The organism is Burkholderia sp. 28_3, assembly GCF_003253915.1.
GTDB lineage: Bacteria > Pseudomonadota > Gammaproteobacteria > Burkholderiales > Burkholderiaceae > Burkholderia > Burkholderia cenocepacia.
The window spans coordinates 1-113,385 of sequence record NZ_QKZF01000002.1; the positions used below are offsets into that span (position 1 = coordinate 1).

The following is a 113,385-nucleotide window of genomic DNA, read 5'->3' on the forward strand; positions in this document are numbered from 1 at the left end:
GACCAGGACGTTGATAGGTCAGGTGTGTAAGCGCAGTAATGCGTTCAGCTAACTGATACTAATTGCCCGTAAGGCTTGATCCTATAACAAGTCTGCCTTGTAGATCGGCGCCGTGCGAAAGCACCGGTCGCGATCCAAAGCGACATGTTGAATTCTCGTGTGTGATACACACAACCTAATTACTGCTTCTTCCCAGATTGGTTCTGTTGGCCACGCCAGCAGAACAACCCCCTTTGCCTGATGACCATAGCGAGTCGGTCCCACCCCTTCCCATCCCGAACAGGACCGTGAAACGACTCTACGCCGATGATAGTGCGGATTCCCGTGTGAAAGTAGGTAATCGTCAGGCTCCCTAAGCCAGAAACCCCCGCTCGAAAGGCGGGGGTTTTTGCATTGGTGCGCCAGAAAAGCGTGCGGCGTAACGGTGCCAAGGCTACGTCCACGGCCTCCCGCCCGCCGAAACCTGCCACTTCCACCCAGTCTTCCATCAGATCGTCCAAAAACGCTGTGAAATGAACGCGTTATTCGGCGTGGTCCACGTAAAATTTGCGTACCCCCATCTCAGCATTCAAAACGATGAACGCCGCCACCCAGGTAGCCCGGGCCGTTTGCCCGCATGATTGTCCGGACACGTGTGCAATGCGCGTGACCGTCGAGAACGGCAAGGTAATCAAGGTCACGGGCGATCCCGACCATCCGCCGACACAGGGTGTCTTGTGTACGAAAGTCAGCCGATACGCGGATCGCGTTCATCATCCCGATCGCCTCACTGTCCCGCTCAGGCGTATCGGCGCAAAAGGGGAAGGGCGCTTCGTGCCGATCAGTTGGGACGAGGCGTTCGACGAGATCGGGCGTCGCCTCGGTGAGATCGCCGCGCGCGCGCCGGAAGCGATCGTGCCGTACAGCTATGCGGGAACGATGGGACTCGTACAAGGCGAGGGCATTGCCCAGCGCTTCTTTCACAAGCTCGGTGCGTCGCGGCTCGAGCGTGCGATCTGCGCGGCGGCCGGTGCCGCGGGGCTGCGATACACGTATGGCGGCAGTGTCGGCATGCACCTCGAGCACTTCGAGGAAAGCGAACTGATTCTGATATGGGGCGCGAATCCGATCGCATCGAGTCTGCACTTCTGGACCCGCGCGCAGGAAGCGAAGCGCCGTGGTGCGCGTCTTGTCGCGATCGACCCGTATCGTTCGCTGACCGCGGAGAAGTGCCATCAGCACATCGCCCTGAAGCCCGGTACCGATGGCGCGTTTGCGCTCGGCATGATGCATGTGCTGATTACCGAAAACCTGCTCGATCACGACTACATCGCCGACCATACGCTCGGCTTCGACGAACTGAAGGCGCGCGCCCTGACCTATCCGCCGGAACGTGTCGCGCAGATCTGCGGCATCGACGCGTCGGAGCTGGTCGATCTTGCCCGTCGCTACGGCGCCACCCGCAAGGCATCGATCCGCCTCAACTACGGCATGCAACGCGTTCGCGGCGGCGGCAATGCCGTGCGCGCGATTGCCAGCCTGCCGGCGTTGACGGGGGCGTGGCGCGATCGGGCGGGCGGCTTGCTGCTCTCGTCGTCGGAGTCCGCGCCGGTCAACCAGGCCGCGCTGCTACGTCCGGACCTGATGCCGGGTTGGCCGAACAAGTTGCCGCGCATCATCAACATGAACGCGATCGGCGACGCGCTGCTGCATCCGGGCGATGCGACGTTCGGGCCGAAAGTCGAAGCGCTGATCGTGTACAACTCGAATCCGGTGGCGGTCGCGCCCGATTCGTCGAAGGTCGCCGCGGGCTTCGCGCGCGACGATTTGTTCACGGTCGTTCTCGAGCACTTCAAGACAGATACGGTCGATTTCGCCGACATTGTATTGCCGGCAACCACGCAGCTCGAACATCTGGATATCCATAAGTCGTACGGCCATACCTATGTGATGGCGAATCTGCCGGTGATTCCACCGGTGGGAGACGCGCGGCCGAACACGGAGATCTTTCGCGGGATCGCGCGCAGCATGGGACTCGACGAGCCCGCGCTCTATCACAGCGACGAAGCGGTCGCGCGCGCAGCGCTTCGCTGGGACGATCCGGTGCTCGACAGCGACTGGGACACGCTGAAGCAGGCCGGCTGGCTGAAACTCAAACTGCCGGAGGCGCCGTTCGCGAATGGCGGTTTCCGCACGCCATCGGGAAAGTGCGAGTTCTACAGCCCGCGGCTCGAGCAGATGGGCATGGACCCCGTTCCCGACTATCTGCCGCCGTTCGAATCAGTCGAAGCCGCGCCCGAACTCGCCGCACGCTATCCGCTGGCGATGATTTCGCCGCCGGCCCGTCACTTCCTGAACAGCACGTTCGTGAACGTCGACAGCCTGCGTTCGACGGAAGGCGAGCCGCACCTCGACATGCACCCGTCCGACGCCAGCGCGCGCGGCATCGCGGAGGGCGACGTCGTCCGTATCTTCAACGATCGCGGCTCGATGCAGGCGCTTGCGCGTATTACCGATCGGGCGCGCGCCGGGCTGGTCGTCGGATTGTCGATCTGGTGGAAGAAGTTGTCGCCGGACGGCAGGAACGCGAACGAAGTGACGAGCCAGGCACTGACCGATCTGGGCAATTCGGCGACGTTTTACGATTGTCTTGTGGAAGTTGAGCGCATTTGATCGAATATCGCCGTATGATCAGACGAAATTGATATGGAAGTTCGAAGTGGACATCTAACCCTGTTGTCTCGGGGCGGGGGAGCCGTTACGATGCGTTTTAGCACGACCATTCGAAAATCTGTGAGGAGACGCGCGGCATGGACAAAATTTGGCTGAAATCGTACCCACCCGGCGTTCCAGCCGAAATTGACTCCTCTGCTTATCCGTCCGTCCCGGACCTGCTCGACGAGAGCTTCCGGCAGTATCGCGACCGTACCGCGTTCGTCTGCATGGGCAAGGGCATCACGTATGGCGAACTGGACAAGCTGTCGCGCCAGTTCGGCGCGTGGCTGCAATCCCGCGGCCTGGCGCGCGGGGCGCGCGTCGCGATCATGATGCCGAACGTGCTGCAGTACCCGGTGACGATCGCCGCGGTGCTGCGCGCCGGCTACACCGTCGTCAACGTCAACCCGCTCTATACGCCGCGCGAGCTCGAGCATCAGCTGAAGGACAGCGGTGCGGAGGCGATCGTCATCCTGGAGAATTTCGCGTCGACACTGCAGGCCGTCATCGCCAATACGGCCGTCAAGCACGTGGTCGTCGCATCGATGGGCGACCTGCTGGGCATCAAGGGATGGCTCGTCAATTACGTCGTGCGCAACGTGAAGAAGATGGTGCCCGCGTGGCAGTTGCCGTCGTTCACGCGCTTCAAGGCCGCGCTGTCGGAGGGCGCGCGACAGGCGTTCAAGCCGCAGAAGATCGGTCCCGACGACGTCGCGTTCCTGCAGTACACGGGCGGTACGACCGGCGTCGCGAAGGGGGCGACGCTGCTGCACCGGAACATCGTGTCGAACGTGCTGCAGGCCGGCGCGTGGCACCACCCGGCTCACGAGAAGTATCCGGAGGTGGAACAGTTCGTGACGGTTGTCGCGCTGCCGCTGTATCACGTGTTCGCGCTGACCGTCTGCGGTTTCCTGACGATGCGCACGGGCGGCATGGGCATCCTGATCCCGAATCCGCGCGACATCGCCGGCATGATCAAGGAGTTGAAGGGTTACCGGATCTCGACGATTCCTGCGGTCAACACGCTGTACAACGCGCTGCTGAACCATCCGGAATTCGGTCAGCTCGACCTGTCGAAGCTCGTGATCGCCAACGGCGGCGGCATGGCGATCCAGGAGGGCGTCGCGAGGCGCTGGTATGAAAAGACCGGGACCGCGATCATCGAAGGATACGGGCTGTCCGAAACGTCGCCGGTGGCAACCTGCAACCCCGTGACGGCGACCGAATACAGTGGGACGATCGGCCTGCCGCTGCCGTCGACCGAAGTCGCGATCCGCGACGATGCAGGCAACGACGTCGCGCTCGGCGAGCCCGGCGAGATCTGCATCCGCGGGCCGCAGGTGATGGCCGGCTACTGGAACCGGCCGGACGAGACCGCGAAGGTCATGTTCGCGGACGGCTTCTTCAAGACGGGCGACGTCGGCGTGATGGATGCGCGCGGCTACGTGAAGATCGTCGATCGCAAGAAGGACATGATTCTCGTGTCTGGCTTCAACGTGTATCCGAACGAAGTCGAGGACGTGGTAGCGTCGCATCCGGGCGTGTTCGAGGTCGCGGCGGTCGGCGTGCCGGACGAGCATTCCGGCGAAGCCGTGAAGCTGTTCATCGTGAAAAAGGATCCGGCGCTGACCGACAAGGACATCCTCGCCTACTGCAAGGAGCGGCTCACCGGGTACAAGCGGCCGAAGCTGGTCGAGTTCCGCACGGAGCTGCCGAAGACGAACGTCGGCAAGATCCTGCGGCGCGAACTGCGTGACGGACGCGCGTAACGCACGCAACGAGACGGTTGAACGAAAAAGCCCGGCCCATGCCGGGCTTTTTGTTTGCGGCTGCGGGTGGATGGCCGGGGGCACGTGTTTCGTGCGGGAGCCGGCGGCAGTTCTTGCATTTCGACCTGACGGCTGGCGTCGGCACGCTGCGACGCACGTTTGCATGTCGACCCACCGACCTGCTGACCCGCCGCCCGAAAAAGAAAAAGGCGCCCGAAGGCGCCTTCAAGATGCTGCGGCTTGTCAGACAAGCTGATTAGAACTTGTGACGGATGCCGACGCGTGCTGCGACCTGGTTGCTGGTGCTCGAACCTGCGAGACCGTTGATCGCTGCCGTTGCCTTCAGGACGTTGCCGTTCGAATCGAGCACGTTGCCCGATGCGTGCTGGTACACGCCGATCGCGTAGACGTCGGTGCGCTTCGACAGGAAGTAGTCGACGCCCAGCGAGCCCTGGTGGTACTTGGCTGCCGAGTTGCCGTCGATCTTGCTGCCTTGCGTGTAGTCGTACGCCGCGCCGAGGATCAACGCCGGGGTCAACTGGTACTTGAAGTTGATTTCGCCGTTGTTGAACGTCGCGGTCTGGTTCACGAACGGGCCTGCCGAGAAGCCCTTGAACTTCGTGTTCGAGTACGTCGCGCCGATCGTCGCTGCGCCGAACGTGTACGCGCCGCCTGCGCCGATGACCTGGTACGTGTTCGCGTTGTTCGCGTACGCGCCGTAGATCGGCGACGAGACCGACGACGACGTCGAACCGTTGTTGAACATGCCGCCAAACTGGTTCGGCGTGCGTGCGTTCAAGTAACCGACGCCGAGGACCAGCGGGCCGTTGTTGTAGCCTGCGCCGAGCGACCAGACCTGGTTCTTCGCGAACTGACCTGCCTGGCCGCCGAAGCTGTACAGGCCGCCGAACGTGAAGCCGCCGTAGCTCTGGCTCGTGAACTTGACCGCGTTGTTCACGCGATACGCGTTGTTGAAGTTGTCGAGGTCGCCCGGGTGAGCGGCGATGTAGCCGCCCCACTGGTCGCCTGCCTCGAGCGGGCCGACGAAGTCGACGACGGAGTCGTACTGACGACCCAGCGTGACCGTACCGTACTGGCTCGACAGGCCGACGTAAGCCTGACGGCCGAACATCAGGCCGCCCTGACCGAGCTTGCCGCTGTTCACGTCGAAACCGTTTTCGAGAGTGAAGATCGCCTTCAGGCCGCCACCGAGGTCTTCGGTGCCGCGCAGACCGAAGCGGCTGCCTTGCATCACGCCGCTGGCCATGCTGTACAGGTGCTTGCCGCCTGCGTTGTTGTTGAAGAGCAGGCCTTCATCGATGATGCCGTAAAGCGTCACGCTGCTTTGCGCATGGGCAGCGCCAGCGAACGCGCCCAGCGCGACGAGCGCGAGAAGCGACTTTTTCATTAACGGATCTCCAAGAATCACTGAATTTTTTTGGCGGGGCGGATAGTTATGTTCTGTTGACGGGCCCCATCAACTTCGCAAGAAGTCGCACGTAATGTAGCAAAGCCGATTTTTGCCACAAAGCGAAATGCTGCAGCTCAACGCCGCCATGTTTCCTTTATGCAACAATGGTTAAAATCACGGGTTAACCGCAATTTCCGCTGAATAATCAAGTCGGTTACGCAGCGGACTCGTGCCCTTGCCGCGTGCAGCGGCACCTGCAGCCAGGAGAACAGGATGGTGTTGGATGAACTGATCAGCGAATTCGATCGCGGCCTGCGATCGCTGACCGGCATTAGCCGGATGAGCCGGCCGGTGCCCGCGCCGGCCGATGCGCCGGACGCCGAGCTGACGCCCGCCGAGCGCACGCACGCGGCCGGCCTGATGCGCGTGAATCACGTCGGCGAGGTCTGCGCGCAGGCGCTCTACCAGGCGCAGAAGCTCACCGCGCGCACGGCGTCGGCGAAGGCGATGTTCGAGGAGGCCGCGCGCGAGGAGGAGGATCACCTCGCGTGGACCGCGCACCGCCTGAAGGAGCTCGACTCGCGCCCGAGCCTGCTCAACCCGCTGTGGTATGCCGGCGCGCTCGCGATCGGCGTGGCGGCTGGCGCGCTCGGCGACAAGGTCAGCCTCGGCTTCATGGCCGAGACGGAGCGGCAGGTCGAGAGCCATCTCGAAGGCCACATGTCCGAGCTGCCGGCGACCGACACCGCGTCGCGCGCGATCGTCGACCAGATGCGGATCGACGAGGTGAAGCACGGCAAGGCCGCGACCGACGCCGGCGGCATCGAGCTGCCGCTGCCCGCGCGGATGCTGATGCGCGCCGCGTCGAAAGTCATGACGAGCACTGCGTACTATCTCTGAGATTGGCGCCGGGGTGGCGTGGGACGCCGCCCCGGTTCACCGCCCCCGATACCGCCCGCTCACTCCTCGTTTTCCCGCCCCCGAAAGCCCCGTCCGCACGCCCGTCTGGGCCGTCTTTCTCACGTATCACCTTCACAAGTTGCACTAGCTCATTCATTTATAACGGTTTTTGGAATGAGGGGTCGCATGAGCATGTGCGCGTAAGTCCTTGTTCTAACTAACAAAATTCGTCAAAAAAGCGGGCCGCTCCCTTGACCGTGCCACACCCTTCCTCTAAAGTGGGAGACAGTGTGAGAAAGTGTATTTTTGTGTGATTTAGCAGGCTATTCCGGCTAAATTCTCAGCATTGAGCGGGTGCTTCGGTGCCCTGAACGGGAGAGCGGAAAGTGTTCCAAGGGGCGTCGGCGCTGACGCTCGATGCGAAAGGGCGGATGTCGGTGCCGGCTCGCTATCGCGAAGCGCTGCAAGGACAGGCAGAAGGACGGGTGACTGTGACCAAGCACCCGGACGGCTGCCTGTTGCTGTTTCCGCGCCCCGAATGGGAAGTGTTCCGCGCCAAGATCGCCGCGTTGCCGATGGACGCGCACTGGTGGCGGCGAATTTTTCTCGGCAATGCGATGGACGTCGATCTCGACAGCGCGGGCCGGATTCTCGTATCGCCCGAGCTGCGCATGGCAGCCGGACTGGAAAAGGAAGTCATGTTGTTGGGAATGGGTAGTCACTTCGAGCTGTGGGATTCGCAGACCTACAACGCGAAGGAGCAGGCAGCGATGGCGCAGGGCATGCCCGACGCGCTGAAGAATTTCACGTTCTGATTGCGGTGACGGAGACGCCCGCGATGGGAAATGAATTGCGGCATCGGACGGTGCTGTTGGATGAGGCGGTCGAGTCGCTCGTGACGCGGCCGGACGGCGTGTACGTCGACGGCACGTTCGGGCGCGGCGGCCATAGCCGCGCGGTGCTCGCGCGGCTGGCGCCGGCCGCGCGGCTGATCGCGTTCGACAAGGATCCGAGGGCGATCGAGACGGCGCAGGGCATCGAGGATGCGCGCTTCTCGATCGTGCATGACAGCTTTGCTTCGATGCGCGACGCGCTTGCGGCGCGCGGCGTCGAGAAGGTGTCGGGGGTGTTGCTGGACCTGGGCGTGTCCTCGCCGCAGGTGGACGATCCGGCGCGCGGCTTCAGTTTCCGCGCCGATGGTCCGCTGGACATGCGAATGGATCCGACGCGCGGCGAGTCGGCGGCCGAATGGCTCGCGCGGGCTTCGGTGCAGGAATTGACGGAGGTGATACGGGATTATGGGGAAGAACGGTTTGCTTTTCAGATTGCAAAGGCGCTTGTTGCTCGCCGGGCAGAGTCCGACCGTCTTGGGCCTCTCGACACCACGGGCGAGCTTGCCCAAATCGTGGGTCACGTCGTCAAAACCCGTGAGAAGGGCAAGGATCCGGCAACCCGCACCTTTCAGGCTATACGGATTCACGTCAATCAAGAGCTTGCGGACCTGCAAGTCGTACTAGACGCGGCATTGTCGTTGCTGGAGCAAGGGGGGCGGCTGGTGGTCATCAGCTTTCATTCACTCGAGGACCGGATCGTCAAACGATTCATGCAGGCGCACGCGAGTGCGCCTGCGGTCGATCGTCGCCTGCCGATCCGCGCCGTCGACCTCCCGAGCCCGCCGCTCAAGATCATCAGCCGCCAGTTTCCGAGCGAAGCGGAAGTCGCCGCGAATCCGCGCGCCCGCTCGGCCGTGATGCGCATTGCGGAGCGCGTCACGCCATGAGCCGCCTCAATATCTTCCTGCTGATCATCGTGATGGGTTGCGCGCTGTCGGTCGTCAACTCGACGAACCAGCAACGCCAGATCTTCATCCAGCTGCAGCGCGCGCAGTCGCAGGAGCGCCAGCTCCAGCAGGACTATGCGCAGCTCCAATATCAGCAGAGCGCGCTGTCGAAGACGTCGCGCATCGAGCAGCTCGCGAACGATTCGCTGAAAATGCAGCCGATCTCGACCGGCCGCACGCAATACCTGACGCTGCCGCCGGGCGCCGCGAAGGCGATCGACGCGCCGATCCCGGCGTCGGCCGACACGGCCGGCAAGGGCAAGGGGGGCGCGCGATGAAGCCGTCCCAGAAGCGCCAGAACGTGAAGTTCTCGTCGAGCCCCGTGCTGGGCGTGCATCTGCCGATGTGGCGCTCGAAGCTCGTCGTGTTCATGCTGTTCATGGCGTTCGTCGCGCTGGCCGCCCGGGCGTTCTGGATCCAGGGTCCCGGCAACGCGTTCTATCAGAAGCAGGGCGAAAGCCGCTACCAGCGCACGATCGAACTGCCCGCGACGCGCGGCAAGATCCTCGATCGTAACGGGCTCGTGCTCGCGACGAGCCTGCCCGTGCGCGCGATCTGGGCGATTCCCGATGCGGTGCCGGACGACCTCGACGCCGACAAGATCAACCAGCTCGGCAAGCTCCTCGGCATGACGTCGAAGGAACTGCGCGTGAAGCTGTCGGAAGACAAGGGTTTCGTCTACGTGAAGCGCCAGGTGCCGATCGACGTCGCCGACAAGGTCGCCGCGCTCGACATCCCCGGCATCTATCAGCGCAACGAATACAAGCGCTTCTACCCGGAAGGCGAGATCACCGCTCACCTGATCGGCTTCACGAACGTCGAGGACGAAGGGCAGGAAGGCGTCGAACTGGGTGACCAGAAGATGCTGTCCGGCACGTCGGGCATGCGCCGCGTGATCAAGGACCGGATGGGGCACATCATCGAGGATGTCGCCGAGCAGATTCCGCCGCACAACGGCACCGACGTCGACCTGTCGATCGACAGCAAGATCCAGTACATCGCGTACGCGAACCTGAAGGCCGCCGTCGAGAAGTTCAAGGCGAAGGCCGGCGCGGCGATGGTCGTCGACGTGCGTACCGGCGAAGTGCTCGCGCTCGTCAACTACCCGACGTACAACCCGAACGACCGCTCGCGCATGACCGGCGAGCAGTTGCGCAACCGGATCATGACCGACGTGTTCGAGCCGGGCTCGATCATGAAGCCGTTTACGGTATCGCTCGCGCTCGACCTGCACCGCGTGACGCCGAACACGCTCGTCGAGACGGGCAACGGGCATTTCGTGCTCGACGGCGCGCCGATCACCGACGACGCGGGTTTCGGTACGCTGACGGTCGGCGGCGTGATCCAGAAGTCGAGCAACATCGGCGCGACGAAGATCGCGATGACGATGCGGCCCGAGGAAATGTGGAATATGTATACGAGCATCGGCCTCGGCCAGGCGCCGAAGGTCGGGTTCCCCGGCGCGGTGGCCGGCCGCCTGCGTCCGTGGAAGAGCTGGCGCCGCATCGAGCAGGCGACGATGTCGTACGGCTACGGCCTGTCGGTGTCGCTGTTCCAGCTCGCCCGGGCGTACACGGCGATCGCGCACGACGGCGAGCTGATGCCCGTGACCATTTTCAAGACCGACCCCAATCAGCCGATCGCCGGCACGCAGGTGTTCAACCCCACCACCGCGCGGGAAGTGCGCGCGATGCTCGAGACGGTGGTCGCGCCGGGCGGCACGTCGCCGGATGCGGCCGTGCCGGGCTATCGCGTCGGCGGCAAGAGCGGTACCGCGTACAAGCACGAAGGTCACGGCTATACGCGCAAGTACCGCGCGTCGTTCGTCGGAATGGCGCCGATGCCGAATCCGCGCGTCGTGATCGCGGTGTCGGTGGACGAGCCGACGGCCGGCAGCCACTTCGGCGGCCAGGTGTCCGGCCCCGTATTCTCCGCGATCGCCGGCGACACGATGCGTGCGCTGAACGTGCCGCCGAACATGCCGATCAAGCAGCTCGTCGTGTCCGACGATTCGCCGGAATCGCCTGCCGCCAAGGGCCCGCAAAAGCTGGCCGCGGGTAGCGGCGCAAAGCATATGATCGTGTCCAGCACGACGCGTAATTCACCAGGAGTAGTTCGATGAGCGCCGCCCGCAGTTCCCATCCGGCGCATCAGCAGATCGCAGCCGCGCTCGCGTGGCTGCGTCAGCATGTGGCCCCCGCGGCGCAACTGCATGCCGACACGCGCAGCCTCCAGGCTGGCGACGTGTTCGTCGCGTATGCGGTCGACGGGGCGGATAACCGCGCTTTCATGGCCGACGCCGTCGCGCGCGGTGCGGCCGCCGTGCTGTATCAGCCGGACGGGCTGACCGATGCGCCGGCCGTCCCCGTCGCCCTCGCGGTGCCGGCGCTCGACCAGCTCGCGGGCGAGATCGCCAGCGGCTGGTACGGCGATCCGAGCGACAGCCTGCTCGCGGTCGGTGTCACGGGCACGAACGGCAAGACGTCGTGCACGCAGTGGATCGCCACCGCGCTGACGGCGCTGCATCAGCCGTGCGCGGTGATCGGCACGCTCGGCACCGGGATGCCCGGCCAGCTCGTGCCGACCGGCTTCACGACCCCCGACGCGCCGCAACTGCAGCGCAGCCTCGCGCAATTGCGTGCGGCGGGCGCGCAGGCCGTGGCGATGGAAGTGTCGTCGCATGCGCTGCACCAGGGTCGCGTGAACGGGACGGCGTTCGACATCGCGGTGTTTACGAACCTCACGCAGGATCACCTCGACTATCACGGCACGTTCGACGCGTACGAGGCCGCGAAGGCGAAGCTGTTCGCGTGGCGCGGTCTGCGCGCGGCGGTGATCAACCGCGACGATGCGGCTGGCCGCCGCCTGCTCGAGAAGCTGGCCGGCCGCGTGCGCACGATCGCGTACGGGATCGGCGACGCACCGGCGCCCGACGCCGATCGCGAACTGGTCGCGCTCGACGTGCGCGCCACCGCGACGGGTACCGCCTTCCGCCTGCGTTCGTCGTGGGGCGACGCGGACGTCGAGGTCGGCACGCTCGGCACGTTCAACGTCAGCAATCTGCTCGCCGTGCTCGGCTCGCTGCTCGCGGCCGACGTGCCGTTCGACGCGGCCCTCGCCGAGATCGAGCGGCTCGAGTCGGTCAACGGCCGGATGCAGCGGCTCGGCGGCCGGCTGCAGAACGACGAACCGCTCGTCGTGATCGATTACGCACATACGCCCGACGCGCTCGACAAGACGCTCGACGCGCTGCGCCCGATCGCCGCGGCGCGCGGCGGCCGGCTCGTCTGCATGTTCGGCTGCGGCGGCGATCGCGATGCGACGAAGCGCCCGCTGATGGGCGCGATCGCGGAGCGGCTCGCCGACGAAGTCGTCGTCACGAGCGACAACCCGCGCAGCGAAGATCCGCAGCACATCATCGACCAGGTCATCGCGGGCATGACCGCGCCCGAGCGCGCACGCCGTATCGAGGATCGCGCGAGCGCGATCCTGCAGGCGGTGCGCGGCGCCGCACGCGAGGATGTCGTCGTGCTGGCCGGCAAGGGCCACGAGGCTACGCAGGAAATCATGGGCAAGAAGCGCACCTTCTCCGACCAGGATCACGCGCGGCTCGCGCTTGCAGCGCGCGCCACGCACGGCAAGGGAGGCGCCGAATGACGATGCTCAGTCTCGGCGAAGCCGCCCGCCTGATTCCCGGCGCCACCGTCCACGGCGACGCGGGCGTCACGTTCGACCGCGTGTCGACCGATAGCCGCACGGTCGGCCCGGGCGACCTGTTCGTCGCGCTGAAGGGCGAGCGCTTCGACGCGCACGACTTCCTCGGCGACGTCGCCGCGCGCGGGGCCGCTGCGGCGCTCGTCGCGCACGCGCCGGCGGGCGTCGCGATGCCGATGATCGCTGGCGGCGAAACGCGTGCCGCGCTCGGCGCGCTCGCGCACGGCTGGCGGATGCGATTCCCGCTGCCGGTCGTCGCGGTGACGGGCAGCAACGGCAAGACGACCGTCAAGGAAATGATCGCGTCGATCTTCGCGGCGGCGGTCGGTGCCGACGCGCGGCTCGCGACGGCCGGCAACCTGAACAACGATGTCGGCCTGCCGCTGACGCTGCTGCGCCTGTCGGCCGCGCATCGTCTCGCGGTGATCGAGATCGGCATGAACCATCCGGGCGAAACCGAAGTCCTCGCGCGCCTCACCGCGCCGACGGTCGCGCTCGTCAACAACGCACAGCGCGAGCACCAGGAATTCATGGCGACGGTCGAAGCCGTTGCGCTCGAACACGCGGCCGTGATCCACGCGCTGCCGCCGGACGGCGTCGCGGTGTTCCCGGCCGACGACGCGTACGCGGGCATCTGGCGCGTCGCGGCAACCGGCAACCGGATCCTCGATTTCGCGCTGCACGACGCCGAACGGCAGAACGACGCACAGATCGTCGGTCGCATGCACGGCGGCGAACTCGCGATCGACACGCCGGCCGGCGCCGTCACGGTGCGGCTGCGTGCGCTCGGCGAGCACAACGCGCGTAACGCGCTGGCCGCGACGGCCGCGGCGCTCGGCGCCGGCGTCGCGCTGTCGGCGATCCGGCAGGGTCTCGAAGCGTTCGAACCGGTCAAGGGCCGGCTGCAGGTGACGCCCGCGAGCGTCGGCAGCCTCGCGGGCGCGACGGTCGTCGACGATACGTACAACGCGAACCCCGATTCGATGCGTGCGGCGATCGACGTGCTCGCCGCGCATCCGGTGCCGCGTGTGCTGGTGATCGGCGACATGGGCGAAGTCGGCGACGAAGGGCCGGCATTCCACCGCGAGATCGGCGCGTACGCGCGCGAACGCGGGATCGACGCGTTGTTCGCGCTCGGCGACGCGTCGCGCGACGCGTGCACGGCCTACGGCGACACCGCGCGCCATTTCGACGACGTCGGCGCGCTCGTGTCGGCGCTGCTCGCGGCCGGTTACGGCGCGCAGGCGACGGTGCTCGTGAAGGGCTCGCGGTACATGAAGATGGAGCGCGTGGTCGACGCGCTGACGAACCAACCCGCGGCGGGCACCGTGCCCGCCGCACACTGAGTAGAAGGAAGGAAGCATGCTGCTGGCGCTGGCGCAATGGCTGCAAGGAGACGCAAGCTTTTTGCGCTTGTTCACGTACCTCACGTTCCGTGCGGTGATGGCCACCATCACCGCGCTGGGGATCGGGCTCGTGTGCGGACCGTGGGTGATCCGCAAGCTGACGCAAATGAAGGTCGGGCAGGCCGTGCGCAAGGACGGCCCGCAGACCCACCTCGTCAAGTCCGGCACGCCGACGATGGGTGGCGTGCTGATCCTGATCGGCATCGCGGTCGCGACGCTGCTGTGGGGCGACCTGACGAACCGTTTCATCTGGATCGTGATGCTCGTGACGTTCGGTTTCGGCGTGATCGGCTGGGTCGACGATTACCGCAAGGTCGTCCACAAGGATCCGCGCGGGATGTCGTCGCGCGAGAAGTATTTCTGGCAATCGGTGATCGGGCTGTTCGCGGCCGTCTATCTCGCGTTCAGCGTGTCCGAGGCGAACAACGTGCGCGTGTTCGACCTGTTCATGGCGTGGGTGCGCAGCGGCCTGTCGATGGGGCTGCCGGCGCGCGCCGACCTGATGCTGCCGTTCCTGAAGTCGATCAGCTATCCGCTCGGCGTGTGGGGCTTCATCGTGCTGACCTACTTCGTGATCGTCGGCGCGAGCAACGCGGTGAATCTGACCGACGGGCTCGACGGCCTCGTGATCATGCCGGTCGTGCTCGTGGGCGCGTCGCTCGGTGTGTTCGCGTACGTGATGGGCAGCGCGGTCTATTCAAAATACCTGCTGTTCCCGCACATCCCGGGCGCGGGCGAACTGCTGATCTTCTGTTCCGCGATGGGCGGGGCCGGGCTCGCGTTCCTCTGGTACAACACGCACCCCGCGCAGGTATTCATGGGCGACGTCGGCGCGCTGGCGCTCGGCGGCGCGCTCGGCACGGTCGCGGTGATCGTGCGCCAGGAAATCGTGCTGTTCATCATGGGCGGCATCTTCGTCGCGGAAACGCTGTCGGTGATGCTGCAGGTGTCGTGGTTCAAGTACACGAAGAAGCGTTACGGCGAAGGGCGGCGCCTGCTGAAGATGGCGCCGCTGCATCACCATTTCGAATTGTCCGGCTGGAAGGAAACGCAGGTGGTCGTGCGTTTCTGGATCATCACGCTGATGCTGTGCCTGTTCGGTCTGACCACCCTCAAGCTGCGGTAAAGGAAAGGTAACAAGGATGTCTGGCGAGATGTTTGGAGATCGGCAACGGCCGATGGTGCTCGTACTGGGGCTCGGGGAATCGGGTCTCGCGATCGCGCGATGGTGCGCGAGGCACGGGTGCCGGCTGCGTATTGCCGATACCCGCGAGGCGCCGCCGCACCTTGCCGCGCTGCAGGCCGAAGGCATCGATGCGGAATTCGTCGGTGGGGCGTTCACGCCCGCGCTGCTCGATGGCGGTGTCGAGATCGTCGGGCTGAGCCCCGGCCTGTCGCCGCTCGAACCGGCGCTCGCCGCGCTGCTCGCCGCCGCGCACGAGCGCGGTGTCGCGGTATGGGGCGAGCTGGAATTCTTCGCGCAGGCGCTGCGCGCGCTCGGCACGAGCGGCTACCAGCCGAAGGTGCTCGCGATTACCGGCACCAACGGCAAGACCACGACGACGAGCCTCACGGGCCTGCTGTGCCAGCGTTCGGGCAAGAAGGTCGCCGTCGCGGGCAACATCAGCCCGGCGATGCTCGACCGGCTCGCGAGCGCGATCGACGACACCGCGCTGCCCGACGTATGGGTGCTCGAACTGTCGAGCTTCCAGCTCGAGACGGCACGCACGTTCGCGCCCGATGCGGCCGCGATCCTCAACATCACGCAGGACCACCTCGACTGGCACGGCAGCTTCGACGCGTACGCGCAGGCGAAGGGCCGGATCTTCGGCGCGACGACGACGCGCGTGCTGAACCGCGACGACGCGGCCGTGATGAAGTTCGCGCCCGCCGCCGGCGCGGCCGACGCGCCGCGCACGGTCACGTTCGGTCTGAACGAACCGACGCAGGACGGCGACTACGGCCTGTCGCGCGACAACGGCATCGCGTGGCTGGTGGAAGCCGTCGATCGCGACGCGCCGGATGAAGCGACGACGACCCGCCGGCGCAAGCGCGACGCCGCGCATACGCCGGACATCGCGCAAAAGCGCCTGATGCCGGCCGACGCGCTGCGCATCCGCGGGTTGCACAACGCGGCGAACGCGCTGGCCGCGTTCGCGCTCGCACGCGCGATCGACCTGCCGGCAGCGCCGCTGCTGCACGCGCTGCGCGAATACCGCGGCGAAGCGCATCGCGTCGAAGTGATCGCGACGATCGACGACGTGGACTACGTCGACGACAGCAAGGGCACGAACGTCGGCGCGACGGTGGCCGCGCTCGACGGGCTCGCGCAGAAGATCGTGCTGATCGCGGGCGGCGACGGCAAGGGGCAGGATTTCGCACCGCTGGTCGCGCCGGTCGCGCGCTGGTGCCGCGCGGTGATGCTGATCGGCCGCGACGCGCCGGCGATCCGCGACACGCTCGCCGAAACCGGCGTGCCGCTCGTGGACCACGCGACGCTCGAAGGCGCGGTGCACGCGGCGGCCGACCTGGCCGAGCCGGGCGATGCGGTGCTGTTGTCGCCTGCATGCGCGAGCCTCGACATGTTCAGGAACTACGCCCATCGCGCGGAAGTGTTCCGCGCGGCGGTCGACGAAATCGCCATCGACAAAGGAGCGACGCCATGAGCTGGTCCGATCGCCTCGTCTCCCGTTTCAACGACCGGCGCGACACCGGCGGCAATGCCGCGGGCGGCCGCGTCGCGTCGGCCACGCGCGCCGCGACGGGCGGCCTCGCGAGCGTCGTCAACGGCGTGCGCCCGAGCCGTTCGCGGATGCTCGATTTCGACTATTCGCTGTTGTGGGTCGCGATCGCGCTGCTGGGGCTCGGCGTCGTGATGGTGTATTCGGCGTCGATCGCGATGCCCGATTCGCCGAAATACGCGTCGTATCACGACTACGCGTTCCTGATGCGCCACTGCGTGTCGCTCACCGTCGCGTTCATCGCGGCGGTGCTCGCGTTCCGCGTGCCGGTGTCGACCTGGGACAAGTACGCGCCGCATCTTTTCCTGATCGCACTGGTCGGCCTCGTGATCGTGCTGATCCCGCACGTCGGCAAGGGCGTGAACGGTGCGCGCCGCTGGATTCCGCTCGGCATCACCAACATGCAGCCGTCGGAAATCATGAAGCTCGCGGTGACGATCTACGCGGCGAACTACACGGTGCGCAAGCAGGAATACATGCAGAGCTTCGCGAAGGGCTTCCTGCCGATGGCGTTCGCGGTCGGCCTGGTCGGCGCGCTGCTGCTGCTCGAGCCCGACATGGGCGCGTTCATGGTGGTCGCCGCGATCGCGATGGGCGTGCTGTTCCTCGGCGGCGTGAACGGCAAGCTGTTCGGCGGCCTCGTCGCGACGGCGGTCGGCACGTTCACGATGCTCGTGTGGCTGTCGCCGTGGCGTCGCGAGCGGATCTTCGCGTATCTCGATCCGTGGGACGAGCGCTACGCGCAGGGCAAGGCCTACCAGCTCACGCACTCGCTGATCGCGTTCGGCCGCGGCGAGTGGTTCGGCGTCGGCCTCGGCGGCAGCGTCGAGAAGCTGAATTACCTGCCGGAAGCGCATACCGACTTCATCCTCGCGGTGATCGGCGAGGAGCTCGGCTTCGTCGGCGTGCTGGTCGTGATCCTGCTGTTCTACTGGATCGTGCGCCGCGCGTTCGAGATCGGCCGCCAGGCGCTCGCGCTCGATCGCACGTTCGCGGGCCTGATGGCGAAGGGCATCGGCATCTGGTTCGGCGCGCAGACGTTCATCAACATGGGCGTGAATCTCGGCTTGCTGCCGACCAAGGGCCTGACGCTGCCGCTCGTGAGCTACGGCGGCTCCGGCATCCTGCTGAACTGCGTCGCGCTCGCGGTGTTGCTGCGGGTCGACTACGAGAACCGGGTGCTGATGCGCGGAGGGAAGGTATGACCGCGTCGCAACGCACGCTGATGGTGATGGCAGGCGGCACCGGGGGCCACGTGTTCCCGGGGCTCGCGGTCGCGCACCGGATGGAAGCGGCGGGCTGGCGCGTCGTATGGCTTGGCAATCCGGCCGGGATGGAAGCGACGCTCGTGCCGAAGCACGGTATTCCGATGGAGTACGTGCGGTTCGGCGGGCTGCGCGGCAAGGGCCTGAAGACCAAGCTGACGCTGCCGGTCAACCTGCTGCGCGCATGCTGGCAGAGCCTCGGCGCGCTGCGCCGCGTGCGGCCCGACGTCGTGCTCGGGATGGGCGGCTACATCACGTTTCCGGCGGGCGTGATGACCGCGCTGTCGGGGCGTCCGCTCGTGCTGCATGAACAGAATTCGATCGCGGGCCTCACGAACAAGGTGCTCGCGAAACTCGCGAAGCGCGTGCTCGTCGCGTTCCCCGGCGCGCTGCCGCACGCGGAATGGACGGGTAACCCGATTCGCGCGGAACTCGCGCACACGGAACCGCCCCAGGCACGCTATGCGTCGCGCGGCGGCCCGCTGAACGTGCTGGTCGTCGGCGGCAGCCTCGGGGCGGCCGCGCTGAACGAAGTCGTGCCGCGCGCGCTGGCGCTGCTGGCGCCGGGCGAGCGTCCGCGCGTCGTGCACCAGGCCGGCGTGAAGCACATCGAGGCACTGAAGGCGAATTACGAAGCGGCCGGTTTCGCGGCCGGCGAGGACGTGCGGCTCGTGCCGTTCATCGACGACATGGCGGCCGCGTATGCGGCGGCGGATCTGGTGATCTGCCGGTCGGGCGCGATGACGGTGTCGGAGATCGCGGCGGTGGGCGTGGCGGCGCTGTTCGTGCCGTTCCCGCATGCGGTCGATGATCATCAGACGACCAACGCCGCGTTTCTCGCCGATGCGGGCGCGGCCGTGCTGGTGCAACAACGCGACCTGTCGGCGGAACTGCTCGCCGACTGGCTGCGCGGCCAGTCGCGGGCCTCGCTCGCGGACATGGCGGAACGTTCGCGCTCGCTCGCGAAGCCCGAGGCCACCGACGAAGTCGCGCGCGTCTGCGCGAAGGCGGCCGGCGCGAACCTGGAACAACTGCAATGAAACACATCGTCAAACACATTCATTTCGTCGGGATCGGCGGCGCGGGGATGAGCGGCATCGCCGAAGTGCTGGTCAACCTCGGCTACGCGGTCAGCGGCTCGGACCTGTCGCGCAATGCGGTGACCGACCGGCTCGAGGCGCTGGGCGCGCGGATCGCGATCGGTCACGACGCGGCGAACATCGAGGGCGCGAACGCGGTCGTCGTGTCGACGGCCGTGCGCTCCGACAACCCGGAAGTGCTGGCCGCGCGCGCGAAGCGCGTGCCGATCGTGCAGCGCGCGGTGATGCTGGCGGAGCTGATGCGCCTGAAGCAGGGGATCGCGATCGCCGGCACGCACGGCAAGACCACGACGACGAGCCTCGTCGCGAGCGTGCTCGCGGCGGGCGGGCTGGACCCGACCTTCGTGATCGGCGGCCGGCTGATCAGCGCCGGCGCGAACGCGCGGCTCGGCACGGGCGACTTCATCGTCGCCGAGGCCGACGAGTCGGATGCGTCGTTCCTGAACCTGTATCCGGTGATCGAAGTCATCACGAACATCGACGCGGACCACATGGACACCTATGGCCACGATTTCGCGCGGCTCAAGCAGGCGTTCATCGAATTCACGCAGCGCCTGCCGTTCTACGGCAGCGCGGTGGTGTGCGTCGACGATCCGAACGTGCGGCAGATCATCCCGTTCATCTCGAAGCCGGTCGTGCGCTACGGCCTGTCGCCGGACGCGCAGGTGCGCGCGGAAGACATCGACGCGCGCGACGGCCGGATGCATTTCACGGTGATCCGCGAAGGGCGCGCGCCGCTCGCGGTGGTGCTGAACATGCCGGGCCTGCACAACGTGCAGAACGCGCTCGCGGCGATCGCGATCGCGACCGATCTCGGCGTGTCGGACGACGCGATCCAGCTGGCGCTGGCGGAGTTCAACGGCGTCGGCCGGCGCTTCCAGCGTTACGGCGAAGTGGCGAGCGCGGACGGCGGCCAGTACACGCTGATCGACGACTACGGTCATCACCCGGTCGAGATGGCAGCGACGATCGCGGCCGCGCGCGGCGCGTTCCCGGGCCGCCGCCTCGTGCTGGCGTTCCAGCCGCACCGCTATACGCGCACGCGCGACTGCTTCGACGATTTCGTCAACGTGCTGTCGACCGTCGATGCGCTGGTGCTGACCGAAGTCTATGCGGCCGGCGAGGCCGCGATCCCGACGGCCAGCGGCGACGCATTGTCGCGCGCGCTGCGCGCGGCGGGCAAGGTTGACCCGGTGTTCGTCGCGACGGTCGACGACGTGCCGGACGCTTTGGCGAAAGTCGCGCAGAACGGCGACGTGGTGATCACGATGGGAGCGGGTTCGATCGGCGGCGTGCCGGCGAAGCTCACGCAACACATTCAACAGAAGGCATGACATGAGCGGGATCGATCCGAAACGTTTCGGCAAGGTGGCAGTGTTGTTCGGCGGGGAATCCGCCGAGCGCGAGGTGTCGCTCACCTCGGGCCGCCTCGTGCTGCAGGGCCTGCGTGACGCGGGCGTCGACGCGCATCCGTTCGACCCGGCCGAGCGGCCGCTGTCGGCGCTGAAGGACGAAGGCTTCGTGCGCGCGTTCAACGCGCTGCACGGCGGCTACGGCGAGAACGGCCAGATCCAGGGCGCGCTCGATTTCTACGGGATTCGCTACACGGGCAGCGGCGTGCTGGGCTCGGCGCTCGGCCTCGACAAGTTCCGCACGAAACTCGTGTGGCAGCAGACGGGCGTGCCGACGCCGCCGTTCGAGACGGTGATGCGCGGCGACGACCTGGCCGCGCGCGCGACCGACATCGTCGCGAAGCTCGGTCTGCCGCTGTTCGTGAAGCCGGCGAGCGAGGGCTCGAGCGTCGCGGTGCTGAAGGTGAAGACGGCCGACGCGCTGCCGGCCGCGCTCGAGGAAGCCGCGACGCACGACAAGATCGTGATCGTCGAGAAGAGCATCGAAGGCGGCGGCGAATACACCGCGTGCATCGCCGGCGATCTCGACCTGCCGCTGATCAAGATCGTGCCGGCGGGCGAGTTCTACGACTACCACGCGAAGTACGTCGCCGACGATACGCAGTACCTGATCCCGTGCGGCCTGCCGGCGCAACAGGAAGCGGAACTGAAGCGCATCGCGCGCCGCGCGTTCGACGTGCTCGGCTGCACCGACTGGGGCCGCGCGGATTTCATGCTCGACGCGGCCGGCAATGCGTATTTCCTGGAAGTGAACACGGCCCCCGGGATGACCGACCACTCGCTGCCGCCGAAGGCCGCGCGCGCGGTCGGCATCAGCTATTCGGAGCTGGTCGTGAAGGTGCTGTCGCTCACGCTCAACGACTGACGCAGGAACGGAACGACGTATGTGGAACAACGTTCGCCAACTCAACCTTGCCGCCAGCGCGCTGTACGCGCTGCTGCTGCTCGTGTTGGCGGCGGCCGGCTGCTACTGGCTGATCCAGCGCCCGACGTTCGCGCTGCGGGAAATCCGGATCGACGGCGATACCGAGCACATCAACTCGCCGACGGTGCGCGCGGGCGTGGTCGGCCGGCTGAAGGGCAATTTCTTCACGGTCGATCTCGATACGGCGCGCGCGGCGTTCGAGCAGATGCCGTGGGTGCGTCACGCGAGCGTGCGCCGGGTGTGGCCGAATGCGCTGGCTGTCACGCTCGAGGAGTACAAACCGCTCGGGACCTGGGGCAGCGATCAGCTGGTGAGCGTCGACGGCGAGCTGTTCACCGCGAACCAGGGCGAGCTGGAGCAGGAACTGCCGGCGTTCGACGGCCCGGAAGGCAGCGCGAAGGAAGTCGTCACGCGGTATCGCGACTTCGGGAAATGGTTTGCGCCGCTGAAGGCGGCGCCGGAAGAAGTGACGCTGTCGGCGCGGTACGCGTGGACGGTGAAGCTGTCGAACGGCATGCAGGTGGAGCTGGGCAAGGAACGCAACAGCGACACGCTGCATGACCGGAGCCAGCGCCTGGTCGCCGCGTGGCCGGCCGTCACGGAGCGTTGGGGCAACGACATCGAGTACGCGGACCTGCGTTATCCGAACGGATTCGCGATTCGCGCGGCAGGCATGCGGTTCCTGACCGATACCGACAAGCGCAAGAAGTAACGAGAGATCACACGCAAGAGCACTTTATGAGCAAAGACTACAAGGATCTGCTGGTTTCCCTCGACATCGGCACGTCGAAGGTGGTGGCCATCGTCGCCGAGCTGAAGGGCGAGGGTCACTACGAGGTGATCGGTCTCGGCCAGAGCGAGTCGAAGGGTCTGAAGAAAGGTGTGGTGGTCAACATCGAGGCCACCGTGCAGTCGATCCAGCGCGCGCTCGAGGAAGCCGAGCTGATGGCCGACTGCAAGATCACCAACGTGTTTACGGGGATCGCGGGCAGCCACATCCGCAGCTTCAACTCGAGCGGGATGGTCGCGATCAAGGACAAGGAAGTCACGCAGACGGACGTCGCGCGCGTGATCGAGACCGCGAAGGCGATCAACATCCCGACCGACCAGCAGGTGCTGCACATCCTCACGCAGGAATTCATCATCGACGGCCAGGAAGACGTGCGCGAGCCGATCGGGATGAGCGGCATCCGGCTGGAAGTGAAGGTGCACATCGTGACGGGCGCGGTGAGCGCCGCGCAGAACATCGTCAAGTGCGTGCGCCGCTGCGGGCTGGAAGTGAACGACCTGATCCTGCAGCCGCTCGCGTCGTCGCTGGCGGTGCTGACGGAAGACGAGAAGGATCTCGGCGTGGTGCTGGTCGACATCGGCGGCGGCACGACCGACATCGCGATCTTCGCCGAAGGCGCGATCCGCCACACGGCGGTGATCCCGATCGCCGGCGACCAGATCACGAGCGACATCGCGATGGCGCTGCGCACGCCGACGCCGGACGCGGAAGACATCAAGGTCGGCTACGGGATCGCGAAGCAGGCGCTCGCCGATCCGGACGAAATGGTCGAAGTGCCGGGCCTCGGCGAACGCGGCCCGCGCACGCTGTCGCGCCAGGCGCTCGCGGCGGTGATCGAGCCGCGCGTCGAGGAACTGTTCTCGCTCGTGCAGCAGGTCGTGCGCGAGTCGGGTTACGAAGAACTCCTGAGCTCCGGCGTGGTCATTACCGGCGGCGCGTCGATGATGCCGGGCATGGTCGAGCTCGGTGAAGACATTTTCCTGAAACCGGTGCGCATCGGCGCGCCGGAATATGCAGGCGGCCTGTCCGACGTCGTGCGCAATCCGCGCTACTCGACGGCGATGGGGCTGCTCGTCGAAGGCAGTGCGCAGCGCATGCGCGGCCGCAAGGTCGCCGTGCAGTCCGGCAACGCGGGGCAGGTGTTCTCGCGGATGAAGGAATGGTTCCTGAGCAACTTCTGACAAACCGAATCGAAATTCGCGCTGGTGCCGGCGGCTGGCGCGCGACAGGGGGTTGCCCGATCTCCTGCCGAATAACGGCCGAGTAGCAGTCATTCTCTTGACGGAGGCAACAATGGAATTCGAAATGCTGGAAACCGAGACCAACGGCACCATCATCAAGGTGGTCGGCGTTGGCGGCGCTGGCGGCAATGCCGTCCAGCACATGATCAACCGCGGCGTGCAGGGCGTCGACTTCATCGTGATGAACACGGACGCCCAGGCGCTGTCGCGTTCGCGCGCATCGTCGGTGATCCAGCTCGGCAACACGGGTCTGGGCGCCGGTGCGAAGCCGGAAATGGGTCGTGCGGCGGCGGAAGAAGCGCGTGAGCGCATCGCCGACGCACTGCGCGGCGCGCACATGGTGTTCATCACGGCCGGCATGGGCGGTGGCACGGGTACGGGCGCGGCGCCGGTGGTCGCGCAGATCGCGAAGGAGATGGGCATTCTGACGGTCGGTGTCGTCAGCAAGCCGTTCGAGTTCGAAGGCGGCAAGCGCATGCGCGTCGCCGAAGCAGGCTCGCAGCAACTGGAGGATCACGTCGACTCGCTGATCGTCGTGCTGAACGACAAGCTGTTCGACGTGATGGGCGACGACGCCGAGATGGACAAGTGCTTCCAGTGCGCGGACGACGTGTTGAACAACGCGGTGGCAGGCATCGCGGAAATCATCAACGTCGACGGCCTCGTGAACGTCGACTTCGAAGACGTGAAGACGGTGATGGGCGAGCAGGGCAAGGCGATGATGGGCACGGCGACGGTCGCCGGCGTCGATCGCGCGCGCCTCGCGGCGGAACAGGCCGTGGCGAGCCCGCTGCTCGAAGGCGTCGATCTGTCGGGCGCGCGCGGCGTGCTGGTCAACATCACGTCGAGCCGTTCGCTGCGTCTGTCGGAAACGCGCGAAGTGATGAACACGATCAAGAGCTACGCGGCGGAAGATGCGACGGTGATCTTCGGTGCGGTGTACGACGACGCGATGGGCGATGCACTGCGCGTGACGGTCGTGGCGACGGGTCTGGGCCGTGCGGCGAAGAAGCAGCAGTCGGCACCGATGACGCTGCTGCGCACGGGTACGGACAACCAGCCGGTCAGCGCGGTGTCGCACGGCTACGCGCCGGCGCAGCACGTCAGCACGGCCGACTACGGCGCGCTCGATACGCCGGCGGTGTGGCGCAATTCGCGCGAAACCGCGGCATCGCACGTGCAGGCGCTGCAGGAGAAGGGTGTCGACACGTACGACATCCCGGCTTTCCTGCGCAAGCAGGCTGACTGACGCAAACACAGGCGAAGCCGCGGCGCAGTCGTTGAGATCGCCGCGGTATCGCCGGCGTGACGGATGCTACGGACCCAGACAGGCCGCGTCGGATGCGACGCCGGGCCGGGAAAGGTGCCCTCTTCGCTCGAGCGAAGCGGGATGGGCCGGGCTGTCCGCAACACGCTGAAAAACCGTATCGCTATGAGGGACCAGCCATGATTCAAGTGGGCGACGCGCTGCCCGACGCGCAATTGTTCGAGTTCATCGACGACGCGCGCGAAGGGTGTACGCTGGGGCCGAACGCCTGCAGCGTGCGCGACCAGGTGGCGAGAAAGCGGGTGGTGATCTTCGGATTGCCGGGCGCTTTCACGCCGACCTGCTCGGCGCAGCATGTGCCGGGCTACGTCGAACACGCCGAGCAATTGCGCGCGGCGGGGATCGACGAGATCTGGTGCGTGTCCGTCAACGACGCATTCGTGATGGGCGCATGGGGACGTGATCTGCACACCGCGGGCAAGGTGCGCATGATGGCGGACGGCAGCGCGGCTTTCACTCATGCGCTGGGGCTGACGCAGGATTTGTCCGCGCGTGGCATGGGAATTCGTTCCCTGCGCTACGCGATGGTGATTGACGGCGGTGTGGTCAAGACGCTGGCCGTCGAGGCGCCGGGCAAATTCGAAGTGAGCGATGCGGCGAGTGTTCTCGCGACGTTGACGTCCTGATCGTGCGGTGCGCCGTTGCCTTCCGGCAACGCTGCTCACCGGCCTCAGGGCAGTTGTAACACGGGCTGATGACCGGAAACGCCTCCGTTCCGGGCATCGGCCCGTCCCGTATCGGCACGGGTAAACTGTCGAAACAGATTGATACGCAGTTTCAGACAGCGTTGAATAGGGAATTACGCTATAATCCCGCCTATCGAATATAACTCCTGATTGATATCTTCAATCAAGACGAAGAAGACCATGTTGAAGCAGCGCACCATCAAATCCATCGTGAAGACCGTGGGTATCGGTGTCCACTCGGGCCGCAAGATCGAGTTGACGCTCCGTCCCGCCGCGCCCGGCACGGGCATCGTCTTTTCACGCGTCGACCTGCCCACGCCGGTCGACATTCCCGCATCGGCGATGTCGATCGGCGACACGCGGCTCGCGTCGGTGTTGCAGAAGGATGGCGTGCGCGTGTCGACGGTCGAGCACCTGATGTCCGCGTGTGCGGGTCTCGGCATCGACAACCTGTATGTCGATGTGACGGCCGAGGAAATCCCGATCATGGACGGCAGCGCCGCCACGTTCGTGTTCCTGATCCAGTCCGCCGGCATCGAGGAACAGAACGCGCCGAAGCGTTTCATCAAGGTGAAGAAGCCGGTCGAAATCCGTGACGGCGACAAGTTCGCGCGGCTCGATCCGTATTTCGGCTTCAAGCTGAAGTTCTCGATCGACTTCCGTCACCCGGCCGTCGACAAGACGGGCCAGGAACTCGAGGTCGATTTCGCGACCACGTCGTACGTGCGCGAGATCGCGCGTGCGCGCACGTTCGGTTTCGCGCACGAAGCCGAGATGCTGCGCGAGATCGGCCTGGCGCGCGGCGGCAGCATGGACAACGCGATCGTGCTCGACGAGTACCGGATCCTGAACAACGACGGGCTGCGCTACGACGACGAGTTCGTGAAGCACAAGATGCTCGACGCGATCGGCGATCTGTACGTGATCGGCCATCCGCTGCTGGCGTCGTACACCGCGTACAAGTCGGGCCACGGCCTGAACAACGCGTTGCTGCGCGAACTGCTCGCGCACGAAGACGCGTACGAGATTGTGACGTTCGACGATCCGCAGGCTGCACCGAAGGGGTTCGCGTTCGACGCGCAGACGGCCTTCGCGTGACCGGCGTTCAGCGCAAGCGATAAAAAAAGCGACCCTCGGGTCGCTTTTTTGTTGGCTGGCGGCCGCCGATGACCGGTGCGGTCAACGCGGCTTCGCGCCGTGTCGTGCCGCCATCCGCGCGAGCGCGGCCTGCAGCGGCGACGGTTCGAGGTGGTCGGCGAGGTCGCGCAGCGCGGCGGCGCCGGCCGAGGTCATCCGAGCCTGCTTCACGTGCGGCGGCTCCGGCGCGTCTTTCGGCCGCACGCGCACGCGCAGCGTCGTCACGGGCCAGCCGCGCTTCTGGAGGTCGCCGAGCAGCCGCACCTCGACCTGTCGCAGCCGTGCTGCCAGCGCATTGTGCGCGGCAAAGAGGGTCAGGGTGCCGTCCTTGATGAAGCCCGGTTCGACGTGATTCGCCAGATAATCGGGCAGGCAAGCGCCCAGGTCGCGCTGCAGCGACGCGATCTGCTCGACACCGGCGCGCAGCGCCGCGAATGCGTCGGTACGACCGAGCACTTCGGACACGGGTTGCGGACGATAGGCGACGAGCGGGCCGAAACGCTTGGAAAATCGGTTCATCGAGGCTTTCTTCGAGCGCGCACGCGCGCGGACGTTGCAGCCGATTGTACCCGTGCCGGCCCGCGCACGGGCGGCTTTCGCCCCTGTCCGCCCGGCCCCGGCGCGCCATGCCCGTGCGGCCGGGACGCAGGCGCACGCGTCCCCGCGTGCTAAAATTCGATGTTTGAGTCCACTAATTCGCTAAGCCGCCGAGGCTCGGGCGCCGGGGCGCGCAACACGCGCCGGGCGCCGGTGCTGCGACGCAGGATCCGATCCGATGACAACCGGTTTTCTCCAGAAAATTTTTGGCAGCCGCAACCAGCGGCTCGTCAAGCAATACCAAAAGACCGTCGCGACGATCAATGCGCTCGAAACGCAGATCGAGAAGCTGACGGACGACCAGTTGCGCGGCAAGACGGACGAATTCCGCCAGCGGGTCGCGGCCGGCGAGTCGCTCGACAAGCTGCTGCCCGAGGCCTTCGCTGTGTGTCGCGAGGCGAGCCGTCGCGTGCTGAAGATGCGGCACTTCGACGTGCAGATGATCGGCGGCATGGTGCTCCACTACGGCAAGATCGCGGAAATGCGCACCGGCGAGGGCAAGACGCTCGTCGCGACGCTGCCCGTGTACCTGAACGCGCTGGCCGGCCGCGGTGTGCACGTCGTGACCGTCAACGACTACCTCGCGCAGCGCGACGCCGAATGGATGGCGCGCCTCTACAACTTCCTCGGTCTGTCGGTCGGCATCAACCTGTCCGGCATGGAGCACGACCAGAAGCAGCAGGCCTACGCGGCGGACATCACGTACGGCACGAACAACGAATTCGGCTTCGACTACCTGCGCGACAACATGGTCTACGAGACCGACGCGCGCGTGCAGCGGGCCCTGAACTTCGCGGTCGTCGACGAAGTGGACTCGATCCTGATCGACGAAGCGCGTACGCCGCTGATCATTTCGGGCCAGGCCGAGGATCACACCGAGCTGTACGTGCGGATGAACGCACTGCCGCCGCTGCTCGAGCGCCAGATCGGCGAAGAGAAGGCCGACGGCACGGGCGTCGAGAAGCCGGGCGACTACACGCTCGACGAGAAGGCGCGCCAGGTGTTCCTGACGGAATCGGGCCACGAGAAGGCCGAGCGCCTGCTTGCCGAATGGGGCCTGATCGGCGAGGGCGAAAGCCTGTACGCGCCGCAGAACATCACGCTGATGCACCACGTGTACGCGGCGCTGCGCGCCCATACGCTGTTCCACAAGGATCAGCACTACGTCGTGCAGAACGGCGAAGTGGTCATCGTCGACGAATTCACGGGCCGCCTGATGGCCGGCCGCCGCTGGTCCGACGGGCTGCACCAGGCCGTCGAGGCGAAGGAACACGTGAAGATCCAGAGCGAGAACCAGACGCTCGCGTCGATCACGTTCCAGAACTACTTCCGGATGTACGCGAAGCTGGCCGGCATGACCGGCACCGCGGACACCGAAGCGTACGAATTCAACGAGATCTACGGTCTCGAGACGGTCGTGATCCCGACCAACCGCCCGCCGAAGCGGATCGACAAGCAGGACCAGATCTACAAGACGGCCAAGGAGCGCTACGATGCGGTGATCCGCGACATCCGCGACTGCTACGAGCGCGGCCAGCCGGTGCTGGTCGGCACGACGTCGATCGAGAACTCCGAACTGCTGTCGCACCTGCTGAAGCAGGCCGGGCTGCCGCACGAAGTGCTGAACGCGAAGCAGCACGAGCGTGAAGCGGCGATCGTCGCGGAAGCTGGCCGTCCGAAGCGCATCACGATCGCGACCAACATGGCCGGCCGCGGTACCGACATCGTGCTCGGCGGCAATGCGGAGAAGCAGGCGGCGTTCATCGAGGCCGACGATTCGATCCCGGCCGACGAAAAGGCGCGCCGCATCCAGAAGCTGCACGACGAGTGGGAAACGCTGCACGAGGAGGTGAAGGCCGCGGGCGGCCTGCACATCATCGGCACCGAGCGCCACGAATCGCGCCGGATCGACAACCAGCTGCGCGGCCGTGCAGGCCGTCAGGGCGATCCGGGCTCGTCGCGCTTCTACCTGTCGCTCGACGATCCGCTGCTGCGCATCTTCGCGGGCGATCGCGTGCGCTCGATCATGGATCGCCTGAAGATGCCGGAAGGCGAGGCGATCGAAGCCGGCATCGTCACGCGGTCGATCGAATCGGCGCAGCGCAAGGTCGAAGCGCGCAACTTCGACATCCGCAAGCAGCTGCTCGAATACGACGACGTGTCGAACGACCAGCGCAAGGTGATCTACCAGCAGCGCAACGAGCTGCTCGAAGCACACGACATCACCGAGACGATCACCGCGATGCGTCACGGCGTGATCACCGAAGTCGTCCGCCAGTTCGTGCCGGAAGGCAGCATCGAAGAGCAGTGGGACGTGCCCGAGCTCGAGGAAGCGCTGCGCAACGACTGGCAGCTCGATCTCGCGATCCAGGAAATGGTGAACGAGTCGTCGTCGATCACGGCCGAGGAGATCCTCGACGCGGTGACGACGGCCGCCGACGAGCAGTACGAGGCGAAGGTCGCGATGGTCGGTCGCGAATCGTTCAGCGCGTTCGAGCGCTCGGTGATGCTGCAGACGGTCGACCGCCTGTGGCGCGAGCACCTCGCGGCGCTCGACCACTTGCGCCAGGGCATTCACCTGCGCGGCTATGCGCAGAAGAACCCGAAGCAGGAGTACAAGCGCGAGGCGTTCGAACTGTTCGCCGCGATGCTTGACGCGATCAAGCAGGAAGTCACGCGCATCGTGATGAACGTGCAGATCCAGTCGCCGGAGCAGCTCGAGGAGGCGGCCGAGCAGATCGAGGAGCGCGGCGGTCATCTCGAGAACGTCGAATACCAGCACGCCGACTACGCGGACGCCGGCGCCCCGGTGGCGAACGTCACGACTGCTGCTGCGGCGGCCACGGCGACGGCCGACATGGTCGGCAGCGCGATGACGCACGGCGGCCCCGGCGGCGAAATGCCGAAGGTCGGCCGCAACGACCCGTGCCCGTGCGGCAGCGGCAAGAAGTACAAGCAATGTCACGGGAAGCTGTCATGATCGGCGGCGGCGCGCGTCACGCGTGCCGCGTCGTTCGCAGCTTCGAGTCAGTGATGTGAGTTGTGGCGGCCCGCGCGTGCGGCCGCCGGTTCTTCCAATCGATGCCGGCGCGTGCCGGCATTTTCCATCCGGCAGGTGTGCCCCATGGCAGTCAATTTTCCGTCGATCGATCCCGCCCAACTGCATCCCGTCGCCGGCGTCACGCTCGGCTGGGCGGAGGCGAACATCCGCAAGCCGAATCGCAAGGACTTGCTGGTCATTTCCGTCGACGAAGGCGCGACGGTCGCGGGCGTGTTCACCGAAAACCGTTTCTGCGCAGCGCCGGTCACCGTCTGCCGCGAGCATCTGGCGAAGGTGCGTGCGGGCGGCGCGGGCATCCGCGCGCTGGTCGTGAATACCGGCAATGCGAACGCGGGCACCGGCGAGCCGGGCCTCGTGAACGCCCGTGAAACGTGCACGGAACTCGCACGCCTCGCGGGCATCGAGCCGGCGCAAGTGCTGCCGTTCTCGACCGGCGTGATCCTCGAGCCGCTGCCGATCGACCGCCTGAAGGCCGGTCTGCCGGCCGCGCTCGCGAATCGCAAGGCCGCGAACTGGTTCGACGCCGCGCAGGCGATCATGACGACCGACACGCTGCCGAAGGCGACGTCGCGCCAGGTGACGATCGACGGTCACACGGTCACGCTGACGGGCATCAGCAAGGGCGCGGGCATGATCAAGCCGAACATGGCGACGATGCTCGGCTTCCTCGCGTTCGATGCGAACGTCGCGCAGCCGGTGCTCGACACGCTCGTGAAGGAAGTCGCCGACCGCTCGTTCAACTGCATCACGATCGACGGCGACACGTCGACGAACGACTCGTTCATCCTGATCGCATCGGGCAAGAGCACGCTGCCGGCCATCACGTCGACCGATTCGCCGGCCTATGCGGCGCTGCGCGACGCGGTGACGGAAGTCGCGCAGGTGCTGTCGCAACTGATCGTGCGCGACGGCGAAGGCGCGACGAAGTTCATGACGGTGCAGGTCGAAGGCGGCAAGAGCGTCGCCGAATGCCGCCAGATCGCGTACGCGATCGGCCATTCGCCGCTCGTGAAGACGGCCTTCTACGCATCCGACCCCAACCTCGGCCGGATTCTCGCGGCGATCGGCTATGCGGGCGTCGCGGATCTCGACGTCGGCAAGATCGACCTCTATCTCGACGACGTGCTCGTCGCGAAGGCAGGCGGCCGCAATCCGGCCTACCAGGAAGAGGACGGCCAGCGCGTGATGAAGCAGAGCGAGATCACGATCCGCGTGCTGCTCGGGCGCGGCGACGCGCAGGCCACCGTCTGGACGTGCGACCTGTCGCACGATTACGTGAGCATCAACGCGGATTACCGCTCCTGATCGGGAGCGCTCGAACGACATGGACAAGCTTGAACAGTTTCTGACGCGCGCGGAAGCGCTGCTCGGCCGTCTCGAAGGGATGCTGCCGCCCGCACCGGCGGCCATCGACTGGAACGCGGCGCATGCGTTCCGCTGGCGCAAGCGCCAGGGGCGCGGTTACCTGCAGCCGGTACCGGCCGTGTCATCGATCACGCTCGGCGACCTGCACAACATCGACCGCCAGAAGGCGCTGATCGACCAGAACACGCGGCAGTTCGTGCAGCGCAAGCCGGCCAACAACGTGCTGCTGACCGGCGCGCGCGGTACCGGCAAGTCGTCGCTGATCAAGGCGTGCCTGAATGCGTACGCGAACGACGGGCTGCGCCTGATCGAAGTCGACAAGGACGACCTGCACGATCTCGGCGACATCGTCGACCTGATCTCGCAGCGTCCGGAGCGGTTCATCGTGTTTTGCGACGACCTGTCGTTCGAGGACGGCGAATCGGGCTACAAGGCGCTGAAGGTCGCGCTGGACGGGTCGATCGCCGCGCAGTCGGACAACGTGCTGATCTACGCGACGTCGAACCGTCGCCACCTGCTGCCCGAGTACATGAGCGACAACGAGTCGTACAAGCATCTTCCTGACGGCGAGATTCACCCCGGCGAAGTCGTCGAGGAGAAGATCTCGCTGTCGGAGCGCTTCGGCCTGTGGGTCAGCTTCTATCCGTTCAAGCAGGACGACTACCTCGACATCGTCGCGCACTGGCTGCGCCACTTCGGCTGCCCGGAGACGGAGATCGACACGGCACGCGGCGACGCCCTCGTGTGGGCGCTCGAGCGCGGCTCGCGCTCGGGCCGCGTCGCGTGGCAGTTCGCGCGGGACTGGTCGGGCCGCAAGGAGCAGGCATGAGCGCGGATCTGGCACAGGGCGCCGTGCGGGCGCCGGACGGCCGCAAGGTGACGGAAGTCGCGGTCGGCGTGATGGTGCAGCCGGACGGTCGGTATCTGCTCGCGCAACGCCTGCAGGGCAAACCGTATGAAGGTTACTGGGAGTTTCCGGGCGGCAAGCTGGAGGCCGGCGAAAGCGTCGAGGATGCGCTGGCGCGCGAGCTGCACGAGGAACTCGGCATCGAGGTCACGGCCAGCCACCGCTGGCACACGCTCGAGCACGATTATCCGCACGCGTACGTGCGGCTCTATTTCTGCAAGGTGACGGGCTGGACGGGCGAGCCGCACAGCAAGGAAGGGCAGGCGTTCGTATGGCAGCAACTGCCGGTCGAGGTCGCGCCGCTGTTGCCGGCGGCGCTGCCGGTGCTCGAACTGCTCGAGAAGGAAGCGGCGTCGCAATGACGCCGCGGCGGCCCGCCGGAAACGCGGGCCATATCGGCGGACGGCGGCGCCGCGCGCCGCTCAGCTGTCGCGGCGGTTGTCCGTGCCGTCCTCTTCCGACGACGGGCCCTCGTCGGAGGCGCCGCCGATCCGATACTTTTCCGCGGCCCATGCGCCAAGGTCGAGCTGCTTGCAGCGGGCCGAACAGAAGGGACGGAACTTGTTTTCAGGCGTCCAGCGCACTTCTGCGCCGCACGACGGACATTTCACAACGGTAGTCATACGAAAGCGTTGAACCGGCACGCGGCCGTTACAGATTACACAGGGTCAGATGGAACGGCACGTCGATGTCCACCGCACGCGGCCGCACGTCGCCGTCCTGCATGGTGAACCGTACCCACAGCATGTATTTGTTTGCGCTCGCTTCGGGAATGACGCGCAGCTCCGGCGCTACCCGCACCTGCATCAGTTGATAGGTGCGGCCGGACAGCATCTGCTGGTAGCTGCCCTGCATCGCCATGACCTTCGACGCCTGGCCTGATTCGCGCGCAAGCCGCAGCACGATCGCCGCGGCGTCGCGCAACGGCAGCATCGGCAGGACCCACTTCGCGATGTCCTGGCGCCGCTGCTCGGCGGGCCATTGCTGCCACGCGTAGTACGACGGCAGGTCGAACTTGCATGTCCCGCCCGGAATCACCGCGCGGCTGCGGATGCTGGCGAGCCACTCGTTGTCGACGAGGTGCTGGCCGGTCTTGCCCTGCATCTGCGCAAGATTCGCGAGCGTTTGCTCGATTTCACCGAGCACGGCTTCGAGCGCGTTCTGCTCGATGCCCGGATTGCCGCGAAAGGGGGCGAGCGTCTGGCGCTGACGTTCGAGCTCCTTCATCAGATCCGATTTCAGGTCCGCGCGGCCCGTTACCTCGGCGATTTCGAACAGCGTCGTCAGCGCGACGTGGTGTTCACGCGGGTCCTCCTGAGCCAAAAAGAACGCGAAGCGCTCGAACAGATCTTCGAGACGCAACAGCGTGCGAATTCGCTCGTTGAACGGATACTCGTAAAGAATCAAGCGCGCTCGCCTCTTGGGTAGGGATTGAAACAATGAAGGACATTCTAATGCCCCCTCTCTACCCTAGCAACGCGCCAATTTCGTACACCATCACGATTGCGCGCGATGCTCAGTGCGCGGCGGCCGCGAACGCGACATAGCGTTGGTGCAGTGCATCGACCTGCGCGGCGAGCGCGTCGGGCGTGACCGCGTCGTTGACGATCACGTCGTCGGCCGCCGCGAGGCGGGCCTCGCGCGTCGCCTGTCGCGCGATGATCGCTTCGACCTGTTCGCGCGTGAAGCCGTTGCGCCGCATCACGCGTGCGATCTGCGTTTCGACCGGACAGTCGACGACCAGCACGCGATCGCTGCGCGCCTTCCACGTGCCCGATTCGACGAGCAGCGGCACGACGAACATCACGTACGGGCCCCGAGCCTCGCGCGCCTCGCGATCGGTCTCCGCACGGATCAGCGGATGCGTGATCGCTTCGAGGCGCCGGCGCGCGTCGTCGTCGCTGAAGATCAGTGTGCGCATCTTCGCGCGATCGAGCGAGCCGTCGGCGGCCACGAAGCCGCGACCGAAAGCGTGCTCGATAGCCGGCATCGCGAGACCGCCCGGCGCGGTGATGCGATGGGCAATCAGGTCGGTATCGACGAGTGATGCGCCACGGGCGCCGAACAGGTCGGCAACGGTCGTCTTGCCGCTGCCGATGCCGCCCGTGAGTCCTACTGAAAACATGTCAGCCTCCGAGCGCCGCATAGAAAGGGGTGCCGAAAAACAGCGTGGCGACGCCGCCGGCTGCGAGGAACGGGCCGAACGGAATCGGCTCCTCGAAGCGCATGCGGCCGCGCCAGGTCGCGACGAGCCCGACGACCGCGCCGGTCACCGCCGCGAACAGTACGACCTGCGGCAGTGCGGCCCAGCCCATCCATGCGCCGAGCGCGGCAAGCAGCTTCAGGTCGCCGAAACCGATGCCCTCGATGCCGCGCAGCCATTTGAATAGCCAGTAGATCGACCACAGGAACAGGTAGCCGGCCATCGCGCCGATCACGGCCGAGCGCAGCGAAGCGAACGTGCCGCCGAGGTTCAGCACGAGCCCGGCCCACAGCAGCGGCAGCGTCATCGAATCGGGCAGGTAGCCGGTCCGGATATCGATCGCGCTCATCGCGAGCAGCGCCGCGCACAGCGCGAACGCGGCAAGCGCGGCGACGGTCGGGCCGAACGCCGCGAGCGAGCCGGCCGCGAGCCCTGCGCACGCGAGCTCGACGAGCGGATAGCGGATGCCGATCGCATGGCCGCAGCGCCGGCAGCGTCCGCGCAGCATCAGATAGCTGACGACCGGGATGTTCTCCCATGCGCGCAACACGTGGCCGCAATGCGGGCAAGCGCTGCGCGGGCGCCACAGATCGTAGCGCGGCGGATAACCATCATCGGGCGGGGTGCTTGCGGCGCCCGTCGCTTCGGCGATCTCGGCCTGCCACGCGCGCTGCATCATCACGGGCAACCGGTGCACGACCACGTTCAGGAAGCTGCCGATGCAAAGGCCGATGACGACCGCGAACGCATACTGCAGCGCGGGCGGCAGCATCGCCAGCGCGAGCAGCGTGCTCTCGGGCGAATCGGAAACGGCGGACAGGGGCGCTGGCGTCATGAGGCTCAAGGATCGGACTAAAAGGCGACAGAATCGGTTGCGATGCTACACCACGTTGCCGAGCTGAAGGATCGGCAGGTACATCGCGATCACGAGGCCGCCGACGAGCGCGCCAAGGACGATCACGATCAACGGTTCGCCGAGCGCCGCGAGCGCATCGAGACGCGCGTCGAGCTGGCGTTCGCACAATGCGGCGATGTCGCCGAGCATCGAGTCGAGCGCACCGGTTTCCTCGGCGACGGCGATCGGTTGCACGACGTCGTCCGGAAAGCAGCCGGCCGAATGCATCGCATCGGCCAGACGGACGCCGCGCAACACGCGTGCGGCGATGTGCGCGGTGGCGTGCGCGAACACCGGGTGGCCGGCCGTGCGCTCGAGCGTGGCGAACGCATCGGCGAGCGGCACGCCGGCGCCGAGCAGGGTCGCCAGCGAGCGGCACCAGCGTGCGGCCGCGAACCGTTCCAGCGCGCTGCCCGCGAGCGGCGCGCGCAGCAGGCGCCGCGCGAGCGCATGACGCAGCGCGGCCGAGCGCCGCAGCGCATGCTGCGCGGCCAGCGCTATGGCGGTCGCACCGGCCAGCAGCACACCGCCCCAGGCCGACAGTGCCGAGGACAGCGCGAGTAGTGCGCGGGTCGGCGCGGGCAGGGCGGCGCCGAAACCGTCGAAGATCTGCCGGAAGGTCGGCACGACCCACACCATCAAGGCTGCCGAGATCGCGAGCGCGAACAGGATGACGGCGGCCGGATACGCGAGTGCGGCGCGCAGCTTGCGCCATTGCGCATCGGCGCGCTCGCGATGTTCCGCGATCCGGGTCAGCACGATGCCGAGCGACCCGGACGCCTCGCCGACCTCGATCAACTGGCGATACAGCGTGCCGAACTGCGATGGATAGCGTGCGAGCGCATCGGCAAAGCGCCGGCCGCCGACGATTTCACGGGCGAGTCCCGCGGCGATGCGCGGCACGCCGTCGCGCGTGCGGGTGCGGGCGAGCATCTCGAGCGACGGCGCAAGCGGCAGGCCGGCCTGCAGCAGACTTGCGAGCTGGCGCGTGAAGCGCGTGATGTCGCGTGCGGCCGCCGCGGGCGGACGGGCCGGCCCGCGGCCGTCGAGCGACAGTACCGCGATGCCGTCGCGTGCGAGCGTGGCGCGCGCGGCCGCGGCGTCGAGGGCGACGACGATCCCGCGGCGCGGCGAGCCGTCGCGATGGCGGCCGCGCCATGCAAAGCGGGTTTCGAGCGGTGGCGTGCGCATACTTATGCTCATGCCGCAGGTGTGGCCGCGACGGCTTCCGCGATGCTCGTCGTGCCGTCCAGGACGCGGGCGAATGCCGCGTCGCGCAGGCTGCGAACCCCCTCGGCCGCCACGCACTGCGCGAGTTCGCCGACGCTCGCCCGCGCGACGATGCGCTCCGCCAGCGCGGGCGATACCGGCATCGTCTGATGCAGGCCGATGCGGCCGCGATAGCCGATGCCGTGACAGGCGGAACAGCCGCGCGCGACGAACGGCCGCCATCCGGCTGCCAGCGCCGCCGGGTCACAGCCGGCTTCCCGCAGCGCACGCACCGATGCGTCCGAATGCACGCGGCAGGCGACGCACAGGCGCCGGACGAGACGCTGCGCGGTGACGAGATGCAGCGCGGCCGCGAGGTTGTACGGCGCGACGCCGATATCGAGCAGCCGCGCGACGGCGGCCGGCGCGTCGTTCGTGTGCAGCGTCGACAGCACGAGGTGGCCGGTTTGCGCAGCCTTGATCGCGACATCGGCCGTCTCCGCATCGCGAATCTCGCCGACCATGATCACGTCCGGATCCTGCCGCAACAGCGCCCGCAGCGCGGTCGCGAACGTGAGCCCCGCCTTGTCGGCGACCCCGACCTGGTTGATCCCGTCGAGCTGGATCTCGGCGGGATCCTCGACCGTGCAGACGTTGTGTGCGTAGCGATCGAGCATCTGCAGCGCGCAGTAGAGCGACAGCGTCTTGCCGCTGCCGGTCGGGCCCGTGACGAGCACGAGGCCGTGCGGCGCGCGGATCGCGGCCTCCATCGCGGCGGCCTGCCGCGCGTCGAAGCCGAGGTTGGCAAGCGAGAGATCGGGCGGCAGTGTTTCGAGCCGCCGCAGCACGAGTTTTTCGCCGAACAGCGTGGGCAGCGAACTGACGCGGTAGTCGCCGCGCGTGCCGCCGTCGATCGCGATGCGCAGCCGGCCGTCCTGCGGAAGCCGCCGCTCGGCGATGTCCATGCGCGAGAGCACCTTGATCCGCGTGACGAGCGCATCGCGCAGGTGTAGCGGCGGGCGCGCATGTTCGTGCAGCACGCCGTCGATGCGAAGACGGATGCGCCAGCCGGCTTCGAATGGCTCGACGTGGATGTCCGACGCGTCGCGCACGCGCGCCGCATGCAGCGTGTCCGTCAGCAGCCGTACGGCGGGAGCATCGTCGAGCTGGGCCGCATCGAGTGCGTGGGGCGCGGTGGGCGGCGCACCGGCGTGCGCGGGCGACGACTGCGGGTGCAGCGGCGCCCCGGAGGAAGGGAAATGCATGTGAGCCGGCACGCGGGCCGCCTGTTGACCGTGATGCGCAGATGATCGCGCGTCGCGGGCGGCGCCGGCAGTCGGCCGTTCGGCTAGGGCCGCCGCAAGCCGTTATTAGCGCGAACAGGCCCTAGCGCGCGGCGGTGCGTCCGGTGCGCGCGCCGCGCGGCTTGAACAGCTTGACGGTGCGCACTGCCTGATCGTCGCTGCGCATCACTTCGAGCATCACGTCGCCGATTTTCAGGCACACGTCGTCTTCCGGAATTTCCTCGAGGATCTCGAGTACCAGCCCGTTCAGCGTCTTCGGCCCGTCGGTCGGCAGTTTCAGGTGCAGCCAGCGGTTCAGTTCGCGCAGCGGCATGCTGGCCGAGACGATGCATTCGCCGTTCTCGTCCCAGCCGCCCGCGCGTTCGCTGCGCGGCATCGACGTCGTGAATTCGCCGATCAGTTCCTCGATGATGTCCTCGGGCGTGACGAGCCCTTCGAGTTCGCCGTATTCGTTGACGACGAGCGCGGTGCGATGCCGGGTTTCCTGGAAGAACTGGAGCTGCTGGACCACCGGCGTGCCCGACGGCACGTAGTACGGTTCGGTGAGCAGCGAGCGCAGCGTCTCGCGGTCGAAATCCTGGTTGTGCAGCGCGGTGAGCGTCTTGCGCACGTGCAGCACGCCGAGCACCTTGTCGATGTCGCCTTCGTAGACCACCAGCCGGTTGTGATAGCAGGTTTCGAGCTGATGGAGGATGTCGTCGAGCGGCGCGTAGAAGTTGAGCGACTCGATCTGGCGACGCGGCACCATCACGTCGTCGACCGTGATGTTCTCGAGGTCGAACAGATTGAGCAGGATGCTGCGGTGCTTGGTCGGCATGAAACTGCTCGATTCGAGCACGATGGCCCGCAGCTCGTCGGCCGACATCCGCTGGTCGCGGCCCTTCTTCGTGTTGATGCGCAGCACCCACAGCACGCCGTTCGCGAGCGCATTGACGAACCAGACGACCGGCTTGAACACGCGCATCAGCGGGGCGATCACGAGGCTCGCGGGCAGTGCGATGCGCTCGGGGAACGTCGCGCCGACGATCTTCGGCGCGATTTCCGCGAACACGATGATCAGGAACGCGACGACGCCGGTCGCAATCGACAGCGCGAGATTGTTGCGGCCGAACGTATGGAGCGCGAGCGACGTCGTGAGGACGGGGATGATCGTGTTGAACAGGTTGTTGCCGATCAGGATCACGCTGAGCAGCAAGTCAGTGCGCGTGAGCAGCCCCTGCGTGGTTTTCGCGCCGAGTGCGCCCTGGCCGGCGAGATGCTTCAGCCGATGGCGATTGAGCGCCATCATCGCGGTCTCGGAAATGGAAAAGAAGCTGGAACAGAGGAGAAGCAGGAAGACGGCGCCGATTTGCGCCCATAAGGGAATTTGGTCCACGCGTTGGAAAGGGCAGTGAAGGACAGGGATGGGGGAAATATAGCAGAGGCCGGCGACCGCGATGTGTCGCGCGCGACACGAGGGGCTCGCGGCGGCCGGACGAAAAAAAACCGTGCACACGGTGCACGGTTTTTTTAAATCTGGTCGGGGTGAGAGGATTCGAACCTCCGGCCTCTACGTCCCGAACGTAGCGCTCTACCAGGCTAAGCTACACCCCGATTTTTGCTCTTCGGACTTCGCTGTCTTCGTGAAGATCGCTGCGTCGTCTCAAGCAAGAACGTAACTATAACGATGTTTTTTCTAAAAGGGAATACTTTGATGAAGAAATTTTTCGGGACAAGGCGCCGCGTCCCGTTCGCGGCGTGTTCATGACTGCCGCGACGTCGAGTACGAGCACAACCCGAGCAGGCTTTCCTTGTAGATCGAATCGGGGAACGCGGCAATCGCCGCTGCCGCGGCCTGCGCTTCCTGGCGTGCGCATTCGAGCGTGTGATCGAGCGCGCCCGAGCGCGTGATCGCTTCGAAAATCGTGTCGAAGCGATCGGTGCCGCCCTGTTCGATCGCCTCGCGTGCGAGCGCCGACTGTTCGGGCGTGCCGCGCTCGATCAGATAGATGAGCGGCAGCGTCGGCTTGCCTTCGCGCAGGTCGTCGCCGGCATTCTTGCCCATTGCCTCGGCGGTGCCCGCATAGTCGAGCCAGTCGTCCATGATCTGGAACGCGGTGCCGATCCGGCGGCCGTATTCGGCGGCGGCGGCCTCGGTCGGCGCATCGGCGCCCGCGAGCACCGCGCCCAGGCGCGCCGACGCCTCGAACAGCTTGGCCGTCTTGTAGCGGATCACCTGCATGTAGCGCGTTTCGTCGACGTCCGCGTCGTGCATGTTCAGGAGCTGCAGCACCTCGCCTTCCGAAATGATCGTCGTCGCTTCGGACAGGATCTCCATCACGCGCATCTTGCCGACGCCGACCATCATCTCGAACGAGCGCGAGTAGAGGTAATCGCCTACCAGCACGCTCGCCGCGTTGCCGAACAGCGCATTGGCGGTCTGGCGGCCGCGGCGCAGCTCGGATTCGTCGACGACGTCGTCATGCAGCAGCGTGGCCGTGTGGATGAACTCGACGACGGCGGCCAGCACGTGCCGCTGGTGCGACGTTTCGCCGAGCGCGCCGGCGACGAGCAGCAGCAACGCCGGACGCAGCCGCTTGCCGCCCGCGCCGATGATGTACTCGGCGATCTGGTTGATCAGCAGCACGTCGGACGCGAGGCTTTGCCGGATAACGCGATTCACCTGCTCCATGTCGCTGGTGATCGGGGCGAGCAGGTGGGCGGCGCTGAGGGTGGGGGAGGCGGTGGACGACGACATGATGATGGAATTGGGTGATGCGGCGGATTATAAGTCGAATCCGCGATATGCCGGTCTGTCAGACGTACCGGCAGCGCGATTTTGGCCGTCTGGCCGAGGCCCGCGCGCGGTAATCGTCGATCGGTTTTGACTTCGGTGCTAACCCCATGTATAATCACGTGTTTTCCGCGCGTGGTGTGCGGAAAAATTGGATCCAGAGTGAGGTTCTCAATGTACGCGGTCATAAAAACCGGCGGCAAGCAGTACAAGGTTGCCGTTGGCGAAAAACTCAAAGTAGAACAGATACCGGCTGACATTGACGCTGAAATCACGCTCGACCAGGTTCTCGCAGTGGGCGAAGGCGAATCGATTAAGTTCGGTACGCCGCTGGTCAGTGGGGCTTCCGTCAAGGCCACCGTTGTGTCGCACGGTCGTCATGCCAAGGTCACCATCTTCAAGATGCGTCGCCGGAAGCACTACCAAAAGCACGGCGGCCACCGCCAGAACTACACTGAGCTGCGCATCGACGCGATCAACGCGTAAGCGCCTCGGTAAAGGAGCAATCAGATGGCACACAAAAAGGCAGGCGGCTCTTCCCGGAACGGCCGCGACTCCGAGTCGAAACGTCTCGGCGTGAAAGTGTACGGCGGCCAGGCAATCAATGCCGGCGGCATCATCGTGCGTCAGCGCGGTACGCGCATGCACGCTGGCGAGAACGTCGGCATGGGCAAGGATCACACCCTGTTCGCGCTGGTCGACGGTCACGTCAAGTTCGCGACGAAGGGCGCGGACAAGAAGCATCTGGTCATCGTCGTCCCGGCGGCTGCCTAAGTCAGGCACCCACGGGCTTCGTAGCCGAAAGGCCCCGCAGTCTTCGCGGGGCCTTTTTTATTGGGTCGCCGCCTGCAAATGCGGGCCGGCGACCCTCGCGCGACCGGCGTACGATCGGCCGAACGGCAGATTGTTCAAGCGTGCCGGCGCGCGGCACAATAGCGGAAATACTGGGCGGAGTGACGAATGAAGTTCATTGACGAAGCACGAATCGAAGTCATCGCCGGCGACGGAGGCGATGGCAGCGCGTCGATGCGCCGCGAGAAATTCGTCCCGTTCGGCGGGCCGGACGGTGGCGACGGCGGCCGCGGCGGTAGCGTTTACGCGATCGCCGACCGCAACATCAACACGCTGATCGACTACCGTTACGCGAAGAAGCACCTCGCGCGCAACGGCGAAAACGGTCGCGGCTCGGATTGCTACGGCAAGGGCGGCGACGATGTCACGCTGCGCATGCCGGTCGGCACCATCATCAGCGACATGGACACGGGCGAGCTGATTGCCGACCTGACCGAGCACGACCAGCGGGTGATGCTCGCGCAGGGCGGCGCCGGCGGCCTCGGCAACCTGCATTTCAAGTCGAGCACGAACCGCGCGCCGCGCCAGAAGACGGACGGCAAGCCGGGCGAGCGGCGCATGCTGAAGCTCGAGCTGAAGGTGCTCGCCGACGTCGGCCTGCTCGGCATGCCGAACGCGGGCAAGTCGACCTTCATCTCGTCGGTGTCGAACGCGAAGCCGAAGATCGCCGACTACCCGTTCACGACGCTCGCGCCGAATCTCGGTGTGGTGCGGGTCGGTCCGAGCAAGAGCTTCGTGATCGCCGATATCCCGGGGCTGATCGAAGGCGCGGCCGAAGGCGCGGGCCTCGGGCATCAATTCCTGCGCCACCTGCAGCGTACCGGCGTGCTGCTGCATCTGGTCGATCTCGCGCCGTTCGACGAAAGCGTCGATCCGGTCGCGGAAGCGACGGCGATCGTCGGCGAGCTGCGCAAGTACGACGAGGCGCTCTACGAGAAGCCGCGCTGGCTCGTGCTCAACAAGCTGGACATGGTGCCGGAAGACGAGCGCGAGGCGCGCGTCGCGGATTTCCTCGACCGCTTCGGCTGGGACGGCCCCGTGTTCGAGATCTCGGCGCTGACGGGCCAGGGCTGCGAAGCGCTGTGCTACGCGATCTACGACTACCTTTCCGAGCATTCGGACGCGCATCGCGCGGCGGAGGCGGAGGATCTCGCGGCCGACGTGCGTTTCCGCGATGCGCCGCCGGCGAAGGGCGGTGCGACGCCGGGCGACGACGCCTGAGCGTTCGCCAACGCGCCGGGCGTGCCGCCCGGCGTTGGCGTTCAATCGCGCCCGGCCGGGCAGGCATCAGATACAGGAGACAGTGCAGGATGCGTTCGATCATCGCGGATTCGAAGCGATTGGTGGTGAAGGTGGGCTCCAGCCTCGTGACCAACGACGGCAAGGGGCTCGATCATGCTGCAATCGGCCGCTGGGCGGCCCAGATCGCTGCGCTGCGTGCGCAGGGCAAGGAAGTCGTGCTCGTCAGTTCGGGCGCGATTGCCGAAGGTATGCAGCGGCTCGGCTGGAGCAAGCGGCCGCGGGAAATCGACGAGCTGCAGGCCGCCGCCGCGGTCGGCCAGATGGGGCTCGCGCAAGTCTACGAAAGCCGCTTCACCGAGCACGGCATCCGCACTGCGCAGATCCTGCTCACGCATGCCGATCTGGCGGACCGCGAGCGCTACCTGAATGCGCGTTCGACGCTGCTCACGCTGCTGCGGCTCGGCGTCGTGCCGATCATCAACGAAAACGACACGGTCGTCACCGACGAAATCAAGTTCGGCGACAACGACACGCTCGGCGCGCTCGTCGCGAACCTGATCGAAGGCGACGCGCTGATCATCCTCACCGACCAGTCGGGGCTGTTTACGGCCGATCCGCGCAAGGACCCGAATGCGACGCTCGTCGGCGAGGCCAATGCGGGCGCCCCCGAGCTCGAGGCGATGGCAGGCGGCGCGGGTTCGAGTCTCGGTCGCGGCGGGATGCTGACGAAGATCCTCGCGGCGAAGCGTGCGGCGCACAGCGGCGCGAATACCGTGATCGCGAGCGGCCGGGAGGCCGACGTGCTCGTGCGTCTGGCGGCCGGCGAGGCGATCGGCACGCAACTGATCGCACGGACCGCGCGGATGGCGGCACGCAAGCAATGGATGGCCGACCATCTGCAGGTCCGCGGCCACGTCGTGATCGACGCGGGCGCGGTCGAGAAGCTGACGGCCGGCGGCAAGAGCCTGCTGCCGATCGGCGTGATCGACGTGCAGGGCGCATTCGCGCGCGGCGAAGTCATCGCATGTGTCGGCCCGGACGGGCGCGAGGTGGCGCGCGGGCTCACGAACTACAGCAGTGCGGAAACGAAGCTGATTCACCGCAAGCCGAGCGGCGAGATCGAGACCGTGCTCGGCTACATGCTGGAGCCCGAACTGATTCATCGCGACAACCTCGTGCTGGTGTGATCGCCGGCCGGGTGCCGTCGTTCAAATGAAAAAGCCCGCGCAATGCGGGCTTTTTCGTGCGGCGGGACGATGCGGGCGGCCCGCATCGCGTACCGTCAGCGCAACTGCGTCATCGCGGTGCGGTGGAACCGGATGTTTTCGAGGATCTGCCGGGTCGAGCCCTGCGGCATCTTGTTCGCGCAGAAGTAGTCCTGGTAGAGCGCGGAGTGGTAGGCGTTCAGCTCGCCGTTCTCGATGCGCCGCCAGTCGTTCTCGACCGTGCGATCCCAGCCGTTGTGGTCGGCGTTCAGGCCCGCGTACTGGCGCCATTCGTAGGTGTCGCAGCGGATGCCTTCGTAGTTCACGTTGCGGGCACCGGCCGGGCTCGTGATGACGACTGCGTAGCGCACGACGCCGTCGGTGCCGACGTCGAGCGACTTCGCATCGACGAAGAACTTGAGCGGCGTGTTCTGCGACACGTTGAACGGCAGCAGATCGCCCGTTTGCGGCAGCGGCGGCAGCGTGTCGACGGTATTTTCCTTCCAGCTTCCCTGACGGTCGAGCAGGTACACGAACTCGCTGTCATCCTTGTTGGACGGCGCTTTCGAGTTCGCGCAGCCGGCCAGGGCGGCCAGCGCGGCGATCGATGCGAGCGCGAGAGCAATCGCTTTCAATATGCATTCCTCGTAAAAAAAGGGCGCGACACAAGGTCGCGCCCGGTCATGCAGTCCGACTCGTCATTTGCCGACGATCACGCGGGGCGGCATCTCGTCGAGCGTGCTCGCCTCCACTTCGATCTCCGAACAGACTACCGATGCGTCGACAATCGTCAGCGTCTGGGCCTGTGCGCCGATGACGCGCGGATAGCGCGACACACGCGGCCCGCGCGGCTTCTCGGCTCGCTGCGCCGGGCGGCGCAGGAAGCGCGACAGTTCCGTCAGCGCCAACTGATAGACATCCCGCTTGAACTCGATCACCGCATCGAGCGGCACCCAGTACTCGTTCCAGCGCCACGCATCGAACTCCGGGTGGTCGGTCGCGCGCAAGCAAATGTCGCAATCGCGTCCAACCATCCGCAGCAGGAACCAGATCTGCTTCTGGCCGCGGTAATGACCGCGTACTTCGCGTTTGATGAACTTGTCAGGCACCTCGTAACGCAACCAGTCGCGAGTGCGGCCGATTATCTTGACGTGTTCCGGATGCAGGCCCGTTTCCTCGTGCAGTTCCCGGTACATCGCCTGCATGGGGGTCTCGCCGTACTTGATCCCACCTTGAGGAAACTGCCAGGAATGCTCGCGGAGCCGCTTGCCCCAAAACACCTCGTTGCGCGCGTTCAAGAGGATGATGCCGACGTTCGGGCGAAAGCCTTCACGATCCAGCATACAACCACCTTCGAATCCTTTAAAATTGCTTTGATTATAAACAGATAACGGGCGCTGCGCACCGTGACGGAGCGAATCCGCGCGGGGTACGCCGGCTGAATTGTCCCTGATTAGTCTGCTACGTCGTCTGCGCCATCGTCGTCCCTCGTTGTTCGCCGCGCGCAGCTTTTTCACCTTGAAACTTTTTCGGGCGCCCCGCCTGGGGGCGCCGTTTTTGGAACCGTCCGCATGAAAGCTTCCCGTTTCTTTATCGGCACCCTGAAAGAGGCACCCGCCGACGCAGAGATCGTCAGCCACAAGCTGATGGTCCGCGCCGGCATGATCCGTCGCGTCGCCGGCGGCATCTACAACTACCTGCCGGTCGGCCTGCGTTCGATTCGCAAGGTCGAGGCGATCGTGCGCGAGGAAATGAACCGGGCGGGCGCCATCGAGCTGCTGATGCCGGCCGTGCAACCGGCCGAGCTGTGGCAGGAGTCGGGTCGCTGGGAGCAGTACGGCCCCGAGCTGCTGCGCTTCAAGGACCGCAAGGACAACGATTTCGTGATCGGGCCGACGCACGAGGAAGTCGTCACCGACATCGCGCGCAACCAGATCAAGAGCTACCGGCAGATGCCGGTGAACTTCTACCAGATCCAGACGAAGTTCCGCGACGAGATCCGTCCGCGCTTCGGCGTGATGCGCGGCCGCGAATTCATCATGAAGGACGCGTATTCGTTCGACAAGGATGCGGCCGGCCTGAACGAGTCGTACCGCAAGATGTACGACGCGTACGTGCGCATCTTCTCGCGCCTCGGCCTCGAGTTTCGCGCGGTCGCGGCCGACAGCGGCTCGATCGGCGGCAACTTCTCGCACGAGTTCCACGTGATCGCCGACACCGGCGAGGACGCGATCGCGTACTGCCCGACGTCCGAGTTCGCGGCGAACGTCGAGGCGGCCGAAGCGCTGCCGCTGATTGCCGAGCGCGCGGCGCCCGCCGAAGCGATGGAAAAGGTCGCGACGCCCGGCAAGGCGAAGTGCGAGGCCGTCGCCGAACTGCTGTCGATCCCGCTCGAGCGCACGATCAAGTCGATCGTGCTCGCGACCGACAACGAAGGCGCCGAGCCGACCATCTGGCTCGTGATGCTGCGCGGCGACCACGACCTGAACGAGATCAAGGTGTCGAAGCTGCCGGGCCTGAAGAACCACCGCTTCGCGACCGAACAGGAAATCGTCGAGTGGTTCGGCACGCCGCCGGGCTATCTCGGCCCGGTCGGCACGAAGAAGCCGGTGAAGGTGATCGCCGACCGCACGGTCGCGAACATGAGCGACTTCGTCGTCGGTGCGAACGAGGTCGACTATCACATCGCCGGCGTGAACTGGGGCCGCGACCTGCCGGAGCCGGACGTCGCCGACGTGCGCAACGTGAAGAAGGGCGATCCGTCGCCGGACGGCAAGGGCGTGATCGACATCTGCCGCGGCATCGAAGTCGGCCACGTGTTCCAGCTCGGCACCAAGTACTCGGAAGCGATGGGCGCGACGTTCCTCGACGAGTCGGGCAAGCCGCAGCCGATGCTGATGGGCTGCTACGGCGTCGGCATCACGCGTATTCTCGGCGCGGCGATCGAACAGAACTTCGACGACCGCGGCATCATCTGGCCGGAGTCGATCGCGCCGTTCGAGGTCGTGCTGTGCCCGATGGGCTATGACCGCAGCGACCTGGTGCGCGAGACGGCCGACAAGCTGTACGCGGAACTCGTCGCGGCCGGCATCGACGTGATCCTCGACGATCGCGGCGAGCGCCCGGGCGTGATGTTCGCCGACTGGGAACTGATCGGTGTGCCGCATCGTCTGGTGATCGGCGAGCGCGGCCTGAAGGAAGGCAAGATCGAGTACCAGGGCCGCCGCGATGCCGAAGCGACGCTGCTGCCGGCCGACACGGCCGCGGCGACGGTCGCCGAGAAGATCCGCGCCGCGCTCGCGCACTAAGCGCGGCGACCGGGGGACACGATGGAATACACGTTCCTGTCGGCCACCGTGCTCCTCGTGCTGATCACGGATCCGCTCGGCAACATCCCGCTGTTCATTTCGGCGATGCGGGATGTGCCGCGCGAGCGGCGCGTGAAGCTGATCCTGCGTGAAGTGGGGATCGCGTTCGTGATCCTGCTGTTCTTCATGGTGGTCGGCGACCGCTTCCTGCGGATGATGAGCCTCACCGACCTGTCGCTGCGGCTCGGCGGCGGGATCGTGCTGTTCCTGATCGCGCTGCGGATGATCTTCCCGCATCCGGACGGCGCGCTCGGCAGCGATCCGCGCGCGGGCGGCGAGCCGTTCATCGTGCCGCTCGCGATTCCGGCGCTGGCCGGGCCGTCCGCGCTCGCGACGGTGATGCTGCTGACGTCGCAGGCGCCGGGCAAGATGTTCGAGTGGGTCGGCGCGCTGACGGTCACGATGATCGTCTGCGCGATCACGCTGGTGCTGGCCGAAAGGATTCAGGCGTGGCTCGGCGAACGGACCGTCGCGGCGTTCGAGCGGCTGATGGGCCTCGTGCTCGTCGCGATCTCGGTCGAGATGCTGCTGGCGGGCATTCGCGCGTTCGTGCACCAGTTGCAGCCGTAGCGCGGGCGGGCGGTCGACGAAAAAAAGCGGCGCGCCGGGAAACCGGCGCGCCGCTTTCTGTTTATATGGCGGGCAGGGCGGCGATCAGACGTTCGCGGTCAGCGCGCGGATCGTCGGCAGGTTGCGCCAGTAGCCCTTCGCGTCCATCCCGCAGCCGAACACGTAGCGGTCCGGCACCGAGAAGCCGCAGAAGTCCGGGTGCAGCGGTTTCGCCTTCGCGAGCGTCTTCTCGCACAGCACGGCCGACATGAAACGCTGCGCGCCCATGTCGAGGATGCGGTCGCGGATCGCGGCCATCGTCTCGCCTTCGTCGAGGATGTCGTCGAGTACGAGCACGATGCGGTCCTTCACCGATTCGCGCGGCGCGACGCGCCAGTGCATCTCCGGGCTGCCCTGCGTCGTGTTGCGGTAGCGGGTCAGGTGGATGTAGTCGAATTCGAGCGGGAAATCGAGATGCGGCAGCAGCATCCCGGTAAACACCGCGGCGCCGCCCATCACCGAGAGAACGAGCGGGAACGCGTCGCCGATCTCGGCGCGGATCGCGTCGGCCATCTTCGAGATCGACGCGTTGACGGCGTCGGCCGAGACGATCTCTTCGGAGTGGTCGAAAATGTGGAGGGCTTCTTCGCGGTTCATGTGTTCTGGCGGGCAGTCGGTATACAAATAAGAATGAAGCAGAACGGCAGGCGCGCGCTACGGCAAAAACCCGCGCGCCGGCCGACGGGCGAAATCAGCGCATGCCGGGCATCATGCCCTTCAGGCCGCGCATCATCTTCTGCATGTTGCCGCCCTTCAGCTTCTTCATCATCGTACGCATCTGGTCGTACTGGTTCAGCATCCGGTTGACTTCCTGCACCGGCACGCCCGCGCCGGCTGCAATGCGGCGCTTGCGCGTCGCCTTGATGATCTCGGGTTTCGCGCGCTCGGCGGGCGTCATCGAGCTGATGATCCCTTCCATCCGGCGGATCGACTTCTCGGCCTGGCCCATGTCGGCGCCGGCCGCCGCCTGCTGGAACTGCGCGGGGAGCTTATCCATCAGCGACGACAGGCCGCCCATGTTCTTCATCTGCGAGATCTGCGCGCGGAAATCGTTCAGGTCGAAATCGCCGCCTTTCTTGACCTTGTCGGCGAGCTTCTGCGCGGCCTGGACATCGACGCCGCGCTGCGCCTCCTCGACGAGCGCGAGGATGTCGCCCATGCCGAGGATCCGGTTCGCCATCCGGTCGGGGTGGAACACCTCGAGGCCGTCGAGCTTCTCGGCGACGCCGACGAACTTGATCGGCTTGCCCGTGACGTGACGCACCGACAGCGCGGCGCCGCCGCGCGAGTCGCCGTCGAGCTTGGTCAGCACGACGCCGGTGAGCGGCAGCGTGTCGTTGAACGCCTTCGCGGTGTTGACCGCGTCCTGGCCGAGCATCGCGTCGACGACGAACAGCGTTTCGGCCGGCTTCAGCGTGCCGTGCAGCGCGGCGATTTCCTGCATCATCGCCTCGTCGATGCCGAGGCGGCCGGCCGTGTCGACGAGCAGCACGTCATGGTAGTGGCGCTTCGCCCAGTCGACGGCGGCGAGCGCGATGTCGACGGGCTTCTGGTCCGGCGTGGACGGGAAGAAGTCGGCGCCGACCTGCTCGGTCACCGTTTTCAGCTGCATGATCGCAGCCGGGCGATACACGTCGCACGACACGGTCAGCACCTTCTTCTTGTACTTCTCGCGCAGCAGCTTCGCGAGCTTGCCGACGGTCGTGGTCTTGCCCGCGCCCTGCAGGCCGGCCATCAGGATCACGGCGGGTGGCGTGACCGCGAGGTTCAGCTCGGCGGCCTTGCCTTCGTAGTCGCCGCCGATCACGGCGGTCAGTTCCTTCTGGACCACGCCGACGAGCGCCTGGCCCGGCGACAGGCTGCTGATCACTTCTTCGCCGAGCGCCTTTTCCTTGACCTTGGCGATGAATTCGCGAACGACCGGCAGCGACACGTCGGCTTCCAGCAGCGCGAGACGCACCTCGCGGAGCATCTCCTGCGTGTTCGCCTCGGTGAGCCGGGCCTCGCCGCGCAGCGTCTTGACGACGCGCGCCATCCGTTGAGTGAGATTGTCGAGCATGGGGAGCGATGGACAGTGGGGCCCGAAGGCGCGGCGGAACCGAACAAAGGGAGCCGTCGCGGGAAGGGGGCCTAGTGTAAACTTCGAACATGGATATTGTACTGTATGCCCTCACCGCATTCCTGTACGGCGGCCTCGCCGTCGCAGGCTGGCGCTCGCACCGCCAGGGCGCGACGCCGCTCGTCGCGAGCGTGCCGGCCGTGCCGGTTCCGGCGTCCGCCGCGTCCGGGATGAGCGGGGCCGGCCGCGCGCTGCTGTTCGCCGCGCTGGTCGCGCACGGCGTGCTGCTCCACATGACGATCTTTCCGAACGACGCGATGGTGTTCGGCTTCGCGTTCGCGCTGTCGGCGATGTTCTGGCTCGGCGCCGGCATCTACTGGATCGAGAGCTTCTTCTTCCCGCTCGACAGCCTGCGCCTGCTGGTGCTGCCGCTCGCGTGCGGCGCGTCGCTGCTGCCGCTCGTGTTCGGCGGCGTGCGGGTGCTTCCTTATGCCGCAGCGCCGCTGTTCAAGCTGCATTTCCTGATCGCGAACATCGCCTACGGGCTGTTCGCGATCGCCGCGCTGCACGCGATCCTGATGCTGATGGTCGAGCGCCGCCTGCAGTCGCTGAGAAGCGGTGGGCGCGACGGCTCGACGGGCTGGATCGCGAGCTGGCTCGAAACGCTGCCGCCGCTGCTCACGCTCGAGAAGCTGCTGTTCCGCCTGATCGGCGCCGGCTTCGTGCTGCTGACGCTGACACTCGCGTCGGGCATCCTGTTCAGCGAGCAGGTCGACGCGCGCATGTTGCGGCTCGACCACAAGACGGTGTTCGCGATCCTGTCGTGGCTGATGTTCGGCGGCCTGCTGGTTGCCCGCAAGACGTCGGGCTGGCGCGGCCGCGGCGCCGCGCGCTGGGTGCTCGTGTCGTTCGCCGCGCTGCTGCTCGCGTATGTCGGCAGCCGGTTCGTTTTCGAGGTGCTGCTGCACCGCTCCGTGGTTTGACCGCAGGTTTCCGATGCGACAGATTCTTCTCCTGATCCTTCTCTTCTTCGCGGGTTCGTGGCTCGCGCGCAAGCTGCGCCACGCGCAGGAACAGGCGCAGGCGCGCGCCGGCCGCGGCGCCGGTTACGACGGTGCGCCCGGTGCTGGCGCCGGCGCCGCGCGCCCGAACGGCGACGCGCGGTCGCTGCCGGAACCGATGGTGCGCTGCGCCGAATGCGGCGTGCATGCGCCGAAGGGCGACGCCGTGGCCGCGAGCGGCGAATACTTCTGCAGCGTCGAGCATGCGCAGCGCCACGCCGCGCGCGTGAACGGCCGCGACGCGCGATGAGCGACGCGCCGGCGTTGTCGGTCGACGCGAACGGCTGGGTGCGCGAGGCGCGCCATGCGCCGTCGCCGAACTTCGAGATGCGGCCCGCGGGTGCGGTGCCGACGCTCGTGGTCGTCCACAACATCAGCCTGCCGCCCGGCGAATTCGGCGGCGACGCGATCGAGGCGCTGTTCCTGAATCGCCTCGACTGCGATGCGCACCCCTATTACCAGAGCCACCTGCGCGGCGTGCGCGTGTCCGCCCATTTCCTGATCCGCCGCGGCGGCGAGCTCGTGCAGTTCGTGTCGTGCGACGAGCGCGCGTGGCACGCGGGCTCGTCCGAGTTCTTCGGCCGCACGCGCTGCAACGACTTCTCGATCGGCATCGAGCTCGAAGGCGCGGACGACGTGCCGTTCGACGATGCGCAATACGCGGTGCTCGCCGCGCTCTCCCGCGCGCTCGCCGCGCGCTACCCGGTCGACGCGTTCGCCGGGCATTCGGACGTCGCACCGGGCCGCAAGACCGACCCGGGCCCGCATTTCGATTGGCAACGCTTCGCGAGCGATGCCGGTTTTTCCGCCGAATACTTTCCTTTCCGTCAGCACTGATCGCGGGGTTTTTTGAGCGGAGAAAGTTTTTTCTCCGACCAATGCCTTGCCGTGTCTGCGCGTGAGCGATGTCAAGACCTCTATCGCAAATTATCCGTTTGGACGTCCTCCGAATGTCCACTATACTTGGTGCCAGTTGAGCAGTTCTGTACTAGATATAGTGTGTGTCGCAGGGGAAAACCCGAGCGGCACCGGCCGGCGGCCACGCTGGCGGACAGGGTTCTCAGGGCGGCGCGTCAGGCCGGGCGGTCCGGGCGTCGCGATCAGCGCAGCGAACATCGACGGGGCAGGGTATACATGACGAAGCACACGACCGGTTTGGTTGTCGCGCATCGACCGAACCGGCTTCCCCGGCGCATCGCTCGCCTCTTACCGCTCGCGCACCGCATTGCGCAGCGTTCGTTTTAATCCGCGGTTCTCTCCGCACCATCCAACACCAGGAGCTTTGCACATGCAAACCACCGACAACGCGACGTCCCAGTACGAGAGCGCCTCGAGCCGTCCGCTCGGCGGGACCGAACAGGGCGCGAAGGCGCTCGCGCCGCAGGCCACGTTCGCCGACTACAAGGTGATCCGCCGCAATGGCAGCGTGGTGTCGTTCGAACCCTCGAAGATCGCGATCGCGGTGACCAAGGCTTTCCTGGCCGTCAATGGCGGGCAGGGCGCGGCATCGGCGCGCGTACGCGAGCAGGTCGAACAACTGACGCACAACGTCGTTCGCGCGCTCGTGCGCAGCCGCCCGAACGGCGGTACGTTCCATATCGAAGACATCCAGGACCAGGTCGAACTCGCGCTGATGCGCGGCGGCGAGCACAACGTCGCGCGTGCGTACGTGCTGTATCGCGAGAAGCGTCACCTCGAGCGCCAGCATGCGGGCGAGGAAGCGGCGGCCGCGGGCGGCGAGTCGACCACCGGCATCAACGTCGTCGACAACGGCGTCACGCGCCCGCTCGACCTGAACGCGCTGCGCGCGCTGATCGTGTCGGCGTGCGACGGCCTCGGCGCTGCGGTTAACCCTGACCCGATCGTCGCGGAGACGGTGAAGAACCTGTACGACGGCGTGCCGATGAGCCAGGTCTACGACTCGGCGATCCTCGCGGCGCGCACGATGATCGAAAAGGATCCGGCATACAGCCAGGTCACGGCCCGCATCCTGCTGCACACGATCCGCCGCGAGATCCTCGGCGAGGAAGTCGTGCAGGCCGAGATGTCGACCCGCTACGCCGAATACTTCCCGCAGTTCCTGAAGCGCGGCGTCGACGCCGGCCTGCTCGACGACAAGCTGCTGCAGTTCGACCTGAAGCGCCTCGGCGAAGCCCTCGACGCGAACCGCGACCTGCAGTTCGGCTACCTCGGCCTGCAGACGCTGTACGACCGCTACTTCCTGCACGTCGACGGCACCCGCATCGAAATGCCGCAGGCATTCTTCATGCGCGTCGCGATGGGCCTGTCGCTGAACGAGATCGACCGCGAAACGCGCGCGATCGAGTTCTACAACGTGCTGTCGAGCTTCGACTTCATGAGCTCGACGCCGACGCTGTTCAACTCGGGCACGCACCGCTCGCAGCTGTCGTCGTGCTACCTGACGACGGTCGCGGACGATCTCGACGGCATCTATGAAGCGCTGAAGGAGAACGCGCTGCTGTCGAAGTTCGCGGGCGGTCTCGGCAACGACTGGACGCGCGTGCGCGCACTCGGCTCGCATATCAAGGGCACGAACGGCAAGTCGCAAGGCGTGGTCCCGTTCCTGAAGGTCGTGAACGACACGGCCGTCGCGGTGAACCAGGGCGGCAAGCGCAAGGGCGCGGTCTGCGCGTACCTGGAATCGTGGCACCTCGACATCGAGGAGTTCCTGGAGCTGCGCAAGAACACCGGTGACGACCGTCGCCGTACGCACGACATGAACACGGCGAACTGGATTCCCGACCTGTTCATGAAGCGCGTGATGGAAGGCGCCGACTGGACGCTGTTCTCGCCGTCGACCTGCCCGGACCTGCACGACAAGTTCGGCGCCGATTTCGAGAAGGCTTACACGGCTTACGAAGACAAGGTCGCGCGCGGCGAGATCAAGCTGTTCAAGAAGATCCCGGCGCAGCAGCTCTGGCGCAAGATGCTCGGCATGCTGTTCGAGACGGGCCACCCGTGGATCACGTTCAAGGATCCGTGCAACGTGCGCTCGCCGCAGCAGCACGTCGGCGTCGTCCACTCGTCGAACCTGTGCACGGAAATCACGCTGAACACGAGCGACACCGAAATCGCGGTGTGCAACCTCGGCTCGGTGAACCTCGTCGCCCACCTGGTGAAGCAGGCCGACGGCAGCTACGCGCTCGACCACGGCAAGCTGAAGCGCACGATCAGCGTCGCGATGCGCATGCTCGACAACGTGATCGACATCAACTACTACGCGGTGCCGAAGGCGCGTAACTCGAACCTGAAGCACCGCCCGGTCGGCATGGGCATCATGGGCTTCCAGGACTGCCTGCACCTGCTGCGCACGCCGTACGCGTCGGAAGCGGCGGTCGAGTTCGCGGACCGTTCGATGGAAGCCGTCTGCTACTACGCGTACTACGCGTCGACCGAGCTGGCCGAAGAGCGCGGCCGCTACTCGAGCTACCGCGGTTCGCTGTGGGATCGCGGCATCCTCCCGCAGGACACGCTGAAGCTGCTGACGGAAGCGCGCGGCGGCTACGTCGAGGTCGACACGTCGGAATCGCTCGACTGGACGACGCTGCGTTCGCGGATCGCCGCGCACGGCATGCGCAACTCGAACTGCGTCGCGATCGCGCCGACGGCGACGATCTCGAACATCATCGGCGTGTCGGCCTGTATCGAGCCGACCTTCCAGAACCTGTACGTGAAGTCGAACCTGTCGGGCGAATTCACGGTGGTGAACGAGTATCTCGTCCGCGACCTGAAGGAACGCGGCCTGTGGGACGAGGTGATGGTCGCCGACCTGAAGTACTTCGACGGCATGCTGTCGCGCATCGACCGCATCCCGGCCGACCTGCGCGCGATCTACGCGACCGCGTTCGAGGTCGACCCGACGTGGCTGGTCGAAGCGGCGTCGCGTCGCCAGAAGTGGATCGACCAGGCGCAGTCGCTGAACATCTACATGGGCGGCGCGTCGGGCAAGAAGCTCGACGAGGTCTACAAGCTCGCATGGCTGCGCGGCCTGAAGACGACCTACTACCTCCGCACGATGGCGGCGACGCACGTCGAGAAGTCGACGGTCGCACACGGCGCGCTGAACGCAGTGCCGACGGGCGGTGCAGGCAGCGGCGGCTCGGGCAGCGGCGGCGCGCAAGGCGCGGCGGGCGGTTTCGGTGCGGCAGGCGGCGATGCATCGTCGGGCGCGATCAACGCGGCGCCGGCACTCGCGCCGGTCGAAGCGGACGGTCCGGTGTGCACGATGCGTCCGGGCGATCCCGGCTTCGACGAATGCGAAGCGTGCCAGTAACGCAGTGCGCCTGACCTGAGAAGCAGGCCTGCGCGGCGCACACGACGACCGATCGAGGTTGCAGTGTGCGCCGCTCTCAACTAAAAAAATGATAAGGAATCTGTAACGCGACACCTGCGTTGCAGGCAGTGACAAGCGATCGAAACAGCCCCGACGGCGTCGCGTTTCGATCAGCGTTCGATGCGTCGAGCGCACCTCGCGATACAAGCGCGACTCACATCGCGCGCTGCATGAACGACGATGCGTTGCTCAAAGTGTTGTATCGAGGTCGCAACGCGAATCGAAAAAAGGATTTTTCGTGAGCGAACCCTTTTATCGCTCAGGAAAAGATGGTACAAACCGTTCTAAATTGATGGTGAGAATTTATGCTCAACTGGGATGACGAGAAGACTGCCGTAACCCCCGCGAGCGGAGCGCAGCAAAACGCGATGCGCACCTCCGCCGGGATGGCTGTCGGAATGCAGGCTGCAACGCCTGCCGCCCATCAGGTCCGTGACATTTTCGAAGGCGATCTTGCGGTGCCGCCGCAAGCATCGGCTGTTCCCGCCGGCGGTACGGAAGCGCGGGTCAATGTCGCCGACAAGCGCATCATCAACGGCCAGACTGACGTCAATCAGCTGGTGCCGTTCAAGTACAAGTGGGCGTGGGAAAAGTATCTGGCCGGTTGCGCGAACCACTGGATGCCGCAGGAAATCAACATGTCCCGCGACATCGCACTGTGGAAGGACCCGAACGGTCTGACCGAGGACGAGCGCCGCATCGTGAAGCGCAACCTCGGCTTCTTCGTGACGGCCGACTCGCTCGCCGCGAACAACATCGTGCTCGGCACGTACCGCCACATCACGGCGCCCGAGTGCCGGCAGTTCCTGCTGCGCCAGGCGTTCGAGGAAGCGATTCACACGCACGCGTACCAATACATCGTCGAATCGCTCGGCCTCGACGAAGGCGAGATCTTCAACGCGTATCACGAGGTCACGTCGATCCGCGCGAAGGACGAATTCCTGATCCCGTTCATTCATACGCTGACGGACCCGGCCTTCAAGACCGGCACGCTCGAGGCGGATCAGAAGCTGCTGAAGTCGCTGATCGTGTTCGCCTGCATCATGGAAGGCCTGTTCTTCTATGTCGGGTTTACGCAGATCCTCGCACTCGGCCGCCAGAACAAGATGACGGGTGCTGCAGAGCAATATCAGTACATCCTGCGCGACGAGTCGATGCACTGCAACTTCGGCATCGACCTGATCAACCAGATCAAGCTCGAGAACCCGCATCTCTGGACCGCGGAATTCCGCGCCGAGATCCGCGAGCTGTTCAAGCAGGCTGTCGAACTCGAATACCGCTACGCCGAAGACACGATGCCGCGCGGCGTGCTGGGTTTGAACGCGTCGATGTTCAAGAGCTATCTGCGCTTCATCAGCAACCGCCGTTGCCAGCAGATCGGCCTCGATCCGCTGTTCCCGAACGAGGAAAACCCGTTCCCGTGGATGAGCGAGATGATCGACCTGAAGAAGGAACGCAACTTCTTCGAGACGCGTGTGATCGAGTATCAGACGGGGGGCGCGCTGTCCTGGGAATAACCCGCAGCAGCGAACCCGTTACATGATGGAGCAGCCGGTGGCCTCTCGGCCCCGGCCCAAGGTTTAGGAGCAAGAACGCCTGATGCAAAGCATGCCCGGTGCCTTAACGGCCCAACGATACGACAGGCACTTTGCGAACCCTTCAGTGGGATGGGCAAACTTCCCTCCGGAAAAAGCGGACGGCCATGTGGCGGTCCGCTTGATCAAGCGATTAGGGGTAGCGGCGCGAGGTGCGCCGGCTACCGACTTGATTTGGCGCGCGAGGCCGGGTGGCCACGCGCGCCATACCGTATTCATTAGCGTAAGCGCGCGGTATCTGCGTACGCCGATGAATAGCCCGCTTCGAAGCGCACGTCCTGAACAGCGTCCGCGGGAAGCGGGTTTTGACGAAGGGTGTAGTTTGAACTGACTCTCATCTGAACCTGAAGGAGAACAACATGGCTACTGCCAAGAAGAAACCGGCTGCTAAGAAAGTTGCTGCCAAGAAGACCGTTGCGAAGAAGGCTGCTGCTCCGGCGAAGAAGGCCGCAGTGAAGAAGGTTGCTGCGAAGAAGGTCGCGGTGAAGAAGGTTGCCGCGAAGAAGGCAGCACCGGCGAAGAAGGCCGCTGCGAAGAAGGTCGCAGCCAAGAAGGTCGCAACGAAGAAGGTTGCAGCCAAGAAGGTCGCCGCGAAGAAGGCAGCACCGGCGAAGAAGGCCGCTGCGAAGAAGGTTGCAGCCAAGAAAGTCGCAGTGAAGAAGGTTGCTGCGAAGAAGGCCGCACCGGCGAAGAAGGCTGCTGCGAAGAAGGCCGCACCGGCGAAGAAGGCTGCTGCGAAGAAGGCCGCGCCGGCGAAGAAGGCTGCAGCGAAGAAGGCCGCGCCTGCGAAGAAGGCTGCAGCGAAGAAGGCTGCGCCCGCCAAGAAGGCTGCCCCTGCGAAGAAGGCTGCCGCACCGGCGAAGAAGGCTGCTGCTCCGAAGAAGGCCGTCGTGAAGAAGGCTGCACCGGCAACGACCGCGTCGACCGCATCGGTTGCGCCGGCATCGGGCGTGAAGACCGCGCTCAACCCGGCAGCGGCATGGCCGTTCCCGACCGGCAGCCGTCCGTAATCGCGGCTGAGCAGCATCACCCGGGCACTCACGTGGTGTCCGTGGGTTGAGTAGCGCTACTCAATCAATCCCGCCATCTGCTCAGGTGGCGGGATTTTTTTCGTCCGTATGAATCATCGATCGGCTGGCCGACGCGTGCGTGGACGAAGGCGCGCGGACGAAAAAAAACGCATGTGCGGCTTCGCACATGCGTTCGACCGCGGCTTGCGCCGCGTGCTGAGGATGCCGGTTAGTGCGTGACGCGCGTGACGCCACCGCTCGACAGCAGGCGCACGCGCTCGCCGGCGCGGAACGCTTCGCCGCTTGCCGCCTGCGTGATCGAGCGCAGATCGCCGTTGTCGAGCCGCACGGTGATTTCGACACCGTTCGCGGTGCTGAGGTTTTCGCCGACTGCGTTACCCGCGACCGCACCGACGAGGCCGCCGGCGATCGCCGTCAGGATCGAGCCTTTGCCGCCGCCGATCGCGCTGCCCGCGACCGCGCCGAGGGCGCCGCCGCCGAGCGTGCCGATCGCGCTGCCGCCGCCGTCGGACTGGATGCGCACCGCGCGGACGCTTTCGACCGTGCCCATGCGGACCGTCTGTTCGCGCTGCGCCTGGCCGACGCTATAGACATCCGCCGAGCCGGGTGCCGTGAAGCAGCCGGCGAGGGTCAGCGTGGCCGTCAGCATGGCCGCGAGCGTGAGGGTTTTTTTCGTCAACATCTTTGCTCTCCCACAATATTCATTTGAGACTGTAACCGAATGCAGTCTCGAAGCGTGCGTCGATTTCGGCGCGCGTCAGTACGTAAGTCTGGGGCCCTTGATGGGCGATCTTGAGCGAGCCCATCAGGCTCGCGAGGCGGCCGGTGGTTGCCCAGTCGAGGCCGTGCTCGATGCCGTACAGCAAGCCGCCCCGGAAGGCGTCGCCGCAACCGGTCGGATCGGCGATGCGCTCGGCCGGTACGACCGGAATCTGCTCCGCGCCCTGCTTGTGGCGGATGGTCGCGCCGTGCTCGCCGCGCGTGATGACGAGGGCGTCGACCCGGCTGGCGATTTCATCTTCGGACCATCCCGTCTTGTCGCTCACCAGCTTGGCCTCGTAGTCGTTGACCGCTACGTAGGTCGCAAGTTCAATGCTGCGGCGCAGCGTCGCACCGTCGAACAGCGGCAGACCCTGGCCCGGATCGAACACGAACGGCACCCCGGCCTTGGCGAGCTCTTCCACGTGCTGGACCATCCCGTCGAAGCCGTCCGGGCCGACGATCGCGAGCTTGATGTCCGGCGCGTCGCCCGCATGGTTCAGGTGCGACTGCATCATCGCGCCCGGGTGGAACGCCGCGATCTGGTTGTTGTCGAGATCGGTCGTGATCATCGCCTGCGCGGTGTACGTATCGGGCAGCACGCGAACGTGGTCGCGGCGCAGGCCGAGCTGGTCGAGCCGGTCGAGATACGGCTGTGCATCCAGCGCGCCCATCGTGCCCATGATGCGCGCATCGCCGCCGAGCAGGTGCAGCGCGTATCCGATGTTGCCCGCGCAGCCGCCGAATTCGCGGCGCATCGTCGGCACGAGGAAGCTCAGGTTGATGAGGTGCACCTGGTCGGGCAGGATGTGCTCGCGGAACCGCCCTTCGAAGGTCATGATGGAGTCGTAGGCGATCGAGCCGCAAATCAGCGTAGCCAAGGTGTGCGTTCCTGTAGAAATGAGGGGCCCTGCGCGACAACGCCGCGCGAAGGGCGCGGCGCGGCAGGGGAAAGCGGAAGAAAGCTTACTTCAGTGCGGCGAGCGCTGCATCGTAGTTCGGCTCGTCCTTGATTTCGCCGACGAGTTCCGCGTGGATCACCTTGTCCTGCGCGTCGAGCACGACCACCGCGCGTGCGGTCAGGCCGTTCAGCGGGCCGCTCGTCACGTCGACGCCGTACGCGTTCGCGAACGCGCGGCCGGTGCGGAACGTCGATGCCGTCACGACGTTCGCGAGGCCTTCGGTCGTGCAGAAGCGCGTGGCGGCGAACGGCAGGTCGGCGGACACGACGATCACCACGGTGTTGTCGAGCGACGACGCGGCTTCGTTGAACTTGCGGGTCGACGTCGCGCAGGTCGGCGTGTCGAGGCTCGGCACGATGTTCAGCACCTTGCGCTTGCCGGCGAAGCTGGCGAGCGACAGGTCGGCGAGGTCCTTGCCGACCAGCTTGAAATCGGCGGCTTGCGCGCCGACGGCCGGGAACGTGCCGGCGAGATCGATCGGGTTGCCACCCAGCGTAACTTTGCTCATGTTCGTGCTCCGAAATAGCGCGCCGCTCGGGCGCGCGGGTTGAGACGGGCGCGCAAGCGCGCCGCGGCGCGTCACGGATAGAAGATCTGGACGCGGAAATTCGAGGCGGGCGTGCCGTTCGTTTCGAGGCGGACGACCATCGTCTGCGTCGTGCCGGGCGGCAGCCCGGCGTCGATCGGCGTGCCCGGGCGCACGTAGTCGCGCGGCGCGAGCACGCGGCGCACGGTGACGTGATTGGTATCGTCGAGCAGCGTGAGTTCGAGCGACGGGTACGCGAGCGCGACGCGGTAGCGGTTCGTCAGCGGCACTTTCAGTTCGAGCTCGCGCGGGCCGTCGAGCTGGCGCAGGTCGGTCGCGTCGAGCCGCAGGCCGTCGATCGCGCGCGGCGGCGTGACCGTGCAGCCGAGCGGCGCGCAGGCCTGCCGGAACCAGCCTTGCGTGACGGGCCAGTAGATCATCAGCGTTTCGCGCTGCCACCACGCCAGTTGCACGGCGAGCAGCCCGACCAGCGCGGCCGCGATGAGGCCGCCGACAAAGCCGCCGAGCATCCCGCGTCGCTGCGGCGCGCGGGTCTCGCGCGTGACGGCGAAGTGTGGACGATCGTCATCGGCCAGTGCGGCGGGGAACGGGACGGCCGGTTGGACGGCCGGTTGGGCGGCCGGCCGGGCTGCCGGTTCATCGGCCGCTGCCGCGGTCGGGCTGGTGTCGTGCCGGGTGAAGGTATCGGGTTCCGATGCGGTTTCGGCTTCGCTGACGGCCGGTGCGGGCGTGAACGCAAAACGCGGTTCGCGCGGCGCGTGTTCGTCGTCCGGCGCGGCGAAACGCGCGTGACCGACAGGTTCGGCGGGTTCAGCCGCGGTGTCCGCTTCTGACGGAGGACGAGCGACGAAGCGGGGCTCGCGCGGATCGCGCTCGACGGGCGCGGGCGCAGCCGCTTCGGGTTCATGCGGTTCGTGCCGCGTGTGCGGCGAATGCGGTTCGGCCGGTTGCTCGACGGCAGTCGACGAATCCAGCTCGGCCGGCGAGGACGCGAACGGTGCGGGCGTACCCGACAGATGAACGACGCCGGCTTCCGTGGACGGGAGCGCGACCGGTATCAGCGGCTCGGTGCGCACGGTCTCGACGCTGTGCTGCAGCGACGGATCGACGCCGGCGTCGAGCCATGGCGCCCACATGTCCCAGCCTTCCGGCTTGTAGTCGGTGCCGGTCGGCAGGCCGGAAGGCGGTGCGTCGGCGGCGAACAGCCGGGCCGGCACGGCCTGCGGCTGCGCCTCGCTGTCGCTCGGCGCGGCAGCCGGTTCGGTCAACGCCGGCTCGGGCTGCTGCGCGTACTCGGGAACGAGCGATTCGGAGGCGTTGAAGACTTCGTGGCAATGCCCGCAGCGCACGAGCCCCTGATGCAGCGCGAGCTGTTCCTGCTGCAGCCGGAAGACGGTTTCGCAATGAGGGCAGCGCGTCGCAAGAAGCATGTCGAGCCGGGCGGCCTGCTGGCCAGAGTGAAGGACAGCGCTATTCTAATGGCTTTCGCGGCGGGTTCCGGCAAGGCATACCCAGCCTTCGTGTTCGCGCCAGACCGAGATGTCGACGTAGCGCGCATAAACGGCCGCGACTTCGTCCGCCTGGCGCGCGAGCACGCCCGACAGCGCGATGCGCCCGCCCGGCTTGACCTTCGATGCGAGCATCGATGCCATCAGCTTCAGCGGGTTCGACAGGATGTTCGCGACGACGATGTCGAATTCGCCGTCCGGGCATGCATCGGGCAGCCCGTACGTGACCTCCGCACGGTTGCGTTCGCTGTTCTGGCGCGCCGATTCGACCGCCTGCGGATCGATGTCGATGCCGATCACGGGGTTCGCCCCGCATTTCTTCGCGAGGATCGCGAGAATGCCCGAGCCGCAGCCGTAGTCGAGCACCGACTGGCCGGGCTTCACCGACTGCTCGAGCCACTCCATGCACAGACGGGTGGTGGGGTGGCTGCCGGTGCCGAATGCGAGACCGGGATCGAGTTCGAGGACGAGCGCATCGGGGTCGGGCGCATCGTGCCACGACGGCACGACCCAGATCCGTTCGCCGATCGGGATCGGCTCGAACTGCGACTGCGTGAGCCGCACCCAGTCCTGCTCCTCGACTTCGCGCACGACGAACTGCGGCGTTTCGGCGAGGCCGATCTCGTTCGCGGCCGCCGCGAGCAGCACGGCTGGCTCATGGTCGGCCGACAGCAGCGCGACCACGCGCGAGTGCTGCCACGCGGTGCGATCGGGCACCAGGCCCGGCTCGCCGAAGAGCGGCTGTTCGTCGGGCGTGTCGGCGTCGGCGTCTTCGACGGACACCGACAGCGCGCCGAGATCGAGCAGCGCGTCGGACAGGGCCTCCGCATGCTCGCGGGCCAGTTCGACGACGAGTTCGCGATAACTCATGCTTACGCTTCTTCCGGTGCGACCTGCTGCTTCTGCGCGAGCCGGTTTTCGAGGTAATGGATGCTGGTGCCGCCTTCGACGAACTTCGAGTCGATCATCAGCTCGCGGTGCAGCGGGATGTTGGTCTGAATGCCTTCGACGACCATTTCCGACAGCGCGATGCGCATCCGGCGGATCGCCTGTTCGCGCGTCGCGCCGTAGGTGATCAGCTTGCCGATCATCGAATCATAGTTCGGCGGCACGAAATAGCCATTGTAGGCGTGCGAATCGACGCGCACGCCCGGGCCGCCCGGCGTATGCCACGACGTGATCCGGCCCGGCGACGGCGTGAACTTGAACGGATCTTCGGCGTTGATCCGGCATTCGATCGCGTGTCCGCGGAACTGGATGTCGCGCTGGCGCAGCGTGAGCTTCTCGCCGGCCGCGATGCGGATCTGTTCCTGCACGATGTCGACGCCCGTGATCAGCTCCGATACCGGGTGCTCGACCTGCACGCGCGTGTTCATCTCGATGAAGTAGAACTCGCCGTTTTCGTACAGGAATTCGAACGTGCCCGCACCGAGGTAGCCCATCTTCTTGCACGCGTCCGCGCAGCGGTCGCCGATACGGTCGATCAGGCGGCGCGGAATGCCCGGCGCCGGCGCTTCCTCGATCACCTTCTGGTGGCGGCGCTGCATCGAGCAGTCGCGCTCGCCGAGCCAGATCGCGTTCTTGTACGCGTCCGACAGCACCTGGATCTCGATGTGGCGCGGGTTCTCGAGGAACTTCTCCATGTACACCTGCGGGTTGCCGAACGCACGGCCGGCTTCCTCGCGGGTCATGTTGACCGCGTTGACGAGCGCGGCTTCGGTGTGCACGACGCGCATCCCGCGCCCGCCGCCGCCGCCGGCCGCCTTGATGATGACCGGATAGCCGATCGTGCGCGCAATCTTGACGATCTCCTTCGGATCGTCCGGCAACGCGCCTTCCGAACCCGGCACGCACGGCACGCCGGTCTTGATCATCGTCTGCTTCGCGGTGACCTTGTCACCCATCATGCGGATCGTTTCCGGGCGCGGGCCGATGAACGTGAAGCCCGACTGCTCGACGCGCTCCGCGAAATCGGCGTTCTCCGACAGGAAGCCGTAGCCGGGGTGGATCGCCTCGGCATCGGTGACTTCCGCGGCGCTGATCAGCGCCGGCATGTTCAGGTAGCTCAGGTTCGACGGGGCCGGGCCGATACAGACGGCTTCGTCCGCGAGGCGCACGTACTTGGCTTCCTTGTCGGCTTCCGAGTAGACGACCACCGTCTTGACGCCGAGTTCGCGGCACGCGCGCTGGATGCGCAGCGCGATTTCACCGCGGTTGGCAATGAGGATTTTTTCAAACATAGCGAGTATTCGTCTCTTCGAGGGGCGCGCGAACGGCGCCTGGCGAGCATCGGCGGCGCGCGGCCGGCAGGGCCGCGCGGCGGGCTTAGCCGATCACGAAAAGCGGCTGGCCGTATTCGACGGCCTGGCCGTTCTCGACGAGGATTTCCTTGATCACGCCGGCCTTGTCCGACTCGATCTCGTTGAGCAGCTTCATCGCTTCGATGATGCAGATCGTCTGGCCTTCCTTGACCGTGTCGCCGGCCTGCACGAACGGGTCGGCGCCCGGCGACGGCGCGCGATAGAACGTGCCGACCATCGGCGACGTCACGACGTGGCCCTGCGGAGCGGCCGGTGCGGCGGCGGCGCCGGCGGCCGGCGCGGCAGCGCCTTCGGTCGGCAGCGCGACCGACGGAGCGGGCGCGCTGACTTGCGGGGCATACCCAGCCGTCGGCTGCACGTAGACCGGCGGCGCGTTCTTGACGATACGCACCTTGCCTTCGCCTTCCGTCACTTCCAGCTCGGAGATGCCGGATTCGGAAACGAGGTCGATCAGAGTTTTCAGCTTACGAAGATCCATCGGGAATTCCCCTTTCAATACGTGAAAGCGCCGGTTAGGGGCCGGCGCTGAATCTAGATCGCGAAATCAGCCGCGCGACGTGCCTTGCAGCTTGTCCAGCGCGTACTCGAGCGCGTACAGATAACCTTTCCAGCCGAGCCCGCAGATCACGCCTTCGGCCTGGTCGGAAAAGTAGGAGTGGTGCCTGAACGCTTCGCGGCGATGCACGTTCGACAGGTGAACCTCGACGAACGGGATGCCAACGCCGGCGATCGCGTCCCGGATCGCAACGCTCGTGTGCGTATACGCGGCCGGATTGATCAGGATGAAATCGGTCTGTTCCTCCCGCGCGGCCTGGATGCGGTCGACCAGCGCGCCTTCATGGTTGCTCTGGAACGACGACAGTTCGGCGCCGGCTTCCCGGGCGCGCGCGGCAAGCGCCTGATCGATCTGCGCGAGCGTGACGCGGCCGTACACCTCCGGTTCCCGGGTGCCGAGAAGGTTCAGGTTGGGGCCGTGCAACACCAGCAATCGTGTCATGGTCGCTTCTATTTCTGCGGAATTGCGCGAACTTTAGCGCTATTTAGAGAAATTTGTCTAGTTTTGCCGAACGGCCAGACGCGTCGGACCTGCAAGAATTACCGGTGCGAACGCAAAGTATCGGCGAATTCCCGCGAAATTGCGGCGATCGACCTGCAAATCGCCGGCAACGCGCGGGCCGCTGTCCGGGCCGATTACAGCGCGTCGAGTGTCTTTTTCAGCTCGGCCGGCTGGATTTGTCCTAATTTTGTCTCGCGGATCTTGCCGGTTTCGTCGATGACGACGGTAAACGGCAGCGCGCCGGCGGTATTCCCGAAATTACGGGCCAGATCGGCGCCCGCGTAGCCGCTGACGAACACCGGATAGTCGACCTTCACCTTCTGCAGGAAGTTCTTCACGTTCTGCTCGGAATCGACGCCGATCCCGACGAAACGGATGCCTTTCTGCTTGTACTGGTGCGACAGCGCGACCAGCTCGGGCATCTCCTCGACGCACGGGCCGCACCACGACGCCCAGAAATTGACGACGACCTTCTGGCCCTTGAAGGCGGTCAGCGTCGCCGGCTTGCCGTCGACGCCGGTGAGCGACGACGCCCACAGCTGCTCGACCGGATTGCCGTGGGTGGTCGGCGCGGCGACGGCGACACCGTCGTCGGCCGTGCCGCGGAACCAGTGACCGGCGGCGACTCCGCCGGCGACGGCGGCGGCCGCGACCACCGCGAGCGCCAACATGCGTTTCATCATCATCGTTGAATCATTCCGGTTCGGAAGGGGCCTGGCCTGCCGCGACGAGCGCGCGCAGCGCGGCGGCGTCCGCGCGGGCGACGCGGCCGCGCGCGTCGGCCTTCACCGCGCCGCGCAGGTCGTCGCTCGCATACAGCGCGAGATGGATGCCGATCGCATCCACGTCGCGCCGCGGGCGCCACAGGAAACTGAGCGTCTCGACGTCGCCGCGGCCCGCGAAATGCCGCGTCTCGGATACGTCGTACTGGACGTTCTGGTTCAGCAGGTAGATCGCGACGTCCTTCGGGTTGTCGGTGAATGCCTGCAAATGGATATCCGAATGCGCGTTCGCGGTGCCGTTCAGCACGGCGCCCGTCACATAAGGATGGAACTCGGCGAGCCGGCGCATCCAGTCGAGCGCGATCTCGCGCAGGCGGCGCAGTTCGTCCGGCTGCGTGTCGCTCTGGAACAGCGCGAGGTACTCGCGCAATTCTTCCTCGATCTGGTCGTTATCCGGCAGCCATTCGCCGGCAACGCGCGAATCGCCCAGCAACTGGCGCGCGGCCTTGCGTTTCGCGCCGGCGTAGTCCAGGCCGTCCTCCGCGATCAGGCGGGCGGCGGACTGGGCGATTTCCTCGCGGACGCGCCGCGGATCGACAAGAGGTTTGCGAGACATGATCCGGCAATCATACTCGATCGTCGCGGCGCCCGAGCACGGGTGCGGCGGCCCGCCGCCCGAGGGCGCCGGCGCCGTTCGCGGGCATCGTTCGGGTCGCCGGGCATCGCAGGCCGTCAGTTACAATAGTGTCCTTTGTGTCGCGGCAAAGTCGTGGGCCGGGCGCCGGCCGCACGGCCCGTCCGGCGCGACGCACACGCATCCTTTCCGAATCGACGGCGCCCGGCGGCGCGAAAGCATTCATCTATGCACATCCATATTCTTGGCATCTGCGGCACCTTCATGGGCGGTCTCGCCGTACTCGCACGCGAGGCGGGCCACACGGTGACGGGTTGCGACGCGGGCGTCTATCCGCCGATGAGCACGCAGCTCGAGGCGCAGGGCATCACGCTGATCGAGGGCTACGGCGCCGAGCAGATCGACCTGAAACCGGACCTGTTCGTGATCGGCAACGTCGTCACGCGCGGCAACCCGCTGATGGAGGCGATCCTCGATCGCGGCCTGCCGTACGTGTCGGGCCCGCAGTGGCTCGGCGAGCACGTGCTGGCCGGCAAATGGGTGCTCGCGGTCGCGGGCACGCACGGCAAGACGACCACGTCGTCGATGCTCGCGTGGCTGCTGGAGGACGCCGGGCTCAACCCGGGCTTCCTGATCGGCGGCGTGCCGCTGAACTTCGGCGTGTCCGCGCGGCTCACCGATTCGAGCTTCTTCGTGATCGAGGCCGACGAGTACGACACGGCATTCTTCGACAAGCGCTCGAAGTTCGTCCACTACCGGCCGCGTACCGCGGTACTGAACAACCTCGAATTCGATCACGCCGACATCTTCCCCGATCTCGCCGCGATCGAGACGCAATTCCATCATCTGGTACGCACCGTGCCCGGGGTCGGCCGGATCGTCACGAACGGCCGCTCGGATGCGCTCGAGCGCGTGCTGGCGCGCGGCTGCTGGAGCGAGGTCGAGCGTTTCGGCGTCGACGGCGGCTGGCAAGCGCTGCCGGCCGAGGACGGCGTGCCGGTCGACGAGCGCTTCGCGGTGTATTCGCACGCCGAGCGCGTCGGCGAAGTCGCGTGGCAGGTGCAGGGCGACCACAACCGGATGAACGCGCTCGCGGCGATCGCCGCCGCGCGCCACGTCGGCGTGCCGCCCGCGCAGGCGGCCGTTTCGCTCGCATCGTTCCGCAACGTGAAGCGCCGCATGGAAGTGCGCGGCAGCGTCGACGGCGTGACCGTCTATGACGATTTCGCGCACCATCCGACCGCGATCGACACCACGATCGCCGGCCTTCGTGCGCGCATCGGCCGCCAGAATGCCCGCATCCTCGCCGTGCTCGAGCCGCGCTCGAACACGATGAAGCTCGGCGTGATGAAGTCGCAATTGCCGGCGAGCCTCGCCGATGCCGATCTCGTGTTCGGCTACGGCGCGCCGACCGGGCGCGACGCGCTCGGCTGGAATCTCGCCGAAGCGCTTGCGCCGCTCGGCGACCGCGCGCGCGCATTCGACGATCTGCATCTGCTGGTGAAGGCGGTGGTCGAGGCCGCGCGTCCGGGCGACCACGTGCTCGTCATGAGCAACGGCGGCTTCGGCGGCGTGCACCAGAAGCTGCTCGATGCGCTCGGGAGCCGCACGTGATCCTGTATCTGCACGGCTTCCGGTCGTCGCCGGAATCGCAGAAGTCGCGGCTGCTCGCCGCGCGCATGGCCGAACTCGGCCGCACCGGCGAGTGGCGGTGCCCGTCGCTGTCGGTGTCGCCGCTCGAGGCGATCGCCGTCGCGGAAGCCGAGGTCGCGGGTGCCCGCGACGTCACCGTGATCGGCAGCTCGCTCGGCGGTTATTACGCGACATGGCTCGCCGAAAAGCACGGCTGGAAGGCCGTGCTGCTGAATCCGGCGATCGTGCCGCAGCGCGATCTCGAGCAGCATCTGGGCGAACAGCCGCTGTGGCACGGCGGCGGCACGATCGTCGTCGAGCGCCGGCATCTGCACGAACTCGACGCGCTGCGCGTGCCGGCGATCACGCGCGCCGACCGCTACTATTTGTTCGCGGCGACCGGCGACGAAGTGCTCGATTACCGCGAGATGCTGGCCCATTACCCGGGCGCGAAAACCCGCGTGATCGACGGCAGCGATCACGGGATCAGCGAATTTGCCGACTATGTCGACGACGTTCTCGCGTTTTGCGACGGAAAGACGTCTTAACCGGCCGCGTGCCGATCGAATCCCCATCATCATGCGGCGCCGCCGACGCGGCGCCCGGCAGTCTGAACGAGAGTACTGAGTGAACGTTTTCTTCGAGGAATCGGGCAGTTTCAAGGCGGGCAGCGTGCTGTCGCGCCAGGGCGACGCATTTCAGGTCGAGTTGCCCGGCGGGCGGCGTGCGAAGGTGCGCGCGAAAGACGTGCTGATCGAATTTGACAAGCCGGCCGCGGGCGAACTGATGCAGGAGGCCGACACGGCCGCGCAGCAGATCGATCTGGACTTCCTGTGGGAATGCGCGCCGGCCGACGAGTTCGCGTACACGGCGCTGGCCGCCGAGTACTTCGGCGCGACGTACGGCCCGGTCGAGCGCGCGGCGCTGGTGCTGCGGCTGCACGGCTCGCCCGTCTACTTCCGTCGCAAGGGGCGCGGCCAGTACCAGCGCGCGCCGGAAGAGCAGCTCAAGATGGCGCTCGCGTCGCTCGAGCGCAAGCGCCAGCAGGCGCTGGTGCAGGCGCAGTATGAAGAGGAGCTGAAGGCCGGCAAGCTGCCGGAAGCGTTCGCGGGCAAGGTGCTCGGGCTGCTCACGCGGCCGGACAAGAATTCGATCGAATACAAGGCGATGGAAGCGGCGGCCGGCGCGCGCGGCGTGTCGCCGGCGCGGCTGATGCTCGACTGCGGTGGCATCGAGTCGCCGCGTGCGCTGCACGAAGCGCGCTTTCTCGCGGAATTCTTCCCGCACGGCACGGGCTTTCCGCCCGTCACGGTCGGCCCGCTGCCGGACGATCTGCCGCGCGCGGACGTCGAGGCGTTCTCGATCGACGACATCACGACCACCGAAATCGACGACGCGTTCTCGGTCGAGCACCTGGCCGACGGCCGCGTGCGGATCGGCGTGCACATCGCGGCGCCGGCGCTCGGCATCGTGCGCGGCGACGCGGTCGACGCGATCGCGCGCGCGCGCCTGTCGACCGTCTACATGCCGGGCGACAAGATCACGATGCTGCCGGACGACGTCGTCGACGTGTTCACGCTGAAAGAGGGCGATTACCGCCCGGCGCTGTCGCTGTACATCATCGTCAACCGCGACACGCAGGACATCGTCGCAAGCGAGACGCGCGCCGAGCTCGTGTTCGTGAAGAGCAACCTGCGCCACAACACGCTCGACGAGCTCGTCAACGAAGAGACGCTCGCGGCCGGCACCGGCGACTACCCGCACAAGGACGACATCGCCGTGCTGTGGCCGCTCGCGCAGGCGCTGTTCGAGAAGCGCCAGGTCGCGCGCGCGGGCTACGGCCTGAAGCGCGAGGTGCAGCGCAACACCGACTACAACTTCTACGTCGAAGGCGAGCACGTGACGATCACGCCGCGCCGCCGCGGCTCGCCGCTGGACCTGATCGTGTCGGAGCTCGCGATCCTCGCGAACTCGACCTGGGGCGCGTTCCTGCACGACCACACGGTGCCGGGCATCTACCGCTCGCAGCGCGGCTTCGGCGCGCCGGGCCCGAAGCGCACGCGGATGCAGACGACGGCCGCGCCGCACGAAGGCCTCGGCGTCGCGCAGTACGCGTGGAGCACGTCGCCGCTGCGCCGCTACGTCGACCTCGTGAACCAGTGGCAACTGCTCGCGTGCGTGCAGCACGGCGTCACCGCGAAGCTCGCCGCGCCGTTCAAGCCGAAGGACGCCGATCTCTACGCGGTCGTGCAGGGCTTCGACGATACGTATACGGCCTACGCCGACTACCAGCGCCGGATGGAGTACTTCTGGTGCCTGCGCTGGCTCGCGCAGGAACAGAAGAAGCAGGTGGTCGCGAGCGTCGTGAAGGGCGATCTCGTGCGCCTCGAGGAAATCCCGCTGCTGCTGCACGTGCCGGGGCTCGGCGTGCATGCGCGCGGCACGCGCGTGCTGCTCGACGTGATGTCGCTCGACGAGCTGACGATCGAGGCGTCGGTGCGCCTCTTGAACGTGCTCGACGCGCCGACCGTGACGAGCGGCGACGCGGCCGACGAAGAGGACGACGCCGAAGGCGGCGACGACACGCTGGTCGACGCGGAAGACGCGTCGGCGGAAACCGAGGCCGAAGCGCTGGCCGAGGCAGACGGCGCGGCGGCCGACGGCGGCGAAGCCGCGAGCGGCAACGACGGCGAAGAGGGGCGCGCATCATGAGCGCAGCTGCGTCGACGAGCGGCGCCGACCGCTATGTCGTGTTCGGCAACCCGGTGGCGCACAGCAAGTCGCCGTTCATCCACGCGCAATTCGCCGCGCAGACCGGCGAGCCGATCGAATACACGCACCGGCTCGCGCCGATCGACGGGTTCGAGGCAGCCGTGCGCGCGTTCGTCGCCGAAGGCGGGCGCGGCGCGAACGTGACGGTGCCGTTCAAGCTGGACGCGCATGGGCTCGCCGACACGCTGTCGGCGCGCGCGGCGGCGGCAGGCGCGGTGAACACGCTGCGCGTCGACGCCGACGGCCGCCTCCACGGCGACAACACCGACGGCGTCGGCCTCGTGCGCGACATCGAGGCGAATCTCGGCGTGTCGCTCGCCGGCGCGCGCATCCTGCTGCTTGGCGCGGGCGGCGCCGCGCGCGGCGTCGTGCTGCCGCTGCTCGATCGCGCGCCGCTGTCGATCGGAATCGTGAACCGCACCGCGAGCAAGGCCGAAGCGCTCGTCGGCCAGTTCATGCAGGCCGCGCACGACGCGGGCTGCACGCTCGCGGGCGGTGGCCCCGGCGTCGTGCGGGCCGAGCCGTACGACGTGGTGATCAATGCGACGGCCGGCAGCCTCGACGCCGCGCTGCCGGAATGCGACCCCGCGGCGTTCGGTGCCGGCACGCTCGCGTACGACATGATGTACGGCGCGCAGCCGACCGTGTTCATGCAGCACGCGGCGTCGCTCGGTGCGCGCACGGCCGACGGCCTCGGGATGCTGGTCGAGCAGGCGGCCGAATCGTTCTTCATCTGGCGCGGCGTGCGGCCGGACGGCGCGCCGGTGCTGGCCGCGCTGCGCCAGGCGCTCGCGGCGAGCTGAACGGAGCGCGGCACGTGGTGGCGGTGAGCGGCACGCAGCGCACGCGGACGGTGAGCCTCGCTCGCTGGGCCGTCTACGCGGGATCGGTGTTCGCGGGCGCGTGGCTCGCGACGCAATTGTTCTATCTCGCGCAGATCGCGCTGTGGTCGTTCGTGAATCCGGGCTCGACCGCCTTCATGCGCACCGACGCGTGGTGGCTGTCGCGCGACACGCCGCCCGCGCAGATCCGGCACCAATGGGTGCCGTACGACCAGATCTCGCGCAACCTGAAGCGGGCGCTGATCGCGTCCGAAGATTCGACCTTCGCGACCAACAACGGCTACGACGTCGACGCGATCCTGCAGGCGTGGGAGAAGAACAAGGCGCGCGGCAGGATCGTCGCGGGCGGCTCGACGATCACGCAGCAGCTCGCACGCAACCTGTTCCTGTCGCGCGAGAAGAGCTACATCCGCAAGGGCCAGGAGCTGATCATCACGTGGATGCTCGAAACGGTGCTCGACAAGGAGCGCATCTTCGAGATCTACCTGAATTCGGTCGAATGGGGGCGCGGCGTGTACGGCGCCGAAGCGGCAGCGCGCTATTACTACAAGATTCCCGCGAGCCGGCTCGGCGCGTGGCAGTCCGCGCGTCTCGCGGTGATGCTGCCGAAGCCGCGCTGGTTCGATGCGCATCGCGGCTCGGCCTATCAGGCGCAGCGCGCGGCGGTCATCGCGCGCCGGATGGGCGCGGCCGAACTGCCGCAATCGGAGTGAGCGGCGCGCCCGCGCTGCTGCGTTGTCCATTCCGTCGTCGACGCGCGATTGGTGCGCTGCAGCGCATCCGTGTCGCCGCCATTTCGGGCCACATCCTTTAGACGAATCCGTCTATTTCGCTTTACTGAGCAATACCGATAAGTGCGCGATTTTGTTGACCGACATCGCACGAAATCCGTGCTTTTTTAGCCGCCGCGGGTAAACGCGAAAGTCGCTGAAAGCGCCGTGAAATGCAACGTTTCGCGAATCGAAGCATTCCTGAAAGGTGTGCGCTGCACCGCTTGCGCGCCAAATATTTCAAAATTTTTCAAAGCTGACGGGCTCGCGTATATTGGCCAGCGCCTCGGCTTATCGGCCGCAATCGAGGCGGGGGGTGGCTTATCTGGCCGCTCGACACAAAAAACATCCGAGAGAAGGAACGCAACGATGCCAGCGAGCAAAGCGAAGCTGTTGTTGGGGGTGATGTGTTCTTCGCTGATTCTGACGGCCTGCAACGACGACGTGACGTCGTCGTCTGCCGCGAGCGTCGCGAATTCAGCCGATCCCGCCGGTCAGGTCGACCGCGCGTACAACGATCCGAACAGTTATTCGTCGAGTGCGAACGCGTCGCTCGACGCGTCCGCCGCGGTCGAGAAGGCCGCCGTCACGCACCATCAGATCACGCTGAACGGCAAGACGATCCGGTACACGGCCACCGCCGGCCACCTCGTCGCCCGCAATCCGCAGACGGGCGCGCCCGAAGCATCGTTCTTCTACGTCGCCTACACGGCCGACAACCAGCCCGCGGCGAAGCGGCCCGTCACGTTCCTGTACAACGGCGGCCCCGGCTCGGCGTCGGTGTGGCTGCATCTTGGCTCGTTCGGCCCGCGCCGGATCCAGACCGGCGACCCGAACGCGAACACGTCGACGTTCCCGTTCGTCGACAACCAGGAAACCCTGCTCGACACGACCGACCTCGTGTTCGTCGATGCGATCGGCACCGGCTTCTCGGAAGCGGTCGCACCGAACACGAACCAGACGTTCTGGGGTGTCGACCAGGACGCCGGCGCGTTCCGCGATTTCGTGACGCGCTACCTGAGCGTGAACCAGCGCAGCGCTTCGCCGAAGTACCTGTTCGGCGAGTCGTACGGCACGCCGCGCACCGACGTGCTCGCGAACCAGCTCGAGACGGCCGGCGTGAAGCTCGACGGCATCGTGCTGCAGTCGTCGATCCTGAACTACAACACGAACTGCGACATGGCGAGCGACTATGTCGGCAACTCGAACAGGGGCGCGAGCCCGGTGAGCTGCGCGGGCTTCGTGCCGTCGTACGGCACGGTCGGCGCGTACTACCAGCTCGACAATCCGAACCCGTCGAACCTGCCGCAGTATGCGGACCAGATGCGCCTGCTGACGGCCGGCAGCTACGCGCCGGCCGTGAACGCGTACCTCGCGAGCCACACGCCGCCGCCGCCGAATCTCGTCACGACGATGGCGAATTCGACCGGCGTGAAGCAGGCGTTGTGGAGTGCCGACTTCAACGTGGTCCCGACCTTCTTCGACAACAGCTTCCAGCTGTCGCTGATTCCGGGCACGCTGATCGGCCGCTACGACGCACGCGTGAACGTGCCCGTGTCGAGCCCGCTCGCGGCCGACGGCGATCCGTCCAGCTTGTTCATCACGAAGCCGTTCACCGACACGATCGGCAGCTACCTGCCGAACGAGCTGAAGTACACCGCGCAGTCGGCCTACTCGGTGAGCAGCAATGCGATCAACACGTGGGACTGGACGCACGACGGCCTCGCGATGCCCGACACGATTCCCGATCTGGCCGCGGCGCTGACGCTGAATCCGCAGTTGAAGGTGCTGTCGCTGAACGGGTATCACGACATCGCGACGCCGTTCTACCAGACCGAGCTCGACCTCGCGCGGCTCGGCACGCAACCGAACCTGACGATCAAGGACTATCAGGGCGGGCACATGGTCTATCTCGACGATACGTCGCGTCCGCAGGAGAAAGCCGATCTCGTGACCTTCTACGGCGCGGCCGCGCACTGATGCGATGCGTGAGGCCGGCGACAGGCGCCCCGGGTGGGCGCTGCTCGCCGGCCGTCGACGACCTCATTCCAGACTGGAGCCTGACATGAAGAATCGTTTCATCGTCGTTGCCGCGGCGCTCGCATGCGCCGGCGCCGCAACATCCCTCTCCGCGTTCGCGCAGGCGAGCGACGCCGCCGCACCGGCGCGCGCGCGCCAGGCGCAGCTCGGCGACCCGTACGTGCCGCCGGCCGCGCGCCATGCGACCGCCGGCACGCAGACGACCGGCGCCGCGCTGCACGCGCAGGTGGTGCGCAAGCTCGCGCGGCAGTTCAGCGCGGCCGACACGCAGAACACGGGGTCGATCACCGAGGCGCAGGCGCGCGCGGCCGGCCTCGGCTATGTCGCGAACCATTTCCGGCAGATGGATGCCGCCGGTAGCGGCCGCGTGTCGTTCGCGGACGTACAGCGCTACATGCAAGCGCGCAGCAGCACGAGCCAGCAGTAAGCGCGGCACGCGGAGAACAAACGGGGGCGGAACCTGCGGAACGGCGGGTTCCGCCCCCGTGCGCATGGCGCGGCCGGGATACCGGGCTCACCGTGGATTTAGTCGGAATTCTCATTATCTGGGCAACGCATTCAAATATTGGAGACGAATGCGTGCGCTCCTACAATCCGAAGCACATCGACAGCTTCGGACCCACGCATCGCGCGGCGCCCGTCGCACACGGAGACACCTTCCATGAAGTTCGCCGGGCGCTTTACTCGGTGCATCGACCGCCGCCACGCCGCCGCATCGGACGCAGTTCCGGCGCCGCGCGGGCGGCTTCACCGATTCCGTTGAAGAAGCCCCGCCCCATGACCAAGATGCCAGACTCCCTTGCCCTCGACGCCCGGCGCGCGATGCCGGACGATGCGTCGCTGACCGACAGCATCGGCGCGACCAGCACGCCGCTCGACCTCGCCGCGCAGCAGGCCGGCACGCAGACGCTGCTGCGCGGCCTCGCGATCCTCGAGGCGATCGCCAACGGCGCGCGCGACATGCGCGCGATCGGCGCCGCGCTCGGCACGACGCGCAGCACGACGCACCGGCTCGTCAGCAGCCTCGTGCAGGCGCGCTATCTGCGCCAGGTGCAGGGCGGCTACCTGCTCGGCCCGAAGCTGATCGAGCTCGGTACGATCGCGCTCGAGCAGATGCCGCTCACCGCGGTGGCGCGGCCGCATCTCGAGGCGCTCGCGGAAGCGACGCTCGACACGATCCATCTCGGCGTGCGCGACGGCGACGACGTGTTGTACATCGACAAGATTCCCGGCACGCGCGGCCTCGAGATGCGCTCGCGCGTCGGCCACCGGATGCCGCTCGCGTCGACGGGTATCGGCAAGGCGATGATGCTCGACCTCGATCCGGACCTGTGGCGCTCGCTGTTCGAGGCCGCGCGGCGCGCGCTGGCCGGCGTCAACTTCAAGCCCGACAACCGGCCCGAGACGAGCGCGTTCCTGCAGCGCATGGCCCATTACGCGGCCGGCGGCTATACGTTCGATCTCGAGGAAAACGAGGCGTCGATCCGCTGCGTGGCCGCGCCGATCCGCGACGCGTCGGGCGCGATCGTCGCGGCGGTGTCGGTCGCGAGCACGATTCCGTACATGCCGCACGACCGCATGGACGAACTGATTCCGCTCGTGCAGCGCGAAGCGCGAGCCATTTCCGCGGAACTGGGCTGGAGCCCGCCGCAGGGTACCCGCAGGATCAAACGATGACGACTTCGACCCGGCCCGCTCCGGATGCCAGTTCCGCTTCCCCGTCGCTGATCGCGCTCGACTGGGGCACCACGTCGCTGCGCGCGTATCTGTACGACGCGCACGGCGTGCCGATCGACACGCGCAGCCGGGCGGCCGGCGTGATGCACGTGCCGGGCGGCGGCGCGCGCGCGTTCGACGCGGTGTTCGAGGAAGCGTGCGGCGACTGGCTCGACCGTACGCCCGGCCTGCCGGTGCTCGCCGCCGGGATGGTCGGCAGCGCGCAGGGCTGGCGCGAAGCGCCGTACGTCGCGGTGCCGGCCGGCGCCGACGCGCTCGTCGCGGGGCTCATCACCGTGACGACGTCGCGCGGCGCGACGGTCTCGATCGTGCCGGGCGTGATCGCGACGGGCGAATTGCCCGACGTGATGCGCGGCGAAGAAACGCAGATCGTCGGCGCGCTCGCGAGCGATCCCACGCTTGGCGCCGATCGTTCAGGGGTACTGATCGGCTTGCCGGGCACGCATGCGAAATGGGCGTGGGTGAAGGACGGGCTGATCGAACGCTTCCAGACCTTCATGACCGGCGAGCTGTTCGCGGTGCTGCGCGATCACACGATCCTCGGCCGCACGATGCGCCCGGGTGCGTCGCCCGACCGCGACGCGTTCGTGCGCGGCGTATCGGTCGCACGCGGCGCGCAGCACACGGGGCTGCTCGCGACGATTTTCAGCACGCGCACGCTGGGGCTGACCGACCGGCTCGCGCCCGATGCGCAGGGCGACTACCTGTCGGGCCTGCTGATCGGTCATGAGCTCAATGCGCTCGACGCGATGCTCGCGGAGCGCGGCATCGCGCTCGCCGATCAGCCGCTGCTGCTGATCGGCGACGACGGCTTGTGTTCGCGTTACGTCGATGCGCTCCAGGTATTCGGCCATGCGCATGCGCGCGTGGCCGCGCATGCGACCGAGCTGGGCCTGTGGCGGATCGCGTCGCGTGCCGGGCTCGTGCGCGCGGACGGCGAGCCCGTCTGCGCGGATCAATGAACTGCTTGCAGAGGAACTTTCGATGTCGTCCGACCTGACACTGCCCGCGCCATACACGCCCCACGCCGCGCTGATGCGCGCGTTCGATGCGTGTCCGCTGATCGCGATCATGCGCGGCATCACGCCCGCCGAAGCGGCCGACCACGGCCGCGCGCTCTACGAAGCCGGCTTCCGGATCGTCGAGGTGCCGCTGAACTCGCCGGAGCCGTTCGACAGCATCGCGGAGCTGCGCCGCGCGTTGCCCGACGACATGATCGTTGGCGCGGGCACCGTGCTGCGCGCCGAGTACGTGGACCGCGTGCAGGATGCGGGCGGCGCGCTGATCGTGATGCCGCACAGCGACGCAGCCGTGATCCGCCGCGCGCGCGAGCGCGGGCTGGCGAGCGCGCCGGGCGTCGCGACGCCGACCGAAGCGTTCGCGGCGCTGACGAACGGCGCCGACGTGCTGAAGATGTTCCCGGCCGAACAGCTCGGCGTGAGCGTCGTGAAGGCCTGGCGCGCGGTGATCGACCGCGCGGTGCCGCTGATTCCGGTCGGCGGGATCGCGCCGGACAACATGCGGCCGTTCCTCGACGCCGGCGCGAACGGCTTCGGGCTTGGCTCGGCGCTGTATCGCCCGGGCCAGTCGGCCGACGCGACCGCGGCGAACGCGCGCGCGTTCCAGGTCGGCTTGCGCGCGGCGCGCGGCGGAGCCGCATGATGGGCCGCCTCGCGGGCAAGGTCGCGATGGTGACGGGCGCGGGCCGCGGCATCGGCGCCGCGATCGCGCGCGCGTTCGTGCGCGAAGGCGCGGCCGTCGCGCTCGTCGATCTCGACTTCCCGCAGGCGCAGCACACGGCCACCGCGATCGCGCACGCATGCGACGGCGCGCGCGTGCTGCCGCTGCAGGCGGACGTCGCGCGGCAGCAGGCGGTGCGCGAGGCGCTCGCGCAGGCCGAAGCGGCATTCGGCCCGCTCGACGTGCTCGTGAACAACGCGGGCATCAACGTGTTCGCCGATCCGTTGACGATGACCGACGACGACTGGCGGCGCTGCTTCGCGGTCGATCTCGACGGCGTGTGGCACGGCTGCCGCGCGGCGCTGGAGGGCATGGTCGAGCGCGGTCGCGGCAGCATCGTGAACATCGCATCGACGCATGCGTTCAGGATCATCCCGGGCTGCTTCCCGTATCCGGTCGCGAAACACGGCGTGCTCGGCCTGACGCGTGCGCTCGGCATCGAATACGCGGCGCGCAACGTGCGCGTGAACGCGATCGCGCCGGGCTACATCGAGACGCAACTGACGCGCGACTGGTGGGACGCGCAGCCCGATCCGGCCGCCGCGCGCGCGGAGACGCTCGCGCTGCAGCCGATGAAGCGGATCGGCCGCCCGGAGGAGGTCGCGATGACGGCCGTGTTCCTGGCGTCCGACGAGGCGCCGTTCATCAACGCCGCGTGCATCACCGTCGACGGCGGGCGCGCGGCGCTGTATCACGACTGACGCAACTGACGTAACGATTCGAAAGACCGCACGTGCGACGGCCGCGCGCACGCTGCGTCGAAACCAACAAGCGGCTGCATCCTGTTCGATGAAAACAAGGAGACACTGGAGATGAAACGCAGAACGTTCGTAACGCTGGCCGCTGCGGCCGCGGTGGTGATGGGCAGCCCGGTCGCGCACGCGGCCGACCCGGTCAAGATCGGCTTCCTGGTGAAGCAGCCTGAGGAGCCGTGGTTCCAGGACGAATGGAAATTCGCCGAGATCGCCGCGAAGCAGAAGGGCTTCACGCTCGTGAAGATCGGCGCGCCGTCCGGCGAGAAGGTGATGAGCGCGATCGACAACCTGTCCGCGCAGAAGGCGCAGGGCTTCATCATCTGCACGCCCGACGTGAAGCTCGGGCCGGGCATCGTCGCGAAGGCGAAGTCGCACAACCTGAAGATGATGACGGTCGACGACCGCCTCGTCGACGGCGCGGGCAAGCCGATCGAGTCGGTGCCGCACATGGGGATTTCCGCGTACAACATCGGCAAGCAGGTCGGCGACGGCATCGCGGCCGAGATCAAGAAGCGCGGCTGGGACATGAAGGACGTCGGCGCGATCGACATCACCTACGAGCAGTTGCCGACCGCGCACGACCGCACGAGCGGCGCGACCGACGCGCTGGTCGCCGCCGGCTTCCCGAAGGCGAACGTGATCGCGGCACCGCAGGCGAAGACCGACACCGAGAACGCGTTCAACGCGGCGAACATCGCACTCACCAAGAACCCGCAGTTCAAGCACTGGGTCGCGTACGGCCTGAACGACGAGGCCGTGCTCGGCGCGGTGCGCGCGGCCGAAGGGCGCGGCTTCAAGGCCGACAACATGATCGGCATCGGCATCGGCGGTTCCGATTCGGCATTGAACGAGTTCAAGAAGCCGCAGCCGACCGGCTTCTACGGCACCGTGATCATCAGCCCGAAGCGCCACGGCGAGGAAACCTCGGACCTGATGTACGCGTGGATCACGCAGGGCAAGGCACCGCCGCCGCTGACGCTGACGACGGGCATGCTCGCGACGCGCGACAACGTGGCGAAGGTGCGCGAGGAGATGGGGCTCGCGTCGAAGTAAGCGGCCCGCCGGCTGCCGCGGCGATGCGGCGGCCGGCGGTCGATCGATTCTGAAGTGGAGAGACGACGTGTCAGCGGCACTGCGTTTTGACAATATCGGCAAGGTGTTTCCTGGCGTGCGCGCACTCGATGGCATTTCGTTCGACGTGCATGCGGGCGAGGTGCATGGCCTGATGGGCGAGAACGGCGCGGGCAAGTCGACGCTGCTGAAGATTCTCGGCGGCGAATATCAGCCCGATGCGGGCAGCGTGCTGGTCGACGGCCAGCCCGTGCAGTTCGCGAATGCGGCCGCGTCGATCGCGGCCGGCATCGCGGTGATTCACCAGGAATTGCAGTACGTGCCCGACCTAACGGTCGCGGAAAACCTGCTGCTCGGCCGCCTGCCGAACGCGTTCGGCTGGGTGAGGAAACGCGAGGCGAAGCGTTACGTGCGCGAGCGGCTCGCCGAGATGGGCGTCGATCTCGATCCCGATGCGCGGCTCGGGCGGCTGTCGATCGCGCAGCGGCAGATGGTCGAGATCTGCAAGGCGCTGATGCGCAACGCGCGCGTGATCGCGCTCGACGAACCGACGAGCTCGCTGTCGCATCGCGAGACGGAAGTGCTGTTCAAGCTGGTCGACGACCTGCGTGCGCAGGGCCGCGCGCTGATCTACATCTCGCACCGGATGGACGAGATCTACCGGCTGTGCGATGCGTGCACGATCTTTCGCGACGGCCGCAAGATCGCGTCGCACGAAGCGCTGGCCGAAGTGCCGCGCGAGCGGCTCGTCGCCGAGATGGTCGGGCGCGAGATCGCGGACATCTACCATTACGCGCCGCGCGCGCTCGGCGACGTGCGGTTTTCCGCCGAAGGCATCGACGGGCCGGCATTGCGCGAACCGGCGAGCTTCTCGGTGCGCGCGGGCGAGATCGTCGGCTTCTTCGGGCTCGTCGGCGCGGGTCGCAGCGAGCTGATGCGGCTCGTGTACGGCGCGGACCGCCGGCGCGCGGGCGTGCTGACGCTCGACGGCGCGCGCATCGACGTGAAGCGCACGGGCGACGCGATCCGCCACGGCATCGTGCTGTGCCCCGAGGACCGCAAGGAAGAAGGGATCATCGCGATCGCGTCGGTCGCGGAGAACATCAACATCAGCTGCCGCCGCCATTCGCTGCGCGCGGGTCTGTTCATCAACGGCAAGGCCGAGAGCGAAACGGCCGACCGCTTCATCCAGCGGCTGAAGATCAAGACGCCGAACCGGCGCCAGAAGATCCGCTTCCTGTCGGGCGGCAACCAGCAGAAGGCGATCCTGTCGCGCTGGCTCGCGGAGCCCGACCTGAAGGTCGTGATCCTCGACGAGCCGACGCGCGGCATCGACGTCGGCGCGAAGCACGAGATCTACGACGTGATCTACCGGCTCGCGGAGCGCGGCTGCGCGATCGTGATGGTGTCGTCGGAACTGCCGGAAGTGCTCGGCGTGTCCGACCGCATCGTCGTGATGCGCGAAGGCCGGATCGCCGGCGAGCTGCCGCGCGCGCAGGCGAACGAGCACGCGGTGCTGAACCTCGCGCTGCCGCAGACCAGCGCGGCCGAGGCGGCCTGACGCGGCATACGACATTCGAATCGAACACGCGCGGCGCGGGCCGCGCGATGCAGGAGCAGGAGACACATCATGCAAGTCAACGAAAACCTGGCCAGCGCCGCCGTGAAGCCGTCGGCCGACGCGCTGGTTCCGCAGCAGAGCGACCGCCAGAAGTGGTGGCAGCATCTGACCGAATACAGCCTGATCGCGATCTTCGCGGTGATGTTCATCACGATGTCGCTGACCGTCGATCACTTCTTCTCGATCGACAACATGCTCGGCCTCGCGCTGTCGATCTCGCAGATCGGCATGGTCGCGTGCACGATGATGTTCTGTCTCGCGTCGCGCGACTTCGACCTGTCGATCGGCTCGACCGTCGCGTTCTCGGGCGTGCTGTGCGCGATGGTGCTGAACGCGACCGACAACACGTTCGTCGCGATCGTCGCGGCGGTCGCGGCCGGCGCCGCGATCGGCTTCGTGAACGGCGCGGTGATCGCGTACCTGCGCATCAACGCGCTGATCACGACGCTCGCGACGATGGAGATCGTGCGCGGGCTCGGCTTCATCGTGTCGAAGGGGCAGGCGGTCGGCGTGTCGTCGGATACCTTCATCGCGCTCGGCGGGATGTCGATGTTCGGCGTGTCGCTGCCGATCTGGGTCACGCTGCTGTGCTTCATCGGCTTCGGCGTGCTGCTGAACCAGACCGTGTACGGCCGCAACACGCTCGCGATCGGCGGCAATCCGGAAGCGTCGCGGCTCGCGGGGATCAACGTCGAACGCACGCGCGTGTACATCTTCCTGATCCAGGGCGCGGTCACAGCCCTCGCGGGCGTGATTCTCGCGTCGCGCATCACGTCGGGCCAGCCGAACGCCGCGCAGGGCTTCGAGCTGAACGTGATCTCCGCGTGCGTGCTCGGCGGCGTGTCGCTGATGGGCGGCCGCGCGACGATCTCGGGCGTCGTGATCGGCGTGCTGATCATGGGCACCGTCGAGAACGTGATGAACCTGCTGAACATCGACGCGTTCTACCAGTACCTCGTGCGTGGCGCGATCCTGCTCGCGGCCGTGCTGCTCGACCAGCTGAAGAACCGCGGCGTACGCGACTGACCGACCTGTTTCCACGGAGACGACCCGCATGACCATCGATACTTCCGCGCCGGACTCGCACGCCGCGAGCGACGCGCGCTTCGCGCGCTACCCGAGCCTCGAGGATCGCGCGGTGCTGATCACGGGCGGCGCGACCGGCATCGGCGCGTCGTTCGTCGAGCACTTCGCCGAACAGGGCGCGCGCGTCGCGTTCGTCGACCTCGACGCGGCGGCCGGCGCCGCGCTGGCCGAACGCCTCGCGCACGTGCGCCATGCGCCGCTGTTCCTGCCGTGCGACCTGACCGACATCGATGCGCTGCGCGGGGCGATCGACGCGATCCGCGCGCGCATCGGCGCGATCGCGGTGCTCGTGAACAACGCGGCGAACGACACGCGCCACGCGATCGGCGACGTGACGCCCGCGTCGTTCGACGCGGGCATCGCGGTGAACCTGCGTCACCAGTTCTTCGCCGCGCAGGCGGTGATCGACGACATGAAGCGGCAGGGCGGCGGCGCGATCATCAATCTCGGCTCGATCAGCTGGATGCTGAAGAACGGCGGCTATCCCGTCTACGTGATGGCGAAGGCGGCCGTGCAGGGCCTGACGCGCGGCCTCGCGCGCGATCTCGGCCCGTTCGGCATCCGCGTGAATTCGCTGGTGCCGGGCTGGGTGATGACCGACAAGCAGCGCCGGCTGTGGCTCGACGACGCCGGCCGCGCGGCGATCAAGGCCGGCCAGTGCATCGACGCCGAACTATTGCCGGCCGACCTCGCCCGGATGGCGCTGTTTCTCGCGGCCGACGACAGCCGGATGATCACCGCGCAGGACGTGATCGTCGACGGCGGCTGGGCCTGACCGTTCGCACCGACCTGCATCGTTTCTTCGACGAAGGAAAGGAGCTCACCATGACCGCCACGTCCTCGCGCGCATCGTCGTCCACCAGCCAGTCGCGCCGCGCGCGCCTGGCCGCCGCCGCCCAGCCGGTCAGCCCCGGCCCGCAGACGGCCGTGTTCGCGCAGGGCGTCGGCGCCGCGCATGCGGCGGCCGTCACGCTGTCGAACGCGTCGCTGCGGCTCGACGTGCTGCCGCACCTCGGCGGCGGCATCGCGCGCTTCGACTGGCGCGGCGAGAACGGCGCGCTGGTGCCGGTGTTCCGCCGTTGCGAGCACCCGGAGACGGCGACCGACCCGAACGAGCTCGCATGCTATCCGCTGCTGCCGTATTCGAACCGGATCGGCGACGGGCGCTTCGAATGCGACGGGCGCAAGGTCGCGGTGCCGCGCAACCGTCGCGACGAGCCGCTGCCGATCCACGGCGACGGCTGGCTCGCGCCGTGGCAGGTCGACGATGCGACCGACACGTCGCTGCAACTGTCGCTCGACCGGACGGCCGGCGCGCCGTATGCATTCCGCGCGATCCAGTCGTTCGAGCTCGACGACGCGACGCTGTCGATCGCGCTGACGATCGAGAACGCGGGACGCGCGCGGCTGCCGTTCGGGCTCGGCGTGCATCCGTTCCTGGTGCGCGATGCGGCGACCGAGCTGGCCGCGGCGGCGGGCGGCCTGTGGCTGTCGGGCGCCGATTTCCTGCCGGTGCGGCACGTCAGCGTGCCGCCGGCCTGGCAGTTCGGCGTCGCGTATCCGCTGCCGGCCACGCTCGTCAATCACGCGTTCACCGGCTGGGGCGGCCACGCGACGGTGAGCTGGCCGCGCCGGCGGCTGTCGCTGACCGTCGCGGCCGACGCCGACGCATACGTGCTCTACACGCCGCCGGGCGAGGATTTCTTCTGCTTCGAGCCGGTCGATCATCCGATCAATGCGGTGAACCTGCCGGGCGGCGCGGCCGCGCACGGGATGACGCTGCTCGCGCCCGGCGAGCGGCTCACGCGGCGTTTCGCGTTCACCGTCGAGCGCGCCGATGCGCGCAGCAATGCCGCGACACACGAGGGGCGCCGGCGACGCGGGTAAAATACGCGGTCTACCAACGGTTTGCCGCGAGTACCCGCCATGTCTTCCCCGCTTACTTTCATCGAATCGCTGCGCGCCGCGTGGCAACGCACGAATTCGCTGCTGTGCGTCGGCCTCGACCCCGAGCCGTCGCGCTTTCCCGTGCAGTTCGACGGCCAGCCCGACGCGATCTTCGAATTCTGCCGGCAGATCGTCGATGCGACCGCGCCGTACGCGAGCGCGTTCAAGCCGCAGATCGCCTACTTCGCCGCGCATCGCGCGGAAGACCAGCTCGAACGTCTGATCGCGCACATCCATCTGCAGCATCCGGGCCTGCCCGTGATCCTCGACGCGAAGCGCGGCGACATCGGCAGCACGGCCGAGCAGTATGCACGCGAGGCGTTCGAGCGCTATCGCGCGGACGCCGTCACCGTGAATCCGTACATGGGCTACGACTCGGTCGAGCCGTACTTCGAGCATGAAGGCAAGGGCGTGATCGTGCTGTGCCGCACGTCGAACCCGGGCGGCTCGGACCTGCAGTTCCTCGACACGAACGGCCGGCCGCTGTACCAGGTGGTCGCCGACCTCGCGGCGAACAAATGGAACGCGAAGAACGGCCAGCTCGGCCTCGTGGTCGGCGCGACGTTCCCGAAGGAGATCGAGATCGTGCGCGGGATCGTCGGCGACATGCCGCTCCTGATTCCCGGCATCGGCGCGCAGGGCGGCGACGTGCAGGCGACCGTCAACGCAGGCCGCACGGCGGACGGCACCGGGATGATGATCAACTCGTCGCGCGCGATCCTGTACGCGAGCAAGGGCGAGGATTTCGCCGAAGCCGCGGCGCTCGCCGCGCAGAAGACGCGCGACACGATCAACGCGCATCGCTGATCGGCCGCACCGGTGGTCCGGGCCGGCGCCAGCGCCCGCCCGGGCAGCCGGCGCCGGCGTGCTCCCGCGCGCGAGCCCGCCGCTTCCCTCCCGTTTTTCCGCTCCTCTGCCGGCCCGGCGCGCGCTGGCGCACGCGGACAACTTCCCGTCGCTTCCGCACCGCATCCCCGCGCACCAATCGCGCGATGCTGCGGCTTGTCATCGATCCGTCACGAAAACGTCAAGAAAGGGAGCGACGCCATGCCCAAGCTGTCCCGCCGTCTTCTGAGCGCGTTCGCCGCGTCGCTGTGCATGACGTTCGCCCATGCGGCGGATCTGTCGCACTGGCCGGCCGACAGCGCGAAGGCGCTGAACGCGATGATCGCCGCGCACGCGAACCGCGGCGACTACGCGGTGTTCGACGCCGACAACACGACCTACCGCTACGACCTCGAGGAATCGCTGCTGCCGTACCTCGAAAATCGCGGCGTGCTGACGCGCGACGCGCTCGACCCGTCGCTGAAGCTGATCCCGTTCAAGGATTCCGCCGACTACAAGGAGTCGCTGACGAGCTACTACTACCGGCTGTGCGAGATCGACGATCTGGTCTGCTATCCGTGGATCGCGCAGGCGTTCGCCGGCCAGTCGCTCGCCGACCTGAAGCGCCACGTCGACGCGATGCTCGCCGACGGCAAGCCGATCCCGATCCGCTACTGGCAGGGTGACAAGGTGGTCGACGGCACGGTCAATCCGCCGCGCTTCTTCCGCGGGATGCAGGAGCTGTACAACGCGCTGCGCGAGAACGGCATCGAGGTCTACGTGATGACGGCCGCGCACGAGGAGCTCGCGCGGCTCGTGCTGGCCGACCCGAAGTACGGCTACAACGTGAAGCCGCAGAACGTGATCGGCGTGACGACGCTGCTGCGCAATCCGGCGACCGGCGCGCTGACGACGTCGCGGCTGCAGATCAAGGCCGGCAAGTACGACGAGGCCGCGAACCGCGCGCTGGTGATCACGCCGTTCCTGATGAACCCGATGACGTGGTACGAAGGCAAGCTCGGTTCGATCGTCGGCTGGATCGACCAGTGGAAGAAGCCGGTGCTCGTCGCGGGCGACACGCCGACGTCCGACGGCTACATGCTGCTGAACGCGACCGACGTCGCGCGCGGCGGCGTGCGCGTGTGGGTCAACAAGAAGGACAAGCAGATGGTGCAGATCCGCGCGTGGTCGGACGAATCGGCCGCGAAGCAGAAGTCGCTCGGCCTGCCGGTGACGGCGGACAAGAACTGGATCGTCGTGAAGCCCGACGCGATTCAATAACCGAACAGGGGCGCGGCACGCGCCCGGGCCGGTCAGCCTTCGCGCTCGTCGAGCAGCTTCAGCAGCCCGCGCAGTGCATGCGCGGCTGCCTGCGTGCGGATCTGTTCGCGATCGCCCTTGAACACGAGCGTCTCGACATCGGTATGCAGCCGGTTGCTCCAGCCGAACGACACGGTGCCGACCGGCTTCTTCTCGCTGCCGCCGGCCGGGCCCGCGATGCCGGTGACGGACAGCGCGACCTGCGCGCGGCTGTTGCGCAGCGCGCCTTCGGCCATCGCGCGCGCGACGGGCTCGCTGACCGCGCCGTGCTTGTCGATCAGGTCGGCGGGCACGCCGATCATCTCGATCTTGGCCTGGTTCGAATAGGTGACGAAGCCGCGCTCGAACCACTGGCTGCTGCCGGAAATGTCGGTGATCGCCGTGGCGATCATCCCGCCGGTGCAGGATTCGGCGGTGGCGAGCGTGAGGTGCTCATCACGCAGCTTGTTGCCTGCGCGGATCGCAAGCTGATGGACGACGGAATCGGTTGGCATGCGCGTCGGGAAACGGGAGTCGGGAAATCGGTCAGCCGCCGACGGAGCGCCACAGCGCGATCACGAGCAGCGTCATGAACGCGGCGACCAGGTCGTCGACCATGATGCCGAGCCCGCCTTTCAGGCGGCGGTCGAAGTAGCGGATCGGCGGCGGCTTGAGCATGTCGAAGAAGCGGAACGCGACGAACGCCCACAGCTGACCGACGAAGGTCGCGGGCGTGACGAACAGCATCACGAGCCAGATCGCGACGATCTCGTCCCAGACGACGGCGCCCGGATCGGCCACGCCGGCCTTTCTCGCGGTGAAACCGGTGACCCACGCGCCGGCCACGAAGCCGACGGCGATCAGCGCCCACCATTCGGGCACCGTCAGGTAGCGGTTGAGCACGACGAACGTGAGCCAGCCGAACAGCGAGCCGAACGTGCCGGGCATGATCGGCGCGAGGCCGCTGCCGAAGCCGAGCGACACGAGATGCGCGGGGTGCGACAGCATGAAGCGGGCCGTCACGCGGGTCGGCGCGGGTGGCGCGGCGCCGGGCTCGGCCGCGGCGGGCGCGGGCGTCGGATCAGTCTGCATGGAAGTGGTCGAAGCCGTGCAACGTGAGAGCGAGGGGCGCGCCGGCGGCGTCGCGCCACGCGATGGCGGGGTGCGCCGACGGCGCGGACAACGCGCGTATTGTACCGATTCGCGTGACCGGCACGCCGGCCGTGGCGCCCGCCGCTTCGACCGCCGCGCGGGCTGCCACCGGCGCGGTGAAGCACAGTTCGTAGTCGTCGCCGCCCGCCAGCGTGCAGCGGCGCTGCACGTCGGCCGGCAGCGTCGCGAGCGCGGCCGAGCGCGGCACCGCGTCGGCGTCGATCTCGGCGCGTACGTTCGAGCGCGTCAGGATGTGCTGGAGATCGCCGGCCAAGCCGTCCGACAGGTCGAGCGCCGCGTGCGCGACGCCCGCGAGCGCGAGGCCGAGCGCGACGCGCGGTTCGGGCCGCTCGAGCGCGCGCCGGAACGTGGCGGCTTCGTCCGCGCCGGCCGTCCACTCGCCGCGGGCGACGCCGAGGCCCGCGCGCGCGTCGCCGAGCGTGCCGGATACCCACACGTCGTCGCCGTCGCGCGCGGCATCGCGCCGCAGCGCCGCGTCCGGCGCGACTTCGCCGAACACGGTCACGCACAGGTTCAGTGGCCCGCTCGTCGTGTCGCCGCCGATCAGCTCGCAGCCGTATCGCTCGGCCAGCGCGAACAGCCCGTTGCTGAAGGCCTCGAGCCACGCCGCATCGGCGCGCGGCAGCGCGCATGCGAGCGTGAACGCGCGCGGCTCAGCGCCCATCGCGGCGAGATCCGACAGGTTGACCGCGAGCGTCTTGTGACCGAGCGCGTCGGGCGCGACGTCGGGGAAGAAATGTCGGCCTTCCACCAGCATGTCCGTCGAAATGGCCAGCAATTTCCCGGATCGGGGCGCAATCAGTGCGCAATCGTCGCCGATGCCGAGCGTCGACGCGCGCGCGCCCTGCGCGGCGCGGCGCGTGAAGAAGCGTTCGATCAGCGAAAACTCGGAGAGGGCGGCTGGCACGGCGGGCGATCCGAAACGGTGAAAGGAACGGCATTGTACGAGGCGAGTGGCGGCGCTCCTGCACTATCCAGTACATTTTTGTCGCGGCTGTTGCACCCGAATCGCCGGTCTGGCGGCCGATGATTGGCGCTACAATGCCGTCGAACAGTTATTCTAATCCGCCCGTCACGAGACACATGTCCACCCAAGCCTCCTCCAAAGCCAAGCTGCGCGAAGCCGCGCTCGACTATCACGAATTTCCGACCCCCGGCAAAATCGCGATCGCCCCGACCAAGCAGATGATCAACCAGCGCGACCTCGCGCTCGCGTATTCGCCGGGCGTGGCGTACGCGTGCGAGGAGATCGTCGAGAATCCGCTCAACGCGGCGCGTTTCACCGCGCGCAGCAACCTGGTCGGCGTCGTGACGAACGGCACGGCGGTGCTCGGTCTCGGCAACATCGGCCCGCTCGCGTCGAAGCCGGTGATGGAAGGCAAGGCCGTGCTGTTCAAGAAGTTCGCGGGCATCGACGTGTTCGACATCGAGCTGAACGAGTCGGACCCGCACAAACTCGTCGACGTGATCGCCGCGCTGGAGCCGACCTTCGGCGGGATCAACCTCGAAGACATCAAGGCGCCGGACTGCTTCATCGTCGAGCGCGAAGCGCGCAAGCGGATGAAGATCCCGGTGTTCCACGACGACCAGCACGGCACCGCGATCGTCGTGGCCGCGGCCGTCACGAACGGCCTGAAGGTCGTCGGCAAGGACATCAAGAAGGTCAAGCTGGTGGCGTCCGGTGCGGGCGCTGCCGCGCTCGCGTGTCTCGACCTGCTGGTCGACATCGGGCTGCCGCTCGAGAACATCACGGTGACCGACCTGGCCGGCGTGGTCTACAAGGGGCGCGCCGAGCTGATGGATCCGGACAAGGAGCGTTTCGCGCGCGAGACCGACGCGCGCACGCTGGCCGAGGTGATCGACGGCGCGGACATCTTCCTCGGGCTATCGGCCGCCGGCGTGCTGAAGCAGGAGATGGTGAAGGGCATGGCCGAGCGCCCGCTGATCCTCGCGCTCGCGAACCCGACGCCGGAAATCCTGCCGGAGCTCGCGCTCGAAGTGCGCCCGGACGCCGTGCTGGCCACCGGCCGCACCGATTACCCGAACCAGGTCAACAACGTCCTGTGCTTCCCGTTCATCTTCCGCGGCGCGCTCGACGTCGGCGCGACGACGATCACGCGTGAAATGGAGATCGCGGCCGTCAACGCGATCGCCGAGCTCGCGCAGCACGAGCAGAGCGACATCGTCGCGACCGCATACGGTATCCAGGATCTGTCGTTCGGGCCCGAATACCTGATTCCGAAGCCGTTCGATCCGCGCCTGATCGTGAAGATCGCGCCGGCCGTCGCACAGGCCGCGATGGACGGCGGCGTCGCGACCCGCCCGATCGAGGACATGGAGGCGTACCGCGTCCACCTGCAGCAGTTCGTGTATCACAGCGGCACGACGATGAAGCCGATCTTCCAGATCGCGCGCGCCGCGCCGGAAGAGAAGAAGCGCGTGGTGTTCGCGGAAGGCGAAGAAGAGCGCGTGTTGCGTGCCGTTCAGATCATCGTCGACGAAAAGCTCGCGAAGCCGATCCTGATCGGCCGCCCGTCGGTGATCGAGCACCGTATCCAGCGCTACGGCCTGCGCCTCACGCCCGGCACCGATTTCACGGTCGTCAACACCGAGCACGACGAGCGTTACCGCGACTTCTGGCAGACGTACCACAAGATGATGGCGCGCAAGGGCATCAGCGAGCAGCTCGCGCGCGTCGAAATGCGCCGCCGCACGACGCTGATCGGCTCGATGCTGGTGAAGAAGGGCGAAGCGGACGGGATGATCTGCGGCACGATCAGCACCACGCACCGCCACCTGCACTTCATCGACCAGGTGATCGGCAAGCGTCCGGGCTGCAGCGTGTACGCGGCGATGAACGGCCTCGTGCTGCCGGGCCGCCAGATTTTCCTCGTGGATACGCACGTGAACGTCGATCCGACCCCGGAAGAACTGGCCGAGATCACGATCATGGCCGCGGAAGAAGTGCGCCGGTTCGGCATCGAGCCGAAGGTCGCGCTGTTGTCGCACTCGAATTTCGGCACGAGCAACGCACCGTCGGCGAAGAAGATGCGCGATACGCTCGCGATCCTGCAGGAAACCGCACCGGAACTGAAGGTCGACGGCGAGATGCACGGCGACGTCGCGCTCGACGCGGCGCTGCGCAAGGAGATCCTGCCGGAATCGACGCTGGAAGGCGACGCGAACCTGCTGATCCTGCCGAACATCGACGCCGCCAACATCGCGTACAACCTGCTGAAGACGGCCGCCGGCAACAACATCGCGATCGGGCCGATCCTGCTGGGCGCCGCGCAGCCGGTGCACGTGCTGACCGAATCGGCGACCGTTCGTCGCATCGTCAACATGGCGGCGCTGCTGGTCGCCGACGTGAACGCCGCGCGCTGAGCCAGAACGAACGCGCCACCCGGTCGAACCGGCGTGGCGCGCCCGGGAAAATTGTAAACAAAAGCAAAAAGAGGCGTGCCCGCAACGGGCACGCCGCCGGGCAGGGCGCACACGCGCTTCCCGCAAAGCAACAGCAGCATCTCTCCACTCCAGGCAGCGAGCGAGGCAAGGAGGCAGTTCTTGCCCACCGAGAGGTGCCGCACGCATTCTATCTTATGTAAGATAAATGTAGTGCGATTTCGGTAAAAAATGCGGAATTCGCGGCATCGCGAGGCTTTCGATTCCCAAACGGACATTGATTCGCGCGGCCAATAACGCTACGCTAACGCCTTTGTTGGTCGTCAACTACTTGATTTAACAGCGGGAACCCTGGTTCATGGCACGCAAGTGGCTCCGCAACGGCGCGCTCGCGTCCGTCTTCGCGATGTTCGCGATGGGTATCGTCGGCACGCCGACGGGCAGTCTGGTTTCCGCCGCTTACGCACGGGAGGCCGTTCCGGCCGACGTGGCTGCCAGCGGGCTCGATACGATCCCGACTGCCAGTCTTCCGCGCGAGGCCGTGACCACGCTAAGCCTGATCGCCGCCGGCGGCCCCTATCCGTACGAGAAAGACGGCGTCGTATTCGGCAATCGCGAGCGGATCCTGCCGAAGGCGAAGCGCGGCTACTACCATGAGTACACGGTGCCGACGCCGCGTGCGCGCAATCGCGGCGCGCGCCGGATCGTCTGTGGCGGTCCGTTGCGCCGGATCGACAACTGTTATTACACGGGCGACCACTACAACAGTTTTAAACGTATTGTTGAATGACTTCGGGACGAATGGCATGAGCGACTCCATCTACGCGCACGATACGGCGGCGGCGGAACTGTTCGCGGCCGGCGACGGCAATCTGTTTCAGCGTGTGATTCAGCTGCACGCGGCGGCGCAGGCCGGCGGCACGCCGGAGCAACAGGAAGCCGAGCCCGGGCTTTCATCGAACGAGGAGCCTATGAGCCTTTTCACGACCGTGCGACCCAATCTCGTGCAGTCGATCCGCGCGTTCCGCGTGCAGGATCTCGCCGACGAAGCCGGTCGGCTCGGCCAGCATTTCCTGTACGCGTATTGCGGCGCCGCGCAGTCGAAGCAGGAAGTGATGGAAACGATCGCGACCTCGTTCCTGTTTCCGAAGCATTTCGGGAAGAACTATGACGCGCTGTACGACTGCCTGACCGACCTCGTTGCGAAGGCCGGCGCGCAGCCCGGCTTCGTGATCGTCCTCGAAGGGCTGCCGATCGCGCAGAAATTCGACAAGGAAGGGCGCGAAACGCTGCTCGACGTGTTTCGCGAGGCGGCCGAATTCTGGGCCGAGCGCAAGGTCGCGTTCCGCGTGTTCTACTCGTTCGCGTAAGCGCGCAAATCGGCGGTACGCAGCGTCATCGCAGCTTCCGATCGTATTTGCCGCCAGCACCGGAATCAGGTCCGCAACTTCTCGAAAACCCGCCTTTGTGCGGGTTTTTTGCTTTGGGGACCCAATCTGCGGGCACGCGTGGCACCCACGGACGTGCTCGACATCGTCGCAGCCGCGCCTGCGATAAGCAGATCAAGGCAATAGGACAACGCAGATTTTGCCGGTCTGTCGCTTCCATCCGACGAGTCGCGGAAATCCGCTCGAGCAGCGAAATACAATTTTCAGCCGTTCACTCGTCCGATGAAATTCATGAAACGAATTGCAGGGGTTCTTATGATCGCGATGGCGGTGACGCCGGCAACAGGGTTCGCGGAAGCTGCGCACATTTGCTGGATTACCCAGGTAAGCCGCGTCGACGAAGGGGTGAAGGTCGATTTTTCGGGTAATTTACGTGTTCTTTCCATCCGTCGAGCCGACACGTCCGAGCCGGACTCGGGCGTGTCGGCTCGACGGGAGAGCCGATCAGCCGGATCCATGCAAGAGCGCTCGCTAGTGCTGGCAATGGGCGACACGGCGGCCGGCACCATGTCCATTCCGGAAGATTATTGCCAGTACAAGGCGGAAGTGCACGATGGGCAGGTGGGTGTCACGGCGCGCTCGATAATGCGCTTGCACGGATTGCCTCCTACCACGACAACCGAATTTATCGCCGCGGAATGAACCCGAGGCGATCTACGTGTTGAAGTAGCGCCGGATCGAATCGCTTGCGGTTGCCGATCACCACCCGCCCCAGCGCGCCGCCAACGCCGCGAGCACGGCCGCGCCGGCCGTCTCGGTACGCAGCACGCGCGGCCCGAGCGACAGCGCGGTGAACCCGCGTGCGCGGGCTGCATTTTCCTCGTCGGGCGACAGCCCGCCTTCGGGTCCGATCAGCAGCGTGACGGCGGCCGCGGGCGGCGCGTCGGGCAGCGACGCGAACGGGATGCTCGCGCGCGGCGACAGCAGCAGCCGCAGTTCGCCGTCGGCCGGCGCGGCCGGCAGCGCGTCGAGCCATGCACTGAAGCCGATGACCGGCGCGACGTCGGGCACGCGGTTGCGGCCGCATTGCTCGCACGACGCGCGCACGACGCCGCGCCAGTGCGCGACGCGCTTGTCCGCGCGTTCGCCGGACAGCTTCACGACGCCACGCGCGGTCGACAGCGGCACGACCGCTGCGACGCCGAGCTCGACGGCCTTCTCGATCACCCAGTCCATCTTGTCGCCGCCGGCGATCCCCTGCGCGAGCGTCACGCGATAGGGCGGCTCGGCCTCGGCGGGCTCGAACGAATCGACCTGCACGAGCGCGCTGCGCTTGTCGACCTCGACGAGCCGCGCGCGGTACTGGCCGCCCGTGCCGTCGAACAGCGCGAGCACATCGCCGGGCTGCAGGCGCAGCACTTGCACGTGGCGCGCGACGTCGGCCGGCAACGCGAGCGTGGCGTCGGCGCGCAGCGCGGCGTCGACGAAAAAGCGCGGCACGGCCGCGGTGGTGGTGGCTTCGGTCATGCGTGTGGCGGTTTCGGTCATGCGTCGAGACGGCACCCGAGCGCCCAGCGGTAGCCGTCGAGATCCTCGATCTGCGCGAACCGGTCGCCCCAGAACTGATCCTGCGGCGCGCTCAGCGATTTCGCGCCCGCGTCGAGCGCGCGCTGCCAGGTGGCGTCGACGTCGTCGACATACAGATAGAACGATTGCGGCGCGGTGGCGTTCGCGTGCTTCGGCGTGAGCGCGGGCGAGCCGAACGCGCCTTCGGGCGCGAACATCACGATCAGCTGGCCGCGATAGGCCATCTCGACGTGCATGATCGCGCCGTCCTCGTCGTGCACGTCGCGCACCGTGAAGCCGAATGCGGCCTGGAAGAACTCGATGGCCGCGCGCGCGTTGCGCACGGCCAGGTAGGGCGTCAACCAAGGCACGTTGGCCGGACGTGGATCGGTCATGAAAATCTCCTGTTGCACAGTGTCGGCGCTTCTCGCGCCTGCGCCGGTCTCATGCTGGAACAACGGAACGTTGCGGCCGTCCGGATGTTCAGCGGCGAACGCCCAGTGTATCGCGCAGCGCGCGCGGCAGGGCAAAGAGGGACGCATGCAGTCGCGCATCGTAGTAGCGCAGGCCGTGGACGCGGCGGGCCGCGAGCCGTTCGTCGACATCGTGCGCGAACAGCGCGGCCGCATCGAGCGTGTCGCTCGCGATCGCCATCAGCCACTGCGAGCCGTACAGCGGCACGTGCGCGGACAGCGGATCGACGACCGCGAAGCTCGCGCGCAGGTCGTCGAGCAGCGCCGCGATGCGTGCGGCGTGGAACACCGGCGAGCCGAGATGCATCGAGATCGCGCCGCAGCGCGTGAGGATCCGCTTGAGCCGCGCGTAGAACGCGCGCGTATAGAGGCCGGCTGCCGGCGAATCGGGCGGCGTGAGGTCGAACACGACGAGATCGAAATGTTCGATCGTCGCCTCGACGAAATGCGCGGCGTCGCCGATCACGACCTCGACGCGCGGGTCGTCGAGCGCACCCTGGTGCACGTCGTCGAGATAGCGGCGCGCCATCCCGACCACCTCGTCGTCGAGTTCGGCGATCACGATCCGTTCGATGCACGCGTGCTTGAGCAACTGACGCGCCGCGCCGCCGTCGCCGCCGCCGAGCACGAGCGCCTTCTTCGGCGACGGATGCGCGAGCGCGGCCGGGTGCGTCATGCACTCGTGATACACGTACTCGTCGCCGACCGACGTCATCGGCCGGCCGTCCAGCGTGAACAGCCGGCCGAGCTGCGGGGTTTCCCAGACTTCGATCTGCTGGTGCGGGGACGCGACGTGCGCGAGCCGCCGCGCATTCGGGAAGCCGTAGGTGGCGTCGGGCGTAGGGTGAAAGAGAAGGGTGGTGCTCACGGGCGGGCCGCTGGGGCGGGCAGTTCCGACGCCTGAATTATAGGAGGCGGGCGGTTTGGTGGAAAACCGTGCCGGAACACGATGCGCCGACAAGGGAAATGTCAGCCCATCTGTTAAAATGACGAGCTTTGCAGCCCCGTCCGTTGGCTCCGTCCGCTTCGCGTCCGTCAGGCGCCGCACCGCGCGCCGGGAACGATTGACGCTCGAGCTTCCGGATGCCGCCGTGCCCCCGTTTCCTCGACTCGTTCTCCGGACTCGACATGACGACTTCGTCTCCCGCCTCCACCACCCTGATGGCCAACGCGATCCGTGCGCTCGCGATGGACGCCGTCCAGCAAGCGAACTCCGGCCACCCCGGCATGCCGATGGGCATGGCCGAAATCGGCGTCGCGCTGTGGTCGCGCCATCTGAAGCACAACCCGACGAACCCGCACTGGGCCGACCGCGACCGTTTCGTGCTGTCGAACGGCCATGGCTCGATGCTGCTGTACTCGCTGCTGCACCTGACCGGCTACGACCTGCCGATCGAGGAGCTGAAGAATTTCCGCCAGCTGCACTCGAAGACGCCGGGCCACCCGGAATACGGGATCACGCCGGGCGTCGAGACGACCACCGGCCCGCTCGGCCAGGGTCTCGCGAACGCGGTCGGCATGGCGCTCGGCGAAGCGCTGATGGCCGACGAGTTCAACCGTGACGGCGCGAAGATCGTCGATCACCACACGTACGTGTTCCTCGGCGACGGCTGCCTGATGGAAGGTATCTCGCACGAGGCCTGCTCGCTCGCGGGCACGCTGAAGCTGAACAAGCTGATCGCGCTGTACGACGACAACGGCATCTCGATCGACGGCGACGTCGTCAACTGGTTCCACGACGACACGCCGAAGCGCTTCGAAGCGTACGGCTGGAACGTGATCCCGAACGTGAACGGCCACGACGTCGATGCGGTCGACGCGGCCATCGCGAAGGCGAAGCTGTCGGACAAGCCGACGCTGATCTGCTGCAAGACGGTGATCGGCAAGGGCGCGGCCACGAAGGCCGGCGGCCACGACGTGCACGGCGCGGCGCTCGGCGCGGAAGAAATCGCGAAGACGCGCGAAGCGCTCGGCTGGAAGTGGGAGCCGTTCGTGATTCCGCAGGAAGTCTATGCGGCCTGGGACGCGAAGGAAGCCGGCAAGCGCGCCGAGTCCGAATGGGACGCGACGTTCGCCGCTTATCGCGCGAAGTTCCCGGCGGAAGCCGCCGAATTCGAGCGCCGGATGGCGAACAAGCTGCCGGCCGACTGGGCCGAGAAGGCGGCAGCGATCATCGCCGGCGCGAACGAGCGCGCCGAGACGGTCGCGACCCGCAAGGCGTCGCAGCAGGCGATCGAAGGGCTGGCCGCCGCGCTGCCCGAACTGCTCGGCGGCTCGGCCGACCTGACCGGCTCGAACCTGACCAACTGGAAGGCGTCGAAGGCGGTGCGCGCGAATCCGGAAGGCGCGGGCGTGCTGCTCGGCAACCACATCAACTACGGCGTGCGCGAATTCGGCATGAGCGCCGCGATCAACGGCCTCGCGCTGCATGGCGGCCACAAGCCGTTCGGCGGCACGTTCCTGACGTTCTCCGACTACAGCCGCAACGCGCTGCGCGTGGCCGCGCTGATGAAGGTGCCGTCGATCTTCGTGTTCACGCACGATTCGATCGGCCTCGGCGAAGACGGCCCGACGCACCAGTCGATCGAGCACGTGTCGAGCCTGCGCCTGATTCCGAACCACGACGTCTGGCGTCCGGCCGACACGGTCGAGACGGCCGTCGCCTGGACTCACGCGGTCGCCGCGGATCGTCCGTCGAGCCTGATCTTCAGCCGCCAGAACCTCGCGTTCAACCCGCGTACCGATGCGCAGATCGCCAACATCGAGAAGGGCGGCTACGTGCTGAAGGACTGGGACGAAGAAATCGTCGCGCGCAAGATCATCCTGATCGCGACGGGCTCGGAAGTCGAACTCGCGATGAAGGCCGTCGAGCCGCTCGCGCAGCAGGGCATCGCGGCCCGCGTCGTGTCGATGCCGTCGACCAACGTGTTCGACCGCCAGGACGCCGAGTACCGCGAACGCGTGCTGCCGCACGGCGTGCGCCGCGTCGCGATCGAAGCGGGCGTGACGAGCTTCTGGCACAAGTACGTCGGCCTCGAAGGCGGCGTCGTCGGGATCGACACGTTCGGCGAATCGGCGCCGGCCGGCGTGCTGTTCAAGTACTTCGGCTTCACCGTCGAGCACGTCGTCGAGACCGCGAAGGCCGTGCTGGCCTAAAAGCATACGCGGCGCGCGCCACCCCTCGCGCGCGTCGCACCGTGAAGCTGCACGAAACGAATTTTTTCAGCCATCAGGAGATAGACCATGACGATTCGCGTCGCAATCAACGGCTACGGCCGTATCGGCCGCAACACGCTGCGCGCGTTCTATGAAAACGGCAAGAAGCACGATCTCGAGATCGTCGCGATCAACGACCTGGGCGATGCGAAGACCAACGCGCACCTGACCCAGTACGACACCGCGCACGGCAAGTTCCCGGGCGAAGTGTCGGTCGACGGCGACTACCTCGTCGTGAACGGCGACAAGATCCGCGTGCTCGCGAACCGCAACCCGGCCGAACTGCCGTGGGGCGAGCTGGGCGTCGACGTCGTGATGGAATGCACGGGCTTCTTCACGACGAAGGAAAAGGCGAGCGCGCACCTGAAGGGCGGTGCGAAGAAGGTGATCATCTCGGCGCCGGGCGGCAAGGACGTCGACGCGACGATCGTCTACGGCGTGAACCACGACGTGCTGAAGGCCGAGCACACGGTCATCTCGAACGCATCGTGCACGACGAACTGCCTCGCGCCGCTCGTCAAGCCGCTGAACGACAAGATCGGCCTCGAAACCGGCCTGATGACGACGATCCACGCGTACACGAACGACCAGGTGCTGACGGACGTCTATCACGAAGACCTGCGCCGCGCGCGTTCGGCCACGCACAGCCAGATCCCGACGAAGACGGGCGCGGCATCGGCCGTCGGCCTCGTGCTGCCGGAACTGAACGGCAAGCTCGACGGTTACGCGATCCGCGTCCCGACGATCAACGTGTCGATCGTCGACCTGTCGTTCATCGCGAAGCGCGACACGACGGTCGAGGAAGTCAACGCGATCATGAAGGAAGCATCGGAAGGCGCGCTGAAGGGCATCCTCGGCTACAACGACGCACCGCTGGTGTCGATCGACTTCAACCACAACCCGGCTTCGTCGACGTTCGACGCGACGCTGACCAAGGTGTCGGGCCGCCTCGTGAAGGTGTCGAGCTGGTACGACAACGAGTGGGGTTTCTCGAACCGCATGCTGGATACGGCTGTCGCGTTCGCGAACGCGAAGTAATCCCGCACGTCGCGCGGCCGCCGCAACGCGGCCGGCGTGGCGAACGAGCCCGGCCCGGGGTTTCCCGGCCGGGTTTTTTATTGCCCGGCGTTCGCCGTCACGTGCTCGATCGCATCGACGAACGCGCGCTTCAGCGGGCTGTCGAGATCGGTCCACGCGAGGCCGATGCCGCTGCGATGCCCGGCCAGGTCGAGCGGCCACGCGAGCACGTTCGGCGGCAGCGCGCTGGCCGCTTCCGCCGGGATCAGCCCGATCCCCATTCCCGCCGCGACGAGCGCGAGCATCGTCGTGAATTCGCCGAACTCCTGCGCAATGTCGAGCGTCGTGCCCGCACGGCTCAGCGCGAGCAGCATGTCGTCGTGAAAGCCGGGCGCGTAGCGGCGCGCGAGCACGAACACGGGCTGGCCGCGCAGTGCGGCTGCCGAAACCGTGTGGTGCGCGGCGAGCGGATGGTCGAGCGGCAGCGCGACGACGAACCCTTCCTCGAGCACCACGCGCGTGTCGATGCCCGCATACGCGGCCGGCAGCCGGATCATCCCGAAGTCGATCCGGCGGTCGCGCAGCGCGGCGACCTGGTCGGGCGTCGGCATGTCCTTCAGTTCGAGCGCGATCAGCGGGTAGCGCTCGCGCATCGTGCGCAGCACGGCCGGCAGCAGCGCCGGCAACACCGACGATACGAACGCGATCCGCAGCGTGCCGATTTCGCCGCGGCTCGACAGCCGCGCGATCTGTTCCGCGCGCGCGGCCTGCTGCAGCGTCGCCCGCGCTTCCGGCAGGAACACGCGCCCGGTGTCGCTCAACTCGACCTTGTGCCGGTCGCGCTCGAACAGGCGCGCGCCGAGTTCCGCCTCGAGCGCCTTGATCTGCATGCTCAGCGCGGGCTGCACGATGAACAGGCGTTGCGCGGCGCGCCCGAAATGCAGCTCTTCCGCGAGCGTGACGAAGGCGCGCAATTGCTTGAGTTCCATGGGTGGCGGGGACGACGCGACGGTAATCAGTTTTCATGATAACCGGATCAAAAAAGACCATTGGCGCGGGCCGGGCCGGCGGCCGAAGATATCGTGAACATGAGACCGGGCGCGACGGGCGGCCGGCTCGACTGGCACGAGGAGACATCCATGACCCATGCGCTTGACCGGTTCCGCCTCGACGGCCGCCGCGCGCTGATTACCGGTTCCGGCCGCGGGATCGGACTGACGCTCGCCCGCGGGCTCGCGGAAGCCGGCGCGGCGATCGTCATCAACGATCGCAATGAAGAGAAGGCCGCGACGCTCGCGCGCCGGTTTCGCGACGAAGGCTTCGCGGCCGACCATGCGGTGTTCGACGTGGCCGAGCACGCGCAGGTCCGTGCGGCGATCGACGAGTTCGAGGCGCGCGTCGGCGCGATCGACATCCTCGTGAACAACGCGGGCATCCAGCGCCGCGCGCCGCTCGACGCTTTCGACCCGGACGACTGGCATGCGCTGATGCGCGTGAATCTCGACGGCGTGTTCAACGTCGCGCAGGCCGTCGCGCGGCACATGATCGCGCGTGGCCACGGCAAGATCATCAACATCTGCTCGGTGCAGAGCGAACTCGCCCGGCCCACGATCGCACCGTATGCGGCGACCAAGGGCGCGGTGCGGATGCTGACCAAAGGGATGTGCGCCGACTGGGCGCGTCACGGCATCCAGGCGAACGGCCTCGCGCCCGGCTATTTCGAAACCGAACTGAATCGCGCGCTGGTCGACGACGCGGCGTTTTCTGACTGGCTGTGCAAGCGTACGCCCGCCGGCCGCTGGGGGCAGGTCGACGAGCTGTGCGGCGCGGCGATCTTCCTCGCGTCGGCCGCGTCCGATTTCGTGAACGGCCAGACGCTGTTCGTCGACGGCGGGCTGACCAGTGCCGTCTAACCAGGAGCGCGTCATGCGGTTGCGTTGCATGTGTGTGGTGATCCACGGGCCGAACGACCTGCGGGTCGAGGAGCAGGACGCGGGCGAGATCGGCCCGGGCCAGGTGCGTGTCGACGTCGCGATGGGCGGCATCTGCGGCTCGGACCTGCATTACTTCCGGCATGGCGGCTTCGGCGCGATCCGGTTGCAGCAGCCGATGGTGCTCGGCCACGAGGTCGCGGGCACGGTCGCGGCAGTGGCGCCGGACGTGACGTCGGTGAAGGTCGGCGATCGCGTCGCGGTCAATCCGAGCCGGCCGTGCGGTGTGTGCCGCTACTGTCTCGAAGGGCTGCCGAACCAGTGTCTCGACATGCGCTTCTACGGCAGCGCGATGCGGATGCCGCACGTGCAGGGCGCGTTTCGCAACGCGCTCGTGTGCGACGCGGTGCAGTGCGTGAAGGTCGCCGATCACGTGCCGCTGTCGCTCGCGGCGCTCGCCGAGCCGTTCGCGGTCGGGCTGCATGCGGTGTCGCGGGCAGGCCCGCTGATCGGCAAGCGTGTGCTCGTATCGGGGTGCGGGCCGATCGGCGTGCTGGCGGTCGCGGCGGCGCGCGTGCACGGCGCGGCGGAGATCGTCGCGACCGACGTCGTCGACGCGCCGCTGGAAATCGCGAGCGCGCTCGGCGCGGACCGCACGATCAATGCGGCGGCCGATGCCGGCTGGGTCGAACGCTACAGCGCCGGCAAGGGTACGTTCGACGTGATGATCGAGTGCTCGGGCAATGCGCGCGCGCTGCGCGACGGGCTGGACGTGATGCGCCCGCGCGGCATCGTCGTGCAGCTCGGGCTCGGCGGTGACGTGAGCCTGCCGCAGAACGTCGTGGTCGCGAAGGAGCTGTCGATCTGCGGCTCGTTCCGCTTCCACGCGGAATTTGCGCTGGCGGTGCAGTTGATCAACGCGGGGCGCGTCGACCTGCGGCCGGCCGTCACGCGCGTGTTCCCGATGCGCGACGCGAACCTCGCATTCGAACTGGCAGGCGACCGCCAGCGGGCGATGAAGGTGCTGATCGATTTCGCGAACGAGGCCGCGTGACGGTGCGGCGCTGGCGCGTCGAGACGGCAGTGACGCCCCTGGCAAAAAGGCACGCCCGCGATGCGCGGCGCGTGCCTTTTTCGTCGTGCGGCGCAAACGAATTGCTGGATTGCCGCTCTACCGCCTCATTGCGTGACCTGCCGCGAACCGACGCGTTGCGACGCGAGCCACAGCGCGATCAGCACACCCGATAGCGCGGCACCCGCGATACATACGCCGCGCCAGCCGTCGAGGCCGTACGCGACGCTCGCCGCGAACGAGCCGAGCGCGCCGCCGATGAAGTAGCTCGTCAGGTAGATCGTCGTCACGCGGCTGCGCGCATGGCCGGCCAGCGCATAGATCACGCTCTGGTTCGAGATGTGCATGCCCTGCACGCCGACGTCGAGCAGCAGGATGCCGGCGATCAGCGCCGCGAGCGAATGCGCGCCGGTCGCGATCAGCGCGAACGCGCCGAGCACGGCCGCCGCGAACAGGCCGGTGGCGGCATTGCCGTGGCCGCGATCGACCAGCCGGCCGGCCGACGTCGCCGCGAGCGCACCGACTGCGCCGACGATGCCGAACAGGCCGATCTGACCTTCGGAATAGCTGTACGGCGGCTGGCTCAGCAGGAACGTGAGACCCGTCCACAGCAAGCTGAAGCACGCGAACACGAGCGCGCCGTAGGTCGAGCGCAGCGCGATCAGCGGCTGCGCGCGCACCAGCGCGACGAGCGACTTCATCAGCGCCGCATAGTCGAGCCGCGCGTCGCGCCGATCCTTCGGCAGCTTCACGGCGAGCACTGCGGTCAGCGCGAGCACCAGCACCGCGGCGGTGCCGTACACCGCGCGCCAGCCGAACCCGTCGGCGATCGCGCCGGCCGCGACGCGCGCGAGCAGGATGCCGAGCAGGAGCCCGCTCATCACGGTGCCGACCGCGCGGCCGCGCGAGCGCGCATCGGCGAGCGACGCCGCGAACGGCACGAGCAGCTGCGTCGAACAGGTGACGAAGCCGACCGCGACGTTCGCGACGACGAACATCGTGAAGTTGGTGCTGAACGTGACCGCGACCAGCGCGACGACGTTCAGCATCAGCAACCGCACGATCAGCGTATGGCGATTGACCGCATCGCCGAGCGGCACGATCAGCAGCAGGCTGGCCGCATAGCCGAGCTGCGTCAGCGTGACGAGATAGCCGAGCTCGGTCGGCGCGCGCCCGAAGCTGTGCGCGATCGCGGCGAGCAGCGGCTGCGCGTAGTAGATGTTGCCGATGACGATGCCGCACGCGCACGCGAACAGCAGCGTCATGCCGCGGGTGAGGGGAGGGTGGTTGTCGTGATGCGGTTCCATGATCGCGAAAAACGGCGGCGCCGGCCGGCGGCACGGGGCCGTCGGCTGCGCGGGGTGACGGAAATCGGGGCCCGCGTCGACGGATCGGCGGTGAGCCGATGCGCGCCGGGCGGATCGCGGCCGGGCCCGGATCGGGCGGGCGGCGGATCGTCGTGCGGCGGGCGGTGGCAGGGCAGGCCCGGGCGTGCCGCTCCGGTGCGCCGGCAGCGGCGGTGCGCGGAAGCGGATGTGCGTATGATGCGGGAATCGACCCATAGCGTCCAAGACTGGATCGTTATGGTCTCTATTGGCAAAACCAATACGTTGGCCGCGATGCTTCTCCGCCACATCCGCTATTTCCTGGCCGTCGCCGAGCAGCGCAGTTTCACGCGCGCGGCCGACGCGCTGCACGTGTCGCAGCCGACGCTGTCGCAGCAGGTCCGCCAGCTCGAGGAAACGCTCGGCGTGCAGCTGTTCGACCGCTCGGGCCGCACGGTGCGGCTCACCGAATTCGGCGAGGTCTATGCGCGCCATGCGCGCGCGGCGCTGCACGAGCTCGATACCGGGCAGCGCGCGCTGCACGATGTCGCGGATCTCGGCCGCGGTTCGCTGCGGCTCGCGATGATGCCGACATTCGCGGCCTACCTGAGCGGCTCGCTGATCGACGCGTTCCATGCCGACCATCCGAACGTCGCGCTGACGATCGACGCGATGCCGCAGGAACGCATCGAGGCGCTGCTCGCCGACGACCGGCTCGACGCCGGTTTCGCGTTCATGCCGCCGCGCGCGCCGGACATCGACGCGCTGCCGCTGTGGGACGAGCCGCTCGCGCTGGTGACGGGCCGCACGCATCGGCTCGCGCGCCATCGTCGCGCGCTCACGCCGGCCGAACTCGGCGGCGAGCCGCTGGTGCTGCTGAGCCGTGCGTTCGCGACGCGCGAGCGGATCGACCGGTATTTCGTCGAGCACGACGCGCGACCGTTGATCGCGATCGAGACGAATACGGTCAGCGCGGTGCTGGCGCTCGTGCGGCGCGGCCGGCTCGCGACGGTGCTGCCCGACGCGGTCGCGCGCGAGAGCGGCGACCTGTGCGCGCTGGAGATCGATCCGCCGCTGCCGACGCGCACGGCCGCGCTGCTCACGCGCAAGGGCGCGTACCGCAGCGTCGCGGCCCGCGCGCTCATCGAGCGCGTGCGCGCGTATCGCGATCGGTCGGAACGGTGACCGGACCGGCCGGGCGGCGGCGCGGGAGGATTACGCGCCGGGCGTCGGGAAGAAGATGCCCGCGCGCTGCGCGGCGTTCGCGATGTGCGTTTCGATCGCGGTGCCGGCGGCCGCCGCATCGCGCGCGATCAGCGCGTCGACGATCGCGCGGTGCTCGTGCCACGTCGACAGCAGCAGCTCGCGCCGGTAGAACGGCATGCGCTGGCTTTCCTTCATGATGTCCGCGCTGCTGCGCAGGATGGACTCGATCGCCGCGTTGCCGGCCAGATGGATGATCCGCATGTGGAAGTCGAAATCGAGCCGCGACGCCTCGTCGAGCGCGCTTTCGGTCAGCGCGACGTGCAGGTCGGCGAGGTTGTCCTCGAACCACGCGATGTCGGCATCGCTGACCACGTGCGCGGCCATTCGCGCGGCGAACCCTTCGAGCGCATAGCGCATCTGGTAGGTATCGGGCGGCGACGACTGCTCGGCGAATTGCCACGGATGCGCGGCCGACGCCTGCGCGCTTTCGACGTACACGCCCTTGCCCGCGCGGATGCGCAGCATCCCGAGCGCCTCGAGCGTCGACAGCGCCTCGCGCAGCGACGCGCGGCTGATCTCCAGCTCCTCGGAGAGCTGGCGCTGGGCCGGCAGCAGGCTGCCGACCGGATACACGCCTGCCTCGATCCGGTCGCGGATCGTCGCGATGGCGGCGTCGGTCACGGTATGCGGAACATTTTTCATGATGTGAACGATGGCCGGTCTGACCGGGATTGTAATCCGCACGCGGGCGGTGCACGACGGCCCTACGGGAAAGCCACGATCCGCCCCTTTCCGATGCGCCGGCGGGGCGTGCACAGGGGCGGGAAATCCCTATTTTGTCCGTCCTTGACGCCACTATATCGGCTTCCTACTATCCACCATAACACCACTGGTCTTACCAGTATGAACAGACGAAACTGCAACCGTTGGATCGGGAGAGCGCCGTGTCGAAATTCCTCAATTCGCTGTTTGGCCGGGTAGTCGTCGCATTGATCCTGGGGGTCGCGCTAGGCGCGTTCTTCCCGCATTTCGCCGAGTCGCTGCGACCGCTCGGCGACGGCTTCCTGAAGCTCATCAAGATGGTCATCGGCCCGATCGTGTTCTGCGTCGTGGTCAGCGGGATGGCCAATGCGGGCGACCTGAAGAAGGTCGGCCGGGTCGGCCTGAAAGCCGTCGTCTACTTCGAGGTGATGACGACGCTCGCGCTCGGCATCGGGCTCGTGCTCGCGTGGCTCACGCGCCCGGGCGTCGGGATGAACATCGACCTGCGCTCGCTCGACGCGGCGTCGCTGTCGACGTACGCGAAGAACGCCGAAAGCCTGAAGGACACGGCCGGCTACCTGATGAAGATCATTCCCGAGACCGCGATCGACGCGTTCGCGAAGGGCGACATCCTGCAGATCCTCGTGTTCGCGGTGCTGTTCGGCTCCGCGCTGTCGCTGCTCGGCGACAAGGCGCAACGCGTCAATTCGCTGATCGAGGAACTGTCGCACGTGTTCTTCCGGATCATCGGCTTCATCATCAAGCTCGCGCCGCTCGGCGTGCTCGGCGCGATCGCGTTCACGACCGGCAAGTACGGCGTCGCGTCGCTCAAGCAGCTCGGCTACCTGGTCGCGGTGTTCTACCTGAGCTGCTTCGTGTTCGTCACGGTCGTGCTCGGTGCGGTGATGCGGCTCGCGGGCTTCTCGGTGTTCAAGCTGATCCGCTACCTGCGCGAGGAACTGTCGATCGTGCTCGGCACGGCGTCGTCGGACGCGGTGCTGCCGCAGGTGATGAGCAAGCTCGAATACATGGGCATCAAGGATTCGACCGTCGGCCTCGTGATCCCGACCGGCTATTCGTTCAACCTCGACGGCTTCTCGATCTACCTGACGCTCGCCGTGCTGTTCATCGCACAGGCCACCAACACGCCGCTGTCCACGCACGACCTGATCGTCGTGCTGCTCGTGTCGCTCGTCACGTCGAAGGGCGCGCACGGCATCCCCGGCTCGGCGATCGTGATCCTCGCGGCGACGCTGTCGGCGATTCCCGCGATTCCGGTGCTCGGCCTCGTGCTGATCCTGCCGGTCGACTGGTTCGTCGGCATCGCCCGCGCGCTGACCAACCTGATCGGCAACTGCGTCGCGACGGTCGTCGTCGCGGTGTGGGAGAACGACATCGACCGCGCCCGCGCGAAACGCGTGCTGAACCGCGAGCTGCGCTACGTGGCCGACGCGCCGGGCAGCGCCGCACCGGTCGCCGGCGACCAGGCCCACGCGCTCTGAACGCGACTCCCGCGCGGCGCCCCTGGCCGCCCCGCGCGACCGAACTTCATGCGACCGGTGCGATGACGTGCCGGCGCTTCTCAACATGATGGAGACGACATGGCAGCCCCCATTCTCGATCCGAACGCGCCGGCTTTCACGCGGCGCTACATGAACCTCGCCGACCCGCGCCTCGGGGCGCAGGCGCTGTTCGCCAGCGACGAATTCTTCGCGCCGAAGGAGCGCATGCTGAATCCGGAGCCGGCCGTGTTCATTCCCGGCAAGTACGACGACCACGGCAAGTGGATGGACGGCTGGGAAACGCGCCGCAAGCGCACGACCGGCCACGACTTTTGCGTGGTGCGTCTGGCGCGGCCGGGCGTGATTGTCGGCGTCGATCTCGATACGAGCCACTTCACCGGCAACTTCCCGCCGGCCGCGTCGATCGAGGCCTGCGCGGTGGACGGCGACACGCCGCCCGACGACGCCGAGTGGCGCACCATCGTCCCCGCGACGACGCTGCAGGGCAACTCGCATCACTACGTGAGCGTCGACGATGCGCGGCCGGTCACGCACCTGCGCGTGAACCTGTATCCGGACGGCGGGCTCGCGCGGCTGCGCGTGTACGGCCAGCCGCAGCGCGACTGGCGTCACGTGCCGGCCGGCGAGCTGGTCGATCTCGCGGCGATCGAGAACGGCGGTTATCTGGTGGCCGCGAACAACCAGCACTTCGGCCCGGCCTCGCAGATGCTGATGCCGGGGCGCGGCGTGAACATGGGCGACGGCTGGGAAACGCGGCGCCGCCGCGAGCCCGGCAACGACTGGGCGATCGTCGCGCTCGCGCGGCCGGGCATCATCCGGCGCGTCGAGGTCGACACGGCGTTCTTCAAGGGCAATTTCCCCGATCGCTGCTCGCTGCAGGCCGCGCACGTCACGGGCGGCACCGACGATTCGCTCGTCACGCAGGCGATGTTCTGGGCCGAACTGCTCGGCGAGCAGAAGCTGCAGATGGATCACGTGCACACGTTCGACCAGCTCGCGGCGCTAGGCCCCGTCACGCACGTGCGGTTCAACATCTTCCCGGACGGCGGCGTGTCGCGCCTGCGTCTGTGGGGCGAGCCGGCTTGAAGGAGGGCAGCGGCATGAGCGGAACCCCGATCCTGCGCGTCGAGCGCCTGACCCGCGAAGCGTTCGCGCCGTTCGGCGACGTGATCGCGCTCGAAGGCGCGCGGCATTTCCCGATCAACGGCGGCACGACCGAGCGCTTTCACGATCTCGCGACGATCGACGTCTGCGCGGACGGCGGCCGGCCGCTCGTCAGCGTGTTTCGCGCGCAGCCGCGCGCGGTGCCGGTCGCGATCACGCTGATGGAGCGTCATCCTCACGGCAGCCAGGCGTTCATCCCGCTCGCGGCGGTGTCGCGCTACGCGATCGTCGTCGCGCCGGCCGGCGAATTCCGGCCCGACGCGATGCGCGCGTTCCTGGCCGAGGGCTGGCAGGGCGTCAATTATGCGAAGGGCGTCTGGCACCATCCGCTGCTCGCGCTCGACGCGGTCAGCGATTTCGTGATCGTCGATCGCGGCGGGCCGCAGCCGAATTGCGACGAGATCCCGCTGGAATGCGCGTGGGCGCTCGAGTTCGAGCCGGCCTGCGCGGGCGCCGAAGGGCTTTCGTAAGCCTTCCGGGCGCGCGGCACCATTCCCCGAAAAAGCGGACGGCCCGGGCGGCGAGATGCCGGCCGGGCCGTCTTGCGTGCGCGGGTGGCGCGCTTCAGTGCTTGCGGTGCGGGCAGTTCTCGGTCGTGCACGAACCGTACATCGCGAGCGAGTGCTCCTGGAGCCGGAAGCCGCGTTCCTTCGCGATCGCCTGCTGGCGGCTCTCGATCTCGGCGTCGAAGAATTCCTCGACGCGGCCGCAATCGAGGCACACGAGGTGGTCGTGGTGCGAACCTTCGTTCAGCTCGAACACCGCCTTGCCGGATTCGAAGTTGCTGCGCGACAGCAGGCCGGCCTGCTCGAACTGCGTGAGCACGCGATAGACGGTGGCGAGCCCGATGTCGAGCTGCTCGTTGAGCAGGTTGCGGTAGACGTCTTCGGCCGTCAGGTGGCGCACGGGGCTCTGCTGGAAGATCTCGAGAATCTTGAGGCGCGGTAGGGTGGCCTTTAGCCCGATATTCTTGAGATCCGTCGGATTGGTCATGGCTAGGCATCCCTAGAGTACAATGCAGGGCTTCAATGTTACCGGCTTTTCGCCGTTCCAGATATACGCGCGGCCTGCACGCGGGCCAGCACGGTGAAGGAAATGATCCCAGAATCGCTTTCGCACTTTCAGAGGAGTCGCATGCGGAGTGCCATCATCGCTGCCGCCGCCGTTGTCGCGCTGGCGGGTTGTTCGTCGTACGACAGCGTGACGCAGCGCATTGCGCAGAGCATCACGCCGTATCGGATCACCGTCGTGCAGGGCAACTTCGTGTCGCAGGAGAAAGCCGCACAGTTGCAGGCCGGCATGACGCGCGAGCAGGTCCGCGCGCTGCTCGGGACGCCGCTGCTGGCGGACATGTTCCACGCGGATCGCTGGGATTATCTCTTCTACTTCAAGCGCGGCTCGACGTCGATCGTCCAGCAGCGCGACCTCGTGGTCAACTTCTCGGGCGATCGCGTCACGAGCTGGACCGGCGCCGACAACCTGCCGTCCGAGCTCGACCTGCTGGCCGACATCGACGGCGACCGCGGCGGCAAGAAGGCGAAGGCCGCTGCCGCGGCGAAGAAGGCTTCCGAAGCCGCGGCCGCCGCGAGCGCCGCGCAGGCTGCCGCTGCGGCGAGCCCGGCCACCGTGCCGGCATCCGGCGCGGCGGTCGACCAGGATGCGAACGCCCAGGCGGCGCGCGCGGCGAACCGCGCGACCAACCAGGTGTCGGGCCAGGGTTCGGGTTCGCGCCGGTTCACGCCGGCCGCGCAGGCCTCGGGCGGCGCGCCGGTGCCGGGCGGCCAGCCGCCGGGCGCCGCGCCGGCGATCCAGCCGCAGTTCCAGTTCCACCGTCCGCCGCCGCCGAACGTGTCGAACGAGGCGTCGCCGCCCGTCGGCCCGCAAGGCTCGGACAACCTGCAGAACCAGCCGCTCACCGCACCGGCGCAGTAAGCGGCCGGCGTGCGGAAACGGGGCGGCATGCGCCGCCCGCCTTTAGACCTGTCGTGTAGAAAGCCATGAAGATTGCGATTGCCGGCGCATCGGGCCGAATGGGCCGGATGCTGATCGAAGCCGTTCTCAACGATGCCGACGCGCAGCTCGTCGGCGCGCTCGACCGCGCCGGTTCGCCGTTCCTCGGCCAGGACGCCGGTGCGTTCCTCGGCAAGGACACCGGGATCAAGCTGACCGACGATCTCGACGCCGTGTTCGCGCAGGCCGAGTACCTGATCGATTTCACGCGTCCGGAAGGCACGATGGCCCATATTGCGGCCGCGCTGCGCCACGACGTGAAGCTCGTGATCGGCACGACCGGCTTCACCGCCGAGCAGAAGGCCGAGCTGCAAGCCGCGGCGGGCAAGATCGGCATCGTGTTCGCGGCGAACATGAGCGTCGGCGTGAACGTCACGCTGAAGTTGCTCGAATTCGCGGCGAAGCATTTCTCGCACGGCTACGACATCGAGATCATCGAAGCGCATCACCGCCACAAGGTCGACGCGCCGTCGGGCACCGCGCTGATGATGGGCGAAGCCGTCGCCGGCGCGCTCGGCCGCTCGCTCGACGACTGCGCGGTGTACGGCCGCCACGGCGTGACGGGCGAGCGCGATCCGTCGTCGATCGGCTTTGCCGCGGTGCGCGGCGGCGACATCGTCGGCGATCACACCGTGCTGTTCGCCGGGATCGGCGAGCGCATCGAGATCACGCACAAGTCGTCGAGCCGCGTGTCGTACGCGCAGGGCGCGTTGCGTGCGGTCCGCTTCCTGTCGGCGCGCGGCGCCGGCCTGTTCGACATGCAGGACGTGCTCGGCCTGCGCTGACACCGCGAGGAAACTCCGATGGCGATTCCCACCGGCGTTGTCCACTACCTCGAAAGCGGCGATGCGATCACGCACGCCGTCTCCTATGTGCTGCTGGCGATGTCCGTCGCCAGCTGGTGCTTCCTCTTCATGAAAGCCTGGCTGCTGGTCCGCGCGAAGCGGCAGGGGCCGCGCGCGCTCGCCGCGTTCTGGCGCGCGCCGTCGCTCGACGCGGGCATCGCCGCGCTGGCCGGCGCCGATCGCGAGCGCGTGTTCGTGCCGCTCGCCGAAGCCGCGCGCGATGCGGCCGACGACCACGACCCGGCCGCGCTGGCCGCGCGTGTCGAGCGCAGCGAACGCGTGCTGCGCGCGTTGCGTCACGCGATGCTGCGCTCGCAGCGGCGTCTCGAATTCGGCCAGGTGCTGCTCGCGTCGATCGGCAGCACCGCGCCGTTCGTCGGGCTGCTCGGCACCGTGTGGGGCATCTATCACGCGCTCGGCAGCATCGCCGCGAGCGGGCAGGCGCAGATCGAGAACGTCGCGGGGCCGGTCGGCGAGGCGCTGATCATGACCGCGTTCGGGCTGGTCGTCGCGATTCCCGCAGTGCTCGCGTACAACATCCTCGGCCGGCTCGTCCGGCAGCTCGCCGAGGAACTCGACGGCTTCGCGCGCGATCTGCACGTCTTCGTGTGCGCGCAGGGCGCCTGACGCGACGGTTCCGGAGGAACGACCATGGCATTCGGCGGGCTCGAGCACCACAAGACGTCCGCGCCGATGGCGGAAATCAACATGACGCCGCTGATCGACGTGATGCTCGTGCTGCTCGTCATCTTCATCATCACCGCGCCGCTGATGACGCACGCGATCCGGCTCGACCTGCCGAAGGTCGCGGCGAGTGTCGCGCGCGACACGCCGCAATCCGTCACCCTGTCGATCGACGACGCGGGCAAGCTCTACTGGGACGACGCGCCCGTGGCGCTCGACGCGCTGCCGGCGCGGTTCAAGGCCGCTGCCGCGGGCGCCGCGCCGCCCGAGCTGCGGCTGCGCGCGTCGCGCGCGACGCGCTACGACGTGATCGCGCAGGTGATGGGCGCCGCGCAGGCTGCAGGCCTCACGCGGATCGGCTTCGTGACCGACGTGCCGCCGGCTGGGAGCGCGGCCGCGCCGGCCGCCGCCGGCGCGAAACCCTGATACGCCTGATACGCCGTCGCTGCGGGCCCCGGCGCGCGCTCCCCGGTTTGGAAAAATTCATTCCGGGGGCCGGCGCAAGCCCGTTATTGGCGTGAACGGGCCCTGGCCCGCGCGACCGGCCGTGCGGGCCCGCACGGGCGGTATAATCGACGTTTTTCCCGGCGCGGAACCGGTCAGCCCGTTCCCGCGCCGGGCACGCACGATTTTCGATCCAATCCTGCGCGCGAGCCGTCGCGCCGCTTAAAGCCTAGCCCGAACCACACCATGCACGAGAGATACGTACCCGCCGACGTCGAAGCCGCCGCCCAGGGCGACTGGCGCGCAGCCGATGCCTACAAGACGAAGGAAGATTCGCAGAAGCCGAAGTTCTACTGCGTATCGATGCTGCCGTACCCGTCCGGCAAGCTGCACATGGGTCACGTGCGCAACTACACGATCAACGACGTGATGTACCGCTATCTGCGGATGAACGGCTACAACACGCTGATGCCGATGGGCTGGGATGCGTTCGGGATGCCGGCCGAGAACGCCGCGATGGCGAACGGCGTGCCGCCCGCGAAGTGGACCTACGACAACATCGCTTACATGAAGGGCCAGATGCAGTCGATGGGTCTCGCGATCGACTGGTCGCGCGAAATCGCGACGTGCAAGCCCGACTACTATAAGTGGAACCAGTGGCTGTTCCTGAAGATGCTCGAGAAGGGCATCGCGTACAAGAAGACGGGCACCGTGAACTGGGACCCGGTCGACCAGACCGTGCTCGCGAACGAGCAGGTGATCGACGGCCGCGGCTGGCGCTCGGGCGCGCTCGTCGAGAAGCGCGAGATCCCGATGTACTACCTGCGCATCACGCAGTACGCGGATGAGCTGCTGAACGATCTCGACGGCCTCGGCTGGCCCGAGCGCGTGAAGATCATGCAGCAGAACTGGATCGGCAAGAGCTTCGGCGTGAACTTCGGCTTCCCGTACGAACTCGACGGCGAGCAGAAGCTGCTGCGCGTGTTCACGACGCGCGCCGACACGATCATGGGCGTCACGTTCTGCGCCATCGCGGCCGAGCACCCGCTCGCCACGCGCCTCGCGCAGGACAAGCCGGAACTGCTCGCGTTCATCGAGGAATGCAAGCGCGGCGGCGTTGCCGAAGCCGACGTCGCGACGATGGAGAAGAAGGGCGTCGCGACCGGCTTCTCGGTCAAGCACCCGCTGACCGGCGAGCCGGTCGAGGTGTGGATCGGCAACTACGTGCTGATGAGCTATGGCGAAGGCGCGGTGATGGGCGTGCCGGGCCACGACGAGCGCGATTTCGCGTTCGCGAAGAAATACGACCTGCCGATCAAGCAGGTGATCGCGAGCGAAGGGCAGACGTACTCGCTCGACGCATGGCAGGAGTGGTACGGCGACAAGGAAACCGCGGTCTGCGTGAACAGCGGCAAGTACGACGGCCTGCGCTACGCGGAAGCGGTCGACGCGGTCGCGGCCGACCTGAACGCCGGCGGCTTCGGCGACA

107 protein-coding genes, 1 tRNA gene and 2 rRNA genes (1 of these 110 only partly in view) are annotated in these 113,385 nt (G+C 67.1%); 75 read left to right on the forward strand and 35 right to left on the reverse strand.

The window, feature by feature from the left end; genetic code table 11:
* From DFS13_RS04660 to DFS13_RS40200, 5 genes are all read left to right on the forward strand, one after another.
* Positions 1-83, forward strand: a 23S ribosomal RNA gene (locus DFS13_RS04660); the annotation flags it as partial.
* Positions 84-236: 153 nt separating this feature from the next.
* Positions 237-349: ribosomal RNA gene (gene rrf / locus DFS13_RS04665) — 5S ribosomal RNA — on the forward strand.
* A gap of 227 nt (positions 350-576) precedes the next feature.
* A complete protein-coding gene (locus tag DFS13_RS04670) occupies positions 577-2,652 on the forward strand; it encodes a molybdopterin-dependent oxidoreductase (RefSeq protein ID WP_048989303.1) in 2,076 nt (691 codons plus the stop codon).
* 137 nt (positions 2,653-2,789) lie between these two features.
* Complete coding sequence (locus tag DFS13_RS04675) at positions 2,790-4,463, forward strand: long-chain fatty acid--CoA ligase (protein ID WP_006493337.1); 1,674 nt, start codon at positions 2,790-2,792, stop codon at positions 4,461-4,463.
* A gap of 113 nt (positions 4,464-4,576) precedes the next feature.
* On the forward strand, positions 4,577-4,723 hold the full coding sequence (locus tag DFS13_RS40200; RefSeq protein ID WP_006487162.1) for a hypothetical protein: 147 nt from the start codon (positions 4,577-4,579) through the stop codon (positions 4,721-4,723).
* Here the strand turns inward: DFS13_RS40200 and DFS13_RS04685 are convergent.
* Positions 4,720-5,871, reverse strand: a complete 1,152-nt coding sequence (locus DFS13_RS04685; protein ID WP_006487141.1) for a porin — start codon at positions 5,869-5,871, stop codon at positions 4,720-4,722. The two genes, DFS13_RS40200 and DFS13_RS04685, sit on opposite strands and share 4 nt — an antisense overlap.
* 276 nt (positions 5,872-6,147) lie before the next feature.
* On the opposite strand from DFS13_RS04685, the gene coq7 reads away from it, so the two are divergent.
* The 18 genes from coq7 to lpxC all read left to right on the forward strand — a co-directional run bounded on the left by coq7 (position 6,148) and on the right by lpxC (position 26,319).
* Positions 6,148-6,774: a 2-polyprenyl-3-methyl-6-methoxy-1,4-benzoquinone monooxygenase gene (coq7, locus tag DFS13_RS04690; RefSeq protein WP_006487096.1), complete on the forward strand. Its 627-nt coding sequence runs from the start codon at positions 6,148-6,150 to the stop codon at positions 6,772-6,774.
* A gap of 386 nt (positions 6,775-7,160) precedes the next feature.
* Entirely contained in the window at positions 7,161-7,589 is a 429-nt protein-coding gene (gene mraZ, locus DFS13_RS04695) for a division/cell wall cluster transcriptional repressor MraZ (protein ID WP_006487094.1), read from the forward strand.
* 23 nt (positions 7,590-7,612) lie between these two features.
* Entirely contained in the window at positions 7,613-8,554 is a 942-nt protein-coding gene (rsmH, locus tag DFS13_RS04700; RefSeq protein ID WP_006496776.1) for a 16S rRNA (cytosine(1402)-N(4))-methyltransferase RsmH, read from the forward strand.
* On the forward strand, positions 8,551-8,892 hold the full coding sequence (gene ftsL, locus DFS13_RS04705) for a cell division protein FtsL (protein ID WP_006487110.1): 342 nt from the start codon (positions 8,551-8,553) through the stop codon (positions 8,890-8,892). Before rsmH ends, ftsL begins: the two co-directional genes overlap by 4 nt.
* Positions 8,889-10,736 (forward strand): penicillin-binding protein 2, encoded by a 1,848-nt coding sequence (locus DFS13_RS04710; RefSeq protein ID WP_006487157.1) that lies wholly within the window; start codon positions 8,889-8,891, stop codon positions 10,734-10,736. The genes ftsL and DFS13_RS04710 overlap by 4 nt, the downstream gene beginning before the upstream one ends.
* Positions 10,733-12,271, forward strand: a complete 1,539-nt coding sequence (locus tag DFS13_RS04715) for a UDP-N-acetylmuramoyl-L-alanyl-D-glutamate--2,6-diaminopimelate ligase (RefSeq protein WP_069352531.1) — start codon at positions 10,733-10,735, stop codon at positions 12,269-12,271. Before DFS13_RS04710 ends, DFS13_RS04715 begins: the two co-directional genes overlap by 4 nt.
* Complete coding sequence (gene murF / locus DFS13_RS04720) at positions 12,268-13,674, forward strand: UDP-N-acetylmuramoyl-tripeptide--D-alanyl-D-alanine ligase (RefSeq protein ID WP_111441423.1); 1,407 nt, start codon at positions 12,268-12,270, stop codon at positions 13,672-13,674. Before DFS13_RS04715 ends, murF begins: the two co-directional genes overlap by 4 nt.
* A 16-nt stretch (positions 13,675-13,690) precedes the next feature.
* Complete coding sequence (mraY, locus tag DFS13_RS04725; protein WP_006477019.1) at positions 13,691-14,860, forward strand: phospho-N-acetylmuramoyl-pentapeptide-transferase; 1,170 nt, start codon at positions 13,691-13,693, stop codon at positions 14,858-14,860.
* Between the two features lie 28 nt (positions 14,861-14,888).
* Positions 14,889-16,400 (forward strand): UDP-N-acetylmuramoyl-L-alanine--D-glutamate ligase, encoded by a 1,512-nt coding sequence (murD, locus tag DFS13_RS04730; RefSeq protein ID WP_034201052.1) that lies wholly within the window; start codon positions 14,889-14,891, stop codon positions 16,398-16,400.
* The gene (gene ftsW / locus DFS13_RS04735; protein ID WP_006487115.1) at positions 16,397-17,680 is read left to right on the forward strand and encodes a putative lipid II flippase FtsW; all 1,284 of its coding nucleotides are present in this window, start codon (positions 16,397-16,399) and stop codon (positions 17,678-17,680) included. Before murD ends, ftsW begins: the two co-directional genes overlap by 4 nt.
* Positions 17,677-18,780 carry an undecaprenyldiphospho-muramoylpentapeptide beta-N-acetylglucosaminyltransferase gene (gene murG, locus DFS13_RS04740; protein ID WP_006487111.1) on the forward strand — a complete coding sequence of 368 codons (1,104 nt, stop codon included), beginning with the start codon at positions 17,677-17,679 and terminating at the stop codon, positions 18,778-18,780. Before ftsW ends, murG begins: the two co-directional genes overlap by 4 nt.
* Positions 18,777-20,174 carry a UDP-N-acetylmuramate--L-alanine ligase gene (gene murC / locus DFS13_RS04745; protein ID WP_111441424.1) on the forward strand — a complete coding sequence of 466 codons (1,398 nt, stop codon included), beginning with the start codon at positions 18,777-18,779 and terminating at the stop codon, positions 20,172-20,174. Before murG ends, murC begins: the two co-directional genes overlap by 4 nt.
* 1 nt (position 20,175) lies before the next feature.
* Positions 20,176-21,117 carry a D-alanine--D-alanine ligase gene (locus tag DFS13_RS04750; RefSeq protein WP_006487105.1) on the forward strand — a complete coding sequence of 314 codons (942 nt, stop codon included), beginning with the start codon at positions 20,176-20,178 and terminating at the stop codon, positions 21,115-21,117.
* 19 nt (positions 21,118-21,136) lie between these two features.
* Positions 21,137-21,889 (forward strand): cell division protein FtsQ/DivIB, encoded by a 753-nt coding sequence (locus DFS13_RS04755; protein WP_006477014.1) that lies wholly within the window; start codon positions 21,137-21,139, stop codon positions 21,887-21,889.
* A 26-nt stretch (positions 21,890-21,915) separates the two neighbouring features.
* Positions 21,916-23,148: a cell division protein FtsA gene (ftsA, locus tag DFS13_RS04760; RefSeq protein WP_006487138.1), complete on the forward strand. Its 1,233-nt coding sequence runs from the start codon at positions 21,916-21,918 to the stop codon at positions 23,146-23,148.
* Positions 23,149-23,260: 112 nt separating this feature from the next.
* Positions 23,261-24,457 (forward strand): cell division protein FtsZ, encoded by a 1,197-nt coding sequence (ftsZ, locus tag DFS13_RS04770; protein ID WP_006487140.1) that lies wholly within the window; start codon positions 23,261-23,263, stop codon positions 24,455-24,457.
* A gap of 197 nt (positions 24,458-24,654) precedes the next feature.
* On the forward strand, positions 24,655-25,161 hold the full coding sequence (locus DFS13_RS04775) for a peroxiredoxin (RefSeq protein WP_059721678.1): 507 nt from the start codon (positions 24,655-24,657) through the stop codon (positions 25,159-25,161).
* Positions 25,162-25,401: 240 nt separating this feature from the next.
* Complete coding sequence (lpxC, locus tag DFS13_RS04780) at positions 25,402-26,319, forward strand: UDP-3-O-acyl-N-acetylglucosamine deacetylase (RefSeq protein WP_006487145.1); 918 nt, start codon at positions 25,402-25,404, stop codon at positions 26,317-26,319.
* An 81-nt stretch (positions 26,320-26,400) separates the two neighbouring features.
* Here the strand turns inward: lpxC and DFS13_RS04785 are convergent, their stop codons facing one another.
* Positions 26,401-26,877 carry a DUF721 domain-containing protein gene (locus DFS13_RS04785; protein WP_111441425.1) on the reverse strand — a complete coding sequence of 159 codons (477 nt, stop codon included), beginning with the start codon at positions 26,875-26,877 and terminating at the stop codon, positions 26,401-26,403.
* A gap of 256 nt (positions 26,878-27,133) precedes the next feature.
* Between DFS13_RS04785 and secA the strand changes: the two genes are divergently transcribed.
* The 4 genes from secA (at position 27,134) to DFS13_RS04805 (ending at position 32,650) form a co-directional block, all read left to right on the forward strand.
* Positions 27,134-29,935 carry a preprotein translocase subunit SecA gene (gene secA, locus DFS13_RS04790; protein ID WP_006493335.1) on the forward strand — a complete coding sequence of 934 codons (2,802 nt, stop codon included), beginning with the start codon at positions 27,134-27,136 and terminating at the stop codon, positions 29,933-29,935.
* 144 nt (positions 29,936-30,079) lie between these two features.
* Positions 30,080-31,321 (forward strand): bifunctional glutamate N-acetyltransferase/amino-acid acetyltransferase ArgJ, encoded by a 1,242-nt coding sequence (gene argJ, locus DFS13_RS04795; protein WP_111441426.1) that lies wholly within the window; start codon positions 30,080-30,082, stop codon positions 31,319-31,321.
* A 19-nt stretch (positions 31,322-31,340) separates the two neighbouring features.
* Entirely contained in the window at positions 31,341-32,210 is an 870-nt protein-coding gene (locus tag DFS13_RS04800) for an ATP-binding protein (RefSeq protein ID WP_006487097.1), read from the forward strand.
* Complete coding sequence (locus DFS13_RS04805) at positions 32,207-32,650, forward strand: NUDIX domain-containing protein (protein ID WP_006487137.1); 444 nt, start codon at positions 32,207-32,209, stop codon at positions 32,648-32,650. Before DFS13_RS04800 ends, DFS13_RS04805 begins: the two co-directional genes overlap by 4 nt.
* 60 nt (positions 32,651-32,710) lie before the next feature.
* Here DFS13_RS04805 and DFS13_RS04810 read toward each other — a convergent pair whose 3' ends face one another.
* From DFS13_RS04810 to DFS13_RS04850, 9 genes are all read right to left on the reverse strand, one after another.
* On the reverse strand, positions 32,711-32,911 hold the full coding sequence (locus tag DFS13_RS04810) for a DNA gyrase inhibitor YacG (protein ID WP_011544509.1): 201 nt from the start codon (positions 32,909-32,911) through the stop codon (positions 32,711-32,713).
* Between the two features lie 28 nt (positions 32,912-32,939).
* A complete protein-coding gene (zapD, locus tag DFS13_RS04815; protein ID WP_006487143.1) occupies positions 32,940-33,695 on the reverse strand; it encodes a cell division protein ZapD in 756 nt (251 codons plus the stop codon).
* 109 nt (positions 33,696-33,804) lie between these two features.
* The gene (gene coaE, locus DFS13_RS04820; protein WP_006487123.1) at positions 33,805-34,413 is read right to left on the reverse strand and encodes a dephospho-CoA kinase; all 609 of its coding nucleotides are present in this window, start codon (positions 34,411-34,413) and stop codon (positions 33,805-33,807) included.
* 1 nt (position 34,414) lies between these two features.
* Positions 34,415-35,326, reverse strand: coding sequence for an A24 family peptidase (locus DFS13_RS04825; RefSeq protein ID WP_006496767.1), 912 nt, complete (start codon positions 35,324-35,326; stop codon positions 34,415-34,417).
* 45 nt (positions 35,327-35,371) lie between these two features.
* Positions 35,372-36,577 carry a type II secretion system F family protein gene (locus DFS13_RS04830; protein ID WP_111441427.1) on the reverse strand — a complete coding sequence of 402 codons (1,206 nt, stop codon included), beginning with the start codon at positions 36,575-36,577 and terminating at the stop codon, positions 35,372-35,374.
* A gap of 8 nt (positions 36,578-36,585) precedes the next feature.
* Positions 36,586-37,860 carry a GspE/PulE family protein gene (locus DFS13_RS04835; RefSeq protein ID WP_111441428.1) on the reverse strand — a complete coding sequence of 425 codons (1,275 nt, stop codon included), beginning with the start codon at positions 37,858-37,860 and terminating at the stop codon, positions 36,586-36,588.
* Between the two features lie 121 nt (positions 37,861-37,981).
* The gene (locus tag DFS13_RS04840) at positions 37,982-39,274 is read right to left on the reverse strand and encodes an HlyC/CorC family transporter (RefSeq protein WP_006489250.1); all 1,293 of its coding nucleotides are present in this window, start codon (positions 39,272-39,274) and stop codon (positions 37,982-37,984) included.
* A 141-nt stretch (positions 39,275-39,415) separates the two neighbouring features.
* Positions 39,416-39,492 (reverse strand) — tRNA-Pro (locus tag DFS13_RS04845).
* 148 nt (positions 39,493-39,640) lie between these two features.
* A complete protein-coding gene (locus DFS13_RS04850; protein ID WP_011544516.1) occupies positions 39,641-40,636 on the reverse strand; it encodes a polyprenyl synthetase family protein in 996 nt (331 codons plus the stop codon).
* 210 nt (positions 40,637-40,846) lie between these two features.
* On the opposite strand from DFS13_RS04850, the gene rplU reads away from it, so the two are divergent.
* From rplU to proB, 4 genes are all read left to right on the forward strand, one after another.
* Complete coding sequence (rplU, locus tag DFS13_RS04855; protein ID WP_006025184.1) at positions 40,847-41,158, forward strand: 50S ribosomal protein L21; 312 nt, start codon at positions 40,847-40,849, stop codon at positions 41,156-41,158.
* Between the two features lie 24 nt (positions 41,159-41,182).
* Entirely contained in the window at positions 41,183-41,446 is a 264-nt protein-coding gene (rpmA, locus tag DFS13_RS04860) for a 50S ribosomal protein L27 (protein ID WP_006476999.1), read from the forward strand.
* Positions 41,447-41,632: 186 nt separating this feature from the next.
* Entirely contained in the window at positions 41,633-42,745 is a 1,113-nt protein-coding gene (gene obgE, locus DFS13_RS04865) for a GTPase ObgE (protein ID WP_006489254.1), read from the forward strand.
* 89 nt (positions 42,746-42,834) lie between these two features.
* Positions 42,835-43,953 (forward strand): glutamate 5-kinase, encoded by a 1,119-nt coding sequence (gene proB / locus DFS13_RS04870; protein WP_006476997.1) that lies wholly within the window; start codon positions 42,835-42,837, stop codon positions 43,951-43,953.
* A 95-nt stretch (positions 43,954-44,048) separates the two neighbouring features.
* On the opposite strand, the gene DFS13_RS04875 is transcribed toward proB, so the two are convergent.
* Positions 44,049-44,606: a CNP1-like family protein gene (locus DFS13_RS04875; protein ID WP_006489238.1), complete on the reverse strand. Its 558-nt coding sequence runs from the start codon at positions 44,604-44,606 to the stop codon at positions 44,049-44,051.
* A 63-nt stretch (positions 44,607-44,669) separates the two neighbouring features.
* Positions 44,670-45,314 carry an RNA pyrophosphohydrolase gene (locus tag DFS13_RS04880; RefSeq protein ID WP_006496762.1) on the reverse strand — a complete coding sequence of 215 codons (645 nt, stop codon included), beginning with the start codon at positions 45,312-45,314 and terminating at the stop codon, positions 44,670-44,672.
* 228 nt (positions 45,315-45,542) lie between these two features.
* On the opposite strand from DFS13_RS04880, the gene DFS13_RS04890 reads away from it, so the two are divergent.
* Both DFS13_RS04890 and DFS13_RS04895 read left to right on the forward strand, forming a co-directional pair.
* The gene (locus tag DFS13_RS04890; protein WP_006489236.1) at positions 45,543-47,279 is read left to right on the forward strand and encodes a proline--tRNA ligase; all 1,737 of its coding nucleotides are present in this window, start codon (positions 45,543-45,545) and stop codon (positions 47,277-47,279) included.
* A 21-nt stretch (positions 47,280-47,300) separates the two neighbouring features.
* Positions 47,301-47,909: a MarC family protein gene (locus DFS13_RS04895; protein WP_006496761.1), complete on the forward strand. Its 609-nt coding sequence runs from the start codon at positions 47,301-47,303 to the stop codon at positions 47,907-47,909.
* An 84-nt stretch (positions 47,910-47,993) separates the two neighbouring features.
* On the opposite strand, the gene DFS13_RS04900 is transcribed toward DFS13_RS04895, so the two are convergent.
* Together DFS13_RS04900 and ffh are read right to left on the reverse strand one after the other, a co-directional pair.
* Positions 47,994-48,545, reverse strand: coding sequence for a hypoxanthine-guanine phosphoribosyltransferase (locus DFS13_RS04900; protein WP_006489240.1), 552 nt, complete (start codon positions 48,543-48,545; stop codon positions 47,994-47,996).
* A 94-nt stretch (positions 48,546-48,639) separates the two neighbouring features.
* On the reverse strand, positions 48,640-50,007 hold the full coding sequence (gene ffh, locus DFS13_RS04905; protein WP_006476982.1) for a signal recognition particle protein: 1,368 nt from the start codon (positions 50,005-50,007) through the stop codon (positions 48,640-48,642).
* Between the two features lie 89 nt (positions 50,008-50,096).
* Between ffh and DFS13_RS04910 the strand changes: the two genes are divergently transcribed.
* The 7 genes from DFS13_RS04910 (at position 50,097) to DFS13_RS04950 (ending at position 58,027) form a co-directional block, all read left to right on the forward strand.
* Positions 50,097-50,990, forward strand: a complete 894-nt coding sequence (locus tag DFS13_RS04910; RefSeq protein ID WP_006489256.1) for an inner membrane protein YpjD — start codon at positions 50,097-50,099, stop codon at positions 50,988-50,990.
* A gap of 13 nt (positions 50,991-51,003) precedes the next feature.
* A complete protein-coding gene (locus DFS13_RS04915) occupies positions 51,004-51,318 on the forward strand; it encodes a PP0621 family protein (protein ID WP_006496759.1) in 315 nt (104 codons plus the stop codon).
* The gene (gene ampD / locus DFS13_RS04920) at positions 51,315-51,905 is read left to right on the forward strand and encodes a 1,6-anhydro-N-acetylmuramyl-L-alanine amidase AmpD (protein WP_006496758.1); all 591 of its coding nucleotides are present in this window, start codon (positions 51,315-51,317) and stop codon (positions 51,903-51,905) included. Before DFS13_RS04915 ends, ampD begins: the two co-directional genes overlap by 4 nt.
* 451 nt (positions 51,906-52,356) lie before the next feature.
* The gene (locus DFS13_RS04930; protein ID WP_111441429.1) at positions 52,357-55,362 is read left to right on the forward strand and encodes a ribonucleoside-diphosphate reductase subunit alpha; all 3,006 of its coding nucleotides are present in this window, start codon (positions 52,357-52,359) and stop codon (positions 55,360-55,362) included.
* A gap of 365 nt (positions 55,363-55,727) precedes the next feature.
* Entirely contained in the window at positions 55,728-56,939 is a 1,212-nt protein-coding gene (locus DFS13_RS04940) for a ribonucleotide-diphosphate reductase subunit beta (protein WP_006476978.1), read from the forward strand.
* Between the two features lie 82 nt (positions 56,940-57,021).
* Positions 57,022-57,348 (forward strand): hypothetical protein, encoded by a 327-nt coding sequence (locus DFS13_RS04945; protein WP_077021886.1) that lies wholly within the window; start codon positions 57,022-57,024, stop codon positions 57,346-57,348.
* A gap of 28 nt (positions 57,349-57,376) precedes the next feature.
* Positions 57,377-58,027: a histone H1-like DNA-binding protein gene (locus DFS13_RS04950; RefSeq protein ID WP_006490719.1), complete on the forward strand. Its 651-nt coding sequence runs from the start codon at positions 57,377-57,379 to the stop codon at positions 58,025-58,027.
* Positions 58,028-58,256: 229 nt separating this feature from the next.
* Here DFS13_RS04950 and DFS13_RS04955 read toward each other — a convergent pair whose 3' ends face one another.
* From DFS13_RS04955 to DFS13_RS05000, 10 genes are all read right to left on the reverse strand, one after another.
* Positions 58,257-58,730, reverse strand: coding sequence for a glycine zipper 2TM domain-containing protein (locus tag DFS13_RS04955; protein WP_006476977.1), 474 nt, complete (start codon positions 58,728-58,730; stop codon positions 58,257-58,259).
* Positions 58,731-58,749: 19 nt separating this feature from the next.
* A complete protein-coding gene (locus DFS13_RS04960) occupies positions 58,750-59,688 on the reverse strand; it encodes a carbohydrate kinase family protein (protein ID WP_006490717.1) in 939 nt (312 codons plus the stop codon).
* An 85-nt stretch (positions 59,689-59,773) separates the two neighbouring features.
* On the reverse strand, positions 59,774-60,277 hold the full coding sequence (gene tpx, locus DFS13_RS04965) for a thiol peroxidase (RefSeq protein WP_006476975.1): 504 nt from the start codon (positions 60,275-60,277) through the stop codon (positions 59,774-59,776).
* Between the two features lie 71 nt (positions 60,278-60,348).
* Complete coding sequence (locus DFS13_RS04970) at positions 60,349-61,746, reverse strand: DUF3426 domain-containing protein (protein ID WP_034201045.1); 1,398 nt, start codon at positions 61,744-61,746, stop codon at positions 60,349-60,351.
* A gap of 45 nt (positions 61,747-61,791) precedes the next feature.
* On the reverse strand, positions 61,792-62,694 hold the full coding sequence (gene prmA / locus DFS13_RS04975; RefSeq protein WP_006496752.1) for a 50S ribosomal protein L11 methyltransferase: 903 nt from the start codon (positions 62,692-62,694) through the stop codon (positions 61,792-61,794).
* 2 nt (positions 62,695-62,696) lie between these two features.
* Positions 62,697-64,064: an acetyl-CoA carboxylase biotin carboxylase subunit gene (gene accC, locus DFS13_RS04980; RefSeq protein WP_006490723.1), complete on the reverse strand. Its 1,368-nt coding sequence runs from the start codon at positions 64,062-64,064 to the stop codon at positions 62,697-62,699.
* A gap of 85 nt (positions 64,065-64,149) precedes the next feature.
* Positions 64,150-64,623: an acetyl-CoA carboxylase biotin carboxyl carrier protein gene (gene accB / locus DFS13_RS04985; protein WP_006496751.1), complete on the reverse strand. Its 474-nt coding sequence runs from the start codon at positions 64,621-64,623 to the stop codon at positions 64,150-64,152.
* Between the two features lie 66 nt (positions 64,624-64,689).
* A complete protein-coding gene (aroQ, locus tag DFS13_RS04990; protein ID WP_011350880.1) occupies positions 64,690-65,142 on the reverse strand; it encodes a type II 3-dehydroquinate dehydratase in 453 nt (150 codons plus the stop codon).
* 194 nt (positions 65,143-65,336) lie between these two features.
* Complete coding sequence (locus DFS13_RS04995; protein WP_077019911.1) at positions 65,337-65,888, reverse strand: TlpA disulfide reductase family protein; 552 nt, start codon at positions 65,886-65,888, stop codon at positions 65,337-65,339.
* Positions 65,889-65,895: 7 nt separating this feature from the next.
* Complete coding sequence (locus DFS13_RS05000; protein ID WP_034201043.1) at positions 65,896-66,540, reverse strand: hypothetical protein; 645 nt, start codon at positions 66,538-66,540, stop codon at positions 65,896-65,898.
* A gap of 246 nt (positions 66,541-66,786) precedes the next feature.
* On the opposite strand from DFS13_RS05000, the gene mpl reads away from it, so the two are divergent.
* The 18 genes from mpl to DFS13_RS05095 all read left to right on the forward strand — a co-directional run bounded on the left by mpl (position 66,787) and on the right by DFS13_RS05095 (position 86,677).
* The gene (mpl, locus tag DFS13_RS05005) at positions 66,787-68,172 is read left to right on the forward strand and encodes a UDP-N-acetylmuramate:L-alanyl-gamma-D-glutamyl-meso-diaminopimelate ligase (protein ID WP_006489410.1); all 1,386 of its coding nucleotides are present in this window, start codon (positions 66,787-66,789) and stop codon (positions 68,170-68,172) included.
* On the forward strand, positions 68,169-68,738 hold the full coding sequence (locus DFS13_RS05010) for a YqiA/YcfP family alpha/beta fold hydrolase (protein ID WP_006489407.1): 570 nt from the start codon (positions 68,169-68,171) through the stop codon (positions 68,736-68,738). Before mpl ends, DFS13_RS05010 begins: the two co-directional genes overlap by 4 nt.
* A 79-nt stretch (positions 68,739-68,817) precedes the next feature.
* Entirely contained in the window at positions 68,818-70,902 is a 2,085-nt protein-coding gene (locus tag DFS13_RS05015; RefSeq protein WP_006496746.1) for an RNB domain-containing ribonuclease, read from the forward strand.
* Positions 70,899-71,765, forward strand: coding sequence for a shikimate dehydrogenase (aroE, locus tag DFS13_RS05020; RefSeq protein WP_059721668.1), 867 nt, complete (start codon positions 70,899-70,901; stop codon positions 71,763-71,765). The genes DFS13_RS05015 and aroE overlap by 4 nt, the downstream gene beginning before the upstream one ends.
* A 14-nt stretch (positions 71,766-71,779) precedes the next feature.
* Positions 71,780-72,517 (forward strand): monofunctional biosynthetic peptidoglycan transglycosylase, encoded by a 738-nt coding sequence (mtgA, locus tag DFS13_RS05025; protein WP_006484660.1) that lies wholly within the window; start codon positions 71,780-71,782, stop codon positions 72,515-72,517.
* 426 nt (positions 72,518-72,943) lie between these two features.
* Positions 72,944-74,554: a S10 family peptidase gene (locus DFS13_RS05030; protein WP_166677905.1), complete on the forward strand. Its 1,611-nt coding sequence runs from the start codon at positions 72,944-72,946 to the stop codon at positions 74,552-74,554.
* 85 nt (positions 74,555-74,639) lie between these two features.
* Positions 74,640-75,041, forward strand: a complete 402-nt coding sequence (locus tag DFS13_RS05035) for an EF-hand domain-containing protein (RefSeq protein ID WP_006496742.1) — start codon at positions 74,640-74,642, stop codon at positions 75,039-75,041.
* A gap of 350 nt (positions 75,042-75,391) precedes the next feature.
* Positions 75,392-76,291, forward strand: coding sequence for an IclR family transcriptional regulator (locus DFS13_RS05045; protein ID WP_012492967.1), 900 nt, complete (start codon positions 75,392-75,394; stop codon positions 76,289-76,291).
* Positions 76,288-77,313, forward strand: coding sequence for a 2-dehydro-3-deoxygalactonokinase (locus tag DFS13_RS05050; RefSeq protein WP_006496741.1), 1,026 nt, complete (start codon positions 76,288-76,290; stop codon positions 77,311-77,313). Before DFS13_RS05045 ends, DFS13_RS05050 begins: the two co-directional genes overlap by 4 nt.
* A 22-nt stretch (positions 77,314-77,335) precedes the next feature.
* On the forward strand, positions 77,336-78,013 hold the full coding sequence (locus tag DFS13_RS05055) for a 2-dehydro-3-deoxy-6-phosphogalactonate aldolase (protein WP_034201041.1): 678 nt from the start codon (positions 77,336-77,338) through the stop codon (positions 78,011-78,013).
* Entirely contained in the window at positions 78,013-78,792 is a 780-nt protein-coding gene (locus DFS13_RS05060; RefSeq protein ID WP_034201040.1) for an SDR family oxidoreductase, read from the forward strand. The genes DFS13_RS05055 and DFS13_RS05060 overlap by 1 nt, the downstream gene beginning before the upstream one ends.
* 111 nt (positions 78,793-78,903) lie before the next feature.
* Positions 78,904-79,899: an arabinose ABC transporter substrate-binding protein gene (locus DFS13_RS05065; protein WP_006491025.1), complete on the forward strand. Its 996-nt coding sequence runs from the start codon at positions 78,904-78,906 to the stop codon at positions 79,897-79,899.
* Positions 79,900-79,966: 67 nt separating this feature from the next.
* Positions 79,967-81,478, forward strand: a complete 1,512-nt coding sequence (gene araG / locus DFS13_RS05070) for an L-arabinose ABC transporter ATP-binding protein AraG (protein WP_111441430.1) — start codon at positions 79,967-79,969, stop codon at positions 81,476-81,478.
* A gap of 69 nt (positions 81,479-81,547) precedes the next feature.
* Positions 81,548-82,564, forward strand: coding sequence for an L-arabinose ABC transporter permease AraH (gene araH, locus DFS13_RS05075; protein ID WP_006491027.1), 1,017 nt, complete (start codon positions 81,548-81,550; stop codon positions 82,562-82,564).
* 28 nt (positions 82,565-82,592) lie between these two features.
* Positions 82,593-83,399, forward strand: a complete 807-nt coding sequence (locus DFS13_RS05080; RefSeq protein ID WP_006491029.1) for an SDR family NAD(P)-dependent oxidoreductase — start codon at positions 82,593-82,595, stop codon at positions 83,397-83,399.
* A gap of 50 nt (positions 83,400-83,449) precedes the next feature.
* Positions 83,450-84,511, forward strand: coding sequence for an aldose 1-epimerase (locus DFS13_RS05085; protein ID WP_034201038.1), 1,062 nt, complete (start codon positions 83,450-83,452; stop codon positions 84,509-84,511).
* 39 nt (positions 84,512-84,550) lie between these two features.
* Positions 84,551-85,378, forward strand: a complete 828-nt coding sequence (pyrF, locus tag DFS13_RS05090) for an orotidine-5'-phosphate decarboxylase (RefSeq protein WP_006483119.1) — start codon at positions 84,551-84,553, stop codon at positions 85,376-85,378.
* A 240-nt stretch (positions 85,379-85,618) separates the two neighbouring features.
* On the forward strand, positions 85,619-86,677 hold the full coding sequence (locus tag DFS13_RS05095) for a hypothetical protein (RefSeq protein WP_060263320.1): 1,059 nt from the start codon (positions 85,619-85,621) through the stop codon (positions 86,675-86,677).
* Between the two features lie 32 nt (positions 86,678-86,709).
* Here DFS13_RS05095 and DFS13_RS05100 read toward each other — a convergent pair whose 3' ends face one another.
* Genes DFS13_RS05100 through thiL form a run of 3 tightly spaced genes read right to left on the reverse strand, consistent with a single transcriptional unit; the run spans position 86,710 to position 88,775 of the window.
* Positions 86,710-87,210, reverse strand: a complete 501-nt coding sequence (locus DFS13_RS05100) for a CinA family protein (protein ID WP_006488662.1) — start codon at positions 87,208-87,210, stop codon at positions 86,710-86,712.
* 31 nt (positions 87,211-87,241) lie between these two features.
* Positions 87,242-87,787 (reverse strand): phosphatidylglycerophosphatase A, encoded by a 546-nt coding sequence (locus tag DFS13_RS05105; protein WP_034201036.1) that lies wholly within the window; start codon positions 87,785-87,787, stop codon positions 87,242-87,244.
* Positions 87,777-88,775 carry a thiamine-phosphate kinase gene (thiL, locus tag DFS13_RS05110; protein ID WP_111441431.1) on the reverse strand — a complete coding sequence of 333 codons (999 nt, stop codon included), beginning with the start codon at positions 88,773-88,775 and terminating at the stop codon, positions 87,777-87,779. Before thiL ends, DFS13_RS05105 begins: the two co-directional genes overlap by 11 nt.
* A gap of 134 nt (positions 88,776-88,909) precedes the next feature.
* Between thiL and DFS13_RS05120 the strand changes: the two genes are divergently transcribed.
* The 4 genes from DFS13_RS05120 to DFS13_RS05135 all read left to right on the forward strand — a co-directional run bounded on the left by DFS13_RS05120 (position 88,910) and on the right by DFS13_RS05135 (position 93,360).
* Positions 88,910-91,252 (forward strand): NADP-dependent malic enzyme, encoded by a 2,343-nt coding sequence (locus DFS13_RS05120; RefSeq protein ID WP_034178301.1) that lies wholly within the window; start codon positions 88,910-88,912, stop codon positions 91,250-91,252.
* A gap of 376 nt (positions 91,253-91,628) precedes the next feature.
* Positions 91,629-92,060: a ribonuclease domain-containing protein gene (locus DFS13_RS05125; protein WP_006490731.1), complete on the forward strand. Its 432-nt coding sequence runs from the start codon at positions 91,629-91,631 to the stop codon at positions 92,058-92,060.
* A gap of 16 nt (positions 92,061-92,076) precedes the next feature.
* Complete coding sequence (locus DFS13_RS05130) at positions 92,077-92,640, forward strand: barstar family protein (RefSeq protein ID WP_006476945.1); 564 nt, start codon at positions 92,077-92,079, stop codon at positions 92,638-92,640.
* A 309-nt stretch (positions 92,641-92,949) separates the two neighbouring features.
* A complete protein-coding gene (locus DFS13_RS05135; RefSeq protein WP_134163135.1) occupies positions 92,950-93,360 on the forward strand; it encodes a hypothetical protein in 411 nt (136 codons plus the stop codon).
* A 57-nt stretch (positions 93,361-93,417) separates the two neighbouring features.
* Here the strand turns inward: DFS13_RS05135 and DFS13_RS05140 are convergent, their stop codons facing one another.
* The 3 genes from DFS13_RS05140 to speE all read right to left on the reverse strand — a co-directional run bounded on the left by DFS13_RS05140 (position 93,418) and on the right by speE (position 95,565).
* Positions 93,418-94,185 carry a 16S rRNA (uracil(1498)-N(3))-methyltransferase gene (locus tag DFS13_RS05140; RefSeq protein ID WP_006493615.1) on the reverse strand — a complete coding sequence of 256 codons (768 nt, stop codon included), beginning with the start codon at positions 94,183-94,185 and terminating at the stop codon, positions 93,418-93,420.
* A 17-nt stretch (positions 94,186-94,202) separates the two neighbouring features.
* Complete coding sequence (locus tag DFS13_RS05145) at positions 94,203-94,619, reverse strand: glyoxalase/bleomycin resistance/extradiol dioxygenase family protein (protein ID WP_006485715.1); 417 nt, start codon at positions 94,617-94,619, stop codon at positions 94,203-94,205.
* A gap of 88 nt (positions 94,620-94,707) precedes the next feature.
* The gene (gene speE / locus DFS13_RS05150; protein WP_006485711.1) at positions 94,708-95,565 is read right to left on the reverse strand and encodes a polyamine aminopropyltransferase; all 858 of its coding nucleotides are present in this window, start codon (positions 95,563-95,565) and stop codon (positions 94,708-94,710) included.
* A gap of 215 nt (positions 95,566-95,780) precedes the next feature.
* On the opposite strand from speE, the gene tkt reads away from it, so the two are divergent.
* Together tkt and gap are read left to right on the forward strand one after the other, a co-directional pair.
* A complete protein-coding gene (tkt, locus tag DFS13_RS05155; RefSeq protein WP_006485709.1) occupies positions 95,781-97,853 on the forward strand; it encodes a transketolase in 2,073 nt (690 codons plus the stop codon).
* Positions 97,854-97,940: 87 nt separating this feature from the next.
* Positions 97,941-98,951 (forward strand): type I glyceraldehyde-3-phosphate dehydrogenase, encoded by a 1,011-nt coding sequence (gene gap, locus DFS13_RS05160; RefSeq protein ID WP_006485712.1) that lies wholly within the window; start codon positions 97,941-97,943, stop codon positions 98,949-98,951.
* 77 nt (positions 98,952-99,028) lie between these two features.
* Here gap and DFS13_RS05165 read toward each other — a convergent pair whose 3' ends face one another.
* A complete protein-coding gene (locus DFS13_RS05165) occupies positions 99,029-99,919 on the reverse strand; it encodes a LysR family transcriptional regulator (protein ID WP_111441432.1) in 891 nt (296 codons plus the stop codon).
* A 150-nt stretch (positions 99,920-100,069) separates the two neighbouring features.
* Between DFS13_RS05165 and DFS13_RS05170 the strand changes: the two genes are divergently transcribed.
* Entirely contained in the window at positions 100,070-100,843 is a 774-nt protein-coding gene (locus DFS13_RS05170; protein ID WP_034201869.1) for an SDR family NAD(P)-dependent oxidoreductase, read from the forward strand.
* Positions 100,844-100,856: 13 nt separating this feature from the next.
* Positions 100,857-101,915: an L-idonate 5-dehydrogenase gene (locus DFS13_RS05175; protein WP_058901254.1), complete on the forward strand. Its 1,059-nt coding sequence runs from the start codon at positions 100,857-100,859 to the stop codon at positions 101,913-101,915.
* Between the two features lie 125 nt (positions 101,916-102,040).
* On the opposite strand, the gene DFS13_RS05180 is transcribed toward DFS13_RS05175, so the two are convergent.
* On the reverse strand, positions 102,041-103,240 hold the full coding sequence (locus tag DFS13_RS05180; protein ID WP_043205482.1) for an MFS transporter: 1,200 nt from the start codon (positions 103,238-103,240) through the stop codon (positions 102,041-102,043).
* A 312-nt stretch (positions 103,241-103,552) separates the two neighbouring features.
* On the opposite strand from DFS13_RS05180, the gene cynR reads away from it, so the two are divergent.
* Positions 103,553-104,443, forward strand: coding sequence for a transcriptional regulator CynR (cynR, locus tag DFS13_RS05185; RefSeq protein WP_059721693.1), 891 nt, complete (start codon positions 103,553-103,555; stop codon positions 104,441-104,443).
* Positions 104,444-104,473: 30 nt separating this feature from the next.
* Here the strand turns inward: cynR and DFS13_RS05190 are convergent, their stop codons facing one another.
* On the reverse strand, positions 104,474-105,166 hold the full coding sequence (locus DFS13_RS05190; protein WP_034178446.1) for a FadR/GntR family transcriptional regulator: 693 nt from the start codon (positions 105,164-105,166) through the stop codon (positions 104,474-104,476).
* Positions 105,167-105,408: 242 nt separating this feature from the next.
* On the opposite strand from DFS13_RS05190, the gene DFS13_RS05195 reads away from it, so the two are divergent.
* The 3 genes from DFS13_RS05195 to DFS13_RS05205 all read left to right on the forward strand — a co-directional run bounded on the left by DFS13_RS05195 (position 105,409) and on the right by DFS13_RS05205 (position 108,383).
* Positions 105,409-106,728 carry a C4-dicarboxylate transporter DctA gene (locus tag DFS13_RS05195; protein ID WP_006484664.1) on the forward strand — a complete coding sequence of 440 codons (1,320 nt, stop codon included), beginning with the start codon at positions 105,409-105,411 and terminating at the stop codon, positions 106,726-106,728.
* A 99-nt stretch (positions 106,729-106,827) separates the two neighbouring features.
* Complete coding sequence (gene alc, locus DFS13_RS05200; protein ID WP_006476931.1) at positions 106,828-107,835, forward strand: allantoicase; 1,008 nt, start codon at positions 106,828-106,830, stop codon at positions 107,833-107,835.
* A gap of 14 nt (positions 107,836-107,849) precedes the next feature.
* Positions 107,850-108,383 (forward strand): ureidoglycolate lyase, encoded by a 534-nt coding sequence (locus DFS13_RS05205; RefSeq protein WP_006484667.1) that lies wholly within the window; start codon positions 107,850-107,852, stop codon positions 108,381-108,383.
* A gap of 94 nt (positions 108,384-108,477) precedes the next feature.
* On the opposite strand, the gene fur is transcribed toward DFS13_RS05205, so the two are convergent.
* Positions 108,478-108,906 carry a ferric iron uptake transcriptional regulator gene (gene fur / locus DFS13_RS05210; RefSeq protein WP_006400349.1) on the reverse strand — a complete coding sequence of 143 codons (429 nt, stop codon included), beginning with the start codon at positions 108,904-108,906 and terminating at the stop codon, positions 108,478-108,480.
* Between the two features lie 141 nt (positions 108,907-109,047).
* Here fur and bamE point away from each other — a divergent pair, with 141 nt between their 5' ends.
* The 5 genes from bamE to leuS form a co-directional block, all read left to right on the forward strand.
* Positions 109,048-109,845, forward strand: coding sequence for an outer membrane protein assembly factor BamE (gene bamE / locus DFS13_RS05215; protein WP_006496725.1), 798 nt, complete (start codon positions 109,048-109,050; stop codon positions 109,843-109,845).
* A 65-nt stretch (positions 109,846-109,910) separates the two neighbouring features.
* Positions 109,911-110,708 carry a 4-hydroxy-tetrahydrodipicolinate reductase gene (gene dapB, locus DFS13_RS05220; protein WP_006485630.1) on the forward strand — a complete coding sequence of 266 codons (798 nt, stop codon included), beginning with the start codon at positions 109,911-109,913 and terminating at the stop codon, positions 110,706-110,708.
* An 18-nt stretch (positions 110,709-110,726) separates the two neighbouring features.
* Positions 110,727-111,395 (forward strand): MotA/TolQ/ExbB proton channel family protein, encoded by a 669-nt coding sequence (locus DFS13_RS05225; protein WP_058901257.1) that lies wholly within the window; start codon positions 110,727-110,729, stop codon positions 111,393-111,395.
* Positions 111,396-111,419: 24 nt separating this feature from the next.
* Positions 111,420-111,878, forward strand: a complete 459-nt coding sequence (locus DFS13_RS05230) for a biopolymer transporter ExbD (RefSeq protein ID WP_006496723.1) — start codon at positions 111,420-111,422, stop codon at positions 111,876-111,878.
* Between the two features lie 264 nt (positions 111,879-112,142).
* A protein-coding gene (leuS, locus tag DFS13_RS05235) for a leucine--tRNA ligase (protein WP_111441433.1) crosses the window boundary here: on the forward strand, positions 112,143-113,385 show its 5' end (the start). Its footprint extends 1,352 nt past the window's final position; only the first 1,243 of its 2,595 coding nucleotides appear in the window; its start codon is at positions 112,143-112,145; its stop codon lies off the right edge, out of view.

What these genes read in the sequence shown, in the direction of transcription:
- murC (WP_111441424.1), top strand. Translation starts at nt 18,777, where the DNA reads ATGAAACACATCGTCAAACACATTCATTTCGTCGGGATCGGCGGCGCG.
- DFS13_RS04670 (WP_048989303.1), top strand. Translation starts at nt 577, where the DNA reads ATGAACGCCGCCACCCAGGTAGCCCGGGCCGTTTGCCCGCATGATTGT.
- ftsW (WP_006487115.1), top strand. Translation starts at nt 16,397, where the DNA reads ATGAGCTGGTCCGATCGCCTCGTCTCCCGTTTCAACGACCGGCGCGAC.
- DFS13_RS04715 (WP_069352531.1), top strand. Translation starts at nt 10,733, where the DNA reads ATGAGCGCCGCCCGCAGTTCCCATCCGGCGCATCAGCAGATCGCAGCC.
- DFS13_RS05120 (WP_034178301.1), top strand. Translation starts at nt 88,910, where the DNA reads ATGCCGTCGAACAGTTATTCTAATCCGCCCGTCACGAGACACATGTCC.
- DFS13_RS04810 (WP_011544509.1), bottom strand. Translation starts at nt 32,911, where the DNA reads ATGACTACCGTTGTGAAATGTCCGTCGTGCGGCGCAGAAGTGCGCTGG.
- coq7 (WP_006487096.1), top strand. Translation starts at nt 6,148, where the DNA reads ATGGTGTTGGATGAACTGATCAGCGAATTCGATCGCGGCCTGCGATCG.
- DFS13_RS05100 (WP_006488662.1), bottom strand. Translation starts at nt 87,210, where the DNA reads ATGCCAACCGATTCCGTCGTCCATCAGCTTGCGATCCGCGCAGGCAAC.
- DFS13_RS04945 (WP_077021886.1), top strand. Translation starts at nt 57,022, where the DNA reads ATGCAAAGCATGCCCGGTGCCTTAACGGCCCAACGATACGACAGGCAC.
- accC (WP_006490723.1), bottom strand. Translation starts at nt 64,064, where the DNA reads ATGTTTGAAAAAATCCTCATTGCCAACCGCGGTGAAATCGCGCTGCGC.
- ftsL (WP_006487110.1), top strand. Translation starts at nt 8,551, where the DNA reads ATGAGCCGCCTCAATATCTTCCTGCTGATCATCGTGATGGGTTGCGCG.
- DFS13_RS04915 (WP_006496759.1), top strand. Translation starts at nt 51,004, where the DNA reads ATGCGACAGATTCTTCTCCTGATCCTTCTCTTCTTCGCGGGTTCGTGG.
- ftsZ (WP_006487140.1), top strand. Translation starts at nt 23,261, where the DNA reads ATGGAATTCGAAATGCTGGAAACCGAGACCAACGGCACCATCATCAAG.
- mraY (WP_006477019.1), top strand. Translation starts at nt 13,691, where the DNA reads ATGCTGCTGGCGCTGGCGCAATGGCTGCAAGGAGACGCAAGCTTTTTG.
- coaE (WP_006487123.1), bottom strand. Translation starts at nt 34,413, where the DNA reads ATGTTTTCAGTAGGACTCACGGGCGGCATCGGCAGCGGCAAGACGACC.
- bamE (WP_006496725.1), top strand. Translation starts at nt 109,048, where the DNA reads ATGCGGAGTGCCATCATCGCTGCCGCCGCCGTTGTCGCGCTGGCGGGT.
- pyrF (WP_006483119.1), top strand. Translation starts at nt 84,551, where the DNA reads ATGTCTTCCCCGCTTACTTTCATCGAATCGCTGCGCGCCGCGTGGCAA.
- tpx (WP_006476975.1), bottom strand. Translation starts at nt 60,277, where the DNA reads ATGAGCAAAGTTACGCTGGGTGGCAACCCGATCGATCTCGCCGGCACG.
- dapB (WP_006485630.1), top strand. Translation starts at nt 109,911, where the DNA reads ATGAAGATTGCGATTGCCGGCGCATCGGGCCGAATGGGCCGGATGCTG.
- prmA (WP_006496752.1), bottom strand. Translation starts at nt 62,694, where the DNA reads ATGAGTTATCGCGAACTCGTCGTCGAACTGGCCCGCGAGCATGCGGAG.
- DFS13_RS05170 (WP_034201869.1), top strand. Translation starts at nt 100,070, where the DNA reads ATGACCCATGCGCTTGACCGGTTCCGCCTCGACGGCCGCCGCGCGCTG.
- DFS13_RS05145 (WP_006485715.1), bottom strand. Translation starts at nt 94,619, where the DNA reads ATGACCGATCCACGTCCGGCCAACGTGCCTTGGTTGACGCCCTACCTG.
- DFS13_RS04890 (WP_006489236.1), top strand. Translation starts at nt 45,543, where the DNA reads ATGAAAGCTTCCCGTTTCTTTATCGGCACCCTGAAAGAGGCACCCGCC.
- DFS13_RS05140 (WP_006493615.1), bottom strand. Translation starts at nt 94,185, where the DNA reads ATGACCGAAGCCACCACCACCGCGGCCGTGCCGCGCTTTTTCGTCGAC.
- rpmA (WP_006476999.1), top strand. Translation starts at nt 41,183, where the DNA reads ATGGCACACAAAAAGGCAGGCGGCTCTTCCCGGAACGGCCGCGACTCC.
- DFS13_RS05045 (WP_012492967.1), top strand. Translation starts at nt 75,392, where the DNA reads ATGACCAAGATGCCAGACTCCCTTGCCCTCGACGCCCGGCGCGCGATG.
- DFS13_RS04950 (WP_006490719.1), top strand. Translation starts at nt 57,377, where the DNA reads ATGGCTACTGCCAAGAAGAAACCGGCTGCTAAGAAAGTTGCTGCCAAG.
- DFS13_RS04880 (WP_006496762.1), bottom strand. Translation starts at nt 45,314, where the DNA reads ATGCTGGATCGTGAAGGCTTTCGCCCGAACGTCGGCATCATCCTCTTG.
- DFS13_RS04910 (WP_006489256.1), top strand. Translation starts at nt 50,097, where the DNA reads ATGGATATTGTACTGTATGCCCTCACCGCATTCCTGTACGGCGGCCTC.
- DFS13_RS05000 (WP_034201043.1), bottom strand. Translation starts at nt 66,540, where the DNA reads ATGTCTCGCAAACCTCTTGTCGATCCGCGGCGCGTCCGCGAGGAAATC.
- DFS13_RS05055 (WP_034201041.1), top strand. Translation starts at nt 77,336, where the DNA reads ATGTCGTCCGACCTGACACTGCCCGCGCCATACACGCCCCACGCCGCG.
- DFS13_RS04750 (WP_006487105.1), top strand. Translation starts at nt 20,176, where the DNA reads ATGAGCGGGATCGATCCGAAACGTTTCGGCAAGGTGGCAGTGTTGTTC.
- DFS13_RS05205 (WP_006484667.1), top strand. Translation starts at nt 107,850, where the DNA reads ATGAGCGGAACCCCGATCCTGCGCGTCGAGCGCCTGACCCGCGAAGCG.
- DFS13_RS05125 (WP_006490731.1), top strand. Translation starts at nt 91,629, where the DNA reads ATGGCACGCAAGTGGCTCCGCAACGGCGCGCTCGCGTCCGTCTTCGCG.
- DFS13_RS05190 (WP_034178446.1), bottom strand. Translation starts at nt 105,166, where the DNA reads ATGAAAAATGTTCCGCATACCGTGACCGACGCCGCCATCGCGACGATC.
- DFS13_RS05180 (WP_043205482.1), bottom strand. Translation starts at nt 103,240, where the DNA reads ATGGAACCGCATCACGACAACCACCCTCCCCTCACCCGCGGCATGACG.
- proB (WP_006476997.1), top strand. Translation starts at nt 42,835, where the DNA reads ATGCGTTCGATCATCGCGGATTCGAAGCGATTGGTGGTGAAGGTGGGC.
- tkt (WP_006485709.1), top strand. Translation starts at nt 95,781, where the DNA reads ATGCCGCCGTGCCCCCGTTTCCTCGACTCGTTCTCCGGACTCGACATG.
- alc (WP_006476931.1), top strand. Translation starts at nt 106,828, where the DNA reads ATGGCAGCCCCCATTCTCGATCCGAACGCGCCGGCTTTCACGCGGCGC.
- DFS13_RS05030 (WP_166677905.1), top strand. Translation starts at nt 72,944, where the DNA reads ATGCCAGCGAGCAAAGCGAAGCTGTTGTTGGGGGTGATGTGTTCTTCG.
- DFS13_RS04675 (WP_006493337.1), top strand. Translation starts at nt 2,790, where the DNA reads ATGGACAAAATTTGGCTGAAATCGTACCCACCCGGCGTTCCAGCCGAA.
- aroQ (WP_011350880.1), bottom strand. Translation starts at nt 65,142, where the DNA reads ATGACACGATTGCTGGTGTTGCACGGCCCCAACCTGAACCTTCTCGGC.
- DFS13_RS05060 (WP_034201040.1), top strand. Translation starts at nt 78,013, where the DNA reads ATGGGCCGCCTCGCGGGCAAGGTCGCGATGGTGACGGGCGCGGGCCGC.
- DFS13_RS05050 (WP_006496741.1), top strand. Translation starts at nt 76,288, where the DNA reads ATGACGACTTCGACCCGGCCCGCTCCGGATGCCAGTTCCGCTTCCCCG.
- aroE (WP_059721668.1), top strand. Translation starts at nt 70,899, where the DNA reads ATGAGCGCAGCTGCGTCGACGAGCGGCGCCGACCGCTATGTCGTGTTC.
- DFS13_RS05130 (WP_006476945.1), top strand. Translation starts at nt 92,077, where the DNA reads ATGAGCGACTCCATCTACGCGCACGATACGGCGGCGGCGGAACTGTTC.
- DFS13_RS05065 (WP_006491025.1), top strand. Translation starts at nt 78,904, where the DNA reads ATGAAACGCAGAACGTTCGTAACGCTGGCCGCTGCGGCCGCGGTGGTG.
- DFS13_RS05105 (WP_034201036.1), bottom strand. Translation starts at nt 87,787, where the DNA reads ATGCAGACTGATCCGACGCCCGCGCCCGCCGCGGCCGAGCCCGGCGCC.
- DFS13_RS04940 (WP_006476978.1), top strand. Translation starts at nt 55,728, where the DNA reads ATGCTCAACTGGGATGACGAGAAGACTGCCGTAACCCCCGCGAGCGGA.
- DFS13_RS05165 (WP_111441432.1), bottom strand. Translation starts at nt 99,919, where the DNA reads ATGGAACTCAAGCAATTGCGCGCCTTCGTCACGCTCGCGGAAGAGCTG.
- murD (WP_034201052.1), top strand. Translation starts at nt 14,889, where the DNA reads ATGTTTGGAGATCGGCAACGGCCGATGGTGCTCGTACTGGGGCTCGGG.
- DFS13_RS04785 (WP_111441425.1), bottom strand. Translation starts at nt 26,877, where the DNA reads ATGAACCGATTTTCCAAGCGTTTCGGCCCGCTCGTCGCCTATCGTCCG.
- DFS13_RS05085 (WP_034201038.1), top strand. Translation starts at nt 83,450, where the DNA reads ATGACCGCCACGTCCTCGCGCGCATCGTCGTCCACCAGCCAGTCGCGC.
- DFS13_RS04955 (WP_006476977.1), bottom strand. Translation starts at nt 58,730, where the DNA reads ATGTTGACGAAAAAAACCCTCACGCTCGCGGCCATGCTGACGGCCACG.
- DFS13_RS04800 (WP_006487097.1), top strand. Translation starts at nt 31,341, where the DNA reads ATGGACAAGCTTGAACAGTTTCTGACGCGCGCGGAAGCGCTGCTCGGC.
- DFS13_RS04850 (WP_011544516.1), bottom strand. Translation starts at nt 40,636, where the DNA reads ATGTCGTCGTCCACCGCCTCCCCCACCCTCAGCGCCGCCCACCTGCTC.
- obgE (WP_006489254.1), top strand. Translation starts at nt 41,633, where the DNA reads ATGAAGTTCATTGACGAAGCACGAATCGAAGTCATCGCCGGCGACGGA.
- DFS13_RS04995 (WP_077019911.1), bottom strand. Translation starts at nt 65,888, where the DNA reads ATGATGATGAAACGCATGTTGGCGCTCGCGGTGGTCGCGGCCGCCGCC.
- DFS13_RS04970 (WP_034201045.1), bottom strand. Translation starts at nt 61,746, where the DNA reads ATGCTTCTTGCGACGCGCTGCCCTCATTGCGAAACCGTCTTCCGGCTG.
- fur (WP_006400349.1), bottom strand. Translation starts at nt 108,906, where the DNA reads ATGACCAATCCGACGGATCTCAAGAATATCGGGCTAAAGGCCACCCTA.
- lpxC (WP_006487145.1), top strand. Translation starts at nt 25,402, where the DNA reads ATGTTGAAGCAGCGCACCATCAAATCCATCGTGAAGACCGTGGGTATC.
- DFS13_RS04710 (WP_006487157.1), top strand. Translation starts at nt 8,889, where the DNA reads ATGAAGCCGTCCCAGAAGCGCCAGAACGTGAAGTTCTCGTCGAGCCCC.
- DFS13_RS04685 (WP_006487141.1), bottom strand. Translation starts at nt 5,871, where the DNA reads ATGAAAAAGTCGCTTCTCGCGCTCGTCGCGCTGGGCGCGTTCGCTGGC.
- murG (WP_006487111.1), top strand. Translation starts at nt 17,677, where the DNA reads ATGACCGCGTCGCAACGCACGCTGATGGTGATGGCAGGCGGCACCGGG.
- DFS13_RS05035 (WP_006496742.1), top strand. Translation starts at nt 74,640, where the DNA reads ATGAAGAATCGTTTCATCGTCGTTGCCGCGGCGCTCGCATGCGCCGGC.
- DFS13_RS04825 (WP_006496767.1), bottom strand. Translation starts at nt 35,326, where the DNA reads ATGACGCCAGCGCCCCTGTCCGCCGTTTCCGATTCGCCCGAGAGCACG.
- DFS13_RS05135 (WP_134163135.1), top strand. Translation starts at nt 92,950, where the DNA reads ATGAAACGAATTGCAGGGGTTCTTATGATCGCGATGGCGGTGACGCCG.
- DFS13_RS04835 (WP_111441428.1), bottom strand. Translation starts at nt 37,860, where the DNA reads ATGCATTTCCCTTCCTCCGGGGCGCCGCTGCACCCGCAGTCGTCGCCC.
- DFS13_RS05225 (WP_058901257.1), top strand. Translation starts at nt 110,727, where the DNA reads ATGGCGATTCCCACCGGCGTTGTCCACTACCTCGAAAGCGGCGATGCG.
- DFS13_RS04895 (WP_006496761.1), top strand. Translation starts at nt 47,301, where the DNA reads ATGGAATACACGTTCCTGTCGGCCACCGTGCTCCTCGTGCTGATCACG.
- DFS13_RS04830 (WP_111441427.1), bottom strand. Translation starts at nt 36,577, where the DNA reads ATGCGCACGCCACCGCTCGAAACCCGCTTTGCATGGCGCGGCCGCCAT.
- cynR (WP_059721693.1), top strand. Translation starts at nt 103,553, where the DNA reads ATGCTTCTCCGCCACATCCGCTATTTCCTGGCCGTCGCCGAGCAGCGC.
- DFS13_RS04930 (WP_111441429.1), top strand. Translation starts at nt 52,357, where the DNA reads ATGCAAACCACCGACAACGCGACGTCCCAGTACGAGAGCGCCTCGAGC.
- rsmH (WP_006496776.1), top strand. Translation starts at nt 7,613, where the DNA reads ATGGGAAATGAATTGCGGCATCGGACGGTGCTGTTGGATGAGGCGGTC.
- DFS13_RS04775 (WP_059721678.1), top strand. Translation starts at nt 24,655, where the DNA reads ATGATTCAAGTGGGCGACGCGCTGCCCGACGCGCAATTGTTCGAGTTC.
- mpl (WP_006489410.1), top strand. Translation starts at nt 66,787, where the DNA reads ATGCACATCCATATTCTTGGCATCTGCGGCACCTTCATGGGCGGTCTC.
- secA (WP_006493335.1), top strand. Translation starts at nt 27,134, where the DNA reads ATGACAACCGGTTTTCTCCAGAAAATTTTTGGCAGCCGCAACCAGCGG.
- ffh (WP_006476982.1), bottom strand. Translation starts at nt 50,007, where the DNA reads ATGCTCGACAATCTCACTCAACGGATGGCGCGCGTCGTCAAGACGCTG.
- gap (WP_006485712.1), top strand. Translation starts at nt 97,941, where the DNA reads ATGACGATTCGCGTCGCAATCAACGGCTACGGCCGTATCGGCCGCAAC.
- DFS13_RS04755 (WP_006477014.1), top strand. Translation starts at nt 21,137, where the DNA reads ATGTGGAACAACGTTCGCCAACTCAACCTTGCCGCCAGCGCGCTGTAC.
- DFS13_RS05095 (WP_060263320.1), top strand. Translation starts at nt 85,619, where the DNA reads ATGCCCAAGCTGTCCCGCCGTCTTCTGAGCGCGTTCGCCGCGTCGCTG.
- accB (WP_006496751.1), bottom strand. Translation starts at nt 64,623, where the DNA reads ATGGATCTTCGTAAGCTGAAAACTCTGATCGACCTCGTTTCCGAATCC.
- murF (WP_111441423.1), top strand. Translation starts at nt 12,268, where the DNA reads ATGACGATGCTCAGTCTCGGCGAAGCCGCCCGCCTGATTCCCGGCGCC.
- DFS13_RS05230 (WP_006496723.1), top strand. Translation starts at nt 111,420, where the DNA reads ATGGCATTCGGCGGGCTCGAGCACCACAAGACGTCCGCGCCGATGGCG.
- ftsA (WP_006487138.1), top strand. Translation starts at nt 21,916, where the DNA reads ATGAGCAAAGACTACAAGGATCTGCTGGTTTCCCTCGACATCGGCACG.
- ampD (WP_006496758.1), top strand. Translation starts at nt 51,315, where the DNA reads ATGAGCGACGCGCCGGCGTTGTCGGTCGACGCGAACGGCTGGGTGCGC.
- argJ (WP_111441426.1), top strand. Translation starts at nt 30,080, where the DNA reads ATGGCAGTCAATTTTCCGTCGATCGATCCCGCCCAACTGCATCCCGTC.
- DFS13_RS05080 (WP_006491029.1), top strand. Translation starts at nt 82,593, where the DNA reads ATGACCATCGATACTTCCGCGCCGGACTCGCACGCCGCGAGCGACGCG.
- araH (WP_006491027.1), top strand. Translation starts at nt 81,548, where the DNA reads ATGCAAGTCAACGAAAACCTGGCCAGCGCCGCCGTGAAGCCGTCGGCC.
- DFS13_RS04900 (WP_006489240.1), bottom strand. Translation starts at nt 48,545, where the DNA reads ATGAACCGCGAAGAAGCCCTCCACATTTTCGACCACTCCGAAGAGATC.
- DFS13_RS04805 (WP_006487137.1), top strand. Translation starts at nt 32,207, where the DNA reads ATGAGCGCGGATCTGGCACAGGGCGCCGTGCGGGCGCCGGACGGCCGC.
- DFS13_RS05175 (WP_058901254.1), top strand. Translation starts at nt 100,857, where the DNA reads ATGCGGTTGCGTTGCATGTGTGTGGTGATCCACGGGCCGAACGACCTG.
- rplU (WP_006025184.1), top strand. Translation starts at nt 40,847, where the DNA reads ATGTACGCGGTCATAAAAACCGGCGGCAAGCAGTACAAGGTTGCCGTT.